The 115343-nt window shown below is 57.2% G+C and carries 108 protein-coding genes, 2 tRNA genes and 1 other RNA gene (1 of these 111 running past the window's edge); 45 read left to right on the forward strand and 66 right to left on the reverse strand.

The features are described 5' to 3' along the window. Positions 1-172 precede the first annotated feature (172 nt). The 6 genes from msrQ to ACP7B0_RS18910 form a co-directional block, all read right to left on the reverse strand. Positions 173-793: a protein-methionine-sulfoxide reductase heme-binding subunit MsrQ gene (gene msrQ, locus ACP7B0_RS18885; RefSeq protein WP_426143105.1), complete on the reverse strand. Its 621-nt coding sequence runs from the start codon at positions 791-793 to the stop codon at positions 173-175. Then, complete coding sequence (msrP, locus tag ACP7B0_RS18890) at positions 793-1806, reverse strand: protein-methionine-sulfoxide reductase catalytic subunit MsrP (protein ID WP_426143106.1); 1014 nt, start codon at positions 1804-1806, stop codon at positions 793-795. The genes msrQ and msrP overlap by 1 nt, the downstream gene beginning before the upstream one ends. Positions 1807-1868: 62 nt before the next feature. Next, the gene (pssA, locus tag ACP7B0_RS18895) at positions 1869-2726 is read right to left on the reverse strand and encodes a CDP-diacylglycerol--serine O-phosphatidyltransferase (RefSeq protein WP_426143107.1); all 858 of its coding nucleotides are present in this window, start codon (positions 2724-2726) and stop codon (positions 1869-1871) included. A gap of 188 nt (positions 2727-2914) precedes the next feature. Further along, positions 2915-3931, reverse strand: coding sequence for a ketol-acid reductoisomerase (ilvC, locus tag ACP7B0_RS18900; RefSeq protein ID WP_268799538.1), 1017 nt, complete (start codon positions 3929-3931; stop codon positions 2915-2917). A 46-nt stretch (positions 3932-3977) separates the two neighbouring features. Beyond that, a complete protein-coding gene (ilvN, locus tag ACP7B0_RS18905; RefSeq protein WP_426143109.1) occupies positions 3978-4469 on the reverse strand; it encodes an acetolactate synthase small subunit in 492 nt (163 codons plus the stop codon). Positions 4470-4471: 2 nt separating this feature from the next. Beyond that, positions 4472-6196 carry an acetolactate synthase 3 large subunit gene (locus tag ACP7B0_RS18910; protein ID WP_426143110.1) on the reverse strand — a complete coding sequence of 575 codons (1725 nt, stop codon included), beginning with the start codon at positions 6194-6196 and terminating at the stop codon, positions 4472-4474. A gap of 403 nt (positions 6197-6599) precedes the next feature. Here ACP7B0_RS18910 and ACP7B0_RS18915 point away from each other — a divergent pair, with 403 nt between their 5' ends. After that, on the forward strand, positions 6600-7028 hold the full coding sequence (locus ACP7B0_RS18915) for a DUF4124 domain-containing protein (protein ID WP_426143111.1): 429 nt from the start codon (positions 6600-6602) through the stop codon (positions 7026-7028). 13 nt (positions 7029-7041) lie between these two features. On the opposite strand, the gene ACP7B0_RS18920 is transcribed toward ACP7B0_RS18915, so the two are convergent. Genes ACP7B0_RS18920 through mrcB form a run of 3 tightly spaced genes read right to left on the reverse strand, consistent with a single transcriptional unit; the run spans position 7042 to position 10428 of the window. Continuing rightward, the gene (locus ACP7B0_RS18920) at positions 7042-7371 is read right to left on the reverse strand and encodes a YqcC family protein (protein WP_426143112.1); all 330 of its coding nucleotides are present in this window, start codon (positions 7369-7371) and stop codon (positions 7042-7044) included. Continuing rightward, a complete protein-coding gene (locus ACP7B0_RS18925) occupies positions 7371-8090 on the reverse strand; it encodes a tetratricopeptide repeat protein (RefSeq protein WP_426143114.1) in 720 nt (239 codons plus the stop codon). Before ACP7B0_RS18925 ends, ACP7B0_RS18920 begins: the two co-directional genes overlap by 1 nt. Positions 8091-8106: 16 nt before the next feature. Next, positions 8107-10428, reverse strand: coding sequence for a penicillin-binding protein 1B (mrcB, locus tag ACP7B0_RS18930; protein ID WP_426143115.1), 2322 nt, complete (start codon positions 10426-10428; stop codon positions 8107-8109). 129 nt (positions 10429-10557) lie between these two features. Between mrcB and ACP7B0_RS18935 the strand changes: the two genes are divergently transcribed. From ACP7B0_RS18935 to ACP7B0_RS18945, 3 genes are all read left to right on the forward strand, one after another. Continuing rightward, entirely contained in the window at positions 10558-12102 is a 1545-nt protein-coding gene (locus tag ACP7B0_RS18935) for an AAA family ATPase (RefSeq protein WP_426143116.1), read from the forward strand. 95 nt (positions 12103-12197) lie between these two features. Next, a complete protein-coding gene (locus ACP7B0_RS18940) occupies positions 12198-12542 on the forward strand; it encodes a pentapeptide repeat-containing protein (RefSeq protein ID WP_426143117.1) in 345 nt (114 codons plus the stop codon). Between the two features lie 192 nt (positions 12543-12734). Next, positions 12735-13007, forward strand: coding sequence for a TfoX/Sxy family protein (locus ACP7B0_RS18945; protein ID WP_426143118.1), 273 nt, complete (start codon positions 12735-12737; stop codon positions 13005-13007). Between the two features lie 193 nt (positions 13008-13200). On the opposite strand, the gene deoC is transcribed toward ACP7B0_RS18945, so the two are convergent. Together deoC and ACP7B0_RS18955 are read right to left on the reverse strand one after the other, a co-directional pair. Continuing rightward, a complete protein-coding gene (gene deoC / locus ACP7B0_RS18950; RefSeq protein WP_426143120.1) occupies positions 13201-13989 on the reverse strand; it encodes a deoxyribose-phosphate aldolase in 789 nt (262 codons plus the stop codon). Between the two features lie 137 nt (positions 13990-14126). Beyond that, a complete protein-coding gene (locus ACP7B0_RS18955) occupies positions 14127-15032 on the reverse strand; it encodes a ChaN family lipoprotein (RefSeq protein ID WP_426143303.1) in 906 nt (301 codons plus the stop codon). A 111-nt stretch (positions 15033-15143) separates the two neighbouring features. Here ACP7B0_RS18955 and ACP7B0_RS18960 point away from each other — a divergent pair, with 111 nt between their 5' ends. Beyond that, positions 15144-15473 (forward strand): Rieske (2Fe-2S) protein, encoded by a 330-nt coding sequence (locus tag ACP7B0_RS18960; protein ID WP_426143304.1) that lies wholly within the window; start codon positions 15144-15146, stop codon positions 15471-15473. On the opposite strand, the gene sfsA is transcribed toward ACP7B0_RS18960, so the two are convergent. Together sfsA and ACP7B0_RS18970 are read right to left on the reverse strand one after the other, a co-directional pair. Beyond that, positions 15434-16192, reverse strand: coding sequence for a DNA/RNA nuclease SfsA (gene sfsA, locus ACP7B0_RS18965; protein ID WP_426143121.1), 759 nt, complete (start codon positions 16190-16192; stop codon positions 15434-15436). The two genes, ACP7B0_RS18960 and sfsA, sit on opposite strands and share 40 nt — an antisense overlap. Continuing rightward, positions 16192-17364, reverse strand: a complete 1173-nt coding sequence (locus tag ACP7B0_RS18970; RefSeq protein ID WP_426143122.1) for a pyridoxal phosphate-dependent aminotransferase — start codon at positions 17362-17364, stop codon at positions 16192-16194. The genes sfsA and ACP7B0_RS18970 overlap by 1 nt, the downstream gene beginning before the upstream one ends. Positions 17365-17767: 403 nt before the next feature. On the opposite strand from ACP7B0_RS18970, the gene dksA reads away from it, so the two are divergent. The 16 genes from dksA to ACP7B0_RS19050 all read left to right on the forward strand — a co-directional run bounded on the left by dksA (position 17768) and on the right by ACP7B0_RS19050 (position 39886). Next, positions 17768-18211 carry an RNA polymerase-binding protein DksA gene (dksA, locus tag ACP7B0_RS18975; RefSeq protein ID WP_426143123.1) on the forward strand — a complete coding sequence of 148 codons (444 nt, stop codon included), beginning with the start codon at positions 17768-17770 and terminating at the stop codon, positions 18209-18211. A gap of 227 nt (positions 18212-18438) precedes the next feature. Next, complete coding sequence (gene gluQRS, locus ACP7B0_RS18980) at positions 18439-19326, forward strand: tRNA glutamyl-Q(34) synthetase GluQRS (protein WP_426143124.1); 888 nt, start codon at positions 18439-18441, stop codon at positions 19324-19326. Between the two features lie 123 nt (positions 19327-19449). Continuing rightward, a complete protein-coding gene (locus ACP7B0_RS18985) occupies positions 19450-19626 on the forward strand; it encodes a hypothetical protein (protein ID WP_004879930.1) in 177 nt (58 codons plus the stop codon). Next, positions 19610-22564, forward strand: a complete 2955-nt coding sequence (locus ACP7B0_RS18990) for a sensor histidine kinase (RefSeq protein WP_426143125.1) — start codon at positions 19610-19612, stop codon at positions 22562-22564. The genes ACP7B0_RS18985 and ACP7B0_RS18990 overlap by 17 nt, the downstream gene beginning before the upstream one ends. A gap of 22 nt (positions 22565-22586) precedes the next feature. After that, a complete protein-coding gene (locus ACP7B0_RS18995) occupies positions 22587-24017 on the forward strand; it encodes a sigma-54-dependent transcriptional regulator (RefSeq protein ID WP_426143127.1) in 1431 nt (476 codons plus the stop codon). A 712-nt stretch (positions 24018-24729) separates the two neighbouring features. Further along, positions 24730-26139 carry a polynucleotide adenylyltransferase PcnB gene (locus ACP7B0_RS19000; protein ID WP_426143128.1) on the forward strand — a complete coding sequence of 470 codons (1410 nt, stop codon included), beginning with the start codon at positions 24730-24732 and terminating at the stop codon, positions 26137-26139. 15 nt (positions 26140-26154) lie between these two features. Further along, complete coding sequence (gene folK, locus ACP7B0_RS19005; RefSeq protein ID WP_426143130.1) at positions 26155-26634, forward strand: 2-amino-4-hydroxy-6-hydroxymethyldihydropteridine diphosphokinase; 480 nt, start codon at positions 26155-26157, stop codon at positions 26632-26634. A gap of 229 nt (positions 26635-26863) precedes the next feature. Beyond that, entirely contained in the window at positions 26864-27664 is an 801-nt protein-coding gene (gene panB / locus ACP7B0_RS19010) for a 3-methyl-2-oxobutanoate hydroxymethyltransferase (RefSeq protein ID WP_426143131.1), read from the forward strand. Beyond that, on the forward strand, positions 27661-28518 hold the full coding sequence (gene panC, locus ACP7B0_RS19015; RefSeq protein ID WP_426143132.1) for a pantoate--beta-alanine ligase: 858 nt from the start codon (positions 27661-27663) through the stop codon (positions 28516-28518). Before panB ends, panC begins: the two co-directional genes overlap by 4 nt. A gap of 354 nt (positions 28519-28872) precedes the next feature. Then, the gene (gene pgi / locus ACP7B0_RS19020) at positions 28873-30537 is read left to right on the forward strand and encodes a glucose-6-phosphate isomerase (RefSeq protein WP_426143134.1); all 1665 of its coding nucleotides are present in this window, start codon (positions 28873-28875) and stop codon (positions 30535-30537) included. A 396-nt stretch (positions 30538-30933) separates the two neighbouring features. Beyond that, a complete protein-coding gene (gene acs / locus ACP7B0_RS19025) occupies positions 30934-32871 on the forward strand; it encodes an acetate--CoA ligase (RefSeq protein WP_426143135.1) in 1938 nt (645 codons plus the stop codon). Positions 32872-33001: 130 nt separating this feature from the next. After that, positions 33002-33868 (forward strand): oxygenase MpaB family protein, encoded by an 867-nt coding sequence (locus ACP7B0_RS19030; protein WP_426143136.1) that lies wholly within the window; start codon positions 33002-33004, stop codon positions 33866-33868. Positions 33869-34003: 135 nt separating this feature from the next. After that, on the forward strand, positions 34004-35182 hold the full coding sequence (locus tag ACP7B0_RS19035) for an acetyl-CoA C-acetyltransferase (RefSeq protein ID WP_426143137.1): 1179 nt from the start codon (positions 34004-34006) through the stop codon (positions 35180-35182). 303 nt (positions 35183-35485) lie between these two features. Then, the gene (locus ACP7B0_RS19040) at positions 35486-36502 is read left to right on the forward strand and encodes a class I SAM-dependent rRNA methyltransferase (RefSeq protein WP_426143139.1); all 1017 of its coding nucleotides are present in this window, start codon (positions 35486-35488) and stop codon (positions 36500-36502) included. 108 nt (positions 36503-36610) lie between these two features. Beyond that, the gene (locus ACP7B0_RS19045) at positions 36611-39568 is read left to right on the forward strand and encodes a DUF748 domain-containing protein (protein WP_426143140.1); all 2958 of its coding nucleotides are present in this window, start codon (positions 36611-36613) and stop codon (positions 39566-39568) included. 45 nt (positions 39569-39613) lie between these two features. Continuing rightward, on the forward strand, positions 39614-39886 hold the full coding sequence (locus ACP7B0_RS19050) for a DUF2845 domain-containing protein (protein ID WP_426143306.1): 273 nt from the start codon (positions 39614-39616) through the stop codon (positions 39884-39886). Between the two features lie 197 nt (positions 39887-40083). Here the strand turns inward: ACP7B0_RS19050 and ACP7B0_RS19055 are convergent, their stop codons facing one another. The 16 genes from ACP7B0_RS19055 to rlmE form a co-directional block, all read right to left on the reverse strand. Then, positions 40084-40437, reverse strand: a complete 354-nt coding sequence (locus ACP7B0_RS19055) for a BON domain-containing protein (RefSeq protein ID WP_426143142.1) — start codon at positions 40435-40437, stop codon at positions 40084-40086. A 288-nt stretch (positions 40438-40725) separates the two neighbouring features. Continuing rightward, complete coding sequence (pnp, locus tag ACP7B0_RS19060; protein ID WP_426143143.1) at positions 40726-42831, reverse strand: polyribonucleotide nucleotidyltransferase; 2106 nt, start codon at positions 42829-42831, stop codon at positions 40726-40728. 173 nt (positions 42832-43004) lie between these two features. Beyond that, positions 43005-43274 (reverse strand): 30S ribosomal protein S15, encoded by a 270-nt coding sequence (gene rpsO / locus ACP7B0_RS19065; protein WP_002555121.1) that lies wholly within the window; start codon positions 43272-43274, stop codon positions 43005-43007. Positions 43275-43425: 151 nt separating this feature from the next. Beyond that, complete coding sequence (truB, locus tag ACP7B0_RS19070) at positions 43426-44343, reverse strand: tRNA pseudouridine(55) synthase TruB (RefSeq protein ID WP_426143144.1); 918 nt, start codon at positions 44341-44343, stop codon at positions 43426-43428. Between the two features lie 3 nt (positions 44344-44346). Continuing rightward, a complete protein-coding gene (rbfA, locus tag ACP7B0_RS19075; RefSeq protein ID WP_020293200.1) occupies positions 44347-44760 on the reverse strand; it encodes a 30S ribosome-binding factor RbfA in 414 nt (137 codons plus the stop codon). A 160-nt stretch (positions 44761-44920) separates the two neighbouring features. After that, the gene (gene infB, locus ACP7B0_RS19080; RefSeq protein ID WP_426143146.1) at positions 44921-47452 is read right to left on the reverse strand and encodes a translation initiation factor IF-2; all 2532 of its coding nucleotides are present in this window, start codon (positions 47450-47452) and stop codon (positions 44921-44923) included. Between the two features lie 27 nt (positions 47453-47479). Continuing rightward, positions 47480-48961, reverse strand: coding sequence for a transcription termination factor NusA (gene nusA, locus ACP7B0_RS19085; protein WP_426143147.1), 1482 nt, complete (start codon positions 48959-48961; stop codon positions 47480-47482). 60 nt (positions 48962-49021) lie between these two features. Next, complete coding sequence (rimP, locus tag ACP7B0_RS19090) at positions 49022-49480, reverse strand: ribosome maturation factor RimP (protein WP_426143148.1); 459 nt, start codon at positions 49478-49480, stop codon at positions 49022-49024. A 130-nt stretch (positions 49481-49610) separates the two neighbouring features. Beyond that, positions 49611-49687 (reverse strand) — tRNA-Met (locus ACP7B0_RS19095). A gap of 95 nt (positions 49688-49782) precedes the next feature. Then, positions 49783-49868: transfer RNA gene (locus tag ACP7B0_RS19100), tRNA-Leu, on the reverse strand. A gap of 44 nt (positions 49869-49912) precedes the next feature. Next, positions 49913-50293 (reverse strand): preprotein translocase subunit SecG, encoded by a 381-nt coding sequence (secG, locus tag ACP7B0_RS19105; RefSeq protein ID WP_426143150.1) that lies wholly within the window; start codon positions 50291-50293, stop codon positions 49913-49915. Between the two features lie 4 nt (positions 50294-50297). Further along, on the reverse strand, positions 50298-51053 hold the full coding sequence (tpiA, locus tag ACP7B0_RS19110) for a triose-phosphate isomerase (protein WP_426143151.1): 756 nt from the start codon (positions 51051-51053) through the stop codon (positions 50298-50300). A 66-nt stretch (positions 51054-51119) separates the two neighbouring features. After that, complete coding sequence (gene glmM, locus ACP7B0_RS19115; protein ID WP_426143153.1) at positions 51120-52460, reverse strand: phosphoglucosamine mutase; 1341 nt, start codon at positions 52458-52460, stop codon at positions 51120-51122. A gap of 16 nt (positions 52461-52476) precedes the next feature. Then, positions 52477-53328, reverse strand: coding sequence for a dihydropteroate synthase (gene folP / locus ACP7B0_RS19120; RefSeq protein ID WP_426143154.1), 852 nt, complete (start codon positions 53326-53328; stop codon positions 52477-52479). An 8-nt stretch (positions 53329-53336) separates the two neighbouring features. Beyond that, positions 53337-55247: an ATP-dependent zinc metalloprotease FtsH gene (ftsH, locus tag ACP7B0_RS19125; RefSeq protein WP_426143156.1), complete on the reverse strand. Its 1911-nt coding sequence runs from the start codon at positions 55245-55247 to the stop codon at positions 53337-53339. A 192-nt stretch (positions 55248-55439) separates the two neighbouring features. Further along, the gene (gene rlmE / locus ACP7B0_RS19130) at positions 55440-56090 is read right to left on the reverse strand and encodes a 23S rRNA (uridine(2552)-2'-O)-methyltransferase RlmE (protein WP_426143158.1); all 651 of its coding nucleotides are present in this window, start codon (positions 56088-56090) and stop codon (positions 55440-55442) included. Between the two features lie 104 nt (positions 56091-56194). Between rlmE and ACP7B0_RS19135 the strand changes: the two genes are divergently transcribed. Continuing rightward, a complete protein-coding gene (locus ACP7B0_RS19135) occupies positions 56195-56503 on the forward strand; it encodes a YhbY family RNA-binding protein (protein ID WP_426143159.1) in 309 nt (102 codons plus the stop codon). A 21-nt stretch (positions 56504-56524) separates the two neighbouring features. On the opposite strand, the gene ACP7B0_RS19140 is transcribed toward ACP7B0_RS19135, so the two are convergent. From ACP7B0_RS19140 to grpE, 8 genes are all read right to left on the reverse strand, one after another. Further along, positions 56525-56917, reverse strand: a complete 393-nt coding sequence (locus ACP7B0_RS19140) for an MFS transporter (protein ID WP_426143307.1) — start codon at positions 56915-56917, stop codon at positions 56525-56527. Positions 56918-56945: 28 nt separating this feature from the next. Continuing rightward, the gene (gene greA, locus ACP7B0_RS19145; RefSeq protein WP_426143160.1) at positions 56946-57422 is read right to left on the reverse strand and encodes a transcription elongation factor GreA; all 477 of its coding nucleotides are present in this window, start codon (positions 57420-57422) and stop codon (positions 56946-56948) included. Further along, positions 57419-60640 (reverse strand): carbamoyl-phosphate synthase large subunit, encoded by a 3222-nt coding sequence (carB, locus tag ACP7B0_RS19150; RefSeq protein ID WP_426143161.1) that lies wholly within the window; start codon positions 60638-60640, stop codon positions 57419-57421. The genes greA and carB overlap by 4 nt, the downstream gene beginning before the upstream one ends. 118 nt (positions 60641-60758) lie before the next feature. Next, entirely contained in the window at positions 60759-61895 is a 1137-nt protein-coding gene (gene carA / locus ACP7B0_RS19155) for a glutamine-hydrolyzing carbamoyl-phosphate synthase small subunit (RefSeq protein WP_426143162.1), read from the reverse strand. A gap of 274 nt (positions 61896-62169) precedes the next feature. Further along, the gene (dapB, locus tag ACP7B0_RS19160) at positions 62170-62973 is read right to left on the reverse strand and encodes a 4-hydroxy-tetrahydrodipicolinate reductase (protein ID WP_426143164.1); all 804 of its coding nucleotides are present in this window, start codon (positions 62971-62973) and stop codon (positions 62170-62172) included. Positions 62974-62995: 22 nt separating this feature from the next. Then, a complete protein-coding gene (gene dnaJ, locus ACP7B0_RS19165) occupies positions 62996-64132 on the reverse strand; it encodes a molecular chaperone DnaJ (protein ID WP_426143165.1) in 1137 nt (378 codons plus the stop codon). A 324-nt stretch (positions 64133-64456) separates the two neighbouring features. Then, positions 64457-66376 (reverse strand): molecular chaperone DnaK, encoded by a 1920-nt coding sequence (dnaK, locus tag ACP7B0_RS19170; protein ID WP_426143167.1) that lies wholly within the window; start codon positions 66374-66376, stop codon positions 64457-64459. A gap of 103 nt (positions 66377-66479) precedes the next feature. Next, positions 66480-67043 carry a nucleotide exchange factor GrpE gene (gene grpE / locus ACP7B0_RS19175; protein WP_426143169.1) on the reverse strand — a complete coding sequence of 188 codons (564 nt, stop codon included), beginning with the start codon at positions 67041-67043 and terminating at the stop codon, positions 66480-66482. A gap of 273 nt (positions 67044-67316) precedes the next feature. Between grpE and recN the strand changes: the two genes are divergently transcribed. Beyond that, the gene (recN, locus tag ACP7B0_RS19180) at positions 67317-68990 is read left to right on the forward strand and encodes a DNA repair protein RecN (protein ID WP_426143170.1); all 1674 of its coding nucleotides are present in this window, start codon (positions 67317-67319) and stop codon (positions 68988-68990) included. A 165-nt stretch (positions 68991-69155) separates the two neighbouring features. On the opposite strand, the gene fur is transcribed toward recN, so the two are convergent. After that, the gene (gene fur / locus ACP7B0_RS19185; RefSeq protein ID WP_065836130.1) at positions 69156-69563 is read right to left on the reverse strand and encodes a ferric iron uptake transcriptional regulator; all 408 of its coding nucleotides are present in this window, start codon (positions 69561-69563) and stop codon (positions 69156-69158) included. 98 nt (positions 69564-69661) lie between these two features. On the opposite strand from fur, the gene ACP7B0_RS19190 reads away from it, so the two are divergent. Beyond that, entirely contained in the window at positions 69662-70183 is a 522-nt protein-coding gene (locus ACP7B0_RS19190) for an outer membrane protein assembly factor BamE (protein ID WP_426143171.1), read from the forward strand. A gap of 68 nt (positions 70184-70251) precedes the next feature. Here ACP7B0_RS19190 and ACP7B0_RS19195 read toward each other — a convergent pair whose 3' ends face one another. Genes ACP7B0_RS19195 through ACP7B0_RS19205 form a run of 3 tightly spaced genes read right to left on the reverse strand, consistent with a single transcriptional unit; the run spans position 70252 to position 72410 of the window. After that, positions 70252-70572 (reverse strand): RnfH family protein, encoded by a 321-nt coding sequence (locus ACP7B0_RS19195; RefSeq protein ID WP_426143173.1) that lies wholly within the window; start codon positions 70570-70572, stop codon positions 70252-70254. Continuing rightward, complete coding sequence (locus tag ACP7B0_RS19200) at positions 70565-70999, reverse strand: type II toxin-antitoxin system RatA family toxin (protein ID WP_426143174.1); 435 nt, start codon at positions 70997-70999, stop codon at positions 70565-70567. Before ACP7B0_RS19200 ends, ACP7B0_RS19195 begins: the two co-directional genes overlap by 8 nt. A gap of 7 nt (positions 71000-71006) precedes the next feature. Beyond that, positions 71007-72410, reverse strand: coding sequence for a sodium-dependent transporter (locus tag ACP7B0_RS19205; protein ID WP_426143176.1), 1404 nt, complete (start codon positions 72408-72410; stop codon positions 71007-71009). Positions 72411-72523: 113 nt separating this feature from the next. Between ACP7B0_RS19205 and smpB the strand changes: the two genes are divergently transcribed. After that, a complete protein-coding gene (gene smpB, locus ACP7B0_RS19210) occupies positions 72524-73006 on the forward strand; it encodes an SsrA-binding protein SmpB (RefSeq protein WP_426143178.1) in 483 nt (160 codons plus the stop codon). 134 nt (positions 73007-73140) lie between these two features. On the opposite strand, the gene ACP7B0_RS19215 is transcribed toward smpB, so the two are convergent. Continuing rightward, the gene (locus ACP7B0_RS19215) at positions 73141-73908 is read right to left on the reverse strand and encodes a GntR family transcriptional regulator (RefSeq protein ID WP_426143180.1); all 768 of its coding nucleotides are present in this window, start codon (positions 73906-73908) and stop codon (positions 73141-73143) included. Between the two features lie 401 nt (positions 73909-74309). Between ACP7B0_RS19215 and ACP7B0_RS19220 the strand changes: the two genes are divergently transcribed. The 10 genes from ACP7B0_RS19220 to ACP7B0_RS19265 all read left to right on the forward strand — a co-directional run bounded on the left by ACP7B0_RS19220 (position 74310) and on the right by ACP7B0_RS19265 (position 85140). Then, positions 74310-76007 carry a lactate permease LctP family transporter gene (locus ACP7B0_RS19220; protein ID WP_426143182.1) on the forward strand — a complete coding sequence of 566 codons (1698 nt, stop codon included), beginning with the start codon at positions 74310-74312 and terminating at the stop codon, positions 76005-76007. Between the two features lie 126 nt (positions 76008-76133). After that, positions 76134-76958 (forward strand): (Fe-S)-binding protein, encoded by an 825-nt coding sequence (locus ACP7B0_RS19225; RefSeq protein ID WP_426143183.1) that lies wholly within the window; start codon positions 76134-76136, stop codon positions 76956-76958. Beyond that, positions 76955-78412, forward strand: a complete 1458-nt coding sequence (locus ACP7B0_RS19230; RefSeq protein ID WP_426143184.1) for a LutB/LldF family L-lactate oxidation iron-sulfur protein — start codon at positions 76955-76957, stop codon at positions 78410-78412. Before ACP7B0_RS19225 ends, ACP7B0_RS19230 begins: the two co-directional genes overlap by 4 nt. Next, positions 78412-79083 carry a LutC/YkgG family protein gene (locus tag ACP7B0_RS19235; RefSeq protein ID WP_426143185.1) on the forward strand — a complete coding sequence of 224 codons (672 nt, stop codon included), beginning with the start codon at positions 78412-78414 and terminating at the stop codon, positions 79081-79083. Before ACP7B0_RS19230 ends, ACP7B0_RS19235 begins: the two co-directional genes overlap by 1 nt. Beyond that, positions 79080-81893, forward strand: a complete 2814-nt coding sequence (locus tag ACP7B0_RS19240) for an FAD-binding and (Fe-S)-binding domain-containing protein (RefSeq protein WP_426143186.1) — start codon at positions 79080-79082, stop codon at positions 81891-81893. Before ACP7B0_RS19235 ends, ACP7B0_RS19240 begins: the two co-directional genes overlap by 4 nt. Before the next feature lie 201 nt (positions 81894-82094). After that, on the forward strand, positions 82095-82379 hold the full coding sequence (locus ACP7B0_RS19245; RefSeq protein WP_426143187.1) for a hypothetical protein: 285 nt from the start codon (positions 82095-82097) through the stop codon (positions 82377-82379). A gap of 113 nt (positions 82380-82492) precedes the next feature. Next, positions 82493-82881: a transfer-messenger RNA gene (gene ssrA / locus ACP7B0_RS19250) on the forward strand. A gap of 211 nt (positions 82882-83092) precedes the next feature. Further along, entirely contained in the window at positions 83093-83911 is an 819-nt protein-coding gene (locus tag ACP7B0_RS19255) for a hypothetical protein (RefSeq protein WP_426143188.1), read from the forward strand. Then, complete coding sequence (locus ACP7B0_RS19260) at positions 83908-84567, forward strand: hypothetical protein (RefSeq protein WP_426143189.1); 660 nt, start codon at positions 83908-83910, stop codon at positions 84565-84567. Before ACP7B0_RS19255 ends, ACP7B0_RS19260 begins: the two co-directional genes overlap by 4 nt. Positions 84568-84669: 102 nt before the next feature. Beyond that, entirely contained in the window at positions 84670-85140 is a 471-nt protein-coding gene (locus ACP7B0_RS19265; protein ID WP_426143190.1) for a hypothetical protein, read from the forward strand. A gap of 164 nt (positions 85141-85304) precedes the next feature. On the opposite strand, the gene ACP7B0_RS19270 is transcribed toward ACP7B0_RS19265, so the two are convergent. The 13 genes from ACP7B0_RS19270 to ACP7B0_RS19330 form a co-directional block, all read right to left on the reverse strand. Further along, entirely contained in the window at positions 85305-86453 is a 1149-nt protein-coding gene (locus ACP7B0_RS19270; RefSeq protein WP_426143191.1) for a S49 family peptidase, read from the reverse strand. A gap of 277 nt (positions 86454-86730) precedes the next feature. Then, on the reverse strand, positions 86731-87567 hold the full coding sequence (locus ACP7B0_RS19275; protein WP_426143193.1) for a hypothetical protein: 837 nt from the start codon (positions 87565-87567) through the stop codon (positions 86731-86733). 28 nt (positions 87568-87595) lie between these two features. Continuing rightward, complete coding sequence (locus ACP7B0_RS19280) at positions 87596-87928, reverse strand: hypothetical protein (protein WP_426143194.1); 333 nt, start codon at positions 87926-87928, stop codon at positions 87596-87598. Positions 87929-88194: 266 nt separating this feature from the next. Continuing rightward, positions 88195-88941 (reverse strand): retron Ec48 family effector membrane protein, encoded by a 747-nt coding sequence (locus tag ACP7B0_RS19285; RefSeq protein WP_426143196.1) that lies wholly within the window; start codon positions 88939-88941, stop codon positions 88195-88197. Then, positions 88934-90130, reverse strand: coding sequence for a reverse transcriptase family protein (locus ACP7B0_RS19290; RefSeq protein WP_426143197.1), 1197 nt, complete (start codon positions 90128-90130; stop codon positions 88934-88936). The genes ACP7B0_RS19285 and ACP7B0_RS19290 overlap by 8 nt, the downstream gene beginning before the upstream one ends. 672 nt (positions 90131-90802) lie before the next feature. Continuing rightward, entirely contained in the window at positions 90803-91168 is a 366-nt protein-coding gene (locus tag ACP7B0_RS19295) for an antiterminator Q family protein (protein ID WP_426143198.1), read from the reverse strand. After that, the gene (locus tag ACP7B0_RS19300; RefSeq protein ID WP_426143200.1) at positions 91165-92487 is read right to left on the reverse strand and encodes a tyrosine-type recombinase/integrase; all 1323 of its coding nucleotides are present in this window, start codon (positions 92485-92487) and stop codon (positions 91165-91167) included. Before ACP7B0_RS19300 ends, ACP7B0_RS19295 begins: the two co-directional genes overlap by 4 nt. Further along, positions 92480-93853, reverse strand: coding sequence for a replicative DNA helicase (gene dnaB, locus ACP7B0_RS19305; protein WP_426143201.1), 1374 nt, complete (start codon positions 93851-93853; stop codon positions 92480-92482). Before dnaB ends, ACP7B0_RS19300 begins: the two co-directional genes overlap by 8 nt. Then, positions 93846-95162 carry a DUF1376 domain-containing protein gene (locus ACP7B0_RS19310; RefSeq protein ID WP_426143202.1) on the reverse strand — a complete coding sequence of 439 codons (1317 nt, stop codon included), beginning with the start codon at positions 95160-95162 and terminating at the stop codon, positions 93846-93848. The genes dnaB and ACP7B0_RS19310 overlap by 8 nt, the downstream gene beginning before the upstream one ends. Next, positions 95159-96004, reverse strand: coding sequence for an ORF6N domain-containing protein (locus ACP7B0_RS19315; protein ID WP_426143203.1), 846 nt, complete (start codon positions 96002-96004; stop codon positions 95159-95161). The genes ACP7B0_RS19310 and ACP7B0_RS19315 overlap by 4 nt, the downstream gene beginning before the upstream one ends. Further along, complete coding sequence (locus tag ACP7B0_RS19320; protein WP_426143204.1) at positions 96001-96726, reverse strand: hypothetical protein; 726 nt, start codon at positions 96724-96726, stop codon at positions 96001-96003. The genes ACP7B0_RS19315 and ACP7B0_RS19320 overlap by 4 nt, the downstream gene beginning before the upstream one ends. Next, complete coding sequence (locus tag ACP7B0_RS19325; protein ID WP_426143205.1) at positions 96723-97109, reverse strand: hypothetical protein; 387 nt, start codon at positions 97107-97109, stop codon at positions 96723-96725. The genes ACP7B0_RS19320 and ACP7B0_RS19325 overlap by 4 nt, the downstream gene beginning before the upstream one ends. 118 nt (positions 97110-97227) lie before the next feature. Further along, positions 97228-97575, reverse strand: coding sequence for a Cro/CI family transcriptional regulator (locus ACP7B0_RS19330; protein ID WP_426143206.1), 348 nt, complete (start codon positions 97573-97575; stop codon positions 97228-97230). A 60-nt stretch (positions 97576-97635) separates the two neighbouring features. On the opposite strand from ACP7B0_RS19330, the gene ACP7B0_RS19335 reads away from it, so the two are divergent. The 6 genes from ACP7B0_RS19335 to ACP7B0_RS19360 all read left to right on the forward strand — a co-directional run bounded on the left by ACP7B0_RS19335 (position 97636) and on the right by ACP7B0_RS19360 (position 101531). After that, positions 97636-98415 carry a LexA family transcriptional regulator gene (locus tag ACP7B0_RS19335; RefSeq protein WP_426143207.1) on the forward strand — a complete coding sequence of 260 codons (780 nt, stop codon included), beginning with the start codon at positions 97636-97638 and terminating at the stop codon, positions 98413-98415. A gap of 81 nt (positions 98416-98496) precedes the next feature. Beyond that, the gene (locus tag ACP7B0_RS19340) at positions 98497-98805 is read left to right on the forward strand and encodes a LuxR C-terminal-related transcriptional regulator (protein ID WP_426143208.1); all 309 of its coding nucleotides are present in this window, start codon (positions 98497-98499) and stop codon (positions 98803-98805) included. Between the two features lie 103 nt (positions 98806-98908). Next, positions 98909-99391, forward strand: a complete 483-nt coding sequence (locus tag ACP7B0_RS19345) for a hypothetical protein (RefSeq protein WP_426143209.1) — start codon at positions 98909-98911, stop codon at positions 99389-99391. Then, positions 99388-99549, forward strand: coding sequence for a hypothetical protein (locus tag ACP7B0_RS19350; protein WP_426143210.1), 162 nt, complete (start codon positions 99388-99390; stop codon positions 99547-99549). The genes ACP7B0_RS19345 and ACP7B0_RS19350 overlap by 4 nt, the downstream gene beginning before the upstream one ends. Beyond that, positions 99546-100136, forward strand: coding sequence for a hypothetical protein (locus tag ACP7B0_RS19355; RefSeq protein ID WP_426143211.1), 591 nt, complete (start codon positions 99546-99548; stop codon positions 100134-100136). The genes ACP7B0_RS19350 and ACP7B0_RS19355 overlap by 4 nt, the downstream gene beginning before the upstream one ends. Positions 100137-100352: 216 nt before the next feature. After that, on the forward strand, positions 100353-101531 hold the full coding sequence (locus ACP7B0_RS19360; protein ID WP_426143212.1) for an Arm DNA-binding domain-containing protein: 1179 nt from the start codon (positions 100353-100355) through the stop codon (positions 101529-101531). 25 nt (positions 101532-101556) lie between these two features. On the opposite strand, the gene ACP7B0_RS19365 is transcribed toward ACP7B0_RS19360, so the two are convergent. Together ACP7B0_RS19365 and ACP7B0_RS19370 are read right to left on the reverse strand one after the other, a co-directional pair. Then, positions 101557-101844 (reverse strand): STAS-like domain-containing protein, encoded by a 288-nt coding sequence (locus ACP7B0_RS19365; RefSeq protein ID WP_426143214.1) that lies wholly within the window; start codon positions 101842-101844, stop codon positions 101557-101559. Beyond that, entirely contained in the window at positions 101844-102827 is a 984-nt protein-coding gene (locus ACP7B0_RS19370; RefSeq protein ID WP_426143215.1) for a hypothetical protein, read from the reverse strand. The genes ACP7B0_RS19365 and ACP7B0_RS19370 overlap by 1 nt, the downstream gene beginning before the upstream one ends. 379 nt (positions 102828-103206) lie before the next feature. On the opposite strand from ACP7B0_RS19370, the gene ACP7B0_RS19375 reads away from it, so the two are divergent. Then, positions 103207-104442 carry an integrase domain-containing protein gene (locus ACP7B0_RS19375; RefSeq protein ID WP_426143216.1) on the forward strand — a complete coding sequence of 412 codons (1236 nt, stop codon included), beginning with the start codon at positions 103207-103209 and terminating at the stop codon, positions 104440-104442. A 588-nt stretch (positions 104443-105030) separates the two neighbouring features. On the opposite strand, the gene ACP7B0_RS19380 is transcribed toward ACP7B0_RS19375, so the two are convergent. The 8 genes from ACP7B0_RS19380 to ACP7B0_RS19415 form a co-directional block, all read right to left on the reverse strand. Next, positions 105031-106197 carry an HNH endonuclease family protein gene (locus ACP7B0_RS19380; protein ID WP_426143217.1) on the reverse strand — a complete coding sequence of 389 codons (1167 nt, stop codon included), beginning with the start codon at positions 106195-106197 and terminating at the stop codon, positions 105031-105033. Continuing rightward, positions 106197-107435, reverse strand: coding sequence for an adenine-specific methyltransferase EcoRI family protein (locus tag ACP7B0_RS19385; protein ID WP_426143218.1), 1239 nt, complete (start codon positions 107433-107435; stop codon positions 106197-106199). Before ACP7B0_RS19385 ends, ACP7B0_RS19380 begins: the two co-directional genes overlap by 1 nt. A gap of 226 nt (positions 107436-107661) precedes the next feature. Further along, positions 107662-108831 (reverse strand): hypothetical protein, encoded by a 1170-nt coding sequence (locus ACP7B0_RS19390; protein ID WP_426143220.1) that lies wholly within the window; start codon positions 108829-108831, stop codon positions 107662-107664. 138 nt (positions 108832-108969) lie between these two features. Then, positions 108970-109599 (reverse strand): hypothetical protein, encoded by a 630-nt coding sequence (locus ACP7B0_RS19395; protein ID WP_426143221.1) that lies wholly within the window; start codon positions 109597-109599, stop codon positions 108970-108972. 2 nt (positions 109600-109601) lie between these two features. After that, positions 109602-110177 carry a recombinase family protein gene (locus ACP7B0_RS19400; protein ID WP_426143308.1) on the reverse strand — a complete coding sequence of 192 codons (576 nt, stop codon included), beginning with the start codon at positions 110175-110177 and terminating at the stop codon, positions 109602-109604. A gap of 17 nt (positions 110178-110194) precedes the next feature. Then, the gene (locus ACP7B0_RS19405; protein WP_426143222.1) at positions 110195-110422 is read right to left on the reverse strand and encodes an AlpA family transcriptional regulator; all 228 of its coding nucleotides are present in this window, start codon (positions 110420-110422) and stop codon (positions 110195-110197) included. A 107-nt stretch (positions 110423-110529) separates the two neighbouring features. After that, positions 110530-111177, reverse strand: a complete 648-nt coding sequence (locus ACP7B0_RS19410) for a hypothetical protein (protein WP_426143223.1) — start codon at positions 111175-111177, stop codon at positions 110530-110532. 642 nt (positions 111178-111819) lie between these two features. After that, complete coding sequence (locus tag ACP7B0_RS19415) at positions 111820-112917, reverse strand: MFS transporter (protein ID WP_426143224.1); 1098 nt, start codon at positions 112915-112917, stop codon at positions 111820-111822. Between ACP7B0_RS19415 and ACP7B0_RS19420 the strand changes: the two genes are divergently transcribed. Beyond that, positions 112916-113167, forward strand: a complete 252-nt coding sequence (locus ACP7B0_RS19420) for a hypothetical protein (RefSeq protein ID WP_426143225.1) — start codon at positions 112916-112918, stop codon at positions 113165-113167. The two genes, ACP7B0_RS19415 and ACP7B0_RS19420, sit on opposite strands and share 2 nt — an antisense overlap. Before the next feature lie 76 nt (positions 113168-113243). On the opposite strand, the gene ACP7B0_RS19425 is transcribed toward ACP7B0_RS19420, so the two are convergent. After that, positions 113244-114164, reverse strand: a complete 921-nt coding sequence (locus ACP7B0_RS19425; protein ID WP_426143226.1) for a LysR substrate-binding domain-containing protein — start codon at positions 114162-114164, stop codon at positions 113244-113246. A 392-nt stretch (positions 114165-114556) separates the two neighbouring features. Here ACP7B0_RS19425 and ACP7B0_RS19430 point away from each other — a divergent pair, with 392 nt between their 5' ends. Both ACP7B0_RS19430 and ACP7B0_RS19435 read left to right on the forward strand, forming a co-directional pair. Next, positions 114557-115090 (forward strand): cyclophilin-like fold protein, encoded by a 534-nt coding sequence (locus tag ACP7B0_RS19430; protein WP_426143227.1) that lies wholly within the window; start codon positions 114557-114559, stop codon positions 115088-115090. 45 nt (positions 115091-115135) lie between these two features. After that, on the forward strand, positions 115136-115343 hold the 5' portion of the coding sequence (locus tag ACP7B0_RS19435; protein ID WP_426143228.1) for an alpha/beta hydrolase. Its footprint extends 821 nt past the window's final position; 208 of the gene's 1029 nt are visible here — the first part of the coding sequence; its start codon is at positions 115136-115138; its stop codon lies off the right edge, out of view.

Here is a 115343-nt window from a genome sequence, read left to right on the forward strand (position 1 = left end):
CGTTACAACCTGCTGTCAACTGCCTTTTTTCACCGCTTTCGATCAACCCATCGAAGCCTCTTCCTCGCCAACCAAACTGGCTAACCACTTGATTAACAAGAGGTTTTCCGTTTCGTCTGTTCCGGAAGAGGTGCGAATTATAGAGAGATTCGAGGAGGCGTCAACCGTTTATTTACGCTTTTGTTACAACAGCACTCCTTTTGGCTTTAACCCGCTGGATTCGCTTGGCGATCATAGGGATCCGCATAATAAGAAGGCCCACCCCGATCACAGCGTATATCGACCACTCTTTGAGATCTGCCCGGACGATCCAAAGCATATGCAACAGCCCTAGCCCGAGAATCACATAGATCAGTCGATGAAGCTTCTTCCACTTTGCTCCCAATCGACGCTGGCTGTAGCGATTCGAAGTGACGGCCAGTGCCAGCAAACACAGGAAAGCCAGGCTCCCCACAATAATGTAAGGCCGCTCCACCAGCTCGGTGCCCAGCTGCGCCCAGTCCAACCCCAGGATGAATACCGCATAGGCGCTCATGTGCATGAAGACGTAGGCAAAGCACCAGAGCCCTAGCTGCCTGCGAACTGAAATCCAGCCAGCCCACCCCGTCATCCGCTGCAGCGGCGTCATGGCGAGGGTTATCAACAACAGAATCAGTGTGCCCAGGCCGAGCCGATCCACCAGCACCTTTCCAGGATCAGGACCTAAAGCGAAAATCCAGGCTTGATAGAGCCAAAGCACCGGTGCAACGCACGCAGCCAAAAAGACGCCGAGCCGCCAGAACGGGTAACGCATCAGTAGTTCTTCCTCAGATCGAGACCTGTGTATAAGGAGGCGACCTCCTCCCCGTAACCGTTGAACATTTCTGTCGGACGGGTATTAGGGCTGAACAGCCCGCTTGGCAAGCGTCGTTCACGGGCTTGCGACCAACGCGGGTGATCAACCGTCGGGTTAACGTTGGCGTAGAAGCCGTACTCGTCGGACGCAATGCTCTGCCAGGTTGTTTTCGGCTGCTCACTGACCAGACTGATACGCACGATAGACTTCACACTTTTGAAGCCATACTTCCATGGCACCACCAAACGCAGCGGTGCTCCGTTCTGGTTGGGTAACTCGCGCCCATACATCCCTACCGCAAGAATGGCCAAAGGGTTCATGGCTTCATCAAGCCGCAACCCTTCGACATAGGGCCAGTCGATCAGCGCAAAACTGGAACGCTGACCCGGCATGGTTTTCGGATCCTGCAGCGTTTCGAAGCGGATGTATTTTGCCTTGGAGGTGGGCTCGACTTGCTTGAGCAGCGCCGAGATGGGAAAGCCAATCCAAGGGATGACCATCGACCATGCCTCGACACAGCGCAATCGGTAGATCCGCTCTTCCAGCTCGTAGGGCTTCATGAAGTCTTCAAGGGCATAGCGACCCGGCTTGCCGACCTCTCCGTCGATGACCACACTCCAGGGTTCGGTTTTGAGCGACCCGGCATTTTGCGCAGGATCACTTTTGCCTGTTCCGAACTCGTAGAAGTTGTTGTAGTGGGTCGCGTCCTTGAAAGGTGTGATGGCCTCATTTTTGACGTTGACCGCCTGCCATTTGGTCGAAGGCAGCTTTTCGGCAAACCACGACGGCGCGCTCCCTGGCTCAACATCCGCATAACGGGAAGGATCAGCAGCGCTGGCCCAACGCGGCATTGCGCCGACAGCCAGACCTGCCAGCGAGCTGCCCAGCAGCGTGCGACGGGAGAGATAGAGGGATTCGGGAGTGACGTCCGACTCTTTGCAGTCAGACGACGAGGGAAGCTTGATTAGCATGACAACTCCGCAGTCTATGGAACAGATGCACCAATAGACTGCGGAGTATGGGGGAAATTACATCACTCGGCCGATCGGCTACGACGCAGACGTAACAAATATTGAACCGGGCCGGAGGCTGCATAGGCGAGGAATATCAGCAGCAGAATGCGCGGCGGATCGCTGAACACGACAGCGAACACCAGCACGACCGCCAAAATCGCAACAAAGGGGACGCGGCCCTTCAGATCCAGCTCCTTGAAGCTGTTGTACTTGATGTTGCTGACCATCAGCATGCCTGCGGCCGCTACCAGCAAGGCCACCAGAAACGAAAGCTTGGACCCCTGGATTCCGTAGTCACTGAATGCCCATACCGTACCGGCAACGACGCCTGCCGCAGCCGGACTTGCAAGCCCAATGAAATAGCGCTTGTCGGCTGTGCCCACCTGCGTGTTGAAGCGCGCCAGACGCAACGCTGCGCCCGCGACATAAATGAAGGCAACCATCCAGCCCACTTTGCCCATATCGCCCAGCGCCCAACCAAAGGCGAGCAATGCAGGCGCAACGCCGAAGGCAACCATGTCGGACAAGGAATCATATTCCGCGCCGAACGCACTCTGGGTGTTGGTCATGCGTGCCACTCGACCGTCCAGCCCATCGAGAACCATGGCGACGAAAATGGCAATGGCGGCAAATGCGAAATACTTGCTCGCCCCTGCAGCATCACCCGCGCTCAAGGCACTCTGGGCGCTCATCGAACTGATGATGGAGTAGAAGCCGGCAAACAGATTTGCCGTAGTGAAAAGGTTTGGCAGCAGATAGATACCGCGATGCCGGACCTTGCGACCTTCGGCGTCATGCCCTTCTTCAATGTGTTCATCGATCGGCAGCAGGCTTTCGGCGTCAGAAGCCTTGCTTGGCTCTTCAGGACGTTCGCTCATGGACATTACCTTGCAACGGTGTGGAAAGTTTCGACAGATGTCTGCGGCGAGGGTTCGCCTGCAAACGATGCAGCTTTATACCAGAAGCGTCGAAGCCTGTTGCCGTTTCAGCGCAAAACGACAGGCCCGAAATAAAAAAACGCGGCCCAGTGGCCGCGTTCTTCTACCGCAGAACAAATCGAAAAGACTTAGTTCTTGTCTTTGTCGACGATTTTGTTCGCAGCAATCCAAGGCATCATGGAGCGCAGTTGCTCGCCGATGATTTCGATGCCGTGCGCAGCGTTGTTACGACGCTTGGCGGTCATCGAAGGATAGCCGGTGGCGCCTTCGCTGATGAACATCTTCGCGTATTCACCGTCCTGGATGCGCTTCAGAGCATTGCGCATCGCCTGACGGGATTCAGCGTTGATGACTTCAGGACCGGTCACGTATTCGCCGTATTCGGCGTTGTTGGAGATCGAATAGTTCATGTTGGCGATACCGCCTTCGTACATGAGGTCAACAATCAGCTTCAATTCGTGCAGGCATTCGAAGTACGCCATTTCCGGAGCGTAGCCAGCTTCAACCAGCGTCTCGAAGCCCGCTTTGACCAACTCAACGGTACCGCCGCACAGCACGGCTTGTTCGCCGAACAGGTCAGTTTCGGTTTCGTCTTTGAACGTGGTTTCGATGATGCCGGTACGACCGCCGCCAACGCCCGAAGCGTAAGACAGAGCAACGTTCTTGGCATTGCCCGAGGCGTCCTGGTAGATCGCGATCAGGTCAGGAATACCGCCGCCTTTTACGAACTCGGTACGCACGGTGTGACCTGGTGCCTTGGGGGCGATCATGATCACGTCCAGGTCAGCGCGAGGCACAACCTGGTTGTAGTGGATTGCGAAACCGTGGGAGAAGGCCAGTGTTGCGCCCTTTTTCAGGTTCGGCTCGACTTCGTTCTTGTACAGGGCGGACTGGAATTCGTCCGGGGTCAGGATCATGACCAGATCAGCAGCCGCTACGGCGGAAGCAACATCAGTCACTTTCAGGCCATGCGCTTCAGCCTTGGCGACAGTCGCCGAACCTTTACGCAGGCCAACAGTGACATCTACGCCGGAGTCTTTCAGGTTGCACGCCTGGGCGTGACCTTGAGAACCGTAACCGATGATGGCAACTTTTTTGCCCTGGATGATCGAAAGGTCGCAGTCTTTGTCGTAATAAACTTTCATGAAATTCCCCTGTTATCCTGGCCGTTCAGGCCATTTGCTAAATAAGTTAGATGCTCAGCACTTTGTCGCCGCGGGCAATGCCCGTAACGCCGCTGCGTACTGTTTCCAGGATGGCAGCAGTGCCAATGGCCTGAATGAAGCTGTCCAGCTTGTCGCTTGTACCGGTCAGTTGCACGGTATAGACACTGGCTGAAACGTCAACGATTTGCCCACGGAAAATATCCGTCGTGCGTTTGATCTCGGCGCGCTGTGCGCCGGTGGCCTTGATCTTGATCAGCATCAGTTCGCGCTCGATGTGGGCACTTTCCGACAGATCGACCAGCTTGACCACTTCGACCAGCTTGTTAAGGTTTTTGGTGATCTGCTCGATCACCTCATCCTGGCCGACAGTGGTCAACGTCAGGCGCGACAGCGTCGGGTCTTCGGTTGGCGCCACAGTCAGGCTTTCGATGTTGTAATTGCGTTGCGAAAAAAGGCCCACGACGCGAGACAAGGCACCGGGTTCGTTTTCCAGCAAAAGGGAAATGATGTGCCGCATGATTAAGTCCGCTCCGTCTTGCTCAGCCACATATCGCGCATGGAGCCGTCTTTGATCTGCATCGGGTAGACGTGCTCGGTGACATCAACCTGAATATCGATAAACACCAAGCGGTCCTTCATGGCGAAGGCCTCTTCCATCATCGGCTTCAAATCCTTCAGCTCGGTGATGCGCATGCCGACGTGGCCATAGGCCTCGACCAGCTTCACGAAGTCAGGCAGCGACTCCATATAAGAGTGCGAGTGACGACCGCTGTAGCTCATGTCCTGCCACTGGCGAACCATGCCGAGCACGCCGTTGTTGAGCAGAATGATCTTCACCGGCAGATCGTATTGCAGGCAGGTCGACAGTTCCTGGATGTTCATCTGGATACTGCCTTCACCCGTCACGCAGGCGACGTCTGCATCCGGAAAGCTGAGTTTGACGCCCATGGCTGCAGGGAAACCAAAACCCATGGTGCCCAGGCCGCCGGAGTTGATCCAGCGATTGGGCTTGTTGAAGCGGTAGTACTGCGCCGCAAACATCTGGTGCTGACCAACGTCGGACGTGATGTAAGCATCGCCCTTGGTGACTTCACACAGCGTTTCGATGACTTTCTGAGGCTTGATAACGGTGCCGTCGCCCGGGTTGTACGGGAACATGCCGTTATCGCCACGCCACTCTTCGATCTGCTTCCACCAACTGGCGACCAAAGCTTTATCCGGCGTCTCGCCAATATCCTTGAGGGTGGTAACCATTTCGGTCAACACGCTCTCTACCGGACCGACGATAGGTACGTCAGCCTTGATCGTCTTGGAAATCGATGCAGGGTCGATATCGATGTGGATGATCTTGGCGTTCGGGCAGAATTTCGCCGCACCATTGATCACGCGATCATCGAAACGCGCGCCCACGGCCAGGATCACGTCGGCATGGTGCATTGCCAGGTTGGCGGTGTAGCTGCCGTGCATGCCCAGCATGCCGAGGAACTGGCGATCCATGCCCGGATAAGCGCCCAGGCCCATCAAGGTATTGGTCACCGGAGCGTTCAGCGATTGCGCCAGCTCGGTCAGTTGCCCGGAGCCATTGCCCAGGATCACGCCGCCGCCGGCGTAGATGATGGGACGCTTGGCCGCAAGCAGCATTTCCACAGCCTTGCGGATCTGGCCCGAGTGACCACGAACCGCCGGGCTGTAGGAACGAAGCTTGGCTTTTTTCGGGAACACGTACTCGAATTTCTCGGCCGGGTTGGTCATATCTTTCGGGATATCGACCACCACCGGCCCTGGACGACCGGACTGCGCCAGGTAGAAAGCCTTCTTCAGGACTTCCGGGATTTCCGAGGCATGCTTGATCATGAAGCTGTGCTTAACGATCGGACGGGAAATACCGATCATGTCGGTTTCCTGAAATGCGTCGGTACCCACCAGAGTACTGGCTACCTGCCCGGAAAGAATCACCATCGGAATCGAGTCCATGTACGCCGTGGCGATACCGGTGATTGCGTTGGTGGCGCCAGGGCCGGAAGTGACCAGCACCACGCCAGCCTTGCCGGTCGCGCGAGCGTAGCCATCAGCCATGTGCGTTGCCGCTTGTTCGTGACGAACAAGGATATGACTCACGGCAGGTTCTTTGAACAGGGCATCGTAGACATGCAGGAGGGCACCACCAGGGTACCCGTAGATATGCTTAACGCCTTCGTCACGCAAAAAGCGGACGATCATTTCGCCGCCGGATAAAAGCTCCACGTTGTTCACCTCTAAAACGCCAGAATACCGCCCACAAACGAGGACGGGTCTTAATAGGTTTTACTGCCAAGCAGAGCATGAGCGACGGTGGTCGCCGACTACGTCAGCACTGACTGAGCAAGTATTGGGATGACCCCAGAGTGTTGCGGGGCTTTCCCACCCAGCGCGAGGTAACGCGTTGCGGGTGTAACAGGTCGGCGCGGGTGTGCGCCTCATGATCTACCGAGATGGTCTGCTTCTGGCAGTCCTTCCACAGCGAACTTTGGATTGTTGTGATTCGACCCTCTCAAGTCAAGCAATCCGTAAGCTTTCTTATCACTAACCGCATGAAAAACCACCAGATGGGACCGCGCAAGGGTGCTTGTGATAGCTTGCGCAGTGAACACCCTTCCAAGGAAACGGTATGCACCGCATGATTTTCCCTGTCCTGCTCGCCTTGGCAATCAGCAACACCAGCCAGGCCGCGCAGGTTTACAAATGGGTCGATGCTCAAGGCGTGACGCACTTCGACGCCCAACCTCCGGCAGGGCAAGCGGCGCAGGAAATCAATACGGCAACGCCACCCCCGGCCCCTGCTTCTGGCAGGCCAACGGATGACGTTGATGGCGAAAAGCAACAGCGAGCCATTGATACCAAGGTAAAAAAACAGGTTGCCGCAGAAGAAACCAGGCGCAAGGAAAACTGTACAACCCTGCGCACGAACCTCGCCCAGTTGAAGATCAACCCACGCGTGCGTGAAGAGGTCGAGGGCGGCGTGAGGCGCCTGTCAGAAGAGGAGCGCCAGTCACGTATCAGTGAAACGCAAAAGGCGATCGACGACTTTTGCAGCTAGAGGCGAACGCTGCCTAGGCAAACTCGGTAATCAGTCGATCAAAATGCGCCAGCAGTTGTTGCAGAAATCGGGTTTCCTGAGGGCGAGAGGCGTAGACCATTTCGGCCATGTCAAGAATCCCGGACGCATTGGGCAGCGGCAGGTTTTCCTCAAGAATGATCTTCATGCGTGGCAGGAAAATCCACTGCAACCATTGCTCGAATTCCAGGGTGTCGACACAAAACGGCTCGACACTGGACAACGCCTCATCGCTGGGAGGCTTGTCGCTCCACCACCCCAGCACCCTCAGTTCGCGCTCGATCAGCAGCAAGTGTTCCGCCACCTCAGGAAAGCGTTTGTCCATCACGCGCCCACCTTGGCTTTTTGACGCGCCAAGGCAGCACCCGCCGAGTCACCCTGTTTTTCCCGAGCCTGGGCGATGATTTCCCAGAGGCTGGCCTGCAAGCTGGGGCTGCCATTGGCATAGGTCAGGCCGCGACGGGCAAGCTGTTCCGCTTGCGCGGCATCGCCCTGGGCGAGTCGAACCTGCGCCAGGCGGTAGATCACTTGCGGCTCACGAGGCGCAACACGCTGCGCTCGCTCCAGACTCGAAGAAGCGCCATTGAGGTCGCCCCCGTTTTGCTGTTGCTGGGCTGTGGTCAGCAAAGCCAGCACTGGACCGTCCAGTTGCTCATCAGCGGAGAGACCGCCGCCTGATGAAGGAATGCCGGTGGGCGCGGAGGCTGCAGGCATGCTGTAGCTGTTGTTACTGATCGGCGCGGTATTGATTGGCGCCTGATTGACCGGCGATGTGTCAATCGGAGCACCGGTGCTAAATGGCACAGCACTGGCACCGCCGTCCGGGATGACCACAACCACACCGGAATCCTGCGGAACAGCCTGGGCCTGGGCAGGCGCTCGCGCGGCAGCCGGCCGATAGGCACCGTTGCGGGAAGCTGCAACCCGCTCACCGTTTGACACTTTCGAGCTGGCATCGACGACCGGAATCGAGCCACGCTCAACACTGGCACAACCATTGAGCAAAGCCAGAGCTGTTAAAGCTGGAATCCACCATTTGTTCACGTGTTGTCCTCTTTACTTAATTCAACCAGCCTTTGACCCAATCCATGACGGAATCGGCGGGGGCTGGCGCTGCGCCACAGGTCGGACCGGGCGCGGGTTCGCTGCCGCGAATATACGGCATCTGGACGGCGTTCGGGCAGCCTGCATCCGTACCCTGCCCTGTCCCGGCATTAACCCACGCCTGAACCACGTTATCCGGTAACGGCATGTCCAACGGCAACGGGTCGGCCTTGTGCATGAAGCTGGTCCATACCTGCAACGGCCCGGTGGCCCCGGTAAATGGCGTCTTGCCGTTATCATCACGGCCCATCCAGACGACTGCCAGCAGATCCTGGCTGAAGCCTGCAAACCAGGCGTCGCGCGAATCGTTAGTCGTACCGGACTTGCCCGCCAGGTTCAATGAACTCGGTAATACGTTATAAGCGGCCTTGCCCGTACCTTCGCGCATCACCCGCTGCATGGCGTTCTGCAGCAGATAAATGGCGCCCGGATCGAAGCGCTGCTGGATCTGGAACGGATAACGCTTGAGCGGCTCGCCCTCGGCAGTCAAAACGCTGCGAATCGAGCGCATCGGGGTGCTGAAGCCGCCATTGGCGATGGTCTGATACATCGTTGCTACCTGCATCGGGCTTAACGCGCCCGCGCCCAGCAACATGGAGGGATAGGCCGGCCAGTCAGCCTCTACGCCAAGCTTGCCCAAAGTCTTGAGGACATTCGGCACGCCTGTTTCCAGGCCGATCTTGGCGCTGGACAAGTTGTAGGAGTGCGCCAGCCCCTGATACAGGAAGATGTTGCCGTGTGCCTTGTGGTCGTAGTTCTGCGGCTTCCAGATCTGACCGTCTGCCCCCTTGACCTGGAACGGCTCGTCGGCCACCCAACTGGTCAAGGTGTACTTGCTCGGTTGCTCCAGAGCGGTCAGGTAAATGACCGGCTTGATCAATGACCCTATCTGGCGAACCGCATCGATGGCCCGGTTGAACCCGGCATAGCCGGGCTGACGACTGCCAATCAGCGCCTGGACTTCACCGGTTTCCGGATTGGTCACGACCATGGCCGCTTCCACTGCGTCAACGCCTTTGCGCCCACCCAGCTTTTTGAACGTCTCGGTCATGGCCGCTTCGGACTTCATCTGCAGGATCGGATCGAAGCTGGTGAATATGCGCAATCCTTCCTCGGTCAAGTCTTCGTCGCGATAGTCTTCGCGCAACTGCCGCTTGACCAGATCCAGGAACACCGGAAACGAACTGTCCGCCAGACTGCCGGTTTTGGTCACACCCAAAGGCATTTTCTTCGCGGCGGCAACAACGTCCGCCGTGGCAACTCCCTGCTGCTCGAGAAGATCCAGAACCAGGTTACGACGCTCAAGCGCACGCTCGGGATTACGCCGCGGGTTGTAGTAGGACGGCCCCTTGACCAGACCGACCAGCAGCGCAACCTGATGCAGCTTGAGCTCTGAAAGTGGCTGGCTGAAGAAATACTGGCTGGCGAGGCCGAAGCCATGCACGGCGCGCTGGCCGTCCTGCCCGAGGAACACCTCGTTGAGGTACGCCTCCAGAATTTCCTGCTTGCTGTAATGAATCTCCAGCAAGACCGCCATCATGGCCTCAGTCAGCTTTCGGCTGAGGGTTCGCTCACTGGTCAGGTAGAAGTTCTTGACCAATTGTTGCGTCAGCGTACTGCCCCCCTGACGCATCTGGCCAGCAGAAGCGTTGACCCAGACGGCCCGGAGAATGGACTTGGGCGAGACGCCGAAGTGGTGATAAAAATCGCGATCTTCGACGGTCACCAGGGTGTCGAGCAAATACGGCGGCGCCTGATCGAGCTTGATCAGAATCCGGTCTTCGAGGTTCTTGGGGTACAACCCACCGATCATCAGCGGTTCAAGACGGGCCACGGCAAGCTTTGCGCCATTGGCGGAGCTCAGTTCGGCAACGTAGTCACCGGAAAAGCGCACACGGACCTGCTGCGCGGGGTCCATGCCTTCATAGAATTGAAAGCCACGGGTATTGAGCTCAACCGTATTGCCATTCACTGCCGCCGCACCAGGGCCGTTCGCGACGCTTTCGCGACGGTAGCCCAGGGCATCCAGCTCAATGAGGAAATCGTCCTTGGTGAGCTTTTGCCCGACGAACAGCTCAAGTGGCCTTGCGTAGACCTTGGCCGGAATAGTCCAGCGCTTGCCGGAGAACTTTTCCTGAACGATGGCATCGAGATAGATGGCAAAGCCGGCCAGCACGACCAAACCGACAAGACTGAGCTTCAAAGCCCAGCCCATCCAGGTGCGAAGTCGGCCAGGGGCAGGTTTTTTTGGGGTACGGGGAGAGCGAGTACGAGTCATGGCGGCGGATTATACGCACTTTGCAAGGGTTCGAAAGGCGGCCGTGCCAGCGGTTTGCAGGCTAGCGTCAAGCGGCCATAATGGCTGCCTTGAGCCATTAATCCAATTATCACTTCTGAAGGATCGTCCGTGAGCCAGTCACTGATTGCAGCCCTGCAAAACCCTGCTCTTTATCCGCATCCGGTCGAAGGCTTCCAGCTTATCGAGACGCACATTTCGTGGGTGCTGCTGACGGGTCCCTTCGCCTATAAATTCAAGAAACCAGTGAATTTCGGCTTTCTGGACTTCACGACTCTGTCGGCGCGCCAACATTTCTGTAACGAAGAGTTGCGCCTGAACCAGCGCCTGACCGACGATCTGTACCTGGACGTCATACCGGTTACCGGCACGCCAGACGCGCCACAGCTGGGTGGCGAAGGCGAAGTCATCGAGTACGCGCTGAAAATGCGTCAGTTTCCGCAAAACGGCCTGTTCAGCACCTTGCAGGCCAATGGCGAGCTGACCGCTGCACACATCGACGAGATGGCCCGGCAAATCGGTAAATTTCATACCACGGCTCCCGTGGTGACGGCGGAGCACGACCTGGGTTCGCCGGACAGCGTCATGGCACCCGTGCTGCAGAACTTTGAGCAGATCCGGCCACTGATCAGCGAAAAAGCCGATCTGTTGCAACTGGGCGCCTTGCAAGAATGGGCAGAAACCAGTTTCAACCGTCTCAAACCCTTGCTGGAGCGGCGCAAGGCAGAAGGCTTCATTCGTGAATGCCATGGCGACATCCACCTGGGCAATATCACGCTGATTGACAACAAGGTTGTGATCTTCGACTGCGTGGAGTTCAACGAGCCGTTCCGCATGACCGACGTCTACGCCGACATCGGCTTTCTGGCCATGGACCTGGAAGATCGCGGCCTTAAATCCCTTTCACGTCGCCTCATCAGCCAATACCTGGAAATAACCGGCGACTATCAAGGCCTTGAGCTGCTGAATTTCTACAAAGCGTACCGCGCACTGGTGCGTGCCAAGGTTGCTCTGTTCAGCCTGCCAGCGGATGCCGATCCTGTGCAACGGGGTACCACGCTTCGCCAATACCGCAACTATGCGAATCTGGCCGAAAGCTACAGCGCGATCCCGTCTCTCTTTCTGGCCATCACCCATGGCGTGTCGGCCGTGGGCAAAAGCCACGTGGCCATGCGCCTGGTCGAGTCCCTGGGCGCCATCCGCGTGCGATCCGACATTGAGCGCAAGCGTTTATTGGCAGCCAGGGATGCGAGCGCCGGGCTTTACAGCGAAGCAGCCAGCATCGCCACTTATGAAAGCCTGCATCAGTTGGCAGGCGTCGTCCTGCGCGCCGGATTCCCCGTCATTATCGACGCGACCTACCTCAAGAGCGACCAGCGCAAAGCGGCGGCGCATGTCGCAGAAGCCACTGGCGTTCCGTTTCTGATTCTGGACTGCGAAGCCCCCCATGCTGTGATCGCGGGCTGGCTGGCTCATCGCCAGGCGGAAAATAATGATCCGTCCGACGCAACGCTGGACGTGATAGAGGCCCAACAGGCCAGTCGCGAGCCACTGAGTGCCGAAGAATTGCTGCACAGCAAGCACGTGCAGACCAATAAAAGTTCGGACCTGGACAGCCTGATCGAGAACATCCGTCAGCGCCTTCCCGGCCTCTGAAAAATGTTCGAGCCGATTGGAAAATAGCACTTCCCGGCTCGAAAATAGTGGCGATATACTGGCGCCACAATTCCAACGCAACGGAAGAGGCCCCTATGAGCCAGCCGAAGATACTTGATTCGTTTTTGTACGCACTGCTGCGCAAAGACGACATTGCCGGATTCAATCTGCAGAAACCCAAGACCGGCACTGTGGATCTGGCTGGAGGTGATTTTCGTGGCCTGGATCTGCGCAACCTGGATACCGCAGGCATCGACTTTACCGATGCCTATTTTCGCTCGGCGGACCTGCGCGGTCTTGATTTGAGCAATACGCCCATGGAGGGCGCCAGTATTGCCCATGCGCAGATATCCGGTGCATTCTTCCCTGCCGAACTGTCGGCTGACGAGATCCTGATGTCCGTCAACTTCGGTACCCGCATGCGCTATCGCACTCACTAACGAACAAGGCTCACCTGCCGGCATGTGCAACGCATGCCGGGATCTGCCGCCCTGAACCAGTTGTGCCATCTATCGCCCCGATGCTCCGTAAGTCGTCCCCCCTCCTTGTGGCCACAGGCTGCGAACTACACTAGGTGGACGTTCACCTGCGCGTCACATAGTGTCGATGCGTAGCATCGCATGGAGGCAATGATGAACGATGAACTGCAACATCTTAAAAATCTTGGCAAGACTTCATCTCAGTGGTTGCACGCGGTAGGCATTCACAGCGCTACGGATTTACGGAAAGTGGGTTCGGTCGGTGCTTTTCAGGCTGTTCGAAAACGAGGGTTCCGTGCAACTAAAGTGCTGTTATATGCCATAGAAGCAGCGCTGTTGGATATTCACTGGAATGACCTGCCGATTGATCGCAAAAATGCCTTGAATAACCAATTGAATAGCCCGGCATCTCGAGCAGAGGGTTAAGCGAGTCAGACGCCCAAAATAAACCGTTGACATGCAAATGAGAATCGCTATGATTATCACATCCGGTCGCGAGACCGGCTGATATCTGACAGACCTTGGTTCGGACTCTCAGATTATCTCCTCATCAGGCTAATCACGGTTTTTGACCCGGCTCTTTGCCGGGTCTTTTTTTGCCTGTTAAAAGACACAGTCATCAATAGCTGTTCCCATACGGCCCGGGCGCCAGCACCCCCAGGTGAATCAGCAGGTCGTCCAACAGGCTGGACGCGCCAAGGCGTACGCGATCAGCCGTGACCCAGTGAGGGCCGAAGCGCGCCTGCGCCATGCTCAGAAATACCTTGGCATCCTCGAAGGTGCGGATGCCACCGGCAAACTTGACTCCAACCTGCCCCCCCACTTCGGCAATGCTTTCCAGCATGATTCGGGCGGCCTGGGGCGTCGCGCTGACCACGGCCTTGCCCGTACTGGTCTTGATGAAATCAGCGCCGGAAAGGATTGCGCTACGGCTTGCATCCAGAATGATCTGCGGGTCACGCAGGTCGCCTGTCTCCAGCGTCACGGTCAGCCGTGTGTTCGGCCCGCTGGCTTCCCGGCAAGCGGCCACCAGGTCCATTCCGGTCTGTTGATCGCCGCACAATTGAGTCCGGAACGGATACACCACGTCAATTTCGTCCGCGCCGGCCATGACCGCGGCCCGAGTCTCAGAGGCTGCAGATTCAATGTTTGCCGAACCATAGGGAAAGTTGACCGCTGCCACCACCCGTATGTCCGGCGTGCGCAGCCGATCAAGGGTGGTACGGGCCAGCAGCACGAATCGCGGATAGACGCACACGGCGGCCACGGCCCCCAAGGGAGTCAACGCCCGCTGACACATGCCTATGATTCGTTGCTCGGTATCCTGCGCATTGAGCGCCATCAGGTCCAACAGGCCAATGGCTCGTCTTGCCAATTGCTCATCATCAGCGTGTACGTCTCTGCCCATGTCTCGCCTCGAATCCTTCAAGTTCAAGGGCAAGACAATAGATGAGCCCCCGCCTCACAAGCGGGGTGCAGGGCCTTCAAGGAGCGGGACTACGCAACAAAAGGAAATTTCCGAGTAGTAGCAAATGCGTCGGCTAATCAGGTTTCAGCCGACGGCTTGCGCATCTGGGCGCAATAATCCTGATCTGGAACAGCCGGGGTATACCAGACGTAATCCGCCCGGGCAGGGTCAACCGTCGCGCCGACTTCGGCCAGAATGAGCACCACTGGCTGTTCTTTCGCACCAAGGTCAGCCATGTGCAACGGTACGCCGACGTCCTTGCTGACATGCCAGCTTCCGGCAAACAAAAGCGCCGGAACAGGCGCCGACAGCAGACGCTCGGCCATTCTCCGGTCACGCGTTTGCTGGATGGCAACCATGGCGGGCAACCGATCCTCGGGCAGCAGGCCACAGTGGAATGCCCGAACCTGCTCAAGCAATTGTTCGCGGACCTCAGGGGCTGATGACCATTTGCCTTGTTGCACGGGGGGCTGTTTGTAGAGCGACATGACCTCTGCGCTGTCCAGATTGGCGGCAATCAGCGGGTACGGCTGGGCCAGTGCGTAGCGCACGATGGAGCCGTATAGCGTCCAGTCCCACCCCTTCTGCCACTGCAGCGCGGCAGGCAAATCCTGCGGGTAATCGCCATGGGCGATGGCGGTGCGAACCGCATCGACCGATGCCTGCTGATCCGGATTGATCATTTCCAGAAGAAGACTGCCCTGCCCGCGACGATCAGCCAGCACTTGCAAAAGCCAAAGCTCCAACGCGTGGTGATCCGGGTTGTCATGCTGCTCCCCGACCAGCACACGAGAAGCCTGGGCGAGCCGGTCAGCAAGCTGCTGTGGGGTCAGTTGCTGTCCACTTTTGGTGTCATGAATCATGCCTAAATCCAAATCCTCACGCCCAGCCGGGCTCTGCGAAAGAGGTATATTCGACAACGGAGGTGGCGCTTGGCAAGCACTCAGCAATAGCAATGCCAGCATTGAACACAGACAACGCATCATTTCTCACCCCTTCTGCGCGGTTGATGATGGCCTCAATGCCACAAGAACTGCGAAACTGAGGCCAGACAATTCGCTAAAACCGTTACGGCAAAGCTCGAGGAACCCACTCTGAAATTACTCTGCGCAAGCGACGCCATCGTGGAAGGAAAGAGCCATGGCCTGGCATTTCACGGTCTCAAACTGGTCGCAATACGTCGCGATGGACAGGTCTATGTTTACAAGAATCGCTGCCCGCATCGCGGTGTCGCACTGGAGTGGCAGGAAAACGAGTTTCTGGATGCCAGCGCCAGTTTGATCCAGTGCGCGACTCACGGCGCGCTGTTTCTCATCGAAAGCGGCGAGTGTGTGGCCGGGCCTTGCGAAGGGCAGTCGTTGACGCCGATTGCCTGTCACGAAAATCAGGACGGCATCTGGATGACGTCCAGCGAGAACGACTGAACAGGCTCAAGCGCCCACCGCAGTTGCAATGGCCGGTCGATGAAAATTTCCTCGGCCGTCAATTGCACGCCATAGGCCAGCACTTCCACGCCCGCCGCGACCGCTTCGCGCAACGCCGCCGCATACCCGGGATCAATCTCCTGCGCGGGCCTCACCGCGTCGACCCCGGTCAGGTTGACGCAATACAGCAATACAGCTCGTACCCCATCACGCGCCAGGCTCGCCAACTCGCGCAAGTGGCGAGCGCCGCGCAGGGTGACGGCGTCGGGAAAAGCAGCAACGGGAGAACCGTCGAAGCCCAGCGTCACGCTCTTGACCTCGACGAACGCCGGGCCGTCGGCAAAATCCAGACGGAAATCCACCCGGCTTTTCTCCTGGCCGTACGCTACTTCGCGCTTGAGGCTGCTGAAACCCTTGAGTTCGCTGATGACACCGGCCCGCAACGCCTCTTCTACCAAGTGATTGGCCCGCCCGGTATTGACACATGCCAGCCGCCCTTGAGGGGTTTCGCTGATTTCCCAGGTGCCCGGCAGTTTGCGTTTAGGGTCATTGGACCGACTGAACCAGACCCGGCCGCCCGGCATCATGCAGTTGAACATCGAGCCGGTGTTAGGGCAGTGAATGGTCAGCCGTTCACCGGCGGTGGTTTCGATATCGGCCAGAAAACGCTTGTAGCGCAGCAGCAGAACACCTTCTTCAAGCTCGGGAGAAAAGCGCATCAGCCTTGCCAGCTCCGTAATCCGCGAGCGATACGCTCAACGGCCTCCTGTAGACGAGGCAGGCTCTGGGTGTAAGCGAAACGCACGTGATGACCCGCCTGAAAACGGCCAAAGTCCAGCCCCGGGGTTATCGCTACGTGCTCGACTTCCAGAAAATGTCGGCAAAACGCAAAGGCATCGCCGCCGAACGCGCTGATATCGGCATAGAGGTAAAACGCGCCTTCCGGCTCCACCGCGATCTTGAACCCCAACTCACGCAGCGCGGGCAGCAGAAAGTCTCGACGGCGGCCAAACTCGGCACGACGCTGCTCGAAAATCTCCAGGGTCTGAGGCTCGAAACAGGCCAGAGCCGCGTATTGCGCCATGCTCGGCGCGCTGATGTAGAGGTTCTGTGCGAGTTTCTCCAGGTCGGCCACTGCATCAGGCGGCGCCACCAGCCAGCCCAGTCGCCAGCCGGTCATGCCGAAATATTTCGAAAAACTATTGAGGACGAATGCCTCGTCGTCGACCTCCAGCACGCTGGCCGCGTCCATGCCATAAGTCAGGCCATGGTAGATCTCGTCCACCACAAGATGACCGTTGCGTGATTTAAGCGACGCCGACAAGGCCGCCAACTCGTCGCGGTGCAGCAGCGTGCCGGTGGGATTGGCCGGCGAGGCGACCAACGCGCCGACGCTGTCCTGATTCCAGTGTCGGGCCACCAGCTCGGGCGTCAGCTGATAGCGCACATCAGGCCCCACGGGGATCAATTGCGCCGCGCCTTCTATCAGCCGTAGAAAATGCCGATTGCACGGATAACCCGGGTCCGCCAGCAACCAATGCTTGCCGGGATCGACCAGCAAGCTGCTGGCCAGCAGCAGCGCCCCGGAACCGCCTGGAGTCACCAGAATCCGGTCCGGATCAATGCTCACGCCGTAGCGTCGGGCATAAAAACCGGAGATCGCTTCGCGTAACTCCGGCAAACCACGGGCCGCGGTGTAACGGGTTTTACCCGCCGCCAGCGCGGCCTGACCGGCAGCGATAATGGGCGCTGCCGTGGTGAAATCCGGCTCGCCGATTTCCAGGTGGATGACATCACAGCCCGCCGCCTGCAGTTCATTGGCCCGCGCCAGCAACGCCATGACATGAAAAGGTTCGATAGCGCGACTGCGCGCACTGTAGGGCTGAGCCATTGGCCCTCCTTAAATAAAAAACCGAGCCTGGAAGAATGAGACCGGAAAACAGGCCGGGAGACTTGCGCGACCGATTCTACCCAACCTCATGAAGGCCGGTAATTTAAATGAAGACAGAATCGGCCCACGTCGTTGAGTTACCCGATCGAGAACAACAGACCGTTGAAAGCATCCAAACGGGTGCAAGGCTGGCCCTTAAATTCATATTCTGCGCGCTTTTCAAACCCAGGGCCTTGGCCGGGGCTATCATCAACCGTGTGGTCGCACGCCCATGCTCGACAACCGGGAGTAGCGCGCTCCGATTCGATCTGGTAAGTTCGCCCGCTTGCAGCCGCAGGGCCGGCAGGTGTCGGCAATGAAGAAATCCTGCGCAATGGATTAAAGAGTGAGAGGCGGTCCATTCATGCCCACCCAAGAAAAGCAGCAGACCAACCAGATGGCTGGTGACTTCAAACCCTACGAAGCAAGTAAGGGCGAGGAGTACATGAGCGCTGACATGCGCGCTCACTTCACCAAGATTCTCAACAGCTGGAAGTTGCAGTTGATGCAAGAGGTCGATCGGACCATGCATCACATGAAAGATGAGGCTGCCAACTTTCCCGATCCAGCGGATCGCGCCAGTCAGGAAGAAGAATTCAGCCTGGAATTGCGCGCCCGTGATCGCGAGCGCAAGTTGATCAAGAAGATCGACAAAACGCTGCAGCTGATCGAAGACGAAGAATACGGCTGGTGTGAATCGTGTGGCGTAGAGATCGGCATCCGCCGCCTCGAAGCACGTCCAACCGCCGACCTTTGCATCGACTGCAAAACGTTGGCAGAAATCAAGGAAAAGCAGGTCGGCAAGTAACACGACCCGCAACCTTGAACCAGGGGCGCTTCGGCGTCCTTTGTTGTTTCTGGATTTCAAAGACAATCCCCGATTCTGTAGGAGCGAGGCGTGCCCGCGAATCGGAATATCATGCGGCGTATTTCTCACCTGAAACGCCCCCTTCGCGGGCAAGCCTCGCCCCAACGGATCTCATTACAATCAGAGGTTAACGTGCTGTTCGACAGACGCGCGGTAATATCCCGCCCATGAAATCCCCCTCCTACATCGGGCGCTTTGCGCCAACGCCCAGTGGCTATCTTCACTTCGGCTCGCTGGTCGCAGCGCTCGCCTCTTACCTCGATGCGCGCTCGGTGGGTGGTTTATGGCTGATGCGGATGGAAGACCTCGATCCGCCAAGGGAAGTCCCTGGCGCACAAACGGCGATTCTCGACACCCTTGAGCGCTACGGCTTCGAATGGGATGGCGAGCGGGTCAACCAAAGCCAGCGCCATGACGCCTACGCACAGGTCATCAACCACTGGCTCAGCCAAGGGCTGGCCTACGCCTGCACCTGTTCGCGCAAACAACTGGAGCCGTTCGGCGGGGTTTATCCGGGCCTCTGTCGGGACGCCGGTCATGGATGGGAAAACGCCGCCATCCGCATTCGCGTGCCTCAACTGCAGTACGCGTTCGAAGACCGGGTCCAAGGCAACTTTCAGCAGCATTTGGGACGCGAGGTCGGGGATTTTGTGATTCGCCGCCGCGACGGCCTGTTTGCGTATCAGCTGGCCGTGGTCATCGACGATGCCTGGCAAGGCATCACCGACGTGGTGCGCGGTGCCGACCTGCTCGACTCCACGCCGCGCCAGTTGTACCTCCAGGAATTGCTGGGCATTGCGCCGCCCCGTTACCTGCATGTACCGCTGATTACCCAGCCGGATGGCAACAAACTGGGCAAATCCTACCGTTCACCACCACTGCCCGCAGATCAGGCCACGCCGTTGCTGTTGCGGGCCTTGCGTGCGCTGGGTCAGCCCGTTGATACGCAATTGAGGTACGGCACCCCCAAAGAGGTCCTTGAGTGGGCGATCAAACGCTGGGACGTCGCATTGATACCGCGCGCAAGCACCCTTGATGAAGCCCGCATACACTGAGCCAGAGCGGTCGATCCCCTGTTGTGCAGACGGACGGCGAAACGGCACTTGCAGGTTGCTCGCCATCCGTTACCATGCCGCTCCTCATCTGCCGCAACGCGAACGAATCGCGAAGGAGGCCAAATGTATATCTACCGATTGGTCCTGTTGCTGGTGGTAGGCATTTACCTGTTCTCTCCGGCCATCATGGATTGGTGGATCGACGCCACTGGCGCCTGGTATCGCCCGTATCTTCTGTGGCTGATCCTGATCGTGGTGACTTTTATTCTCCAGAGCCAACGAGATGCCGATGAGCTTTAGCCTGACCCAGATGATTCTGGTCAGCGCCGCCTACTTGTTAGTGCTGTTCGGCGTGGCCTGGATCAGCGAGCGCGGCGTCATTCCCCGCTGGATCATCCGCCACCCGCTGACCTACACCTTGTCGCTGGGGGTCTATGCCAGTGCGTGGGCGTTCTACGGAACGGTGGGGCTGGCCTATCAGTATGGTTATGGCTTTCTCTCCAGTTACCTCGGGGTTTCCGGTGCTTTTCTGCTGGCGCCGGTCTTGCTGTACCCGATTCTGAAAATCACCCGCACCTATCAATTGTCATCCCTGGCGGATCTGTTCGCCTTTCGCTTTCGCAGCACCTGGGCGGGGGCACTGACCACGATCTTCATGCTGATCGGCGTACTGCCACTGCTGGCGCTGCAGATCCAGGCGGTTGCCGACTCTATCGGCATCCTGACCCGCGAGCCGGTGCAGGACCGCGTGGCCCTGGCATTCTGTGCACTAATTACGCTGTTCACGATTTTCTTTGGTTCGCGCCATATCGCCACCCGGGAAAAACACGAAGGCCTGGTGTTCGCCATCGCCTTTGAATCAGTGATCAAGCTCATCGCCATCGGCGGCGTCGGCCTGTACGCGCTGTACGGTGTTTTTGACGGCCCACAGGCGCTTGAACAATGGCTGCTGCAAAACCAGAGCGCACTGGCCGCACTGCACACGCCGCTGCAGGAAGGACCGTGGCGCACGTTGCTGCTGGTGTTCTTCGCCTCGGCCATCGTGATGCCGCACATGTATCACATGACGTTTACGGAAAACCTGAGCCCGCGCTCGTTGGTCAGCGCCAGTTGGGGCCTGCCGCTGTTCCTGCTACTGATGAGCCTGGCGGTGCCGTTGATTCTGTGGGCGGGCCTGAAGCTGGGTGCCAAGACCAGCCCGGAATACTTCACCCTGGGCATCGGCATTGCAGTCAACAGCAAGGCGTTGGCCCTGCTCGCCTACATTGGCGGGTTGTCGGCCGCCAGCGGGCTGATCATTGTCTCGACCCTGGCGCTGTCGGGCATGGCCCTGAACCATCTGGTGCTGCCGCTTTATCAGCCGCCCGCCGAAGGTAATATTTACCGCTGGCTGAAGTGGACCCGTCGCGGTCTGATCGTTGCGATCATCATGGCCGGCTACGCCTTCTACTTGATGCTGGGTGCGCAGCAGGATCTGGCCAATCTGGGCATCGTCGCGTTCGTGGCTACCCTGCAATTTCTGCCGGGCGTGCTGTCGGTCTTGTATTGGCCAGCTGCAAATCGTCGAGGCTTCATCGCCGGGCTGCTGGCCGGCATCTCGGTGTGGGCCGTCAGCATGCTGTTGCCGTTGATCGGTGACTTCCAGGGCTTCTACATCCCACTGCTGAACATGATCTACGTGCTGGATGACACCAGCTGGCACATGGCGGCCATCGCCTCACTGGCGGCCAACGTGCTGCTGTTTACGCTGATTTCCCTGTTCAGCAATCCCAGCCCGGAAGAAGCCAGTGCCGCCGAAGCCTGCGCGGTGGACAACGTGCGCCGCCCCCAGCGCCGCGAACTGCACGCGGCCTCGCCTCAGGAGTTCGCCACGCAACTGGCCAAACCGCTGGGCGCCAAGGCCGCGCAGAAGGAAGTCGAACAGGCGCTGCGTGATCTCTATCTGCCCTTTGACGAGCGGCGCCCGTATGCGTTGCGCCGCCTTCGCGACCGCATTGAGGCCAATCTGTCAGGGCTGATGGGCCCCAGCGTGGCTCAGGACATGGTCGAGACATTCCTGCCCTACAAATCCGGTGGCGAAAACTACGTCACCGAAGACATCCACTTTATTGAAAGCCGTCTTGAGGATTACCACTCGCGCCTCACCGGGCTGGCTGCCGAACTCGATGCCTTGCGCCGCTACCATCGACAGACCTTGCAAGAGCTGCCCATGGGCGTGTGCTCGCTGGCCAAGGATCAAGAGATCCTGATGTGGAACAAGGCCATGGAAGAGTTGACCGGCATCGCCGCCCAGCGGGTCGTCGGTTCGCGACTGGAAACCATCGCCGAGCCCTGGCGAGAGCTGTTATCGGGGTTCATCAACCTTCCCGACGAGCACTTGCACAAACACCGCCTGGCACTCGATGGCCAGACCCGCTGGCTCAACCTGCACAAAGCGGCCATTGACGAGCCATTGGCGCCCGGTAACAGCGGGCTGGTGCTGCTGGTCGAGGATTTGACCGACACCCAGATGCTCGAAGACAAACTGGTGCACTCCGAACGTCTGGCCAGTATCGGCCGTCTGGCCGCCGGGGTCGCTCACGAGATCGGCAACCCGATCACCGGCATTGCCTGTCTGGCGCAGAATCTGCGCGAAGAGCGTGAAGACGACGGCGAACTGACCGAAATCAGCAGCCAGATCCTCGAGCAAACCAAGCGGGTGTCACGCATCGTGCAGTCGTTGATGAGCTTCGCCCATGCGGGCGGTCATCAGCACAGCGACGAAGCCGTATGCCTAGCCGAAGTGGCGCAGGATGCCATTGGTCTGCTGGCGCTGAACCGACGCAACTTCGAAGTGCATTTCTACAACCTGTGCGACCCCGAACACTGGGTCGATGGCGACCCGCAACGGCTTGCGCAGGTGCTGATCAATCTGCTCTCCAACGCCCGTGACGCCTCGCCTGCAGGCAGTGCGGTGCGGGTCAGGAGCGAAGCGTCGGAACACACAGTCGACCTGATTGTGGAAGACGAAGGCACCGGGATTCCCAAGTCAATCATGGACCGATTGTTCGAACCCTTCTTCACCACCAAAGATCCCGGTGAAGGTACCGGACTGGGCCTCGCACTGGTCTATTCCATCGTTGAAGAGCATTATGGACAAATCACCATCGACAGCCCGGCCGACCCCGAGCATCAGCGCGGTACCCGTATTCGGGTGACATTGCCGCGACATGTCGAAGCGACGTCCGCTGTGAACTGAGACCGTCGAGAGAACCGAATCAATGCCGCATATTCTGATCGTCGAAGACGAAACCATTATCCGCTCGGCCCTGCGACGCTTGCTGGAACGCAACCAGTATCAAGTCAGCGAAGCCGGTTCGGTGCAGGAAGCCCAGGAACGATTCAGCATCCCGTCGTTCGATCTGATCGTCAGCGATCTGCGTTTGCCCGGCGCCCCGGGTACCGAGCTGATCAGGCTGGGCGAAGGCAAGCCGGTGCTGATCATGACCAGCTATGCCAGCCTGCGCTCGGCGGTGGACTCCATGAAAATGGGCGCCGTCGATTACATCGCCAAGCCGTTCGACCACGACGAAATGCTCCAGGCCGTGGCGCGCATCCTGCGTGATCGCCAGACCGTGCAAAGCATGCAGGCCGAACGCAGCATGGCCAAGGCTGGCGGCGCGGACAAAAGCGCGGTCGACAACAGCAACGGCGAGATTGGCATCATTGGCGCTTGCGCCCCGATGCAGGATCTTTACAGCAAAATCCGCAAGGTCGCGCCCACCGACTCCAACGTCTTGATCCAGGGTGAATCCGGCACCGGTAAAGAACTGGTAGCCCGTGCGCTGCATAACCTGTCCCGTCGTGCCAAGGCACCGATGATTTCAGTGAACTGCGCAGCGATTCCGGAAACCCTTATCGAGTCCGAACTGTTCGGCCACGAGAAAGGCGCCTTTACCGGTGCCAGCGCCGGTCGCGCAGGTTTGGTGGAGGCGGCTGACGGCGGTACGCTGTTCCTGGATGAAATCGGCGAACTGCCTCTTGAAGCCCAGGCGCGATTGCTGCGCGTGCTCCAGGAAGGCGAAATTCGCCGGGTTGGCTCTGTCCAGTCGCAGAAAGTCGATGTGCGCCTGATCGCCGCCACTCACCGGGACCTGAAAAGCCTGGCCAAAGTCGGCCAGTTCCGTGAAGATCTTTATTACCGCCTGCACGTCATCGCGCTGAAGTTGCCCGCCTTGCGTGAACGCGGATCCGACGTCCTCGACATCGCCCGGGCCTTTCTGGCCAGACAAAGCGCCAAGGTCGGCCGCACTGACCTGAAATTTGCGCCGGACGCCGAGCAAGCGATTCGCCATTACACATGGCCGGGTAACGTGCGCGAGCTGGAAAACGCGGTGGAGCGCGCGGTCATTCTGTGCGAAAGCCCGGAAATCTCCGCCGAGCTGCTGGGCATCGACATTGAACTGAGCGAGCTGGACGATGAGGATTTCATCGGCCTGCCCGCCCAGCAGAATGCCTCCAACTCAACCAGCCACGAACCCACGGAAGACTTGTCCCTTGAGGACTACTTCCAGCATTTCGTCCTGGAGCATCAGGATCACATGACCGAAACCGAACTGGCGCGCAAATTGGGCGTCAGCCGCAAATGCCTGTGGGAACGCCGTCAGCGCCTGGGTATTCCGCGGCGCAAAGGGGTCGCCAGCGAAACCTGATACCCGGAGGGCGTGCAAGGCTCTGGCCTGCGCACAACCGCCCTCCCCCAAGGTGTTACCTCAGCAATTGCACGTAACAGAAGCCGGGTCTTACGGTAACGAATTCCCGGCTTTTTTGTGCCAGTAAAAAGCCACCCACGCGCTGAAAGCCCCGGTTTTGCTGGATTCTCGAAAGTTGGCACAGGTCCTGCTATATCACTGGTACAAGAACAATAAAAATACGCAGCAGCAACCCCATAATAAAAACAATACGAATCGACTCACGCATAATAAAAACAACACGGCGGAGGCGCAGCTAACTGATTCTTTTGGAGAGGAGTTGTATTTGGGGCTTGCCCCACGACCAGGCCGAGAACAACAAAAACTACCCTAAGGTAGCGCCTGAACTGGTTGGATCGAAGGATCATTGCAGCACAGCGACCAAAGCAATCCGTTTGCTCTTGACTCCCGATTGGGAGGGTTCACAGACGAAAGTCTCGTGAATGGGCACTCAACAAAAACAAAAAGCCCGAACAGACAATAAAAATAAAGAGCATACACCTAGGGGGAGCTTCGGCTCCCTCAGTAGTTTCTGCAACACACCGTTTTCACCCCTTCTTGTAAGCCTGTCGCGCAGCTTCCTACACCATCCCTCGACTAAATGCTAGAATCCCCGCCCATCATGCGGTCATTCTCCGTTTTTGGCCGAATATTCCTTCAAACAGTGCATCCCATGCTGAAGAAGCTGTTCCAGTCATTCCGTTCCCCACTGCGTAAACCGCAGCAACATATCCGCAGCACACCTGAAGTGCTCAACAGCAGCCAACACTCGCTGCAGCGCAGCCAGTTCAGCCGCTATGCGGTGAGCATTGTCGAGCGCCTGCAAAACGCCGGCTACCAGGCCTATCTGGTCGGTGGCTGCGTGCGGGACCTGATGCTGAATATCGAACCCAAGGATTTCGACGTCGCCACCAGCGCCACGCCGGAGCAGGTTCGCGCTGAGTTTCGCAACGCCCGAATCATCGGCCGGCGCTTCAAGCTGGTTCATATTCACTTCGGCCGCGAAATCATCGAAGTCGCCACCTTCCGTGCCAATCATCCCGTGGATGACGAGGACGAAGACAGCAACCAGTCTTCGCGCAACGAGAGTGGCCGGATCCTGCGCGACAACGTGTACGGGACCCTTGAAGAGGACGCCCAGCGTCGCGACTTCACGATCAACGCCCTGTATTACGACCCTGTTTCCGAGCGCGTGCTCGATTATGCCAACGGCGTACACGACATCCGCAATCGCTTGATCCGTCTGATCGGCGACCCGCAGCAACGCTATAAGGAAGACCCGGTTCGCATGCTGCGTGCGGTGCGCTTTGCCGCCAAGCTGGATTTCGGCATCGAAAAACACAGCGCCACGCCCATCCGGCCGCTGGCACCGATGCTGCGTGATATCCCGTCGGCGCGCCTGTTCGAGGAAGTGCTCAAGCTGTTCCTGTCCGGTTACGCCGCTTCAACGTTCGAAATGCTCGTAGACCTGGAGCTGTTCGAACCGCTGTTCCCGGCCAGCTCCAAGGCGCTGGAATACAACCCGACCTACACCCATACACTGATCAGCGAAGCCCTGACCAACACCGACCTGCGCATCAAACAGAACAAGCCGGTAACCCCTGCCTTCCTGTTTGCAGCCTTGCTCTGGCCCGCCCTGCCCGCCAAAGTGCTGCGCCTGCAGGAACGCGGCGTGCCGCCCATCCCGGCCATGAACGACGCCGCGCAAGAGCTGATCGTTGAACAGTGCCAGCGCATCGCGATTCCGAAACGTTTCACCCTGCCGATCCGCGAGATCTGGGACATGCAGGAACGTCTGCCGCGTCGCTCCGGTAAACGCGCCGACATGCTGCTGGACAACCCCCGTTTCCGCGCCGGTTACGACTTCCTTCTGCTGCGCGAAAGCGCGGGTGAAGAGACCGATGGCCTGGGTGAATGGTGGACCGAGTATCAGGAGTGCAACGACAGCGAGCGCCGCGAGATGATTCGCGACCTGAGCGGCAAGCCCGATGCGACGGGCGCCGCGCCGCGCAAACGTCGCCGCACCAGTGGCGCCAAGCGCAAACGTGCCGGCTCCGACGCATCGAATGCTTCCGGCGAATGACCCAGGGTCGCTGACATGGAACGCGTCTATATAGGCATGGGCAGCAACCTCGCTGATCCCGCCGAGCAGTTGCGCAGTGCCATCAAAGCGTTGGCCCGGTTGCCGCAAAGCCAGTGGGTTGGCGTTTCAACCTTGTACATCAGCGACTCGCTGCTGCCCGGCCAGCCACGCTTCACCAATGCCGTCGCGGCGCTGGATACGGGCCTGACGCCGCTGGCATTGCTCGACCGCCTGCAAGCCATCGAGCTTGATCAGGGCCGCGAGCGTCACGAGCGCTGGGGGCCTCGCACCCTGGACCTCGATATCCTGCTGTTCGGTGATCGTCTGATCGACGAACCGCGACTCAAAGTCCCGCACTATCACATGCAGGCCCGGGCCTTCGTGCTTTACCCGCTTGCCGAACTGGCGCCGGGCTTGCAACTGCCTGACGGACGCTCCCTGAAACAAATGCTTGCCGACTGCCCCTTCGAAGGACTCGAGCGCCTGCCCGCCTGAACCTTGCCCGGTAACAGCGGTGCGGTAACAGGTCGCCAGGGGTAACACGCGCAATTGACTTCACGCCCCCTCCTCACGAAGATAGGCGTCCCCGCCAGCCGGTTCGCTGGCCCATGGGCGCAAGCAGGACAGTTTAAACACCGCAAGACGACGGTGTACCTGCTTTTCCAGGATGAATCTCACGCGTTGCTCGCCGATGTGTTCACAGCGCCTGATCGAGGACTTTTCCATGCCAGATATCACCGTTACGTCATTGCTGGGCCTGAAACAAAAGGGTGAAAAAATCACCATGCTGACCTGCTATGACGCGACCTTTGCCCATGCGGCAAGCCAGGCCGGCGTAGAAGTGCTGTTGGTCGGCGACTCGCTGGGCATGGTCTTGCAGGGCCATGACAGCACATTGCCTGTTACCACGGCCGAGATGGCCTATCACGTGGCCTGCGTCAAACGCGGCAATCAGGGCGCGTTGATCATGGCCGACCTGCCATTCATGTCCTACGCCACCCTCGATCAAACCTTCGCCAACAGCGCAGCGCTGATGCAGGCGGGCGCCCACATGCTCAAGATCGAGGGCGCAGCCTGGCTGGCGGAGTCGATCAGACTGCTGGCTGATCGCGGCATTCCGGTGTGCGCCCACATGGGCCTGACGCCGCAATCGGTAAATGTACTGGGTGGTTACAAGGTTCAAGGCCGACTGGAAACACAGGCACGGCAAATGCGGGCCGATGCCATCACCCTCGAGCAGGCCGGTGCGGCAATGATCCTGCTGGAGTGCGTACCCAGCGAGTTGGCCGAGGAAATCAGCCATGCCGTGAAAATCCCGGTCATCGGTATTGGCGCGGGCAGCGCCACTGATGGTCAGGTGTTGGTGCTGCACGACATGTTGGGGCTGGCCATTACCGGTCGTGTGCCCAAGTTCGTAAGGAACTTCATGATCGGTCAGCCCGATATTCAATCGGCATTGCAGGCCTATGTCGCAGCCGTCAAAGACGTCAGCTTCCCGGCCATCGAACACGGATTTTCAGCATGATCACAGTAAAAACCGTGCGCGAACTACGCGCGGCAGTCTCACAGGCACGCCGTGAAGGCAAGCGCATCGGCCTGGCCCCCACCATGGGCAACCTGCACAGCGGGCATGCGGCCCTGATCACCAAAGCCGCGCAACTCACGGAGTTTGTGGTCGCCACTATCTTCGTCAACCCATTGCAGTTCGGCCCCAATGAAGACCTGGCCACTTACCCGCGCACCCTGGCCGCGGATCAGGAAAAACTGCTTCAGGCCGGTTGCCATCTGCTGTTCACGCCCAGCGTCGAAGAAATGTACCCCCACGGGATGGCCGACCAGACCATTGTCAGCGTGCCGAGTCTGTCCGAAGGCTTGTGCGGCGCCAGTCGCCCGGGGCACTTCGACGGCGTGGCGACGGTGGTCAGCAAACTGTTCAACATGGTGCAACCGGATCTGGCCGTGTTCGGGGAAAAGGATTTTCAGCAACTGGCGGTTATCCGGGCGCTGGTCCGCGACTTGAACATGCCGATCCAGATCATCGGCGAGCCCACGGTTCGGGCGCCGGATGGCCTTGCGCTGTCCTCACGCAACGGCTATCTCAGTGAAGAACAGCGCGCCGTTGCGCCAGAACTGTATCGCGTGATCTGCCAGATCGGCGATGCCATCGGCAAGGGCAAGCAGGACTTCAACACGCTGCTCGAAAGCGGCAAGCGCCAACTGGAAGCGGCGGGCATGCGTCCCGACTACCTGGAAATTCGCGAAGCCACCAGCTTGCGCCCGGCGACTGCCGAGCACAGTGACCTGGTCGTTCTGGCCGCCGTTTTCCTGGGCAAGACGCGATTGATCGATAACCTGCATTTGAACCGCGAACACACGTGAACCTGTCGGGCAGCTTGCCCGGCATGAGAAAGTCGGTGATCGAGTGATCATCTGCGCCTATGCTCAGTACTCCGAAGCCGGGATGGAGCATTGCAAACCGTGAATGCTGCACAGGCTTCGGGCAGTGAACTTAGCGACACCCGTAATGCCATACCGGTACAGGTGGCCTGAAGAACCGGCCCCCGAACGTGTTTAATGCCCGGACGATGTTGTGTGAAAAAGTACCGAGCCCAGGTAAAGCGAAGCGCAGACAAACAGGCGCACAGGGATTAGTCTCCACCGCCGTAAAACCTGTTTGGCCCCGCTCGCTTTTAAGGTCAAAAGCCAGTTCCAAGTACAAGGAAAACCGCAGCGATGGCGTACTACCGCACCCCTTCCGACGTGACCAGCCTGCCCGCCTGGCAGGCGCTCAAACAGCACCGCGAAGCCATGCAGGATTTCAGCATGCGCGATGCGTTCAATGAAGACCCGCAGCGTTTCAATGAATTCACCCTGAGCAGCTGTGGCCTGTTTCTCGATTATTCGAAAAACCTGATTACCACCGAAACCCGTGACTTACTGGTTGCCCTGGCCAATGAAGTCGGCCTTAAAGAGGCCATCAAAGCGCAGTACGACGGCGAACTGGTCAACTCATCCGAGGGCCGCCCGGCGTTGCACACCGCGCTGCGGCGTCCTGTTGGCGACAAGTTGCAGGTCAACGGCGTCAATGTGATGCCCGAAGTGCACAAGGTGCTCAATCAGATCACCGATCTGGTAGGCCGTATCCACGATGGTCTGTGGCGCGGTTACAGCGAGAAGCCCATCACTGACGTGGTGAACATCGGCATCGGCGGTTCGTTCCTCGGGCCGGAGCTGGTGTCTGAAGCGCTGTTGTCCTACGCGCAAAAAGGCGTGCGCTGTCATTACCTGGCAAACATCGACGGCAGCGAGTTCCACGAACTGACCCAGAAACTGCGCGCCGAAACGACGCTGTTCATCGTGTCGTCGAAGACTTTCAGCACCCTGGAGACCCTCAAAAACGCGACGGCCGCCCGTGCCTGGTACCTGGCGCAAGGCGGGTCCGAGGCCGAGCTGTACCGTCACTTCATCGCGGTGTCCAGCAACAACGCGGCGGCAGTGGCGTTCGGTATCCGCGAAGAGAACATCTTCCCGATGTGGGATTGGGTGGGCGGTCGCTACTCGCTGTGGTCCGCCATTGGTCTGCCCATCGCGCTGGCCATTGGCATGTCCAACTTCAAGGAGCTGCTATCCGGCGCGTATTCCATGGATCAACATTTCCAGAATGCGTCGTTCGAACAAAACATGCCGGTACTGCTGGCGTTGCTCGGTGTCTGGTACGGCAATTTCTGGGACGCGCAAAGTCACGCGATCCTGCCTTATGACCACTACCTGCGGAACATCACCAAGCACCTGCAACAGCTGGACATGGAATCCAACGGCAAGAGCGTCCGTCAGGACGGCACGCCGGTCTCCACTGAAACCGGCCCGGTCATCTGGGGTGGCGTAGGCGCCAACGGTCAGCATGCTTATCACCAGTTGCTGCACCAAGGCACCCAGATGATTCCGGCTGACTTCATCGTGCCGATTGTCAGCTTCAACCCGGTGTCCGATCACCACCAATGGCTGTACGCCAATTGCCTGTCCCAGAGCCAGGCCTTGATGAGGGGCAAGACCCGCAGCGAAGCCGAAGCCGAATTGCGCGACAAAGGCATGACCGAAGACGAAGTGCAGAAACTGGCACCGCACAAGGTCATTCCGGGCAACCGTCCGAGCAACACGCTGGTGCTCGAACGCATCAGCCCCCGTCGCCTCGGCGCACTGGTGGCGATGTACGAACACAAGGTCTTCGTGCAAAGCGTGGTCTGGGGCATCAACGCCTTCGACCAGTGGGGCGTTGAGCTGGGCAAGGAAATGGGCAAAGCCGTTTACCAGCGTCTGACCGGCGGCACTGACGAGCCCGCTGACGATGCGTCAACCCAAGGCTTGATCAATTATTTCCGCGGCCGTCACCGCGGCTGATCCTGGCCCCAGGCAATACCCGGACCCGCCGTTCTCGCAAGAGACGGCGGGTTTTTCGTTTCAGGCATTCACCGCAGCCGTGCAGCGCACGACAACCCTGTTGGCGCGAGCGGGCGGCGCTCCGACTTGCCCGCGAATCTGATTGCGGCTGACATCCTGAAAAAACGTTCGCGGGCAAGCCTCGCTCCAACGGATCATCAGGGGCCCAGGACATACCGCGCCCGCCTGCATACGCGTGTAGGAGCGAGGCTTGCCCGCGAAAGCGTCCAGTCAGACGATGGAAATTTCCGCTGATAGCCCGTTACGGGCAAGCTTCCACCGGGCGGCGGCTCCCGAAACCACACGCGAATGACGCACTACACTCCCTTGTGACCTCCACAAGAATAAGGAACCGTCATGTTCGATATCAGCACCTACCCTCACGCTGACGCGGTACGCCAGGCCGCACAGCTGAGCCCCGCCGATTATCAGCGCCTGTACCGCCAATCGGTGGAGCAACCCGACGTGTTCTGGGCCGAGCAAGCCAGGCTGCTGCTTGATTGGTCGGCGCCGTGGGATGAAGTGCAGCACTCCGATCTCAAAAGCGGCGAAGCGCGTTGGTTTTCAGGCGGCACGCTCAACGTCAGCCACAACTGCATCGACCGGCATCTCGAACAACGCAGCGAGCAGATAGCCATTATCTGGGAAGGTGACAATCCTTCCGAGTCTGCTGAAATCACTTACAAGAAGCTGCACCATAACGTCGCCCGCCTGGCCAATGTGCTGAAAAGCCGTGGCGTGAAAAAAGGGGATCGGGTCTGCATCTACATGCCGATGATCCCCGAAGCGGCTTACGCCATGCTCGCCTGCGCGCGCATTGGCGCGGTGCACTCGGTGGTGTTCGGGGGATTCTCGCCGGATGCCCTGCGTGACCGGATTCTCGACGCCGACTGCCGCACCGTAATCACCGCAGACGAAGGTGTACGCGGCGGCAAATACGTGGCGCTCAAGCAGAACGTCGACAAGGCCCTGAAAAGTTGTCCGCAGGTCGACACCGTGCTGGTGGTGCAGCGTACCGAAGGCGATGTGGACTGGGTGCAAGGTCGGGACATCTGGTATCACGAGGCGCTGCACGGCATGAGCGATGACTGCCCGCCGGAGCCGATGGACGCTGAAGATCCACTGTTCATTCTCTATACCTCGGGCAGCACCGGCAAACCCAAAGGCGTCCTGCACACCACCGGTGGCTATCTGCTGCAGGCCGCCATGACTCACAAATACGTGTTTGATTACCGCGACGGCGAAATCTTCTGGTGTACGGCGGATGTGGGCTGGGTAACCGGACACAGCTACATCGTTTATGGCCCCCTGGCTAACGGCGCGACGACCCTCATGTTTGAAGGGGTGCCCAATTACCCGGACTCGTCGCGTTTCTGGCAGGTGATCGACAAGCATCATGTGAATATTTTTTATACGGCGCCCACCGCGCTACGGGCATTGATGCGTGAAGGCCTCGCCCCCTTGCAAGGCTCATCCCGAGAAAGCCTGCGACTGCTCGGCAGTGTGGGTGAGCCGATCAACCCCGAGGCGTGGGAATGGTATTTCCATAAGGTAGGCAAGGAGCGCTGCCCCATTGTCGATACCTGGTGGCAGACCGAAACCGGCGGCATCATGCTGACCCCACTCGTCAGCGCCAGCCAGATCAAACCCGGCTGCGCGACACGGCCGATGTTCGGGGTACAACCGGTCCTGCTGGACGACCAAGGCCACGAACTGCAGGGCGCGGCCAGTGGCTTGCTGGTGATCAAGGCCAGTTGGCCAGGGCAGATTCGCAACGTTTATGGCGATAAACAGCGGATGATCGACACTTACTTCAAACCCTATCCGGGTTACTACTTCACCGGCGACGGTGCCCGCCGTGACGAGGATGGGGATTACTGGATCACCGGGCGCGTGGATGACGTGATCAATGTTTCCGGCCATCGCATCGGTACAGCCGAAGTGGAAAGCGCCCTGGCGCTGCACGACAGCATCGCCGAGGCCGCCGTGGTGGGTTATCCACACGACGTCAAAGGCATGGGCATCTACGCCTTTGTCACCCCCATCAATGGCGTGGAACCCAGCGAGGCGCTCAGCAAAGAACTGCTCGCTCACGTGAGTTCGGAAATCGGCAGCTTCGCCAAACCGGACCTGATTCAATGGGCGCCAGCACTGCCCAAAACCCGCTCGGGCAAAATCATGCGGCGCATTCTGCGCAAAATCGCCAGCAATGAACTGGAGACTCTGGGCGACACTTCCACCCTCGCCGACCCCGGCGTAGTCCAGGGGCTGATCGACAAACGCTTGAATCGTTGAACGAAGCGGGGCATGGTTCCGGCAAGCACTGAAATTGCAGAAGCTCACCGGTTGGCGACACCGCCTCGCCAACCCGTGGCTTCCTGCATCAAGGGCGCCCTTCAGTCGTCACGCTGTTTAACGAGAGCCCATGGAATTCATCCGCAGTCGTATCGAAACCCAAGTCATGAGCCTGACAGGGCTGTCCCTGGGCCAGCTGGATCTGGAAAACCCCAAGGGTGACCCCGGTTTATTCGGACCATACGCCGTTTGCTGGCAAGTGCATGGTGATTTCCCCAGCATGCTGATCGGCGGCATCAGCGCTTTGATGCTGCAGGCGCTCCATCCGCTGGCGTTGGCGGGGGTGTGGGATCACTCCAGTTTTCGTCAGGACATGCTCGGCCGATTGCGCCGCACCGGGCAGTTCATTTCCGGCACCACCTTCGGCTCGACTCAGGATGCCAATTGGCTCATTGAAAAAGTGCGCACCATTCACCTTCAGGTGGTCGGTACGGCTCCCGATGGTCGCCCCTATGCCGCCAGCGACCCGGATTTGCTGACCTGGGTACACGTTGCCGAGGTCAGTAACTTTCTTGCGGCGCATCTGCGCTATATGAATCCAGACCTCTCATTGGCCGATCAGGACCAGTACTACGACGAAACCGCCCTGATTGCCGAGCGGCTGGGGGCGCGGAACGTGCCGAGATCGTCGCAAGAAGTGGCCGATTATCTGGTAAACGTCCGACCGCAACTGGTGTGCGACGAGCGCAGCCGCGAAGTCTTGCGCCTGTTGCTGGCTGCCCCCGCACCCAGCTGGATGGCTAAGCCCATGGGTTCGTTGATGATGCAGGCGGGTATTGAACTGCTACCGGACTGGGCCAGTTCAATGCTCGACCTGCATCAGAGCCCGCTTCAGCGCAGCATGATCCGCACCGCCGTCAAGCGCAGCGCTCCAGTCTTGCGCTGGGCTGTGCGCAACGGTTCGATTCATCGCGCTCGCCGTCGCATGGCTCCATAGCCAAAACCGATACTGGTCGGTTCTCGGTTGGAAGCGCCCGCTGTTTATGTGACAACATGGACTTCTTCATCACAACGTCCCGGGACAGCTGCATTGATCCGGACGTAAAACCTAACAAAAGTGAGGACCCACACCATGCAAGACGTCGTTATCGTTGCTGCCACTCGTACCGCTGTCGGAAGTTTCCAGGGCTCTTTGGCAAATGTTTCTGCTGTTGATCTGGGCGCGGCCGTTATTCGCCAGTTACTGGCGCAGACAGGCCTGGACGGTGCGCAGGTCGACGAGGTCATCATGGGCCAGGTCCTGACCGCTGGCGCCGGGCAAAACCCCGCGCGACAGTCGGCGATCAAGGCTGGCCTGCCGTTCGCCGTGCCAGCCATGACCCTCAATAAAGTCTGCGGCTCGGGCCTCAAAGCCCTGCATCTGGCGACCCAGGCGATTCGTTGTGGCGATGCCCAGGTGATCATCGCCGGCGGTCAGGAAAACATGAGCCTGTCCAACTATGTGATGCCCGGCGCCCGCACCGGATTGCGCATGGGCCACAGTACGCTGGTGGACACCATGATCAGCGACGGTCTGTGGGATGCGTTCAACGATTACCACATGGGCATCACCGCCGAAAACCTCGCGGATAAATACGAAATCAGCCGTGAAGCTCAGGATGCTTTCGCCGCTGCCTCCCAGCAAAAAGCCGTCGCCGCCATTGAAAGCGAGCGCTTCGTGGACGAAATCACGCCGATCCTGATTCCTCAGCGCAAAGGCGACCCCGTTGCTTTCGCCGTTGACGAACAGCCGCGTGCGGGAACGACCGCCGAGTCCCTGGGCAAACTCAAGGCCGCCTTCAAGAAAGACGGCAGCGTGACGGCGGGCAACGCTTCATCGCTCAATGACGGCGCCGCCGCCGTGATCCTGATGAGCGCCGCCAAGGCCGAAGAACTGGGCCTGCCGGTACTGGCGCGGATCGCCGCTTATGCCAACGCCGGTGTAGACCCGGCCATCATGGGCATCGGCCCTGTCAGCGCCACCCGCCGTTGCCTGGACAAGGCCGGCTGGTCCATAGAACAGCTGGACTTGATCGAAGCCAACGAGGCCTTCGCGGCACAGGCCTTGTCGGTCGGCAAGGAACTGGGTTGGGACATGGCCAAGGTCAACGTCAACGGAGGCGCCATCGCGCTGGGCCACCCCATTGGCGCATCCGGCTGCCGCGTCCTGGTGACGCTGTTGCATGAAATGATCAAGCGCGACGCCCAAAAGGGCCTGGCGACCTTGTGCATCGGTGGCGGGCAAGGGGTTGCGCTGGCGTTGGCGCGGTAAGGCCACCCGCTCGCTCCAACAGAAGCTTTGATGACTTCACCTGCACATTGAAGATATCTGGTCATCGGCGACGGCGATCCGCAGTCGATGGCTGAAACACAGCTCCGTTGGAGCGTGGCTTGCCCGCGAAGAACGATGACGCGGCGTATCTGCTAAACCGCGTTGACCCATTCTCGGGCAAGTCGGTGCGCCGCCCGCTCACTCCAACAGCCCCATCCTATCGACGTAGCGCGAGGCTGCGATCTCTCCCCGCATCACTTACCTGATAAACTGCCGCGCCCATTCCAGCCCAAGGCGCTTTGCATGACCTCCTTGATTCAGGCGCTAAGCGTCGCCCTCGATAATCGCCAATCCTTGCTGCCCCAACTGCATCAACAGGGCACAGACTGTTATCGCCTGTTCCACGGCAGCCAGGAAGGCGCCAGCGGCCTGACCATAGACCGCTACGGCCCGCAACTGCTGGTGCAGAGTTTTCACCATCGCCTTGAACGCGATGCCCTGCTGGAGCTTCATGCCGCGATAAACACCCGCCTGAGCCTCGACACGCTGCTGGTGTATAACGACCGATCCCAGGGCAATTCCCGAATCGACCGGGAAGACACCGTCTATAAAGCCGACCCTGCCGCGCTGCAAGACTTGATCGGTCACGAATGGGGCCTCAATTATCGCGTTCGCGGACGTCATGCCGGTCAGGACCCGTTGCTGTTCCTCGATCTGCGCAATACCCGTGGCTGGGTCATGGAACACAGCGCGGGCAAGCGCGTCCTCAACCTTTTCGCCTATACCTGTGGTGTCGGCCTGAGCGCGGCCGCAGGTGGCGCCCGCGAGGTCTGCAACCTGGATTTTGCCGAGGGCAATCTCGCAGTCGGCCGGGAAAACGGTGTTCTTAATCCGCACTTGCCGACCATGCAGTTCATCCAGTCCGATTATTTCCCCGCCATCCGCCAAATGGCCGGGCTGCCTGTCGCACAGCGGCGCGGCCACAAGCTGCCGGACTACGTGAAACTCGATCAGCGTCAGTACGACCTGGTGCTGCTTGATCCACCGGCCTGGGCCAAGAGCGCGTTCGGCACGGTCGATCTGCTGCGCGACTACCAAAGCCTGCTCAAACCTGCGCTGCTGACCACGGCCGACGATGGCGTGCTGATCTGCTGCAACAATCTGGCGAAAGTCAGCATGGAGGACTGGCGCGAACAGGTGCTGCGTTGCGCCACCAAAGCGGGACGCCCGGTTCGGGACTGGCAAATCATGCCGCCCGCCGAGGACTTTCCGTCCATGGACAATCAACCGCCGCTCAAGACCTTGATCCTTCAGCTTTAAGCCACAAAGCGCTCAGACACTTCCTACGAGAACGAACGGCGTTACCTTCGGAACCAGATTGGCATGCCATACTCCAAGGACCTCCGATATAGAAAGACGACGCCTCACATGTCCAAAGGATTGAAACGCGCGATAGTCGCCCTGCTAGTGGTCTTCGGGCTCTATAGCGTACTGGGTTTTCTCATTCTGCCCGGCATTGCGGTGCGTATTGCCAACCAGCAACTGGCCAGCTATTCCACGGTTCCGGCGCGACTCGACCGGCTGGAGCTCAACCCCTATAGCCTGGAAGTCACTCTCTGGGGCCTGACTATCGGGGCACCGGGCAAAGAGCAGGTGGGTTTCGAAAAGCTCTATGCCAACCTTCAGCTCGACAGTCTGTGGACTCGCGCACTGCATCTGGAGGCCGTGGAGCTGGTCAAACCCAAGACCGAACTGCTGTTCGACAAGCAGGGCAAGTTGAACCTGGCCGAATTGTTCAAGCTGCCGCCCGGCGAACCGGTCAAAGACGAGCCGGCCAGCAAGCCATTCCCTCTACGCATTGACCAGATCAAGCTGGCTGACGGCTATGTCCGTTTCCAGGACCTGCGCCCCAGCGCCCCCATTGAGTTTCTGTACGACAAACTCAACTTCGAACTGAAGAACCTCAGCACCCTGCCTGAGGACAACGCCGACATGACCCTCGTTGCGGCAGGCCCGGAAGGCGGCCAGATCGACTGGGTCGGGCGGATCAGCCTGGTGCCGATCACCTCCGAGGGCACGCTTAAGATCACCGACGGGAAGATGAAAGTCTGGTGGCCCTATGTCCGGGACGCCTTGCCTCTGGCGCTACAGGACGGCCTGCTGAACTTCAGCACCGCCTACACCCTGGACCTGTCGAAGGACACCGAGCTCAAGCTGACGAATCTGGCCTTGAGCGTTGCGCCTTTCGCCATCAACGCGCCTGACGGTCGCCCCTTGGTGCGTCTGCAACGCCTGGACGTCACTGACACTTCGGTTGATCTGGCCAAACAACAGGTCAGCGTTGGCAAAATCCGCAGTCAGAAACTTGAAACCTGGGCCGCTCGCGAGGCCGATGGGCAACTGGATTGGCAAAAGCTGTTCGCCAGCCCGACGCGCAAACCTGCGCCGCAGCCTGCCCCCACGCCTGCCGTGGACGAGAAAGCCCCGGAGCCTGCGTCAGCCGATGCCCCGGCCCAAGCCAGTGCCAAAGCGGCTTCCAGGCCCTGGCAGGTTCTGCTCAAGGACGTGCAACTGCGCGACTATCAAATCCACCTCACCGACCGCGTCCCGAAAGAGCCCGTGGCCATCGATGTCGGTCCGTTGAATGTGGATGTGCAGAATTTCGATAGCCTGAACAAATCGCCCTTCAGCCTCAAGCTGGACAGCGGCATTGGCAAGCTAGGCAAGTTGACGGCTGCGGGTGATGTGAACCTGGACCCTGTCAGCGCCAGGCTGCAAGTGACCACCAAAGGCATCGACCTGCGCGTCGCCCAAGCCTACATCAGTCCGTTTATTCGCCTTGAACTGCGCAGCGGCATGCTGGACAGCGACCTGGCGGTCAACCTCAAGGGCACCGAGCCTCTGGCGTTCACGGTCACCGGTACGGCGCAGGTGGATCAACTGCATACGCTGGACACGCTTAAACAGCGGGACTTCCTCAAGTGGCAGACATTGACGCTCGAAGGCCTGAGTTATGAGCACGGCGACACTCTGAACATCGCCAAAGTGAACCTGGCAAAACCTTATGCCCGCTTCATGATCAACGACGATCGGACCACGAACATTGATGACCTGCTGATCCCGCAACCCGCGGATAAAACCCCGCCAGCGAAGACCAGCGCCAGCGCCAGCAAGGAAAAACCTCTGGGTATTCGAATTGGCGAAGTGAACATCAATGATGGCTCAGCCAACTTTGCAGACTTCAGCCTGACACCCAACTTCGCCACCGCAGTCCAGCAACTCAATGGTCGCATCGGCACGCTGGATAATCGCCAGTCCAACCCTGCGACCGTGAACATCAACGGCAAGGTGGATCGTTACGCCCCCGTTACCATCAAGGGCAGCCTTAATCCCTTTGACCCCATGGCCGCGCTGGATATCGCCACCAGCTTCAAGCGCGTGGAACTGACCACCCTGACGCCCTACTCCGGAAAATTCGCCGGATACCGCATCCGCAAGGGCCGACTCAATCTTGACCTGCACTACAAGATCACCAATGGCCAACTCAAGGCCGAGAACAAAGTGGTGGTCGAACAGTTGCAGCTGGGTGAGAAAGTCGACAGCCCCGACGCGCTGGACTTGCCGATTCGGCTGGCCATTGCGCTGCTCAAGGATACGGAAGGCAGGATCTCCATCGAACTGCCGGTTTCCGGAGACCTGAACAACCCGCAATTCAGCGTCATGCCGATTGTCTGGCAAACCCTGCGCAATCTGCTGGCACGCGCAGCCACTGCGCCGTTCAAGTTCATTGGCGGATTGGTCAGTGGAGGTGGCTCCGAGGACCTCAGCAGCGTTTCATTCGCCCCCGGTGTCAGCGAGCTGAGCGGCGAGGCACAAAAGGCACTGAACACGCTCTCAGCGGCGCTCAAGGAGCGTCCGACCCTGCGTCTCGAGATCGAAGGCACCGCCGCCGCTACCAGCGACGGTCCGTTGATTGCGCAAGCACGGCTTGAACGCGAATATCAGTACACCTACTACAAGATTCTGCAGCGGCGTGGCGATAAAGTGCCCGCCCAGGCTTCACTGCTCACCGTGCCCGAGAACGAAAAGGCGCCCATGCTCGAAGGCATCTACCGCGCTCGCCTGAAGAAACAACCGTTGGCGCAATGGAAAGACCTTGGCAAGGAAGAGCGCACCAAGGTCATGCGCGACGAGATCCTCAAGTTCTGGAGCAGCAGCGAAGTGTTGCTGCGCGAGCTGGGCCAGGAGCGGGCCAGCAGCATCAAGGATTATCTGGTGGACAAAGGCCAGTTGGCAGACGAACGCGTTTATTTCGTCGATGCCCGCTTGGGTGAAGCACAAAAAGATGGCAGTGTGGTCAGCCCTCTGCATCTGGACAGTGAGTAAAGATTGAAGACCCCCGGTAAACGACTGCTGACGGCGCTGGGCATCATGCTGCTGACCAGCGCCTCGTACGGCTCAACCCTGCGCTGCGGTAGCCAACTGATCAGCGTCGGCGATCGCGCATTCGATGTTGAACAAAAGTGCGGGATTCCCGTCAGCCAGGAGGTCATAGGGTCGAAGGAAACGTTCAACAGCACCTACCGGAAATCGGAAGAGGTGAGGATCGAGGAGTGGATCTACGGCCCTGAGAACGGCATGTATCAGTATTTACGCTTTGAAGGGGGGCGACTGGTGAGTATCGACAGCCAGCGCCGTCAGTAAACCCACTGTGGGTTCGGCGGATTCGTTTAAGCAATCGTCGCCGTCACGTTTCCATCCCCACAATAGAAAAGGCCCCGACGTAAACGCCGGGGCCTTTAATGACCACATCCTTGTGGCCTTCGCATGAACCTTCAATCAATCAGTGGCCAGACCCTAAGGTCAGCAACTGCTCTAAACGTTCAGCGGCTATTAATTGCTTACTCAGCTTTCAGGCCGGCAGCGGAGACGTCTTTAACGCCTTTGATGTTCTTGGTGATGCGCACAGCAGTGGCTTTTTGAGCTTCGGTGACTTTCACCATGGAAGACAGGGAAACCACGCCTTTGTTGGTCTCAACCTTGATATCCGAACCCGGGATGCCTTTTTCGGTCAGCAGGTCAGCTTTGACTTTGGTGGTGATCCAGGTATCAGAAGTGTCTTCTTTGACTTCTTGAGTCGTGGTGTTGGCTGCCAGAACCATCGGAGCTTGGGCCGAGGTTTGTGCGAAAGCAGCGTTAGCCATGGTCAGAGTCAGGGCAGTGGCGGTAGCAGCAGCGATAGCAAACTTCTTCATACGAGTAACTCCTGTTTTTCTCTAAATCTGCACCAGCATGTGGTGGCAGGGTTACCGTATATATCGCAATCGCTATGCCAACCCTTGCAAGCCTACAAAACTCATATAAATCAATCAGTTAACAAAAAAACGGTTTTGTAGAATCGTGCAGATTGCCCGTTCGTCACTTTGAGCGCGTGCAAGTTGCATGTTTCCGACGACCGCTCGCGTGAATCTTCTAAGTCTTTAATTGCGTTCATAAAAAAAGGGCCCCGAAGGGCCCTTTCTATCGTTCAGCTAATCTGCGGATTAGACGCCCGACGCTTTTGCTGCTGCTACGTCTTTGATCGACAGCTTGATACGGCCGCGGTTGTCCACGTCCAGTACCAGAACTTCAACTTCCTGACCTTCCTGCAACACGTCAGTCACCTTCTCTACGCGAGCGTCGCTCAGCATGGAGATGTGAACCAGACCGTCTTTGCCTGGCAGGATGTTGACGAATGCGCCGAAATCGACGATGCGCTCAACTTTGCCCACGTAGATCTTGCCGATCTCCGCTTCTGCGGTGATACCCAGAACGCGCTGACGTGCTGCCTCAGCCGCTTCCTTGGTTTCGCCGAAGATCTTGATGGAGCCGTCGTCTTCGATGTCGATCGAAGCCTTGGTCTCTTCACAGATTGCACGGATGGTCGCGCCGCCTTTACCGATAACGTCACGGATCTTGTCGGTGTCGATTTTCATCGCGATCATGGTCGGAGCATTTTCCGACAGCTCGGTACGCGATTGACCAATGATCTGGTTCATCTGGCCGAGGATATTCAGGCGCGCTTCCAGGGCTTGGCCCAGAGCGATTTCCATGATCTCTTCGGTGATGCCTTTGATCTTGATGTCCATCTGCAGCGCGGTCACACCTTTGGCGGTACCGGCTACCTTGAAGTCCATGTCGCCCAGGTGATCTTCGTCACCCAGGATGTCGGTCAGGATGGCGAATTTCTCGCCTTCTTTAACCAGACCCATGGCGATACCGGCAACCGGCGCCTTCATCGGTACACCCGCGTCCATCAGCGCCAGGGAAGCACCGCAGACCGAAGCCATGGAGCTGGAGCCGTTGGACTCGGTGATTTCCGACACAACACGGATGGTGTACGGGAACACGTCGGCAGCCGGCAGCATCGCCTGAACCGAACGACGAGCCAGACGGCCGTGACCGATTTCACGACGACCAGCACCGCCCATGCGACCACACTCGCCCACCGAGAACGGAGGGAAGTTGTAGTGCAGCATGAAGGGGTCTTTTTTCTCGCCTTCCAGGGTGTCGAGCAGTTGTGCATCACGGGCAGTACCCAGCGTTGCAACCACCAGCGCCTGGGTTTCGCCACGGGTGAACAATGCCGAACCGTGAGTCTTTGGCAGAACGCCGACTTCGATGTTCAGCGGACGTACAGTGCGGGTATCACGACCGTCGATACGCGGCTTGCCGTTGACGATGTTCTCGCGCACGGTACGGTATTCGATTTCGCCGAAAGCCGCTTTGACTTCGCTGGAAGTCGGCTGACCTTCTTCGCCGGACAGCTTGGCGACGATCTGGTCTTTGAGCTCACCCAGACGGGCATAACGCTCGTGCTTGACGGTGATGGTGTAAGCCTGGGAAATCGCTTCACCGAATTCGCTACGGATAGCGCTCAGCAGAGCAGTGGCTTCAGGCTTCGGCTGCCAGTCCCAAATCGGCTTGGCGGCTTCGGCGGCCAGTTCCTTGACGGCGTTGATCACCACCTGGAACTCGTCGTGGGCAAACAGCACAGCGCCCAGCATCTGGTCTTCGGTCAGCTCTTTGGCTTCGGATTCAACCATCAGCACGGCTTCGGAAGTACCGGCAACGACCATGTCCAGGCTCGAAGCCTTGAGTTGCTCGTAGGTCGGGTTCAGCAGGTAGCCGGTGCTTTCGTGGAAAGCAACGCGCGCAGCGCCGATAGGGCCGTCGAACGGGATACCGGAAATAGCCAGTGCCGCCGAGGTGCCGATCATGGCAGCGACGTCTGGATCAGTCTTCTTGCTGGTGGAAAGAACGGTGCAGACAACCTGCACTTCGTTCATGAAGCCTTCTGGAAACAACGGGCGGATCGGACGGTCGATCAAACGCGAAGTGAGGGTTTCCTTTTCGGAAGGACGGCCTTCACGCTTGAAGAAACCACCAGGAATCTTGCCGGCGGCGTAGGTTTTTTCCTGATAGTGCACGGAAAGGGGGAAGAAGCCTTTGCTAGCGTCAGCCTGCTTGGCACCGACCACAGTCACTAACACGCTGACGTCGTCGTCAACGGTGACCAATACTGCGCCGGAAGCTTGACGGGCAATACGGCCAGTCTCGAGGGTTACGGTCGATTGACCGAACTGAAATGTCTTGATTACCGGGTTCACGGTTTCCTACCTTCTTTGTGGCTCTTGGGGAACTGGTTTCTTGCGAATTCTTGGGCAGTGCGGGGAATCGGCCCCACGACAGTCCAGATACAACTAGAGGCTGGGAGCCTGCCCGACTCGCCGAAACAACCGGCGAGCCCACGACAGACAACCAACCTCTATCCGAGTCGTTATTAGCGACGCAGACCCAGACGACCGATCAGGGCGCTGTAACGGCTAACGTCCTTACCTTTCAGGTAATCCAGCAGCTTGCGACGCTGGTTTACCATACGGATCAGACCACGACGCGAGTGGTGGTCCTTACCGTTGGCCTTGAAGTGGCCTTGCAGTTTGTTGATGTTGGCGGTCAGCAGTGCAACTTGCACTTCTGGCGAACCCGTATCACCAACAGCTTGCTGGTAGTCGGTTACGATCTGAGCTTTTTCTTCAACGCTGAGTGCCATGTGGGCAATCCTTTTATCAGGAAACCGCTCCAGAGAAGCGATTTCAACAGGCCGAGAGCAAACTCTCGTATTAAAAAGTGAGGACTGACCATGCCTGTTAACAGCCATCCTCATACCGCTGAAACAGGAACCCCTGCCTCAACGGGTTCGGTCATTCTGACCGAATCAATCGACGTGGCGCGATCCGCCCGTCTTCACTGACTTCACCGATACCGATGAAGCGACCTTCATGATCCTGCACACGAACCATGCCAAACTGCGGCGCGTCCGGTGCTCTTACTGGCTGACCATGCAACCAGTAAAACGAACTGTGCTCCGAGAACTGCAAGAGCGGCCAGTGCTGCAGACCGCTGTCCGATGGCATCAGGAAACGATCAACCGCTTCATTTCCGCCGTCGGCGTGCACTTGCTCCAACTCTTCCAGGGTGACCGTCTGGGCCAGGCTGAAAGGTCCGGCTTGTGTACGACGCAGCTGCGCGACATAGGCACCGCATCCGAGTTTCTCACCGATATCTTCAACCAGTGTGCGGATATAGGTGCCCTTGGTGCAGTCCACCGACAAGCGAGCTGTCTCGCCTTCGCACTCAAGCAATTCCAGGCGCGCAATAGTAACAGAACGCGCCTCGCGCTCCACTACTTCACCGGCTCGTGCCAGCTTGTAAAGCGGCTGGCCATCACGCTTGAGCGCTGAGTACATCGGCGGTATCTGACTGATTTCACCACGAAAAGCGGGCAATACCGCTTCGATATCCGCACGACCAACGGTCACTGGACGCGTCTGTAAAACTTCGCCTTCGGCATCGGCCGTCGTCGTCGTCTTGCCGAGTTGCATCAGGGTTTCGTAGGACTTGTCTGAATCGAGAAGGTATTGAGAGAACTTGGTGGCCTCGCCAAAGCACAAAGGCAGAACACCCGTGGCCAACGGGTCGAGACTGCCGGTATGGCCGGCCTTTTCGGCGTTGAGCAACCAGCGCACTTTCTGCAAGGCGGCGTTGGAAGTGAAACCCAGTGGCTTGTCGAGCAGGATGATCCCACTGACGTTCCGGCGTATACGCTTGACCTGAGCCACTCGTTATTCCTCGGTGCTTTCTGGCTTCGCGTTCTGCGCCGCGCTTTCCGGATGCTGACCGTCTTCAGCCACTGCGCGCTCGATCAGTGCCGAGAGGTGCGCGCCACGCACGACGCTTTCGTCGTAGTGGAAGTGCAACTGAGGGACGCTGCGCAACTTCATTTCACGGGCCAGTTGCATGCGCAGGAAACCTGCGGCGGAATTGAGCACCTTGATGGTCTGTGCGATTTCTTCAGCACTGTCCTGGCCCATCACGGTCATGAAAATCTTCGCGTGACCGACGTCACGACTGACATCAACAGCAGTGATGGTGACCAGCCCCACGCGGGGGTCCTTGATTTCGCGACGGATCAGTTGAGCCAGCTCGCGCTGCATCTGATCGCCAATGCGTTGGGTACGGCTATATTCTTTTGCCATGTTTTGCTACCTGATACTGACCGGGGACGAAACCCTTGCGGTCTGAAAGCGGCAAACGCCCGGCCTGACAAAAGTCGGACCGGGCGTTGCGTTGAGAGCCCCTGACAGGACGCGGGGCATTTGCATGCGACGACCTGCCATGGCTCCTATAGCTCGCGACTTAGAGGCTGCGAGCCACTTGGACCTTCTCGAAGACTTCGATCTTGTCACCGACCTTGACGTCGTTGTAGCTCTTGACGCCAATACCGCATTCCATGCCGGCACGAACTTCGGCAGCGTCGTCCTTGAAGCGGCGCAGGGATTCCAGCTCGCCTTCAAAGATAACGATGTCTTCACGCAGAACACGGATTGGACGGTTACGGTGAACAACACCTTCGAGAACCATGCAACCGGCGATTGCGCCGAATTTCGGAGAACGGAACACGTCACGCACTTCGGCGATACCCAGGATATTCTCCCGGACGTCACTGCCAAGCATACCGGTGAGGGCTTTCTTGACGTCTTCGATGATGTCGTAGATGACGTTGTAGTAACGCATATCCAGACCTTCCTGCTCGACGATCTTGCGCGCACCGGCATCGGCACGCACGTTGAAGCCGAACAGAACAGCGTTGGAGGCCAGTGCCAGGTTGGCGTCGCTCTCGGTGATACCACCGACACCGCCGCCGACTACGCGCACTTGCACTTCTTCGTTACCCAGGCCGCCCAAGGCGCCCTGCAGTGCTTCCAGCGAGCCACGGACGTCGGATTTGAGGACGATGTTAAGCGTCTTCTTCTCTTCCTGACCCATGTTCTCGAAGATGTTTTCAAGCTTGCCAGCGTGAGCACGGGCCAGTTTGACTTCGCGGAACTTGCCCTGACGGAACATCGCGACTTCTCGCGCTTTCTTCTCGTCAGTCATTACGCTCATCTCGTCGCCAGCGTCCGGCGTGCCATCAAGACCCAGGATTTCGACCGGGATCGATGGACCTGCTTCCTTGATTGGCTTGCCGTTCTCGTCGAGCATCGCACGGATACGGCCGAAGTTCGAACCGACCAGAACCATGTCGCCTTGACGCAGCGTACCGTCCTGAACCAGAACAGTCGCGACAGGGCCACGACCCTTGTCCAGACGGGACTCGACCACCACACCACGGCCAGGAGCCGACGGCGTTGCCTTGAGTTCCAGAACTTCAGCCTGAAGCAGAACAGCTTCCAGCAGTTCGTCTACGCCTGTACCCACTTTCGCGGAGACCGAAACGAACGGCGTATCACCGCCCCACTCCTCGGACGTCACGCCGTGAACCGACAACTCGCTACGGATGCGATCGAGATCGGCGCCCGGCTTGTCAATCTTGTTCACTGCAACGACCAGCGGAACACCGGCGGCCTTGGCGTGCTGAACAGCTTCAATGGTCTGCGGCATTACGCCGTCGTCCGCTGCAACTACCAGGATCACGATATCCGTAGCCTTGGCACCACGAGCACGCATTGCGGTAAACGCAGCGTGACCCGGGGTGTCGAGGAAGGTCACCATGCCGCGTTCGGTTTCAACGTGGTAGGCACCGATGTGCTGGGTAATACCGCCGGCTTCGCCAGCCGCTACCTTGGCACGACGGATGTAGTCGAGCAGGGAAGTCTTGCCGTGGTCGACGTGGCCCATTACGGTCACAACCGGAGCACGGGAGAACGACTCGCCTTCGAACTTCAGGGACTCGGCCAGGGAATCTTCCAGGGCGTTGTCGCTGACCAGCGTCACTTTGTGGCCCAGTTCTTCAGCAACCAGTTGGGCAGTTTCCTGATCCAGTACCTGGTTGATGGTGGCTGGAGTACCCAGCTTGAACATGAACTTGATGATCTCGGCAGCCTTGACCGACATCTGCTGGGCAAGATCGCCAACAGTGATGGTTTCGCCGATCTTCACTTCACGCACTACAGGGCCGGTTGGGCTCTGGAAACCGTGAGCGTTGCGTTTTTTCAGCTTGGCCTTGCCGCGACCGCCGCGACGGAAGCTGTCGCTTTCTTCATCGGTAGTACGAGGCGCAACACGTGGCGCTGGCGCCTTCTCTTTAACGGAAGCGCGATGCGGGGCGTTCTTGCGATCGCCGTCGTTGCCACGAGCACTTCTGTCGTCGCTGCGCGGTTTATCCGGACGACGCTGTTCGTCACGCTTGCGCGCATCGGCAGCCGGTGCCGGAGCCGGGGCGGCGGAAACAACCGGTGCCTGTTGCGCAGGCTCGACAGCAGGTGCCGCTGGAGCTGGAGCTGCAGCAGCGCTGTTAGCCGGAGCAGCAGCTGCAGGCTGGTTACGTGCCTCTTCTTCGGCGCGGCGCTTGGCTTCTTCTTCAGCCTTTTGACGGGCAGCATTTTCTACTGCACGGCGCTCGTCCATTTCGCGTTTACGCTCGGCTTCGATCTCTTCCGGGCTGCGCTGAACGAATACTTTCTTCTTGCGAACTTCAACGCTGATGCTCTTGCTGCCAGCAACGCGAAGGGTGCTCGTGGTCTTGCGCTGCAAAGTGATCTTGCGCGGCTCTTCCACTTTAGCCTTGTGACCGCTTTTCAAATGCGTCAACAGGGCTTGCTTTTCGTTATCGGTCACAACTTGCTCGGCGGCGGTGTGTGGCAAACCTGCCTCACGCATCTGCTGTAACAGGCGCTCTACCGGTGTGTCGACCACTTTGGCCAGTTCTTTCACCGTGACTTGCGTCATGCACTTCTCTCCTCAGGCCGCGCCTACTTACTCGAACCAATGGGCTCGGGCGGCCATGATCAACTTGCCGGCACGAATATCGTCAATGCCGTCGATGTCGAGCAGATCGTCAATAGACTGCTCGGCCAGGTCTTCGCGGGTAACTACGCCGCGCACCGCCAGTTCCATCGCCAAATCCTTGTCCATACCCTCAAGAGAGAGCAGGTCCTCGGCCGGATGGGCGTCTGCCAGCTTTTCCTCAGTAGCGATGGCTTTGGTCAACAAACGATCCTTGGCCCGAGCGCGAAGCTCGTTGACGGTATCCTCGTCAAAGCCGTCGATGTTGAGCATCTCCTCCACCGGTACGTAGGCAATCTCTTCCAGACTGGTAAAGCCTTCATCAACCAGTACCTGCGCAAGGTCTTCATCGACTTCCAGCTCTTCGATAAAGTTGCGCAGAATATCGCCGGTCTCTGCCTGCTGCTTAGCCTGGATGTCCGATTCGGTCATCACGTTCAGGGTCCAGCCAGTCAATTGGCTCGCCAGACGTACGTTTTGACCGCCGCGACCAATGGCCTGCGCCAGGTTGTCCGCGCCAACGGCGATGTCCATTGCATGGGCATCTTCATCAACGATGATTGCCGCTACTTCAGCTGGAGACATTGCGTTGATGACGAACTGCGCCGGGTTATCGTCCCAAAGAACGATATCCACACGCTCACCGCCCAACTCTCCAGAAACAGCCTGAACGCGCGAACCACGCATGCCAATGCAAGCGCCTTGCGGATCGATTCGTTTGTCCTTGGAGCGAACAGCGATTTTTGCACGCGATCCCGGATCACGAGAGGCAGCCATCACCTCAATGAGACCTTCGGCAATTTCCGGTACTTCAATCCGGAACAGCTCGATCAGCATCTCTGGCGCGGTACGCGACAAGATCAACTGAGGGCCACGGTTTTCAGTGCGAATTTCTTTAAGCAACGCTCGAAGACGGACACCTACACGGAAAGTCTCCCGCGAAATGATGTCTTCACGTGCCAGCAGGGCCTCGGCATTATTGCCAAGATCCACGATGACATTGTCACGCGTCACTTTTTTAACAGTACCGGAAATGATTTCACCCAGACGCTCACGATAAGCGTCGACAACCTGGGCGCGTTCAGCCTCACGGACTTTCTGCACAATGACTTGCTTGGCAGTCTGAGCGGCGATTCGACCGAATTCGATGGAATCAATCTTCTCTTCAATCAGGTCGCCGGCAACGGCACCCGGCTTTTTGGCCTGGGCCTGGTCTACAGCCAATTCGTAGGCTGGATCGTCCAGATCTTCGTCTTCGACCACTGTCCAGCGACGGAAAGTCTCATAGTTACCGGTCTGACGATTGATTTCTACACGCAGTTCAACTTCATCTTCAAAGCGCTTCTTGGTAGCAGTGGCCAGGGCCAGCTCCAGTGCTTCAAAAATCACTCCTGCCGGAACGCCCTTTTCATTGGACACCGACTCAACAACCAGCAGTACTTCTTTGCTCATCGTACGCCTCGCCTTTCGCAAGCCATTGGATCCGCGGGATCCGCAGTATCTGGCACGTTTTTATTCAAACGTGGGAATAATGTTGGCCTTGTCGATCAGATCGATCGGCAACAGATACTCATGGTCTTCAACATGCACCACGACATCCTGCTCCTCCACCCCGCGGAGAAGGCCCTGAAAGTTGCGTCGACCATCGAAGGGTGAACGCAGCTTTATCTTCACTTGTTGTCCGGCGTGCAAAGCAAACTGTTCAAGCGTGAACAGTGGGCGATCCATGCCAGGGGAAGACACCTCAAGCGTGTATTCAGCACTGATCGGATCTTCGACATCCAGAACACCACTGAGTTGGCGGCTGACTATTGCGCAGTCATCCACCAAGACGCCGTCTTCTTTATCAATATAAATGCGCAGCAGTGAATGTCGGCCCTGGGAAACGTACTCAATTCCCCAGCATTGATAGCCAAGAGCCTCGACCACCGGGACCAACAAGGCCTGCAACTGTTCTAGCTTGCTCGACACCTGAACCCCCTCGTGCATGCTTTAAAAATAAAAAAATGGGCGAAACGCCCATCCATGAAAACGCCGTCGAAAGCGGCGTCATAAACTGTCCAGCTAACAAAAAGCCCCTAAAAAGGGGCTCCGCTAAAACTGGTTGCGGGGGCTGGATTTGAACCAACGACCTTCGGGTTATGAGCCCGACGAGCTACCAGACTGCTCCACCCCGCGACAAAGCTGGGGCGGAAGTATACGGCTGATCCCTTTCAGGGTCAATCGAACATCCACCTACAAGAAAGCCCGCTAGTGCGGGCTGTCCTGATAATTGGTACCGAGAAGGGGACTCGAACCCCTACACCCTATGGGCACAACCACCTCAAGGTTGCGTGTCTACCAATTCCACCACCTCGGCAATACAACTTTTGACAGCCTCAAACATCACTGCCCGTTGAAACCTTACTTCTGCCCTGGAGCCTGAGGTACGTCAGCAGGAACAACTGCTGGCTTTTGCCCTTCGAGCACCGGAACATCATCTGCTGCCGGCTTTTGCTGCACTTCCATTACCGCTGGATTTGGCAAACCTGCTTGAGTCAGCTGTTGAGCTTTCTCTTTAGCAAAGTAACCTAACCCCAAGCTGGTTATGAAAAAAGCTGCGGCGAGTATAGCAGTAAACTTACTAAGAAAGGTAGAGGAACCTTGGCTTCCGAATACAGTATTTGATGCACCTGCCCCGAATGACGCGCCAGCGTCCGCACCTTTACCCTGCTGCAGCAATACCAGGACAACAACGCCCAGAGCGCCCAACAGATGAAAAACGACTACGACTGTTTCCAGCATTTTTTCAGTTTCCCGCGGCGCGACAAATCGCACCGAACTCATCTGCATTCAGGGAAGCTCCACCAATGAGCCCCCCATCGATATCCGGCATGCTGAACAGTTCGACCGCATTGGCCGCCTTCACGCTGCCGCCATAAAGAAGTCGCACGCCTTGTGCGACCTCAGCATTCTCTTTCGCCAACTGCGCACGAATAGCTGCATGCACATCCTGCGCCTGTTGGGGCGAAGCAGTCAGCCCGGTGCCAATGGCCCAGACTGGCTCGTAAGCAATTACCGCATTGACCAGGGCTTCGATACCCAATGCCTGAATGACGCTACCCAGCTGCCGCCCGACAATCTCAAGCGTTTCGCCAGCTTCGCGCTCTTCGCGCGTTTCGCCGATGCACAGCACGGGCGTAAGGCCGCTTGCCTGAGCTGCAGCGAACTTGCGAATCAGGACTTCGTCGCTTTCGCCCATTATCTGGCGACGCTCCGAATGCCCCACAAGCACCAGGCTACAGCCTGCATCAATCAGCTGACTGGATGATATCTCACCCGTCAACGCACCCTGCCCTGCTTCATGAGCGCAGTTCTGTGCACCCACAGAAATCGACTTGCCATGCAAATCATCAATCACACGATTGATGTGCAGACTCGACGGAAATACCGCGACATCAACACCGCCAGGGAGTGCCTGTGCAGCAAGGCCCTCGATCAGCTCAGCGACGCTGGCGCGGGTACCGTGCATCTTCCAGTTACCAGCTACCATAGGGCGACGCATGCTGTACCTCGTCGGTCAAAGTGGGCGCAGATGTTACCCAACAGTTTCAACACTGGCAAGCCGAAATCAGGCGCAAACTTCTGCGACCAGCTTTGCGAGCTCATCGGCATAGCCGCGAACCTGAACTTCATCCTCGCCTTCGACCATCACGCGGACCAGTGGCTCGGTGCCCGATTTACGCAGAAGCACACGACCGCGCCCGGCCATTGCATCAGTAACGCGCTGACAGGCCTCCTTGACCGCCGGATGCCCTACAGGATCGACGCCACCCGCAAATCTTACATTGATCAGTATCTGCGGACACTTGCGCAATGCCTGACGAGCTTCGGCCAGACTTTGATTGCTACGGCGCAAAGCCAGAAGCACCTGTAATGCAGCGATAATTGCATCGCCTGTCGTGGTGTGCTGGAAGCAGACAATATGGCCGGAGTTCTCACCACCCACCTGCCAGTCACGCTCCTGCAGCTCCGCAATGACATACCGATCGCCGACATTGGCCCGCACGAACGGAATATTCAACTCACCCAACGCCAGCTCAAGACCCAGGTTACTCATCAGCGTGCCGACCACCCCTCCCTGGAGGCGACCGCGCTGGTGAAGGTCACGCGCGATGATGAACAGAAGATCGTCGCCATCGACGATAGCTCCGGTGTGATCCACCATCAGGACGCGGTCACCATCGCCATCGAATCCGATGCCCATATCAGCATGCTCGGCCAGAACGGCAGCCTGAAGCGCACCCATGTGCGTAGAACCACAGTCCTTGTTGATGTTAAGGCCGTCAGGCTGCGCGGAAAGCACCGTTACCTGTGCGCCCAGCTCACGAAATACGTTTGGCGCCACCTTGTAGGTCGCGCCGTGCGCGCAGTCGATGACCAGCTTGAGACCCGCGAAATCGGTGCTCGAAGGCACACTGCTTTTGCAGAACTCGATGTAGCGACCGGCAGCGTCATTGATACGGGACACCTTGCCGAGCTTTTCCGACTCCACAACCGTCATCGGCGCGTCCAGCAACTCTTCGATCATCATTTCGATCTCGTCAGGCAGCTTGGTGCCTTGCCCTGAGAAGAACTTGATGCCGTTGTCGTAATGCGGATTGTGCGAGGCGCTGATCACGATGCCAGCCTCGGCGTGAAAGGTCCGGGTCAGATAGGCGATAGCCGGAGTAGGCATCGGCCCAAGCAACATGACGTCTGCACCTGCGGCCGAAAGCCCGGCTTCCAGGGCAGACTCGAACATGTAACCGGAAATTCTCGTGTCTTTGCCCACCAGAATTCGGCATGCACCCAGGCGGCGAAACGCCATGCCTGCAGCCCAGCCAAGCTTCAGCATGAAATCGGGCGTAATCGGAAATTGCCCTACCCGACCACGAATACCGTCGGTTCCAAAATATTTCTTGGTCGTCATTGTTGCTCCACCATTTCTATTCGGCCGCTTCAACAGCGGCAATCATGCGCACGACATCGACCGTTTCAGGGACGTCGTGCACACGTAGAATTCTTGCGCCCTTGGTCATGGCCAATGCTGCCAGAGCCAGCCCACCGTAAAGACGCTCGCCCACCGGGCGATTGAGCGCTCCACCTATCATGCTTTTGCGCGAGACACCGACCAGTAGCGGGCGACCCAGCGCGTGCAATGCTTCAAGGTGCTTGAAGAGGCTCAAGTTGTGCTCAAGACTTTTCGCAAAACCAAAGCCGGGATCAAGAATGATGCGCTCACCCGGTATACCCGCGGCGGAACACTGCATCATACGCTCGCGCAAAAAAGCACAGACCTCGCCCACAAGGTTTTCATAGTGCGGATTATCCTGCATGTCGCCCGGCTCCCCACGCATGTGCATCAAACAAACGGGCAGACCGGTTGCTGCGGCGGCATCCAAGGCACCTTCACGGCGCAGTGAGCGCACATCATTGATCAGGCCAGCCCCGAGGCGGGCAGCCTCACGAATGACAGCGGGCGTGGAGGTGTCGACGGAAATGATGACATCCAGCTCACGATTCAACGCCTCGACGACCGGGGCGACCCGCTCAAGCTCTTCAAGGGGGGATACGGCACGCGCACCCGGCCTTGTAGACTCGCCTCCCACATCAATCAGCGTCGCACCAGCGGCAACCATCGCCTGCGCATGACGCAGCGCGGCGTCCAGACGATTGTAGCGGCCGCCGTCCGAGAAGGAATCCGGGGTGGCATTCAAGATGCCCATTACGTGCGTATGGGCTAAATCAAGAACCCGGTTGCCGCAGGGCAACCGGGTTGGGTACAGCGCAGAAGCCATGTCAGACCTTAGTGTTCAGCAGCCGGACCGCCAATTGGCGTCTCAGGACGTGGATCCGGAGGCGTCACTGGCGCACTCGGCGTACCCGAACCACCTTCCCAGTCGCGCGGCTCGCGCGGAGTCCGACCGGCCATGATGTCATCGATCTGCTCTGCATCGATCGTTTCGTACTTCATCAATGCATCAGCCATCGCATCAAGCTTGTCACGATTGTCCGTGAGAATCTGCTTGGCCGTGCCATAGCACTGATCAATGATGCTGCGCACTTCAGAGTCAATCAACCGGGCAGTTTCAGCCGACAAACCGCTGTTTTGACCACCACCACCGCGACCGAGGTACCCTTCGTTCTCATCTTCGCCATAGAGCAGCGGACCGAGTTTTTCCGAAAGACCCCACTTGGTCACCATGTTCCGGGCAATCTGACTGGCACGCATGATGTCGTTGGAAGCGCCCGTGGTTACACCATCAAAACCCAGCGTCATTTCCTCAGCGATACGGCCGCCGTACAACGAGCAGATCTGACTGATCAGCGCACGCTTCGAAAGGCTGTAACGATCTTCCTCGGGAAGGAACATGGTCACACCCAACGCACGACCACGCGGGATGATCGAAACCTTGTAGACCGGATCATGCTCAGGCACAACCCGACCCACAATGGCGTGGCCCGCTTCGTGATAAGCCGTGTTCTGCTTCTCTTTCTCGGACATGACCATGGATTTGCGCTCGGCGCCCATCATGATCTTGTCTTTGGCCAACTCGAATTCTTTCATTTCAACGATGCGTTTGCCTGTACGTGCCGCAAACAGCGAAGCCTCGTTGACCAGGTTGGCAAGGTCGGCACCCGAGAAACCAGGCGTGCCACGAGCGATGACACCCGGATTGACATCTTCACCCATCGGCACTTTACGCATGTGCACTTTGAGAATCTGTTCGCGACCGCGGATATCCGGCAGGCCAACGACCACCTGACGGTCGAAACGACCCGGACGCAGCAGTGCAGGGTCCAGTACATCAGGACGGTTGGTGGCCGCAATGACGATGATGCCATCGTTCATTTCGAAGCCATCCATCTCTACCAGCAACTGGTTGAGAGTCTGCTCACGCTCGTCGTGACCACCGCCCATGCCGGCACCACGATGGCGACCCACGGCATCGATTTCATCGATGAAGATGATGCAAGGGGCGTGCTTCTTGGCCTGTTCGAACATGTCACGGACCCGGCTTGCACCGACACCCACGAACATCTCGACAAAATCAGAACCGGAAATGGTGAAGAACGGCACTTTCGCTTCGCCGGCAATCGCCTTGGCAAGCAGGGTTTTACCGGTACCCGGCGGGCCGACCATCAGGACGCCACGCGGGATACGACCGCCAAGACGCTGGAACTTGCCTGGATCACGAAGGAACTCGACCAGCTCGCCCACTTCTTCCTTGGCTTCGTCGCAACCTGCGACATCAGCCAGGGTCGTCTTGACCTGATCTTCAGACAGCAGGCGCGCCTTGCTCTTGCCGAAACTCATCGGCCCGCCCTTGCCTCCCGCACCACCTTGCATCTGGCGCATGAAAAACATGAACACAGCGATGATGACGAGGATCGGGAAGCTGGCAACGAGTAGCTGAGTCCAGATGCTCTGCTGCTCAGGCTGCTTGCCTTCGATAACCACGTTATTGTCGACCAGATCACCGATCAGACCGTTGTCCTGAATGGCCGGACGAATGGTCTTGAAGGTGTCACCGTCGCTGCGCTTGCCCGTGATGACATAACCATCAACGGCAACCTTCTCAACCTTGCCATCCTTCACTTGCTGGATGAACTCGGAATAGTTGAGGGTCTGCGGCTCGTTCGGGCTGGAGAAGTTGTTCATTACCGTCACAAGGACTGCCGCAATGATCAACCACAGGATCAAATTCTTTGCCATATCGTTCAATTAGCTACCCTCTGAAGCAAGCTCCACGCAGGAGCGTGCCTCGCATGATATTCACCGGCCTAACTTACTACAGAACCTACAGATGTGGCAGGCGCCGTCTGTAACCCTTTGTGAAACTTTGACTACAGCATGTTCGTTTATGCTGCAACCGCTGGGCCATTTGAAAAAAACTATCGGGCCGCTTCAATAGCGCTCGATGCTTTCCGAGCCTTCAATCCCCCGGAAACCCCGACCCAGCAAGTACTGCTCACGGGAACGATCGCGGGATGACTCGGGCTTACGCATCTGAACCTTGTCGAACAGCTTGCGGATGTCTTTGTGATACTGATCAAAGCCTTCCCCCTGGAAAACCTTGATCAGGAAATCACCGCCAGGCCGCAAAACCCGCCCCGCCAGATCCAGAGCCAATTCGCAAAGAAACATGGCGCGCGGCATGTCGACAGCGCTCAATCCACTCATATTGGGGGCCATATCGGAAATCACAAGGTCTACTTGAGTATTACCGACAGCTTCCAGGATCTGTGCGAGGACTGCATCTTCCGTAAAGTCCCCTTGAATAAAGGTCACATCGGGGATGCTGTCCATTTCCAGGATGTCGGAAGCGATCAGGCGGCCCTGGCCACCGATCAGACGACTGGTCACCTGTGACCACCCGCCCGGCGCCGCGCCGAGGTCGATCACGGTCATGCCAGGCCGGATGATTTTATCCTTCTCCTGGATCTCCAGAAGCTTGTAGCTGGCGCGAGAGCGGTAACCGTCCTTCTGCGCCATTTTGACGTATTTATCGTCAAAGTGTTCTTTGAGCCAGTTATGGCTTGTCTTGGATCGGGCCACGGGGCACCTCAAAAATAAACGAGTCGTGATTAACTGGGCGGTCCCGGACTCGCTCGGGTAAACTGGCCGCCGCTTTTTACAAGATCAGACGCAGGGGTCAGATTATGCCGCTCACTCAGGAGCAGAAGAAACAGTACAAATCCATTGGCCACCATCTGAAACCGGTATTGATTGTGGCTGACAATGGTTTGACTGAAGGTGTGTTAGCAGAACTTGAACGCGCATTGGGCGATCACGAGCTGATTAAAATCAAGCTCAACATCCTTGAACGCGAAAGCCGTCTTCAGGCCATTGCAGAACTGTGCAAGGCCGGTAAAGCGGATCTCGTACAGGTCATCGGCAAGATGGCGCTGATTTATCGCAAGAACCCAAAGGTAAACAAGCTGTTGTCCAACGTCCATCGCGCCGTTTGATGCAACAAGGCCAGGGCCGCGCTAGCGCGGCCTGCTGCTCCTTCCGGGCAATGGCTGCAAAACCAGCAACACGCCAGACAAGCCCAGCACCAGATAGCTCCATAACTGCAGATGCAGCGCATCGGGCATCCAGTGACGCAATCCAAAATAGCTGACCGAGGCTAACAGTGCGATCAGCAACAGCTGTCCGCGCAGGTCCAGCCACATGCTCGAAATACCGTCTGCACCCACCAGAACCGCCATCTGAAGCATTGCGCATACCGCCGCAAAACCCACCAGCACAGCCCCGGAAAAATTGGCAAACTCATGAATCAGCAACGGTGCCAGGCCGGTCTGATCCAGCACCGCCAACAGCCCCAGAAGCAGCACCATCAGGCCGCCCACCCACAACGTCTGGGTGAGCTGCCAGATGATCGCGCCCATTGTTAACGGGCGCTTCAGATCAGATGTGCCTGACTTCGACAATCTCGTACTCGATGACGCCGCTTGGCGTCTTGACGGCGACTACGTCGCCCTCTTCCTTGGCGATCAATGCCCGAGCAATAGGCGAGCCTACCGAAATCTTGCCTTTCTTGATGTCTGCCTCGTCTTCACCGACGATCTGGTAGGTCACCGACTCATCCGTTTCGACGTTGGCAATTTCCACCGTCGTGCCGAAAATCACCTTGCCGGTATGCTCGATCGTCGTCACATCAATGATGACCGCATTCTGCATGCGGCCTTCGATATCCCGGATCCGCGCCTCAACCATGCCCTGCTGTTCGCGGGCGGCGTGGTACTCGGCGTTTTCCTTGAGGTCTCCCAACTCACGTGCGGTGCCGATGTCCGAGCTGAGCTTGGGACGTACCACCTTGGTGAGATGTGCGTGTTCTTCTTCCAGGGCGCGAGCGCCCTGGACGGTCATTGGATATTTGATCATGCCTTCAACCCTGCATGTAGATCCTGCAAGCGGCGCACGGTCTTTTCCGGACCGAACTTGAGCGCTTCACAGATAGCCTCGCCTGCAGCAATGGTCGTGGTGCAGTAAATCTTGTGCTGCAAGGCATTGCGGCGGATGGAGTAGGAATCAGCGATCGACTGACGCCCTTCGGTGGTGTTGATGATCAGGGTGACTTCGTCATTCTTGATCATGTCGACCACATGCGGACGGCCTTCGGTCACTTTGTTGACGCGACGGACTTTCAAGCCGGCCGCTTCGATAAGCTTGGCGGTACCGGCCGTCGCGACGACCTCGAAGCCCAGGTTGATCAGGTCGCGGGCGACACCGGCGACCAGTGGCTTGTCATCGTCACGCACGCTGATGAAGGCCGTGCCACCGGTCGGCAGGACTTCGCTGGCGCCCATCTGGGCCTTGGCAAAGGCTTCACCGAAGGTGTCGCCGACGCCCATCACTTCACCGGTGGATTTCATCTCGGGACCGAGGATCGGGTCAACGCCAGGGAACTTGGCGAACGGGAACACCGCCTCTTTCACACTGTAGAAGTTCGGGATGATTTCCTTGGTGAAGTTCAGCTCTTTCAGGGTTTTGCCAGCCATCACGCGCGCGGCGATCATTGCCAGGGAAACACCGATGCACTTGGACACGAACGGCACAGTACGGGATGCACGCGGGTTCACTTCGATGACGTAGATATCTTCGCCCTGCAACGCCAACTGCACGTTCATCAGGCCAACGACACCCAGCTCCAGAGCCATTTTCTTGACCTGCTCGCGCATTTCGTCCTGGATATGCCCAGGCAACGAGTAAGGCGGCAGCGAGCATGCCGAGTCACCGGAGTGAACACCGGCCTGTTCGATGTGCTGCATGATGGCACCGATAACCACATCAGTACCGTCGCAGACCGCATCAACGTCCATTTCTATGGCGCAATTGAGGAAGTGATCGAGCAGGACCGGGCTGTCGTTGGAGACTTTGACCGCGTCACGCAGGTAGCGCTTGAGTTCTTCTTCTTCGTAGACGATTTCCATCGCCCGACCGCCCAGCACGTAGGAAGGACGCACCACCAGCGGGTAGCCGATCTTGCCTGCCGCACGGATGGCTTCGTCTTCGCTGCGCACCGTCGCGTTTGGCGGCTGACGCAGGTTGAGGCGCTCGACCATGTGCTGGAAGCGCTCGCGATCCTCTGCACGGTCGATCGCGTCAGGGCTGGTACCGATAATCGGCACGCCCGCTTCTTCAAGGGCACGAGCCAGCTTCAACGGTGTTTGACCGCCGTACTGAACGATCACGCCTTTTGGCTTCTCGACGCGGACGATTTCCAGCACGTCTTCCAGGGTCACTGGCTCGAAGTACAGGCGATCCGAGGTGTCGTAGTCGGTGGACACGGTTTCCGGGTTGCAGTTGACCATGATGGTCTCGTACCCGTCTTCGCGCAGGGCGAGTGCCGCGTGCACACAGCAGTAGTCGAACTCGATACCCTGGCCGATACGGTTAGGACCGCCGCCGAGGATCATGATCTTGTCGCGGGTCGTCGGATTGGCTTCGCACTCTTCCTCGTAGGTCGAGTACATGTAAGCGGTGTCGGTCGAGAACTCGGCCGCGCAGGTGTCAACGCGCTTGTAGACCGGGAACACTTCCAGCTTGTGACGATGGCGACGCAGGTTCTTCTCGGTAACGCCCAGCAGCTTGGCCAGACGCGCATCGGAGAAGCCCTTGCGCTTGAGACGGTACATCATGTCGCGGTCGATAGCCGCCAGACCAAGGGTCTTGATCTTCTCTTCGTCCTTGATCAGATCTTCGATCTGCACGAGGAACCAGGGATCGATCATGTTCATGGCGAAGATTTCTTCGACGGTCATGCCGGCACGGAACGCATCGGCGACGTACCAGATGCGCTCGGCACCCGGCACGGTCAGCTCACGCTTGAGCACACCCATGCTTTCCGGGTTGGCCAGATCCAGTTTCGGGTCGAGACCGCTGACACCCACTTCAAGACCGCGCAGGGCTTTCTGCAGGGATTCCTGGAAGGTGCGGCCGATGGCCATGACTTCACCGACCGACTTCATTTGCGTGGTCAGGCGTGCATCGGCCTTGGCAAATTTTTCGAAGGCGAAGCGTGGCAGTTTGGTAACCACGTAGTCGATGGACGGCTCGAAAGACGCAGGAGTCTTGCCGCCGGTAATTTCGTTTTGCAGTTCGTCGAGGGTGTAACCGATGGCCAGCTTGGCGGCGACGCGAGCGATAGGGAAACCTGTCGCCTTCGAAGCCAGGGCCGAGGAACGCGACACACGCGGGTTCATCTCGATGACGACCATGCGGCCCGTATCCGGACAAATACCGAACTGGACGTTCGAACCACCGGTTTCCACGCCAATCTCACGCAGCACCGCCAGCGAGGCGTTGCGCATGATCTGGTATTCCTTGTCGGTCAGCGTCTGGGCTGGCGCAACCGTGATGGAGTCGCCCGTGTGGACACCCATCGGATCGAAGTTCTCGATGGAGCAGACGATGATGCAGTTGTCCTTTTTGTCGCGGACCACTTCCATCTCGTACTCTTTCCAGCCGATCAGGGATTCGTCGATCAGCAGCTCTTTGGTCGGCGACAAGTCCAGACCGCGGGTGCAGATTTCTTCGAACTCTTCACGGTTGTAGGCGATACCGCCACCCGTGCCGCCCATGGTGAACGACGGACGGATAATGCACGGGAAGCCGAGCTTTTCCAGAACCGCGTAGGACTCTTCCATGCTGTGGGCAATGCCCGAGCGCGGGCAATCCAGGCCGATGGACTTCATGGCCTTGTCGAAACGCGAGCGGTCTTCTGCCTTGTCGATGGTGTCGGCGTTCGCACCGATCATTTCGACGCCGAACTTCTCCAGAACGCCTTCACGCTCAAGATCCAGTGCGCAGTTCAGCGCAGTCTGGCCACCCATGGTTGGCAACAGCGCATCAGGACGTTCTTTTTCGATGATCTTGGCAACGGTCTGCCATTTGATCGGCTCGATGTAGGTCGCGTCCGCCATGGACGGATCGGTCATGATCGTCGCGGGGTTGGAGTTCACCAGGATGACGCGGTAACCCTCTTCGCGCAGGGCTTTGCAGGCCTGGGCGCCAGAGTAGTCGAACTCACAGGCCTGGCCGATCACGATGGGGCCGGCACCAAGAATCAGGATGCTTTTAATGTCTGTACGTTTTGGCATGGGTTGTCACTCGAATACGTAGGTCTGCTTCTCTGCGATGGCTGGGCGGCCTTTGCCGGACGACGAGTCGTTCGGGGCCTGCCCAGTCACCTGCGCGTTACATGCTCAAGGCAACCGGTCAGCGTCGCTTGGCCATCGCTTCGATGAAGCGATCAAACAACGGAGCGACGTCGGTCGGACCCGGGCTCGCCTCAGGGTGACCCTGGAAGCTGAAGGCGTCCTTGTCGGTACGCTCGATGCCTTGCAGGCTGCCGTCGAACAGCGATTTGTGAATCGCCCGCACGTTGCCCGGCAGGGTCGCTTCATCCACCGCAAAACCGTGGTTCTGGCTGGTGATCATGACAACGCCTGTGTCCAGGTCCTGAACCGGATGGTTCGCACCATGGTGACCCAGCGCCATCTTGATGGTCCTGGCGCCAGAGGCCAGCGCCAGCAATTGGTGGCCCAGGCAAATACCGAAGACCGGCACGTCCGTTTCCAGCACATCCTTGATGGCCTGGATGGCATAGTCGCAAGGCTCCGGGTCGCCGGGACCGTTGGACAGGAATACGCCGTCCGGATTCATCGCGAGCACATCGCTGGCGGGTGTCTGCGCGGGAACGACGGTTACGCGGCAGCCGCGCTCGACCAGCATGCGCAGGATGTTCAGCTTGACGCCGTAGTCGTAGGCCACGACGTGGTATTTCAAATCGCTGGCTGGAATCTCGGGGCAGCTGTCGGTTTTCAACGACCAGACGCTGGAGCGCCATTCGTAGCTTTCCTTGACGCTGACGACTTTCGCCAGGTCCATGCCCTTGAGGCCCGGGAAGCCGCGTGCTGCTGCGATAGCGGCTTCGTCCGAGATGTCGTCGCCGGCCAGGATGCAGCCGTTCTGAGCCCCTTTCTCACGCAGAATGCGGGTCAGGCGGCGCGTATCGATCCCTGCAATGGCGACAACGCCGTTGGCTTTCAGGTAATCGCCGAGGGACATTTTGTTGCGCCAGTTGCTGGCTACCAGCGGCAGATCACGAATGACCAGACCGGCTGACCAGACACGGTCCGATTCGGCGTCTTCCGGCGTGGTGCCGGTATTACCGATGTGCGGATAGGTCAGCGTGACGATTTGTTGGGCATAGGAAGGATCGGTAAGGATTTCCTGATAGCCGGTCATGGCAGTGTTAAACACTACCTCACCAACGGTTTGACCGTCGGCTCCAATGGCTTCGCCGCGAAAAATGCTGCCATCAGCAAGGGCGAGTATGGCTGGCTTAGTCAAGAAGACCTCCCGTAAGTAAAGCCTGAAAGGGCGTTCGCAGGTTGCAAAAAAGCGGAATGACGTATAGACACGTCACCCCGCTTTCTTATCGAATCATCTGCGCGCTTTTAGTGGACACACTAAAGCTGTAGCTTACAGAAAAGCCCTGTTTTGGTCTACCGGCAATGAGCCTAAAAGGCGAGGAAATGCGACAGAAGTTCCCTTGACGAGGGTGAAGCAGGGCCGAAATTCACGTCAGACGTCAATTCGACCCTCGTTTGCGTGATCAGGACGATCAACGCAGGTCCAGCACGTCCTGCATGTCATACAAGCCTGGCTCGCGCCCTTCAAGCCAGAGAGCAGCCCGAACAGCGCCTTTGGCGAAGGTCATGCGGCTGGATGCCTTGTGCGTGATTTCCACGCGCTCCCCGTCCGCAGCAAACAACACCGTGTGATCCCCAACGATATCGCCCGCACGAACAGTCGCGAAACCAATGCTTTGGCGATCACGCGCGCCGGTTTGCCCTTCTCGTCCGTAGACCGCGACTTTCTTCAGATCTCGGCCCAAGGCATCGGCAACCACTTCACCCATGCGCAGCGCAGTACCGGATGGCGCATCAACCTTGTGACGGTGGTGCGCCTCGATGATTTCGATATCGACATCATCGCCCAGCACCCGCGCGGCAGTGTCGAGCAATTTCAGGCACAGGTTCACACCCACACTGAAGTTCGCTGCGAACACAATCGGGATGTCCTTGCCCGCTTCGGCCAGACGCTGCTTTTCTTCCGCACTGAAACCCGTGGTGCCGATGATCATGGCTTTGCCGGCCTTGCGGCAGAACGCCAGATTCTTCAGCGTCACAGACGGATGCGTGAAATCGATCAGCACGTCGAATTCATCGACAACCTTGGCCAGATCACCGCACAGTGGCACGCCAATCCGACCCAGTGCAGCCAGCTCGCCGGCATCGGCGCCCACCAACGTGCTGTCAGGACGGTCGATCGCGGCGGTCAAACCCGCACCCGGCGCCAACTGGACGGCCTCGATCAGGATCTTGCCCATGCGCCCGGCGGCGCCCATTACAGCTATACGTCGCATGTTTAGCCCCCGTTAAAAACGCTTACAGATCACCGAAGAAACGCTTCACACCGTCGAACCAACCGGTGGCTTTCGGCGAATGAGAGCTGTCGCCTTCGAGCGTTGCGCGGAACTCTTCAAGCAATTCGCGCTGACGACGCCCCAGATTGACCGGAGTTTCCACCGCCACACGACACATCAGGTCGCCAGCGCCGCCGCCACGAACCGGAGCAACACCCTTGCCGCGCAAGCGGAACTGCTTGCCGGTTTGAGTACCCTCGGGAATCTTCAGCTTGACGCGACCGTCCAGCGTTGGCACTTCCAGCTCACCGCCCAGTGCGGCGTCCGTGAAGCTGATCGGCACTTCGCAATACAGATGCTTGCCGTCACGCTGGAATATCGCGTGCTCACGCACGTTGATCACGACATAAAGATCGCCGGTCGGACCACCTTGAGCACCCGCCTCGCCTTCGCCTGACAGACGAATACGGTCGCCGGTATCAACGCCTGGCGGCACTTTTACAGACAGGGTCTTGTATTCCTCGACACGGCCTTCGCCATGACAGGAATCACAGGGGTCGGAAATGATCTTGCCGTGACCATGACAGCGCGGGCAGGTCTGCTGCACAGAGAAGAAACCCTGCTGCATGCGCACCTGACCAATACCGCCGCACGTCGGGCAAGTGACCGGGGAAGAACCTTTCTTCGCACCCGAGCCATCGCACGGCTTGCAGTTGACCAGCGTTGGCACACGGATATTCACCGTGGTGCCGCGCACCGCTTCTTCGAGATTCAGTTCGAGGGTGTAACGCAGATCACTGCCGCGCTGAGCGCCGCCACGACCACCGCCACCCCCGCGCCCGCCACCGAAGAAGTCGCTGAACACATCGCCGAATATATCGGAGAAGTTTGCGCCCCCCGCACCGCCGCCGAAACCGCCGCCACCCATGCTTGGGTCTACGCCGGCATGACCGTACTGATCATAAGCTGCGCGTTTGCTGGCATCGGAAAGCACTTCGTAGGCCTCATTGGCCTCCTTGAACATATCTTCCGATGCTTTATCGTCAGGGTTGCGATCCGGGTGATGCTTCATCGCCAGACGACGATAAGCCTTCTTCAGGTCGGCCTCGCTGGAGCCTCGCTCCACCCCCAATACTTCGTAATAGTCACGCTTTGCCATAATTCTTCCGCACTCTTGAGGACGTCCGGCAAAACCCTCCTGAGCCTTGCCAAACTCGTTGAGCCCCATACAGGCCCGGACCCAACTCACGTCAATTCAACGATCCTGGTCTTCGTCAACAGCCGGTCGCCCGGCCGAGAAAGCGGCAGAACAAGCCGCATGCAGGAGCATCGCGGCCTTGCCACAGGGCTCGCGCAGTCAAGCCGCAAGCCATCAAAAATTCGTCTGTTCCAGACACGCCAACGCGGGAGCAAGCTCCCGCGCGGCGACATCCTACCAGTGACCACTTGAAAGCGGTCAACTGGCGTTCAAGTGAGCCTGCGCTTACTTGTGGTCTTTGACTTCTTCAAACTCTGCATCGACAACGTCATCGGCCGGCTTGCCGTCTTCCTTCGCAGCCTGTGCGCCAGCTTCAGGTTTTTCAGCCTGTTCGGCGTACATTTTCTGGGCAACCGGAGCCGACACCTTGGACAGCTCTTCAACCTTGGCTTCGATGACAGCCTTGTCGTCGCCTTTGATGGCGGCTTCCAGAGCAACCACAGCCGCTTCGATCGAAGTTTTCTCTTCAGCGGTCACTTTATCGCCAGCATCGCTGATCATCTTGCGAGTCGAGTGAACCAGGGCGTCGCCCTGGTTACGGGCTGCTGCCAGCTCTTCGAACTTGCGGTCTTCTTCCGCATTGACTTCAGCATCACGAACCATTTGCTGAATTTCTTCCTCGGACAAGCCGGAGTTGGCCTTGATCACGATGGACTGCTGCTTGCCGGTCGCCTTGTCTTTGGCGCCTACGTGCAGGATGCCGTTGGCATCGATGTCGAAGGTCACTTCGATCTGAGGAACGCCACGTGGTGCAGGTGGAATCTCGGCCAGGTCGAACTTGCCCAGGGACTTGTTCTGAGCGGCTTGCTTACGCTCGCCCTGCAGAACATGAATGGTCACTGCGCCCTGATTGTCGTCGGCTGTCGAGAACACCTGGGATTTCTTGGTAGGAATCGTGGTGTTCTTTTCGATCAGCGCGGTCATCACGCCACCCATGGTTTCGATACCCAGGGTCAGCGGGCTGACGTCCAGCAGCAGAACGTCCTTCACGTCACCGGCCAGAACCGCACCCTGGATAGCAGCACCCATGGCCACAGCTTCGTCCGGGTTGACGTCTTTACGCGCTTCTTTACCAAAGAACTCGGTAACCAGCTTCTGCACCAGCGGCATACGGGTCTGACCACCGACCAGAATCACGTCGTTGATCGCGCCGATGTCGATACCCGCGTCTTTCAGCGCGATGCGGCATGGCTCGATGGTGCGCTGAACCAGGTCTTCAACCAGCGATTCCAGCTTCGAACGAGAGATTTTCACGTTCAAGTGCTTAGGACCGGTGGCGTCTGCAGTGATGTACGGCAGGTTCACGTCAGTCTGCATGCTCGAAGACAGTTCGATCTTGGCTTTTTCAGCGGCTTCTTTCAGGCGCTGCATTGCCAGCGGATCACCCTTGAGGTTCATGCCGCTTTCTTTCTTGAACTCGTCGACGAGGTAGTCGATCAGGCGAATGTCAAAGTCTTCACCACCCAGGAACGTGTCACCGTTGGTTGCCAGAACTTCGAACTGGTGCTCGCCATCGACTTCAGCGATCTCGATAACCGAAACGTCGAAAGTACCGCCACCCAGGTCATAAACGATGACGGTGTGGTCGCCTTTCGCCTTGTCCATACCGTAAGCCAGAGCGGCTGCGGTAGGTTCGTTGATGATACGTTTTACGTCCAGACCCGCGATACGGCCGGCGTCCTTGGTCGCTTGACGCTGGCTGTCGTTGAAGTAGGCCGGAACAGTGATGACCGCTTCAGTCACAGGCTCGCCGAGGTAGTCTTCGGCGGTTTTTTTCATTTTCTTCAGGATTTCGGCAGAAATCTGAGGAGGTGCCATTTTCTGGCCGTTGACCTCAACCCAGGCATCGCCGTTGTCAGCCTTGACGATCTTGTAAGGGACCATCTGGATGTCTTTCTGAACAACTTCTTCTTCAAAGCGACGGCCGATCAGACGCTTAACCGCGTACAGGGTGTTGTGCGGGTTGGTGACTGCCTGACGCTTGGCCGACTGACCGACGAGGATTTCACCGTCGTTGGCGTAAGCAATGATCGAAGGCGTGGTGCGGGTGCCTTCGGCGTTTTCGATAACTTTTACGTTACCGTTTTCCAGAATGGAGACGCAGGAGTTGGTGGTCCCCAGGTCGATACCGATAATTCTGCCCATGTTTTGACTCTCCCGAAATTTGGATTTGGTTGCCACAACTGCACTTACACGTTGCGGTAGCTCTTAAACGCTTGGCCTATAAATGGGGGCCAGACAGCTGATTTCAAGCCTGCTCGTCAATTGACGGCTGAACAGGCGACGGTGCCTTGCTGACCACGACCATCGCGGGGCGCAGCAGACGACCGTTAAGCTGGTAACCCTTCTGAAACACTTTCAACACACTGTTCGGTTCGACATCCGCACTTTCCTGCATGGCCATTGCCTGATGGTGCTCGGCATTGAATGGCTGGCCGTGAGGCTCGATTGGCTCCAACTGATAACGCTTGAGGGTGTCGTGGAACATCTTCAACGTCAGCTCGATACCTTCACGCATCGGGCGAATGCTCTCGTCGTTTGCATCGGACAGCTCAAGGCCGCGCTCGAGGCTGTCGACGATCGGCAACAAATCGCCAGCGAATCGTTCGAGCGCGAATTTGTGTGCTTTTTCGACATCCTGCTCTGCACGGCGGCGGACATTCTGCAAATCCGCAGCCACTCGCAGGGACTGGTCTTGTGCCGCAGCCAATTGCTCTTCAAGCATCTGCACACGAGTTACCAATTCTTCACCTGAAGCCGCCTCGGCAGCCTGGTCCTGGGTCTGCGCATCCAGATTCTGTTCGTCAGCCATAGATTTCTCCTTTCAAAAACGTCCGCGAGCTCAACTCGCGCTTCTGCCCCTCTATATGGGAGCGGATTTTTCAGCTTCAAGGGCAAAATGCATGAGATCGAGCAATACCCCTACGAAATTTCTGACATAAGCCAAGTCCTTATGGCGCTTGAGAAAATGCCGGGATGGACTAAAAAAAATTGCACCCGGACGGAACAGGGCTGAAGACCGCCATTGTCACCGGCAAATAAAATACTGTATAAATAACCAGACAAATCGCCTGGGAGCCACTCCATGCTGGTGCACCTTTCCGTACACAACTACGCCATCGTTGAACATCTCGATCTCGAGCTGGACCGAGGCATGAGCGTAATCACCGGCGAAACCGGTGCCGGCAAATCGATCATGCTCGATGCGCTGGGCCTGACCCTCGGGGATCGCGCCGACAGCGGAGTCGTTCGTCCCGGCGCGGACAAGGCCGATATCCTGGCCACATTCGATCTGGCCGACATTCCCGAGGCCAGCGCCTGGCTTCAGGAGCGCGACCTGGACAACGACGGCCCGTGCATCCTGCGCCGGGTCATCACGGCCGAAGGGCGCTCGCGGTCTTACATCAACGGCACGCCCTGCCCGCAAGGTGACTTGAAGGCCCTCGGCGAATTGCTGATCGACATCCACAGCCAGCACGAGCATCAGTCGCTGCTCAAGGCCGATACACATCGGCGCCTGCTGGACGAGTACGCCGGCGCGACAGATCTCGCACGCCAGGTTCAGCTGGCCGCACAGCGCTGGCGGCAAACGCGACAGGAGCTTGACCGGTTATCCAATTCCGGTGACGAGCAGCGTTCACGCCACCAATTGCTGAGCTATCAGCTCGAAGAGCTTGAAAGCCTGAGCCTGGGCGAAAACGAACTGGAGCAGCTGGAGCAGGAACACAAGAACCTGACCAATGCTGAGAGCCTGCTGAGCATCTGTCGCCAGGTGGTTGAACAATGCAGCGAAAATGACTCCGGCAACGTGCTCAATGCACTGACCGCCAGTCTGCATCGCTTGAGCAGCGTCAACGATTCACCTACGGCGCTGAGCGAAGCCACGAATCTGTTGTCCAGTGCGCAGATTCAGGTCGAAGAAGCCGTCGGCGAACTGAACCGGTTCCTTGATCACTTCGATGCCGATCCCGCCCGCCTGCAGCAACTGGAAGAGCGTCTCGACGTCATTTACACCCTGGCGCGAAAACACCGTATCCAGCCCACTGAAGTGGCCACCCTTCAGCAAAAGCTGCTCGACGAAATCGAAACACTGAATGCCAACGACGAAGCCATTGAGCGCATGGAAAACGAGCTGGCCGCCTTCGCGCGACATTACAAGGAAAAGGCTCGAGAGCTAAGCGACCTGCGGCATCGCGCAGCGCCTGCGCTGGGCCATGCGGTCGAGCAGGAAATTCAGCGCCTCGGCATGCCCGGCGGGCGTTTCAACATCGAGTTGCGCGTCAATGCCGAGAAAGAACTGCTGCCCAATGGCTTGGAAACGGTGGAATTTCTGGTCAGCGCCAACCCGGGTCAACCGCTCAAGGCTCTGGCCAAGGTCGCCTCAGGCGGTGAACTTTCGCGAATCAGCCTCGCAATCCAGGTCATCACTGCACAGACATCACGCGTGCCGACCCTTGTGTTTGACGAGGTGGATGTGGGCATTGGCGGCCCGACGGCCGAGATTGTCGGCCAATTGTTACGACGCCTGGGGGATCGCGGCCAGGTGATGACCGTGACGCACCTGCCGCAAGTCGCGGCACAAGGACACCAGCACCTGTTCGTGCACAAGGTTCGGGACAGTGATGTCACGCGCACCGCCGTGTCGAAGCTCAGCAAGACCGAGCGCATTGAGGAAGTGGCAAGAATGCTGGGCGGTATCGACCTGACCAAAGAGTCCCTCGCCCACGCGAAGAAGATGGTGGTCACGGCCAAGAGCTGAGGCCATGCGGGGCCTGTTGGCGAGGCTTGCCCGCGAACCAGGCGCGTCTGCGGACCAGACCCGCCGCGCTATTGCCCTTCGCGGGCAAGCCTCGCTCCAACGAAAAAGAATAGAACGCACAAAGGCGACCCTAGGGTCGCCTTTGCTGCTGCATCAGAAAAAGATTTACACCTTTTTCTTGCGCACGTAGAGCACCAAGTTGTGATCCACCAACTCGTAACCGTGCTTCTCGACAATCGCCTTCTGAAGCTTCTCGATTTCTTCTTCGAAGAACTCGATCACCTCACCAGACTCCACATTGACCATATGGTCATGGTGGCCGCCGTCAGCCAGCTCGAATACCGCATGACCGCCGTCGAAATTGTGGCGAACCACCAATCCAGCGGCTTCGAACTGAGTCAGTACACGGTAAACCGTGGCCAGACCGACGTCCTCGCTAGCCTCCATGAGCGCCTTGTAAACATCCTCCGCGCTCATGTGACGCTGCTCGGCGGAATCGAGCATCTGTAGAATTTTGACCCGTGGCAGGGTCACCTTTAGTCCGGCCTTTCGTAGTTCGCTATTTTCAACCATGGTCAGCTTTCTCGCAGACGCTGCTTCGCAGCTTCTCTTAATGCAGGTATGATCGGGGTTTACGTTGTCCCAGCCAAGATAGTGGAAGTCGCCCACCGATGCAAAACACCAAGCTCCTGCTAACCAGTTTCACCCTTGTGGGACTGCTCGCACTCGCCGGTTGTTCATTCCCCGGGGTTTACAAAATCGACATCCAACAGGGCAATGTCGTCACGCAAGACATGATAGACCAGTTACGCCCCGGAATGACCCGACGGCAAGTACGGTTTATCATGGGCAATCCCTTGCTGACCGACACATTCCATGCGGATCGCTGGGATTACCTGTACAGCCTGCAGCCTGGAGGTGGTGAACGCCAGCAAGAGCGCGTCAGCGTAATCTTCAATGGCAATGACCAGCTCGTCAGCCTGTCCGGCGACTTCATGCCGGGCGTAAGCCGCGACGAAGCCATCCTGGGCCAAGGCAGCGACACGACGGCACCTGCCGGCAATGTCGAGCAGCCGAAAGCCGAAGAGCCTGCCAAGCCAGGTTCGTTGCTTGAGCAGATCCAGCAAGACGTGGACAAAGTCAAGACCGTGCCGGTCCCGACTCAGGAACCGCTGGAAACATCGCCGCAATAACAGTCAGCATTGCGACAGCAAAAAGCCCGGCATGCCGGGCTTTTTAGTGTCTGCAGTCTGGCGAATGTCTAGCCTTGCTCTCTTTCCTGCCGAGTTTTCGCCGCTTTGGCTGCACGCAAGCGCCGGACTTCCTTGGGGTCAGCCAGCAACGGGCGGTAAATCTCAATCCGCTCGCCCTGCTTCATAAGGCGCTGTTCAGCATCCGCCACAACTTTTCCGAAAATACCCACAGTGCATTGCGACAGATCCAGCTCAGGAAACTGCGTGCCAATGCCGGACAACAGCAATGCCTGTCGCAACGTCGTGCCCACAGGTACTTCTACGCTGAGCAATGACTGACGATCAACGGCCGCATAAACCACCTCGACCCTCATCACCCCTTCAGCCATGCAGTTCTTTCGCTCGCTGGCAAAATGCGTCAACCAGCGTGTTGGCAGCCTGGTTGAACAGCGGCCCGAGCGTGGCGCGGACAATCGGCCCTGCATAGTCGAAGGAAAGGTCCAGACTGATCTTGCAGGCTTTTTCGCCCAGCGGCTTGAATGTCCAGACCCCGTGCAACTGATTGAAGGGCCCTTCCACCAGATCCATCACAATCGACTGCCCCGGCACCAACGTATTTTGCGTTACAAAATGTTGGCTGAGACCGCCCTTGGCAATTTCCAGGCTGGCGCGCATGCGCCCCTCGCTCTCCTCCAGCACTTTCGCTGAAGAACACCACGGCAGGAACTCGGAATAGCGGGCTACATCGTTTACGAGGTCGTACAAAGCCTGAGCCGGATAAGGCAAAAGCGCGGAGCGTTGAATATGCGTAGTCATGTCAGCGTCACTTCCAAAGCTGAGCGGCAAACACAACAAGAATGCCGACCGGCGCCACATAGCGCATCAAAAAGAACGTCAAGGAGAAAAGCACCGGGCTGCGGATCGACAATTCGTCACGCACCGCCTCACGACCCATCACCCAACCTGCGAATACCACAAAACACAATCCACCCAGCGGCAGCATGATCCGCGAAGTGAAGAAATCGATGACACCGAAAAAGTCCAGACCTCCGGCTGCGCCCCACTGATAGAGATGGAACATGCCGCCATCGTTCACGAAAAATTTGGCCTGCTTCCAGATATTGAACGAAAACACCGTCCCAAGACCCACGAACCAGCAACTGAATGCGAGCCAGAATGTCACCCAGCCGCGGCGGATTTTAGTCCGCTCGACCAGATAGGCAACCATTGGCTCAAGCAGGGAGATTGCCGAACTCCAGGCGGCTACGGCCACCAGGACAAAGAACACTACGCCCATCAGTTGCCCGAACGCCACATTGCCAAAGGCAAACGGCAAGGTCACGAACATCAGGCCGGGCCCTTCGCTCGGGTTCAGGCCCGCAGCAAAGACGATGGGGAACAGCGCCAGCCCCGCCAACAGCGACACAAACGTATCCAGCAAAGCGACCCCGACAATGGTGCCGGAGATCGACGAGCTCTTGGGCATATAAGCGCCATAGATCATGATCGAGCCAACCCCGACGCTCAGGGAAAAGAACGCGTGCCCCATGGCCGGCAGCAATCCGTCGAGCAACCTGGACGGGTTGAAGTCGAACATGAAATGGACACCCTCCATGAAATGCCCCGTGGTCAGGCTGTAACCCAACAGGATGAGCATCAGGACAAACAGCAGCGGCATCATGATCCGCAGGCTGCGCTCAAGCCCGGCGACCACACCTTTGGCGATCACCACCGCAGAAAGCAGCATGAAGACCGTGTGCCACAGCGCGAGACGCCACGGATCAGCAATGACATTCCCGAAATAGCCGCCGACCTGGTCCGCCGTCACGCCCTGAAAGTCGCCGCGCCCCATGTCGATGATGTAATCGAAGGACCAGCCGCCCACCACACTATAAAAAGAGAGGATCAGCAGCGCGGTGATCATTCCGGCGAAAGCGCCCCAGGACCAGCGCGTGGAGTGTCCGGCCTCGGTCGCCAGAACCCTCAGCGCATTGGCAGGGCTCAAGCGCGAGCGTCGACCGATCAGGGTCTCGGCCAACATGACTGGAACACCAATCAAGGCGATGCAGGCGAGGAACACCAGCACGAACGCACCGCCACCGTAGACGCCGACCATATAGGGAAACTTCCAGATACTGCCCAAACCCACGGCAGAACCGGTTGCTGCAAGAATGAATACCCAGCGGCTTGCCCAGCCGCCATGGACCGAAACCTTGTCCGTCGACATTGTTGACACGCCCACACGAAAAAGAGGCGCATTGTCCGGGATTCAATCAACCTGCTCAAGCACGCAGGTTCCCCGTAGCCGATATCGAAGCGAGTCCCTATAATGCGTCGCCTATGGCTAAGCTCAAGAAAAACCCCACAGGGACCATCGCGCAAAATAAAAAGGCGCGTCACGATTACTTCATCGAACACAAGTTCGAGGCCGGTCTGGTCCTGGCTGGCTGGGAAGTAAAAAGCCTGCGTGCCAACAAGGTGCAGCTGGTTGACAGTTATGTGCTGCTCAAAGATGGCGAGGCCTGGCTGATGGGTAGCCACATCTCACCGTTGACGACCGCCAGCACTCACGTCATCGCTGACCCGACACGCACCCGTAAACTTTTGCTGAACCAGCGTGAGCTTGAAAAGCTCAACACGTCGGTGCAGCAGAAAGGCTACGCCTGCGTGGCCCTTTCCCTGTACTGGAAAGAGCACTTGATCAAGTGCGAAATTGCGCTGGGCAAGGGCAAGAAGGAATACGACAAGCGCCACACCGAACGCGAACGCGACTCCGATCGCGAACTGCAACGGGCCGTGCGCAGCAAGGGCAAGGATGATTAGGCTGCAGGCCTGATTATTCGTTGAGGCCGTGGGACCGGCTTTAGCCGGGAAGGCTGCATGCCTGACGAAGCAGATGCCTCGACGGTACGGGCTTTTTCACGGCTGAAGCCGGTCCCGCGGGTAGATTCCGTTTATCACATTCCATTACGCCGCTCGGCCCGAGCGGTGCGTTGCACTTGCTGCCGCACTTCCTCCAGGACTTCCTGCACGTACATCAGATGCCTGCTGGACACTTCACGTGCGTCCTCGCCTCGCCCCTCGATGATCGCCAGATACAGCTCGCGATGCTGACTGATCAGCATGTCCCGGGTTTCCGTGCGTTGTTTGTACATCCCGCCGATATTGATCACCACGTTGCGCTTGAGCAGATCGAACAGCCCGCGAATCGTATGCAACAACACGGCATTGTGGCTGGCTTCGGCAATGGCCAGGTGAAAGCTGGCATCGGCCGCCCCTTCCTCGGCGCGACTGACCTCGCCTTGCCTCGAATAGCAATCCTGCAATGCGTCGAACGCCAGACGCAGCCGCTCGCGATCCACATCGGTGGCGCGCATCGCAGCGTAATAGGCGCAAGAGGCTTCCAGGGTGTGGCGGAATTCCAGCAAATCCCGCTGAGCGTCCGGGCTGCTTTCCAATAAATGCAGCAAGGGATCGCTGAAGGTCGACCCCAGATTTTCCACGACGTAGTTACCGCCGCCCTGACGACTGATCAATAGCCCCTTGGCCGTCAGTTTCTGGATGGCTTCACGCAGTGACGGTCGGGAAACACCAAACTGTTCGGCAAGCGCGCGCTCGGCGGGCAGACGCCCACCGGACTTCAGCGTGCCCTCCAGAATCATTCTTTCGAGCTGCTCGACAATATCGTCAGACAAACGGCGCTGACGCACCTGATCAAAACCCATAAACCCTCGCTTTACTTCCCCGAGCACATGTCGGGCCACCTATTCTTGCTGATTAACGCTGCACGGGCACCCCTCAGATGCGGCTGAAATAACCCGGTACACACTGCTTTTCCATCCGTATCCGACGAAAATCGTAGCAAGGCAAATTGACACACTACAGCCAAGGCTTTTACCCTAGCGCTTAGACATTGTAAATTGGTATTACCAATTAGCCAATGCCAGCGTTTGGTGGCTAACCTCCTCAGCGCTGCAAGACCTTTCCTGAGAAAGGCTTGAGCTGGTGAGCTGTGCGATTCGTTCGTCAGCATCGGCAAGACGTTGGCTTCAATAACGTCGAATCGAAGCCGCGCACGTGAACACGGAACACTGGGCCTAACCAAAAACAATTAGGGGCCACCTATATGCAGACCTGGCAACAACTCTACCTACCTCTGGGCAGCCTTGGCCTTTCAGCCGCCGCTGCGCTCATCCCTATCGTGTTCTTCTTCCTGGCCCTGGCGGTTTTCCGGCTCAAGGGGCATATCGCGGGCAGCATCACATTGGCCTTGTCCGTGCTGGTGGCAATCTTTGCGTTCAAGATGCCAGCCGACATGGCCCTGGCTGCAGCCGGGTACGGGTTCGCGTATGGCTTGTGGCCCATCGCGTGGATCATCGTCGCCGCGGTTTTTCTCTACAAACTGACCGTCAAGAGCGGCCAGTTCGAGATCATCCGCAGTTCGGTCATGTCCATTACCGATGACCAGCGTCTGCAAGTGCTGCTGATTGGCTTCTGCTTCGGGGCTTTCCTGGAGGGTGCTGCCGGTTTCGGCGCTCCCGTTGCCATCACCGCGGCGCTGCTGGTTGGCCTGGGGTTGAACCCGCTTTACGCCGCAGGCCTGTGCCTGATTGCCAACACAGCACCTGTGGCATTTGGCGCGCTGGGCATTCCCATCATTGTGGCGGGCCAGGTTTCCGGGATCGACCCCTTCAAGATCGGTGCAATGGCCGGCCGTCAATTGCCGCTGCTGTCGCTGTTCGTGCCGTTCTGGCTGATGTTCATGATGGACGGCGTGCGTGGCGTCAAAGAAACCTGGCCAGCGGCATTGGTGGCAGGTTTGAGCTTTGCGATCACCCAGTACCTGACGTCCAACTACATCGGCCCGGAATTGCCGGATATCACGTCAGCACTGGTTAGCCTGGTCGCTCTGACCCTGTTCCTCAAAGTCTGGCAGCCACAGCGCGCTGCGGATTCGGAGTTTGTGGTCGCCACAGCCGGTGGCGCCGCCGTCATGGGCAGCGCGGGCGGTTTCGGTCAGCCGCGCAGTCAGGTCAAATCCCCGTACACCATGGGACAAATCCTCAAAGCCTGGTCTCCGTTTCTGATCCTGACTGTCATGGTCACCATCTGGACCTTGAAACCGTTCAAAGCCATGTTCGCAGCGGGCGGCGCCATGCAGGCATGGACACTGAACATCGCCATTCCGCACCTGGACCAACTGGTCATGAAGGGCGCGCCGATTGTCGCCAAGGCGACGGCGATGCCAGCTATCTACAAGTTCGACCTGATCGCCGCATCCGGCACAGCGATTCTGTTCTCGGCCATTCTGTCGATGATCGTGCTGAAGATCAGTGCGGGTACTGGTCTGACCACTTTCAAGGAAACGCTCAAGGAACTGCGCTGGGCCATCGTGTCCATCGGCATGGTGCTGGCTTTCGCCTTCGTCATGAACTACTCGGGCATGTCGTCCACGCTGGCACTGGTATTGGCCGGCACGGGCGCAGCCTTCCCGTTCTTCTCACCGTTCCTGGGCTGGCTGGGCGTATTCCTGACCGGTTCCGATACGTCGGCCAACGCACTGTTCGGTTCGTTGCAGGCCACCACCGCGCACCAGATCGGTGTCAGTGATGTGCTGATGGTCGCGGCCAACTCCAGCGGCGGCGTGACGGGCAAGATGATTTCGCCGCAGTCCATCGCCGTTGCCTGCGCCGCCACCGGGCTGGTGGGCAAGGAATCGGACCTGTTCCGCTTTACCCTCAAACACAGCTTGTTCTTCGCGACCATCGTGGGTTGCATCACGTATGCCCAGGCTTACTGGTTCACGGGCATGCTGGTTCACTGATCACCGAAACGCGTGTAATCCTGACGCCGCACTGACCCTGCGGCGTCAGCAATTCATAACCCGGTCGGCCTGTACGATCCCTGTGCATGCCGCACGGATAACCGGGTCCACCCGGAGTAACGCCTGATGAGCGATCTTTTCTACAACGCCTCCCCCAATGCCACCCGCGTCGCACCGCCGCGTCATGCCCCGCGCCAATACCCCACTCAGAAACCCGAAAAGGTTTACCTCTTCGGCACCTGCGTGGTTGACCTGTTCTACCCGGAAGCGGGCATGGATGCGATTTACCTGCTGGAGCGTGAGGGCATCAAGGTCGATTACCCCCAAGGCCAGAGCTGCTGCGGCCAACCGGCTTATACCTCTGGCTACACCGAGCAGGCCAAAGAGGTGGCGCGCGCTCAACTGGCGTTGTTTGCGGGCGATTATCCCGTGGTGGTGCCTTCGGGCTCCTGCGCCGGTATGTTCCGCGAACACTATCCCGACCTGTTCCACGACGAGCCACACACCCTCAAGCAGGTCCAGGCGTTGGCCGCGCGCACGTACGAGCTGACCGAGTTTTTGCTGTTCGTGTGCAAGGTTCAGCTAAGCGACCAGGGCGCGCCGATCAAAGTGGCGCTGCACACCTCGTGCTCGGCAAGACGCGAAATGAACACCCATCTGCACGCACGGGAATTGCTGTCACAGCTGGGCAATGTTGAACGTGTCGACCACGGCCATGAAAGCGAATGCTGCGGCTTTGGTGGGACATTCAGCGTACGCATGCCGGATATTTCCGGCGCCATGGTCGCTGACAAAACCCGCTCCCTGCAGGAATCCGGCGCGAACCAGATCCTCACTGCCGACTGCGGCTGCCTGATGAATATCAACGGCTCCCTGGAAAAACAACGCGCAGCGCTGCGCGGCCAGCATTTGGCGAGTTTCCTGTGGCAACGTACCGGAGGTCAGCGATGAACGCGCAAACCCGAATTCCGCTCGTACAGGTCGAAGAGGACTTCCGCGCGCGCGCTCATGAAGCCCTTGGCGATCAACAGTTGCGGGGCAATTTCCGTCGCGCCATGGACTCGCTGATGACCAAGCGCGCCGCCGCCTTCAGCGACCCCGAGGAGCGCGAAGACCTGCGCTCGCTGGGCAATGCGATTCGTGCCCGCGCCCTGTCCAAGCTGCCCGACCTGCTGGAGCAACTGGAGCGCAACCTGATCCGCAATGGCGTCAAGGTGCATTGGGCGGAAACGGTCGACGAAGCCAACCAGATCGTGCTGTCCATCGTTGAAGCCCATGAAGCCAAACAGGTGATCAAGGGCAAATCCATGGTCAGCGAAGAGATGGAGATGAACGACTTCCTCGGCGCGCGGGGCGTGGAATGCCTTGAGGCGGACATGGGCGAGTACATCGTTCAGATGGACCACGAAAAGCCGTCGCACATCATCATGCCCGCCATTCACAAGAACGCTCGCCAGGTCGGCAAGCTGTTCCATGAAAAGCTGGGCGTGGAATACACCACGGATGTCGATCAACTGATTCAGATCGGTCGCAAGGTGTTGCGCCAGAAGTTCTTCGAAGCCGACATCGGCGTCTCCGGGGTCAACTTCGCTATCGCTGAAACCGGCACGCTGCTGCTGGTGGAAAACGAAGGCAACGGGCGGATGTGCACAACGGTTCCGCCAGTGCATATCGCAGTGACCGGCATTGAAAAGGTTGTGGAAAACCTGCGCGATACCGTGCCTCTTTTATCGTTACTGACCCGTTCGGCGCTGGGCATTCCGATTACCACATACGTGAACATGATTTCCGGCCCGCGCAAGCCCGACGAACTGGACGGCCCGGATGAAGTGCATCTGGTGCTGCTGGATAACGGCCGCAGCCAGGCGTTCGCGGACAGCGAGCTGCGTCAGACTCTGAACTGCATTCGCTGCGGCGCTTGCATGAATCACTGCCCGGTCTATACCCGCGTCGGCGGCCACACCTACGGCGAGGTGTACCCCGGCCCCATCGGCAAGATCATCACACCGCACATGGTGGGCCTGGCCAAAGTGCCCGATCACCCCAGCGCTTCCTCGCTGTGCGGTGCCTGTGGCGAAGTCTGCCCGGTGAAAATCCCGATCCCGGCGCTGCTGCGTCGTCTGCGGGAAGAAAACGTCAAAGCGCCGGACACACCGCACCCCGTCATGCGCGGCCAGGGCAGCAAATATTCACGCAAGGAACGCTTCATCTGGAACGCCTGGTCACGGCTCAACAGTTCGCCCGGCTTGTACCGAGTGTTCGGCTACGTCGCCACACGGTTGCGCAACCTGGTGCCAGGCAATGTCGGCCCCTGGACGCAAAACCACAGTGCGCCTAAACCGGCCGCCCGTTCGCTGCACGAAATGGCCCGCGAACACTTGAACAAGCCGTCTGGAGACCGCTGATGAGCGCCAAGCAAAACATCCTCGCCAAACTGCGCAACAGTCTGACAGGCGCAACGCCCATCGCTGACAACTTCAATGAAGATCTGGTCACTCAGCCGTGGACCTATCCCGCACAGGAGCGCGTCGCGCAACTGCGCAAACTCATGGAAGCGGTTCACACCGAAATACACCTGTGCAGCGAACAAGACTGGCCGCAGCGCCTGGGCCAACTGGTGCAGGCGCGCGAACTGCCGAGCCTGTTGATTGCCCCCGGCACACCCCATGGCCGCCGCGTCAGCGAGCATTGGGCCATGCATCCCGAGCTGCCGCCTCTAAAGGCCTATGACCGGCCGGTGGAGGATTGGAAAACCGAGTTGTTTGATGACACCCCGGCCAGTTTGACCACCACCAATGGCGCCATCGCCGCCACCGGCAGCCTGATCATCTGGCCCACCCGGGAAGAGCCGCGCCTGATGAGTCTGGTACCACCGGTGCATTTCGCCCTGCTCAAGGCCAGCGAGATTTACGACAACCTGTATGAAGTGCAGCGCAAACAAAATTGGGCCGGCGGCATGCCGACCAACGCGCTGTTGGTTTCAGGCCCGTCCAAGACCGCCGACATCGAGCAAGTCCTGGCCTATGGCGCACACGGTCCGAAAGATCTGGTCGTGTTGATCCTGGAGGATGCATGAGTCTGCCGACTGCATTTCTGGACGAAGCACGGCGCTTGATTCCAGCCGACCGCCGCTTCGAGGATGCCCTGTCGACCCTGGCGTTCGGCACCGACGCCAGCTTCTACCGGTTGATCCCCAAGCTGGTGATTCGCGTTGAATCCGAAGATGAAGTGGTGGCCCTGCTTAAACTGGCGCAGCACGAAAAGGTTCCGGTGACCTTTCGCGCGGCGGGCACCAGCCTCTCGGGTCAGGCCATCAGCGATTCGGTATTGCTGGTACTGGGCGATAACTGGAACGGCCGCGAGCTGCGGGACAAAGGCACGCAAATCCGACTGCAACCCGGCGTTATCGGCGCACAGGCCAACGCCTGGCTCGCACCGTTCGGGCGCAAGATCGGCCCGGACCCGGCGTCGATCAACGCCTGCAAGATCGGCGGCATCGTCGCCAACAACGCCAGCGGCATGTGCTGCGGCACCGCGCAGAACACCTATCACACCTTGGCGGGCATTCGTCTGGTCCTCGCCGACGGCACACGCCTCGACACTGAAGACCCGCACAGCGTCGCGGCGTTTCGCAACAGCCATGGCGACTTGCTGCAACAGCTTGCCCGACTGGGCCGCGAAACCCGGGCCAACACCGAACTGGCTGACAAGATTCGTCATAAATATCGCCTCAAAAACACCACCGGCCTGTCCCTCAACGCCCTGGTGGATTACGACGAGCCACTGGATATCCTCAGCCACTTGCTGGTGGGCTCCGAAGGCACCCTGGGCTTTATCAGTGCCGTCACTTACGACACAGTGATCGATCACCCGAACAAAGCCTCGGCGCTGATCGTGTTCCCGGATGTGGAAACCTGCTGCAACGCCGTGACGGTGCTGAAAACCCAACCGGTTGCCGCCGTCGAATTACTGGATCGACGCAGCATGCGTTCGGTGCAGGACAAGCCGGGCATGCCCGGTTTCGTCCGCGAACTCTCGGAAAACGCCTGCGCCCTGCTCATCGAAGCCCGGGCCGCGAGTCGCGACTTGCTGCACGAACAGCTGGCGCAAATCATGGCGTCGCTGGCCTCGTTCCCGGTGGAAAAGCAGGTCGACTTCACAGAGGACCCGCTGGAAAACGCCCGCCTCTGGGCCATCCGCAAAGACACCTTCCCTGCCGTCGGCGCAGTGCGCCAGACCGGCACCACGGTCATTATTGAAGACGTTACCTTTCCGGTGGAGCAGTTGGCCATTGGCGTGCGGCGCTTGATCGCGCTGTTCGACAAGCATCACTACGATGAGGCGATCCTGTTCGGCCATGCGCTGGAAGGCAATCTGCACTTCGTCTTCACGCAGGGCTTCAACAACCCGCAAGAGGTCGCTCGCTACAAGGCGTTCATGGACGATGTGGCGCAACTGGTCGCCGTCGAGTTCGGCGGCTCGCTCAAGGCCGAGCATGGCACCGGTCGTAACATGGCGCCCTTTGTCGAACTGGAATGGGGCCATGACGCCTATCAACTGATGTGGCAGCTCAAGCGCCTGCTGGACCCCAACGGTATTCTCAACCCTGACGTGGTGCTCAGCGAAGATCCGCAGATCCACCTGAAGCACCTCAAGCCATTGCCCGCTGCTGACGAGATCGTCGACAAGTGCATTGAGTGCGGTTTCTGCGAGCCCGTTTGCCCTTCAAAAGGCCTGACCCTCAGCCCACGGCAACGCATCGTCATCTGGCGGGATATCCAGGCGAAAAAACGCGCGGGCATCGACACCACCGATCTGGAGCGCGACTACCACTACCAAGGCATCGAAACCTGCGCCGCCACCGGTCTGTGTGCACAACGCTGCCCGGTGGGCATCAACACCGGCGAGCTGGTCAAAAAACTACGCAGCCAGGAGGCCCGCCACGGCAAGGCCGCCGGGTGGCTCGCGGAGCATTTCAAAACCGCATTGCAGGGCGCGCGCTTTACCCTGCACGTGGCGAACGGTGCCCGCATGCTGCTGGGCGCGCCAAGGCTGGCGAAACTGTCCGGCACGTTGAGCAAGGCTTCCGGCGGGCGAGTCCCGCAATGGTCGCCGGCCATGCCTCAGGCCGAACATGCCATTCGCTTCACTCCGCCCGTCGAGGACCAGCGCCCACGCGTGGTTTATCTGGCGGCCTGCGTTTCTCGGGTCATGGGCCCGGCAGCCGCTGATCGCGAGCAAACATCGCTGCTCGACAAAACCCGCAGCCTGCTGGAAAAAGCCGGTTATCAAGTGGTATTCCCGGATGATCAGGAAAGCCTGTGCTGCGGGCAGCCGTTTGAATCAAAAGGTTACAAAGAACAGGCCGACAGCAAACGTCAGCAATTGCTGGCCGCACTGACCAAGGCCAGTCGCGGCGGACTCGACCCCATCTATTGCGACACCAGCCCTTGCACGCTGCGCCTGGTGCAGGACCTGAAAGAAACGCGCCTGGACCTGTACGACCCGGTGCGATTCATCCGCACGCACCTGCTGGACAAACTGACCTTCACCCCCCAGCAAGAACCCATCGCCGTCCACGTCACCTGCAGCACTCAGCACCTGGGCGAAAGCCAGGCGCTGATTGAGCTGGCGCGGCTGTGCAGCATCAACGTCGTGATCCCCGAAGGCATTCATTGCTGCGGCTTCGCCGGTGATAAAGGCTTCACGACCCCGGAGCTGAACGCCCACGCCCTACGCAGCCTCAAGGATGCCGTGCAGTACTGCAACGAGGGGATATCCACCAGCCGCACGTGTGAGATCGGCCTGTCGCAACATGGCGGGATCGACTATCACGGGTTGGTGTATCTGGTGGACCGCGTCACCCAACCGAAGACAACCCGATAGCCACACAGGGGCGGCAATCGCCCCTTTTTTGTCGGTTTATGCCCGACATGGCTTTTTCACCTGCTCGCGAAAATAAATAGAACCCCTGCGTTTCACCACAGTCAGTTTGGATAGTCCCGCAAATAAATCGGGCTGATCAAAACCTCGGACATCGGCCTCACCTAGCGGCCATACCGAGTCCACAGGCTTAAGGAGATACACATGAAGCGCACAGCACTGACTGGATTGTTCCTCACCGCCGCCCTGTTGGGTTCCCCTGTATTCGCCGCTGATGATCTGTGTGGTGCCAACATCAAAACGCTCGAAAATGCCGCAGCGTCCAGCAACACCAATTTCAGCGCCGACTCCAAAGCCGAGCTGCAGAAAACCATCGAAAAGGCCAAGGACGCTAAGCAGGCCAACAACGAAAAGGAATGCATCGCCATTACCACCAAAGAAATCACTGCCCTGAAGAGCATCGGTTCGGGCAGCCAGGGCGCCAAGTAACGCCTCTGCCACGGCCAGCCCAGCGGCTGGCCGGAGCTTGAGTTGAGTCAAAAGGTCGACGCGAGAAGCTCACTGGAGTACACTCCGCGGCCTGACTGCGAAAGCAGTCAGCTGGGGCCGTTTCGGATTCGACGCCGGTTGCGAAACTCTAGGTGCATGCCGACTTGGTAACAGAAGTCGTAAATCCACTGTTGCAACTACTTATAGTTGCCAATGACGATAACTACGGTGCTCAACTAGCTGCGTAAGCAGCCTAGCCCGCACTTCTGGTAGCTTCGGCTCCAGCAATCACTAGGGGATGTCTGTAAACCCGAAGTGATTGTCATATAGAACAGAATCGCCGTGCAGTACGTTGTGGACGAAGCGGCTAAAACTTACACAACTCGCCCAATGCACCCTGCCCGTCGGGCGGCTGAGGGTTAACTCAATAGACACGGCTAAGCATGTAGGACCGACAGCGGAGTACTGGCGGACGGGGGTTCAAATCCCCCCGGCTCCACCAAACAAGCTATACAAAACAAGCACTTAGCAGCAAGCGACAGTGCTTTTTTTGCGTCTAATGGGGCTGATTTGGCTCAGAAATGACAGCTAAATGACAGCCTCGAAAGCGAATTTTTAAGATAGGAATGCTGTGCTTCTGGCATCCCTGCTACTGTACTATTAGGCTTGCATCATCAGAGCCCAAGCGGATCTCGAACCTAAGGATATTTTCTGTGCTGACACCCATTTCTGGCGCTCACTCTATCGAGTCAATTTCGCTGATTTGTGAGTTTCGCGGGGAGATCGATGGCGCTGGCTTGGCATCGATCAAAGGTGAAGGTGCCCGCCTCAAAACGAAATTTCCGCTACGGCGTGTCATGCGCCGAGGTAGACCTGATTCGCATGAGTCCCAAGCATCCGCTGCTGATGTGGTTGGCTATGCTTTCCTTAGCAAAGCAGCTGAAAAAGAAATGACGCGATTTGAGATTTTTCAAAAGCGCGCGTCTTTCACTAGCAGGGCCTATACAAATTTCGCCAGTTTTTTTGCTGAAGCGGCATTCACTATGGGTATCGCAAATCATGCATTCGCTCAGTCCGGCCACAAGATCGACAGAATCGTCCTTACTTATAATGATGAATTCATCGCGGAAGATATCGATTGGCCGATTGAAGAAGCTTTAAACCCTAATACGGATTTCGTTGCAAAAGCGTGCCTTCAGAGGGGTGAATTCTGGCACTCCTCGATAGGTTTTTTTGACAAACGCCAGAGCGAAGACGAGCACTTGCTGCACAATGTAAAAATTAGTCACGCATTGATAATGCCAGATGACGCAACAACTGGTGATGATACAGAACTTAAGTACATATTATCTCTTGAACTTTTCCACGTGCTAAAAATAAGCGATAGCCAAACCGATGAAACATTCCTGCCGCTACTTGAAAGCTGCACGATGTTTTTGAGAACTGAACATAAGATAATATTAGCAAACTTACTTTCAGAAAAGCTTAGAAAAAGAATTGGTCTGTCAAAGGATGACGGGGAAATAAAATGAATACTATGCTTTTGAAATCTGACCCTACGGAATTCAACAGTTTTTCCGGATTCATTGCATCTCGGAGCAATGTGAACCTTCCGTCGCTTGAGAGTCCTTCCGCTACCAGCGAACTAGCAAGCAACGCATTGAATCTGTGTTTAAATATAGTTAGTAAAACAGCGGCACCGGAACCACACTTCCTTTGGAGCGACCTAGAGTCGGTCACCATATGCCCATCAGATTACCAGTTTAAACCTTGGTGGGAAGGCAGCTCCGACCTAGTCTGCATTGAGGACGAGGATATAGTCTTAAGGGCTTACTGCTCAGACGCTGAACGAGCGCTAGAGGCTTACACGTCATTATCTCAAGGATGGGATGGGGATAACGCCCCTCCGCCTAAAGCTAGTAGTCTGGATGATGCAACAGTATTTCTGAGATTGCTAAGTGCCAATGTAGAGTCTTGCCCGAATATATTGCCCGGTTTGGACCATGAGGGCATCCCCATGTATATATTCGATACAGATGATATTTACATATCGCTTTCCTTCTATGGCGATCTTAGTGCAACGTTCTTCATGAAAAATAGGGCAACTAAAGACATCGAAGCTTATGAGTTTGACATGGAAGAGCCAAGGCAACTTGCCCGCTCTCTCGAACTAATTCGCAGCTTGTGAGGTTGGTGCATGCCTCACCGAGTGTTGGGAATATTTGACGGGGCGACAGATCCGAAGGATAGGCATAGCCTGTTGGCCGCCTGTAACTTTTGCGCGGCCACCTTGAATGATGCCGAAGGCTATCCAGTCGTCTCCGGCAGCGAGAAGGTCGGGGATAGCGAGTACCTTGCAAGGGTATTAGAGGATCCTAGCCACGTTGATGGACTACTAGAGTTCACAAAAGGCGCTTTCGTTGAAGCTTCACAGCGGGGAGTATCAGTCCAGAGATACTCGATGACAACCGACGAGTCTATTCATCGGTTTGGTTTCAATAAAGTAGCTCTTCATAACGAGCGGTATCCGGAGAAAAAACGAATCTACGCTGGCTACGCTATAGCTCTATGCTCATCGTTTCGTGAAGCGGAGTACCCTGAAGGTCAGCGACTGTTCGGAGTATTCGCAACTCCAATGGAGGATGTGCCGTCACATGCAGACATTTTTGTCGTCGTTAGTCCCTCCAAGGTCCAAAAGGCTTTTATTCAGAACGTTTTTTTTGAGGCATTTTCCCAAAAAACCGCCGCACCGGAGACGTAGCTCGCTCTCTGTTTTTCCGCGGTTTCTTTTGGCGTGCTCACCCGCCGTTTGCGCGCATTCGGTGAGCGCCTCCCCAAGCAGCGCTTGTTCGACTTAAATCGCTCGGCCAGGCTGCGACACCGCAGCCCCAATACAGGAAATAACAAGCCAAAGTAAAGACGCAGTCACTTCTTGGGTCTTCTGCGCAAATACCATATCTGGTTGGTGGAAAACTGCGGCGGAGGCGCACCTGGTATGGCCAGGCGCTGAGCAACCGCGGCGAGGTGCGGTTTCGATGAAGTGGCCCGCAGGAAGAACAAAGCTGCCGCCTCGACGGAAAGATTTTGTTTTACCGCAGCAATTGCCTCATTTTCCAGCCCTAGTTCTGCCATTGCCAAAATGGTTAGAACGCGAGCGTGTTCCGGTGTCCCGCCCTCGGCTGCAAGTGCAGCTGCCGCGGCAGCGAAGCCTGGCCGAACACTCCCAAGCGGTTTGGGTTTGCCGGGCTGAATCTTGATAGCGCCGGCGGAAGGGCTCGACAGCTCCGCTATCAGGTGTTCCAGCGAGCCCAAGCGATGGGCTAGGCCCGACTTCACCGCGGCCGCCCCCACCAATAACCCACCATGCCCACCCATCGCCGGTACGCTAGCCCGCGCAACGCCGAGATTTCGCGCAACCTTGGATTCAAAGACGGACGCCATCGCGTCAACAGTTTCGCCTACTTTGGCGCGCCCCTGCTCAGTGGCCAGGTCCGGACGCTTGTTAGGAGCGTTGCGGCTGACGATCTCATAACGTTTCGGGCCTTTTGCAGCGGCAGCGTCCACGGTGACTTCAACAACCACGCCGATGCTCCCGACCACGGCGGTGTCATCCACCACTACTTCATGCGCCGCCGAGGCAATCCAGTAGGCGGCACTGGCGCCCGTGCCCCCGATATACGCCACGATACGTTTCTGGCTACGGCCCGCATAAATCATGTCCGCCAGTTCGTTGATACCGCTGGCCACGCCGCCTGGGCTGTCGATGTTAAGCACGATCGATTTCACCGCTAGGTTGTCGAGCGCCTGGCGGATATCAGTGGCCAAGATCTGCGTGCTGGTGGCGCCGCTGATCTCGGTCAGCAGGTTGGCATAACGAAAGATCGGGCCGACCACGGGAATGATCGCCACCCCATTACGCATGACGACGTTGCGGGTGTTATTCAGTTTGTGGCCCAGACGCGCCTCCAGAGCAGCCGGATCACCCAGGCGTTCCGATATGGCCAGCAGGTTGTCGAGCGCGTCAGGAAGCATCAGCCAAGGTTGCGAACTGGCCAAGTCGAATGCGGTGTTCATTGTCGGGTTCTCGCAGGATTCTGCTGCTGAAAGCGGGGACCAGGCCGGCGACAAGGCCGGTCGGTATATGGTTGGTGTTTTGAGGGGTCAGGTTGGTGTATTAAATCGACGAAAAGGCTCTAAACCGGGCATCTTAGCGAGGTGATAAAACAACAACCAACCCTCCTCAAAAAAAGTCATACATAGTTGTAAACCGGGGCTCGAATTACCCTCACCCCCAGGGGGGCTGCCAAAGGACCCACTGCACCATAATGGTGCGAGCCTGATTGGCAGACCATCAGGCCCCGATCAGATCGGCCCGGCCAACGGTGCTGGCGTAGCTGTCGATCTCTTGGCGGTTGATTGCATCGCGAGTGCCCAGGCCGAACAGTGGAATGTGCAAATCATCCAAGAGGGTCGAAGTTCCGGAGCCGTAGCGGCCGACCGCCGAGAGCTTGCCGCCCAATTCAATCAGTGCCTTTGCCGCAGCGTCCCATTCCTTAATCAACTTGAGACGAACGGCATAGAGCTGTTCTTGTTCCAAGGTTCGGAGCTGTTCGACGGCCTCGGCCATCGCGCTATCAATAGCGGTCAGCTCAGCGGTCAGCGCATTAACGATCGGCTGCTGACGCAAGGCCTTGCGCTGCGCATCATCGACGGCATCACCGGCACGCTCGAGATTGGTCTGAGCCGCTTGCTCTGCCTCGTCATCACCACTGGCCAATGCCGCGGCGTAGTCTTTCGCTGCATTCTGCTCACCTTCGACAGCCCGGGTTTGCAGTTGCGTGATCTCACCGGTGACCTTGGCCAACTTGCCGGCAACCTTTTCTCGGTTGCTATCGAGCTTGGTGATTTCCTTCTGGGCGACGATGATTTTCTTGCGCGCCGTCTTGATGGTGGCGTCCGCGTTCTCGGTGTCACGCTGGAGGTTGATCAGTTGGTCAAGCCGGTTTAGCTCACGCTGTAGGTGGCCCTGCTCGCTCATCGCATTGTCACGCGCCTCATGCAACTGGATACGCTTGAGGCCGCTGAGCGTATCTTCATGGCGGAGACCATCGCGCGCGGCGTCCAGATCTTGTTCAACCTGGCGGAGACGGCTCGCGGCTTGGGTGCGTTGAGTTTGAAAGTTCTTCATGTGGTGTTTCCTCGGGTATGTGAACGGGCTACTGAGCCCAATTGGTGTTGTGTTCCATGCCAGGCTGAGCCGGCGCGAAGTGTTCAAGGACACAAACCTGGCCTAAGCCAGGCATGAGCCCACCATTGATTGCGATGTCAGCGCCGAGCGTGCCGGCCGCGCTGTAGGCTTCAGTTCGGTCGTTCTGCCTGGCACCGATTGCAAACAGCCGAAACACTGCCGAGTCATCAGGCCGGGTGAAGCGCTTCACGCCCATGCGGTCGGTGGGCACGCTGCAGCGTTTCGATATCTGGCAGACCTCGGCGAATGTGAAGGGCTGAGGGGAATCCGCCAGCGCCTCGGCCGGGTAGTAATCGGTCATGGCTATCTCTCCTCCAGATGGCGTTAAAAGGGTGAAAACCCGGATTTCAGGCGCGCGGTATCCTCCCCTGTAATGCATACGGGAAAGGCTTACACGCAATAGTTTTAAAGGCGTCCAGCGATCGAGAAGAACATGGTGTCCCGAATATGTCTCGGTGCCAGGCTGAGCAGCTACAGGGGCAAACGTTAGACTGGTGGTTCTATCAAGGCGCGGAGCCAGAGTGTGAGATTGAGGCAGGAACAACCGACTCCAAGTCAGCGTGATTACTACAAGTATTTGCGCGCCACCAGCTCCAACTCAACTGATGAATGACAAAACGACTTGTTAATGACCACTATCAATTCGAACACCTGAGTTTCCACCTCATAGAAATCCAATCGAGGTAACGACTTCAGCTCGATACCAATTGCCAGCAAGCATTCCTTGATCCGTTCCTGGTGGTCTTTATAACGGAATCCGCCTTCCTCGCTTTTCTCAAGTAAGTCATTGGACTTTTTTATCAAACGATTCAGACCGGCAACGAACACATAATAATTATTAGTTATGCGTAGATCGCCTAGCGTCTTTGTTCCATATATGGCGTTATACCACTTCAGCGGGTCAAACGATTTTCGGTTGAGCCTGTCTCGCTTATCTATCTCGCTGTATGTATAAGTGGAAAAAATTGACATATGTGAAATATGATTATTCAATGCTGACGACCTAGCACTTGCCAAGTAGCTCAACAGCGCAATGACTATGCCTCCGGCGGTAATCATTCCACCGACAATATTCCAAGTAACCTGAAGAATCAGACCAACCGAACTAAAGCCAACCTGAAAACGGTCAATACATGCGTTTTTCAAGCACAGAGTTCGCTCGAACAGCCCGTCTTCTAACCCTGTGACTATAAACACAATTAAAGCCAGCGCTAAGCCAGTTATAGCGACGAACATCAGCGCTAAACCCAACTGAGATACAAGGCTACTACGCTTATACATAAATCGCGTTAGGTCAATTATTTTTTTATTCATAAGCAGGCCTCAGCTTTCTCAGCCGCGTACGCAAAATCGAAGTAATCCTAGGGTAACACCGAGTCAATATATTAAGGCGTTCATGCGCCATGTAAAATCTTTTCGCATACCAATAGGTGTCCCGCTTGTTAGAAACATCCCTTTCAAGTCGCATTACTATTTGCAGCGCTCTACTTATATCTCGTTTCGATGGAAGTGGGTAAACAGCCACCAGCCTTGCAACCAGTTTCGTATGCTGTATATGGCCCAAGCGAGCGAGTTTGTTTACCTTCCCCATGCATCTGTTGAAATCATGCCTATAAGCATGGGTAAGTCTATACGCGCGCTCAGCAGCGATTATCTCGATATTTTTCACTGAAGCACGAATGCGTCGTACCTCGTCCGAGGGAAGTCGCGGCTCCTTAAAACAAATCCTTAGACCATGCACCATCAGCGGTTCCGATGACGAATAGTAGGCTTTGCATTTGTTGCTATTCAGGGGTAAGTCTTTCGCTGTGAGCATCTGCTCAACTACGCTTCTGGCATACGTAAAATCAAAGTTTGAAATTTTCGTAGAGAGCGTTATATCGTCGACGAAACGGGTGTACTTAATGCCTTTACGCGACAACCTGTCGACTACATGAGCTTCAAGATCATAGAGGCAAAGACTGGCTAAATAACTTGATGTAAGAGCTCCTTGCACCAAATGAAATTCGTACGTGCAAATGTTCGTCAGGGCTGAAGATACCGGCTCTGGAAGTTTGAGTAGCTTATTGAATATATTGAATATGATACTGCTATGGATATTGTCGAAAAAGTTTTGCACGTCCAGCTTCAATAAAGATTTAGCGCCACAATGAACCGCTGCGCACGCAATGTGATCTTTACTGACTTCCTGGCCAGAGGAATTCCTGTGATTAGGGATGGAACCGTAAAGGAAGTCGGGCCAAGATATGATATTTGGATCGGAGAATATTCGGCTATTGATTCGCCGCTGAACTAACCTGATTAAATAGTCGGGATTGTATATCCTCCTAACTCCTCCATCGCTTTTTGGTATCTCTGACTTGGTATAACGCCTATCGTCAGGCAAACTCAACGCTTCGCTTAACAATGCAGGTTTGACGCTGAGAGCCACCGCCAGATTTTCAACTGTTGAAATTGACTTCAAAGTGACTTTGTAATTCGTAGACCCAGCAATCCCTGCCATGTTTCACCCAGTTACATCAGTAAGTGTAGGCGTCGCCAGCTCATACTACAGAGCATCGAGGGAACATGTTGCTTTCATTGACACAAAACACTGATAGCTACCAAATTCCCTCTGGCGAACCTACCGTTCATTCACTACACCAGGATGGGGGAGGCGGACGGTGCCCCCCCTCCGGACGAGCCTATCGGCGAACCGATAAGCGCCCCTAAAGGCATGCTCAGTGCTGTTACATGTCAACTGCAGCAAGCAAGCGATACGCTTGCGTGAAGCGACCATATCCCAAAACTTCCATGATGGCAATAAGCCTAAACGCCGTACGCAGCTGGCATCTGACGCGCCCCACGTCCAATGGAACCAGCCTTTAAGCCTCGAGAAACGGGCACATGTGCGGCATCAATAGCTGGGGCAAGACGGTAGCCCCGAACCATGAGTACTTGGACTATCTCCCTGAGGGTAGGAGCGGCTCGCATTTCGGTCGCGCTTCTGTAAGAGGTTGGCGTTGGACGAGACAGAACTCAGCACGAAGATCTGATCAGGTAAACCTCCGCACATTCATTTCAAGTGGACGGAAACAATGAACCCGGCTCTAGGGCCGGGTTCTTTTGTGGAGTAAATCGGCGGCTTACGCAGCTCTCCAACTTAATTTAAAGCTACGGTCCATCCGCGAGGATGTCAAGCCAGTAGGGTGCCCCTCTCCAAAAAACCATCCAGCCAGGCAACGCCAGCCTTTATCAACTCCCGCGCCTTGGCTTCACCCATGCCGTGCTCACGCCCTATCCACAGTGCGGGGCGTTTATCCCCGTAGTAGATCAGGATGAACTGCCCCATCTGCTTATCCCGGCAAGTCAGCCGGCTGACAGCCGCATCGATGGTCAACCCCATGTCGTCCGTGATGCAGGCGCTGGGGCGATCGCTCGGCCCTGAATGGGCACTGGCAAGCCGCGGCACGCCCATGCCCTCTTTTCTCCAACGCCCCCACTGATCGAGCAGAAATTCGGTATCGCCCAACGACTTGTTCAGATAGGTCCGGCTGCTCATTTTTTGCCCTCAGGGAGGAGCGGTGTCCTCCTGTGCAATGCATCCTCGGATTGGCTAGAAGCCACGTTTGGCAAGGGCTGCGGCGCAACCTGCAATGTCCCGTGTCCTGCATATGTCCCATTGTGAAATGCACCAAACCCACGACCATCCAGCCAGGCATGCCACTTTTCCAAAGCAGCACGCTTGAGTTGTTCGGCGGTGGTGTGGATATAGGTGGCATCGAGATCCTTCATGGCGTGATTGACCAGCAGTTCGCCCACCAGGTAATCGACGCCCAGATCCATCCACGCCGTGCGGGCTACTTTGCGCAGATCGTGGCTGCTCCATTCCCCCCCGCTGATCTGGCGAAAGATTTCACTGGCCCGGTTGGCACTCAACAGCCGGCCGGCAGGAGTCGGAAACACAAAGGTGCCGCGATAACCGGAGGCCTCCTGTCGTTCCCGGTAACGGAGCAGCATGGAGCGCGCCTGCGGTGTCAGGGGCAACGTGTGCTCATGCTTGGTTTTCGTGTCCTCAGCCGGGATAAACCACTGGCCATCGGTGAGGTTGAAATGTTTCCAGCGAGCCATGCGGGTTTCGCCCAGTCGCGTGCCGTGACACAGCATGACCAGGGCGAGCATTGCACCGGTGGCATCGCGCACGGCGAAGTCGACCAGGTGCGCCAGCAGCGCCTCTAGGTCATCCGCTCGCACTCCGGCCGGTTTGGGGCGGATACGGGTTTGCACAAAGTCACCGAATTTAAGCGTTGCCATCGGATTGCCCTCGATCAGCCCCAACCGGAATGCCTGGCGGAAACTCACCGCCAGCACGCCATAGATCGAACGCACGAATGAAAGGGAGAGGGTTTCCTGCAAGGGCCACAGCAGCAGTTGGTCCAGGTTCGAATGATTCAACTGCTTGAGCGGCAGCGTGCCGAGACGAGGCAGCAGATGACATTTCACGGCAGACCGGGCGCTGCATTTACGCTTGGCCGACAAGCCACGGTCCCGCGGCATCCGGTCCTGATACCAGGCCAGCAGATCGCCGACGGTACGCCAACCGGTGGTGGTGGACAGCGCGTCCGGATCAGCAGAGCGCCGGGTGAGGATGGCGGGCAACGTGGACTGCATCGCCTTGGCATTGATGCCGGGATAATTGCCAGCCTTGCCCCACTTCCCGCGCACCACCACATGCCAGGCGCCCTTGGCGCGGTCAGCAGTGGAGTAGCGAAACCTCAGTTCGGGAAAGCGAGGATCGCGCAGCTGCCGCACATTACCCGCGGTGTGCTTGCGGATCTCGGCATCGGTGACAATGACGTGCAGCGTTTTGGCTTCATGCATGCGTGCTGGCCCCCTTATACCGATGAGCCAGGGTCGTCCGTTGGGTAGGAAGAGGCTCTGACCACTTGGTCGCGAGATTGTCGAAGCGGTTGTACTGGCCCATAAATGCCACGCGCACGGTGCCTGTCTCGACGTCACGGCCCTTGCCGATGATGATCTCGGCTATGCCCTTGGCCTCGGTATGCTCGTTGTAAGCCTCATCGCGATAGACAAACAGGATGATGTCCGCGTCCTGTTCGATGGCGCCCGACTCGCGCAGATCGGAGGGGATGGGCCGCTTGTTCGGCCGCTCCTCACACTTGCGCGACAGCTGACTGATCAGCACCACAGGGATGCCCAGCTCGACCGCCAGCAGCTTGAAGCCGCGGCTGATGCTGCTGACGGCCTCGGTACGGTTGCCGCCCTCGCCTTCCAGCAGTTGCAGATAATCGACCATCAGCAGATCCAGGCCATAGCGCATTTTGTGGCGGCGGGCCATGGAGCGGATGCGCCCGACCGTACCGCCGGCGCGGTGAGCAAAAAACAGGTTCGCTTGGCTGACGGAATAGGACGCGACGGCGAGTTGCTCGGCATGGCTCTCACAAGCGGTGCCGTTTTTGATCGCCCCCAACGGAATGCGTCCCTCGGATGCAATCGCCCTGTCCGTCAGCGCGCCCTCCTCCATTTCCATGCTCACGACCAGGGCAGACTTGCCCGCGTGAACCGAAGCGAAGGTGGCAAAGCCCATCCCCAGTGTGGTTTTGCCCATCGCTGGGCGACCGGCGACAATGATCAATTGCCCAGGCAGCAGCCCTCCAAGCTTCTCGTCCAGCTCGGTCAGCCCAGTCGGCAGCCCCATCAGCGTTTCGCCGCGAAGGTGGCGATCAAAGCGTTCCTGCCACACATCGACTTGAGCGGCCAGAACATCGGAGACCTTCACGACGTCGTCGGTCTCACTGCCGCTGTCGATCGACATAACCGCCGCTTGAATCTCTGCGATTTTCGACTGGGTGTCCTGATTCGTCTGGGATATTTCAATCGCCCGGGCGCCGATGTCATGCAAGGCGCGGTCGATGGCTCGTTCGCGGACGATCCCAGCATACGTGCCAGCACTCGCCACGCTGGGCGTGCTGCGAACTATCTCGCTGCAGTACGCCAACGCACTGTCGCCGTTGGGTAGCGTGCTGATGTGGTCGGCCACGGTCAGGAAGTCAACGGACCTGTTGGCAGCACGGACCGCCATGATTGCCCGGAAAACCTCGGCGTTTTCGGCGAAGTAAAACGACTCGGCGGACAGGTCATCGCTCAGGGTTTCGATGAGTTCCGGACGTTGCAGCATCGCCCCCAGCAGACCGTGCTCGGCCTCAAGGCTGTACGGATCACGCATGGTTGCGGCCCTCTACGATGTCACGAAAGTTCTGACGGGATACCAGCGCTTCCAGGTATGGCTTGCGGTTCTGACCCCGGTAGAAAATCTGGCCAAGCCCTTTGGTCGCGTTGAAAAAGTCCCGCCAGAAATCGAGATTCTGTTGGATGTCGTGCTCGCGCCAACGCTCATCGAGCATCCCGCGCAGCGTGTCGTCCAGCACCGTGACGGGATCGAAGTCTGGGCAAAACTCGTGGTAGATCTCCACGATGGAGCCGGCTGGCGAAGCGGCCTCGCCGGTCGATACCTCGAGTTCATCCTCCCACCGCCTGGCGTTCAGCCAAGAGGCTGGCAATGGAACGAACTGGCCGCCGTCACGAAGCCAGGCGCCCTGCTGCACGTGTTGAGCGAGAGCGGCAAGGATCGTGGCTTGCAGCTCCGGTGACGGGCTGAGCTTGAGCCAGGCTTTCTCGGCTTCAGCCCGCTTTTGCCGCTTGGGGTACAACCCGTAAAACCGGGCAAATCCTGCCAGCACCTCGGCCTTGGCCTGACGAGTCGAGCCTGGCTGAACCATCGCCAAAGCGGGCTGAACAGGTTCTAGGGTTATCACCGAATGCGTTTCGCCCTGTTCGCTCAGCGGAGCGTCGGGGAAAATGTCCGCGTCGTTCGGCGCATCGCGCTGGAGGACATGCTCTTGATCTAAAACCTTTACCTTTACCTTTACCTCTCTCTTTATAGTCGGTGACAGGTCCGTCGCAGGTGACAGACCTGTCCGCTGGACAGGTGCGTCGCCTTCCCCATCACTGTCCGTGTGACAGGTCTGTGGCAGTTTCTGCAAAAGACCGCGCATTGCGGAGACAGTCTCGTTCCATGCAACGCCAATTCCATGCTGGGCGAGCTGGGCCCGCAGCCCCTTGGCTTCCTCCCTGTGCGCACGCTTGCGCTCTGCATCTGCGGCTTGCCGGTCTATATAGACGAGACGTTCACCCCAGGCGATCAATGCCTTCTCCGCGATCACCGCGTGATACAGGCGACCATCAGAACAAAGTGTCCAGCCGTGGAGCGCCTGCTCTTTCACTTTTGGCCACCGCGCTCCGGCGCCGGAGAGATGTGCCAGCACGCGGTCATTGTTCGGCAAGGAACCTCCGGGAACCTGTGTCCAAGACTTGCACCACAACGCAACAGCGGCTTTAAACTCCTCTCCGGTGGACAGCGCAAACAGATCGCTGTCGAGCAATCTCGAAACATCCAGGGGCATGAAAGCCATTCCAGCCAAATCGACTGCGGCTGGTACCAGCGGATCAGGAAGGGCTAATTCTGCCGCGGTCATACGGCGTCCTCGCTGACGTGCTGGGTGTAACGAAACTCGCCGTCCCAGCCGTCTTTCATCGGCAGCTCGTTGGCCACGTACATTTCCCACAAACGCTTCTCACCTTTGGGCAGGAGCACTACTTTGTAACGCACCAGGGGGGACTTACCGGGGCGGGGAATGCTCGTGGCATCCTCCGACAGCAGCTTGTCGCGCGCCTCGCTGTAAACCCGCCAAACGTGCCCCCGGCGCATGTCCTTTTCGGCGTCATAGATCCAGCGCTTGCGCGAGAGATGCCAGTTGATTTTCTGGCTGTTGACGCCGTTGAGGGTGCGCGCGAACTGAGTCGGGGTCAGACCGCCATGGAAGCTGGATTCAGATCGATCGGGCAACTGAGGCACTAGCTGATTCAACTGGCCGTTTTCCAGCATCAAGCGGGCGTTCTCTTTCACCACGGCCAGGTGCGCCTCGAGCGCTTCGACATAATTGGAGGGCAGGCCACTCGGCGTGGCCGGCGGACTGGTGCGGAAGTAGTTGTTGACCAACTGACGCTGAACCTCCCAGGCCAACGGATCAGTGAACGGTTTCACCAGCATGAGGTATCCGATTTCCGTGAAGATCAAAACCTTGCCGGGGGTGCCCCCCTGAGGGCGGGTCAGACCAAGCGTACGTATTGCGTCCGGCTGGTCCAACTCAATGAAATCCTCACCTTCCCGGAATTTGTCGCGGTGTTCATTGAACGTACGGCGTGCGGTGCCTTCAGGACGCTGGTGCACCTGATCGACCATCGCCATCGTTACAATGCGACGGGCGCCGTATTCCATGACAGGGAGCTGAGTGTTGTGAATGGTGACCAGGTTCATTGGCTAGTCCTCGACCGGGAATCACGGCGGTAAACCCTTGAGCGAGCCTGCACGCGGCCTATCAATTCACCTGACACGGCCGGACCAACGTAGGCAATCATCTGGGCTGACAACAGCATGTCTCTTGGGACATGTGTGTATTGACCCGCAGGACGGATGCGAGGGGAGCCGCGCCGGATGCGAGGCGCATGCATATTAAGTAGCGCCAAATCAGCGGCCACTTTTTCCTCCGCTGATTTTCCGTGCTCGGACAAGGGAACAGGTTCACCAGGGCGAATCTGCTCCCAGCCATAACGATCTGCTAATACTTCGTTAATCGAACGCAGGGCAGTTTGACAGCGCAGCTGAACATCGAGATCTTCAATCCGCCAGATGTTCCATATCTCAAAATTGTCCATCAGGTGCCCGAGTTCGTGCGCAACGACAAATGGGTATATTTCGTGGTCCTCAAGCTCGGCCCAGTCAATCTCTGGCCGTTGGCAGTTCCGTACATCGTTGGTCCGAATGCTGGTCGCCAGCTGAATTATTCGGCTTTCGGTGAAAGCGGAAAATGCTTCGGTCGTGTCAACGAGGACAGACTGAGCCATGGGATTGAACATCCCCCAAGCGTTGCCGAGCTCACGAAACGTCGAGAGAGAAAGGCAGCACCCGGCCTGCTTAATCTGCTCCGCGAAGACGCGGTACTGAGTGCGCGTGAGGCGAAGAGTGGTGTCGGTTTTCATGCCTGCGCCCCCCCTACGCACGGGCTTTCATCGGACAGATCAAGCCGCGCGTTGTATATAGAGATAGCGCCCAGCCGGGTCATGTAGGCCTGGCCTGGACGCTCGGCAGAGCGGCAGCTGACTACGATATCCGCGTGACGGGATGCAGTTCTTTTGACGTACTCCAACAACTCATCCGGAAGATGAGATTCATGAACGTACAGCTCGCGGTCGGGAAACTCAGGTGCGAGCTTCACCGCCAGCTCTAGCGCTAGCGCATTGCTGAACAGCGGAAGGGCCTGGAGAGTCGTCTCGGATTGTTTGAGCATCACCCAAGAAAACCCGATGGGCTCGCTATCAGAGACTTGCGCCCTTGGCGGCGCGGTGGTATTTTTTGGTTTCATCAGTCAGCCCCTAACAGATTGATTTGATCGAGGCACCCGTTAGCGCGAGTGCCAGTAAGGAAGCCCAGTTAGCGCTGGGCTTTTTTGTGCCCAAAATTCGGGCGCATGCTTGTTATGTTCAGGTCTGCTTACGCGCGGCCGAACTTAGGGAGGTGGTGGATGGATTTACAGGTACGTCGAGACCTGATGCTTCCAAGATTGCTGGATTAGTATCTTGGCATGGCTGGCTTAGGCCGCCCCTTCGCTGGCTAGGGAAGGGCTTTTCCTCAAGGGCTGTAATTCCATCCCCAGACTCAATAACAAAAATGACCCGATTTTCGCGGATGGCTTTGCTAAGTGAGCCTTGGCTCATACCGAGTTTTTCAGCGGTTAATGCGTGCCGCTTTGCCGCATATTCAGCGAGGGGGATTTTGTGCACCGGGGCGTCTCCACTTCTTCGGTTCTTTCTAAATAGTGCTGGCGGCACTTGAAATTGTCAATGCCTGCGGGATTTGAAATTAAATGCGAGCGGCCATAGGGTGCGAAAATGAAAAAGAAAGCGCTCACCCCAGAACTCCTTGCTGAATGCTCAGCACTTAAAAACCTGTTCGTCGAAAGGCAGGCGGCGCTAGGCTTGACCCAGGAAAAGGCCGCAGCGGCATTGGGAATGAACCAGGGCTCTTTCAGCCATTACCTGAACGGAAGGAATGCGCTGAATGTCGATTTCGCAGCCAAGGTTGCCAAGCTTCTCAACGTGCCTGTCCGCGCTTTCAGCCCGCGCCTGACTGAGGAAATCGTAGAGCTTGCATTCGCCCATTCCGATAACGAAATGATCATGGATGTTCGGGAGGCAGTGCTCGCGGCTAGGGGATTGAAAGATGAACTTGAACCCGACGACTCTAAGCCTTGGAGGATGTCTTACAGATATCAACTGTGTGACTGGCAAGACGAGAGAGGTGTCCCGAGCATTGCAGATAAAGCTCAAAAGGAAACTGGAACTGAGCACTCCCAAGGATTTTTCTCGACTGCCAGCTCAGGGAGCAGCGCATATTGGCTAAAGGTCCAGGGACCATCAATGTATGGTCCTGTGTGTCCGAGCTTCCCCGAAGGAATGCTCATTCTTGTCCAAGAAAATGGGTTTGAACCGGTTACCGGTAGCTTCTATCTGGCGAAGAACCAAAAGGGGGAAAAAATATTCAAACGCCTGGTGATCGAAGGAAGTAACTCCTATCTCGTGTCGATCAACCCCTCATTCCAAGCGATCGAAATGGGCGAAGATTGGCAAATTATTGGCAAAATCATTGACACAAAAATGCTGCTCTCATAGAAAATAATCCCGCAGGCATTGACATATTTAAATCCCGCTAGCACTATCGCTCTATCTTCTACGAGATCGGAGCAATTCATCATGGAATTCATCACCTGCGGTTCTCTCCAAGGCAAACTTGGCCACGGCTTGGCAACACGCGAGCTGACCTGCCTGCTCGCGGTTGCCAGCGGCAGGACAGATAAAGAAATCGCGAAGCGTGACGGCGTATCCCCTCGCTCTATAAAAGGCCGAATTGAGTCCGCAATGTACAAGCTGGGTGTGTTCAAACGTTCAGCACTAGTCGCAGAAGCCTTACGGCTCGGACTCATAGCCTTTGCCTGTAATCTGAACCCCTCCCCGCAACCGCAACGTGACCAAGATAACAACTCAGGCGTGTTGATCGCATGAGCAGCGGCGTGCCCATCCGCGCCGTTGGGTAGTCCAGTGTTCAGGTTCGATCTGACGCAATAACCATTTCACTTTTTGCGAATGCCAACAACGCGGCGGGCCTTTGTTCGCCTTGGAGAAAGTCATGATTCATCAACATTCGGATATGCAGAGCGAGAGCGCGGCCATGCACAGCGCTGATCGTTTCACCATCGTGCTCCAGGCGCGCGAAGGTGAGAGGCTCAGCGACATGGCCCCGTTTCTGCGTCTCGGCTCCACAGTAATGGTGGGTCGTGGCGGCGCCGTGGTTGCGGCCCTGAATGCCGGTGACACGATCGAACATGCCAAGCGCTTGGAAAATCAAATCGTGCTGGCTGAATCGGCTATGCGGCGCGGCACCCTGATGCACGATCAGGATCATCTGCCAGCGCTGCGCCGCGTGATCGATCATGTTCCGGAGCTTTACCTTCAGGTCGCCGACATCATCCGCCAGGAAGCGCTTGAGGATGGATCCGACCAGGACGAAGCAGATGAAATGGCCGGCAAAGCAATTCGCGCCCTGGTGCTGCTCAAGCAAAAGCTGGAAAAGATGTTGGAGCCGGTATGAAGCGGCATCGCTGCGGTGCTGCCGCCCAACGCCTGATCGATCTGTTTAACGCTCTGCAGCGCCGTGAAACCACGTTCGGGGAGATTTACGCGATGTCGGCAGAATGCGGAATTGATGGTCGCCGCGTACTGGCCGATCACTTCGGAGCACGGGCATGAAACCTAGCCACCTTACTCGCCTCTGCAGTATCGCAACAAAACCGGGGCCCAGTTCTAACGTGCGGCTGATCGTCACCAAACGCATCTGTCGGGCGTTCATTCTTCAAATCGATTCGATCCGCGCCGAACGGCGTGCGATGAACCGTGAGGCGGGCAAGCTTAAGGCGTTTCTCCCCTTCACACGCCAAGCCATCCTTGACCTGTACGAACAGGCTCGGGGACATCGTGAGGATGAACTGAGCGGCGCGCAGCGCGTCTTGGAGGGCTTTGGACAGTCGCTGATATTCGACCGCGAGGAGTTGGCCAGCGACTTAGGGTTTGGGCCGATGTGCGACATCTTGAGCGTCAACCCTGTACATCGCCAACAGGAACATACCGGCGGACTGACCAGCCTTTACGGAGTGGTTTACATCTCTCAGCTGGAAGACAGCACAACCAGGTACGGCGAAAGATGGGGAGACGGTAGCCCGCTGTACCGCGCCTGCCACGCTGCGGTAATCCAGTTCATTCAGACGTGCCCAGAAGGAGAGCTGCCGAATCTGTTCGGGCCGAAGCCGCCGCCGGACTTGAGCATTGTCCGCAAATAGGCTGACGCGTCAGTTTCGAAGATCAACTAAAGCCTGACGAGTCAGGAAGTGCGGTGAATTGATGCGTTACGTGACCATCAGGAAGTTTTCCAGCGAGTCTGGCTACACCGAAGACGCGATCCGCTCAAAGATCCGGGACGGTATCTGGCGGCTTGGAGAGATCTGGAACAGGGCGCCGGACGGCCGGACGCTTATTGACGTTGAAGGATATGAATCATGGGTAGAGGCGGGCGGGGAGTTCGGGCGGTCTCCGATACGAGTATCGAAATCACGTTCATGTATCGGGGCGTCCGGTGCCGCGAGCGCATCACGCTCAAGCCCTCCCCCACTAATCTAAAAAAGGCCGAGCAGCACAAGGCGGCGATCGAACACGCGATATCCATAGGCACGTTCGATTATGCCGTTACGTTCCCTGGCTCTGCCCGGGCAGATAAATTCGCGCCGGAGGCATCGCGGGAAACTGTGCACGGTTTCCTAACCAGGTGGCTGGCTGCCAAACGCAAGCATGTGGCCAGCAGCACGTTCGATGGCTATCGAAAGCTCGTGGAGCTGCGTCTGATCCCTGCCCTGGGCGAAACCATGGTGGTCGATCTCAAGCGAAAGGCTATCCGTGACTGGCTCGATACGCTGCTAGTGAGCAATAAAACGCTTAGCAATATTCAGAGCTGTCTTCGGTCTGCGCTAAATGACGCCGCGGAAGAAGAGCTCATCGACCTGAACCCAATGGGAGGCTGGACCTATACCCGGAAGGAAGCGCCGCCCAAGGAGGACGACGTTGACCCATTCAGCCCAGACGAACAGCAGGCAGTGCTAAGCGTCCTCACCGGTCAGGCGCGCAACATGATGCAGTTCGCCCTGTGGACTGGCTTGCGCACCAGCGAACTGGTCGCGCTAGATTGGGGTGACATCGACTGGCTGCGCGGGGAGGTGATGGTAAGCCGCGCAATGACTCAGGCTGCCAAAGGTCAGGCCGAAGCCACCAAAACGGCAGCGGGCAAGCGAAGCGTTAAACTGCTCAAGCCCGCCATGGAAGCGCTGAAGGCACAAAAACCACACACGTTTCTGGCTGATGCCGAAGTCTTCCAAAACCCTCGTACCTTAGAGCGGTGGTCCGGTGATGGTCCTATTCGAAAAACAATGTGGGTGCCGGCTATGAAAAAGGCCGGTGTTCGATATCGACGTCCTTATCAGACCCGCCACACATACGCATCAATGATGCTGTCGGCTGGCGAACATCCAATGTGGGTGGCGAAACAGATGGGCCATACGGATTGGACAATGATCGCTAGGGTTTATGGGCGCTGGATGCCAGCGGCAGACACCTCTGCTGGACACCGTGCGGAAGGTCTGTGGCGCGCTTCTGAGAATAATGCAGATGCAAAAAAAGAGGCTTAATAGCCTCTTTTTTTGTCGCCACGAATCACGCTGCGACGGCGCGTCTACGCTTCATTGCGATGGCAATAGAGCGCAGCACATCATCCGCTGCGTTAACAATTTTGACGTGCTGGATAACGAAGTCAAATCCTCGTTCGAGCACCAATACACCGAAAAGCTCATCGGCGAAGGATTCAGAGATAGATTCTACCGAAGAAAGGTCAATCACGATCTGTTCGTGATCATGCAGCTTTCGGTACAACGCGCTCCGCTCCTTCGAGGCGAGGCTTCGGGAAGCTAGGTCACTGTGCCTGAAGGCAAACGTTTCCATCATTACCCCCTCAATAATTCCATAATGTCTCGTACATCTTCAGCCTCATCAACCTTAGCGGCCATGAAGCTAGATTCTTTAATGGACAGGGAAACCGCTACTCCCCTCCAAGGCTGCGAGAGCGTTCTGAAGTGAGCGCCCCTTCGTCGCAACATCATTAAGCAGTCGCCGGAGGCGATATTCAATACCCCTTCGTACGACTTTGCCAACTCGACCAGCTTTGCTAAGCCTAGTCCTTGGTGATGGTTACCGTTACCAGAAAGGATAACGCCAACGTCTCCAAAAGGGCTTGTACCGAGGTGATCTTCTGGTACGGATTGCGCCCACTCATCTTGGAGCTTAGCAAGCTTCGACGAGTTCCCTTCCTGAACACACCATTCAACAGCATCACGATCGCACAGGATACCTTTTGCACCAGCTATCCGAGAGCGCTTCAATTCCTCCAGGAACCCCATACCACAATCTGCAAGGGAAAACTCAAGTACATGATCAGTGCCATTTCTGATTGCATGTCGCTGAGCTATGGAGAAACCGGTGTTCAGCCCATGGGACCAAACATTGTCATGCATCTCCCCGACCACATGAGTAAGCTCCTTGAAGGCCGGACTCCGACCATAGTCCACTGGACCAGATCGGGCAAACGATCGTAGACAACTGTTGATCTGCGCGGTGGCTTTGTCAACATCGTCCTGCGAAGCAAGCGGTGTCAACGGAGCGTAGTTCACTCCTGCATTCCTGCGCTCATAAAGATAATCATCTACCCCCCACACAGCTTTCGCCAGACCGACGGCAGAAAAATAGCCTTCATGGTTTGGATTATCGAAAACGACGGAAGCCTGATTGACCCGTTTATGGGTCAGATAAGCAGCAAAAGCAGCAATGAAGCCAGGCGAATAATACTTATCTGGAACCCTATGCTCTGCTGTAGCGTCCAGGTGACCATAATGCTTTGGAAGCCAGTCTAAAGCTTCAACGAGGTCAGCCACGCTCATTCCTTTGATTTCTTGTGTTGGCCGACCATTTTGCCATCACTTCACCCTTTTGTTCAAAGCAATCGGATGTTCGGCAGTGTAAGGATTCTGGTAACGGTGCAAGGATGCTGATCAATTAAATGGCAGCAATATGACAGCACCAGCGCTGTAAGCCCCGGTTTATAAGGGTAGGATGCGGGTTCAAATCCCCCCGGCTCCACCAACCTTACATCTAAAGACGTCCACGGACGTCTTTTTTTGTGCCTGAAACTCAGCAAATACAGGGAGTTAGGTTCCATAGACGTCTCAAAGCGTCCAGGAACATCTGCAGGTTCGTGTATTCCAAGCGTTCACCTGCTAAGTTTTGGAATACATAAACAGCTTGGAATACACCATGGGAGCTCAAGCGGCGCGCCTTTCGGACGTCAAAGTCAAGGCCGCCAAGCCAAAGGAGAAGGACTACATCCTCACTGATGGTGACGGCCTTCAGATGAGGGTTAGAGCTAACGGCTCGAAGCTGTGGAATTTCAATTACATCCACCCGGTGACCAAGAAACGGGTCAACATGGGCTTGGGTACTTTCCCCGAGGTAGGCCTGGCTCAAGCCCGGAGACGCACCGTTGAAGCTAGGGAGCTGGTTGCCCACGGCCTCGACCCGAAGGAGAAGCGCGACGCGGACCGGCAAACGTTAAAGGCGACGACGGAGCACACATTCAAAAACGTAGCCACCGCCTGGTTTGATCTCAAGAAAGACTCAGTGACCACCGCTTACGCTGAAGACATCTGGCGCTCTTTAACGCTGCACGTCTTTCCCGACCTGGCGCTGACGCCGATTTCAGCAATCACTGCGCCAGCGGTGATTAAATTGCTGAGACCGCTCGAGACAAAGGGCAGCCTAGAGACGGTTAAGCGGCTTAGCCAACGTCTCAACGAGATCATGACTTACGGGGTGAATGCTGGACTGATTTTTTCAAACCCGCTCAGTGGCATCCGCTCCGTCTTCAAAAAACCGAAGAAGCAAAACATGGCGGCGCTCGCGCCGGATGAGCTGAAAGAACTGATGCTCGCTGTCGCCAATGCCAGCATCAAAAGAACCACACGCTGCCTGATTGAGTGGCAGCTCCACACCATGACCCGTCCAGCGGAGGCGGCTACGGCTCGCTGGGCAGACATCGACCTCGAAAAGAAGATATGGACAATCCCTCCGGAACGGATGAAAAAGCGTCGTACGCATGTCATCCCGCTCACTCAGCAAGCTCTGGAGCTTCTGGAGGCTATCAAGCCTTTCAGTGGACACCGTGAGTATGTGTTCCCCGCAGATCGAAACCCGCGCACCCATTGCAATAGCCAGACGGCCAATATGGCGCTTAAGCGGATGGGGTTCGCGGGCCGTCTAGTCAGCCACGGTATGCGGTCAATGGCGAGCACCACACTGAACGAGCATGGCTGGGACCCGGAGCTAATCGAGGTTGCACTCGCCCATGTTGATAAGGACGAGGTCCGGAGCGCCTATAACCGGGCTGACTACATCGAGCGTAGGCGTCCAATGATGAAATGGTGGAGCGAACACATCCAGTCAGCGGCTACTGGTAGTCTTTCGATGTCAGCAATCATTGGTGTGGAGAATTGAGCACTCGCTGCTTACCGTGCCGCTAGTAATCTTGATTAGCAAGCGCGCTTACCCTGCCTTGTTTACCTGCTACGTCCAGGAGAAGCCCTGCTCCATTACTCGCGATGAAGATATTTCCGCCGGCCCTACAGATTCGACTAGTCATATACAAACCGAAGCCGGAGTTCTGCCATGCGTCATTTGGACACTTGCGTACCCCCCCGATACATCTTGCCTGAAACTCCGGGGAGAAGTGCGAGCTGCAACGCATCACGGTCGCATGTGATATTGAGGAAAGGGATATTTCTCAAACCGTATCGAACGCCGTTCCCCACATCGAGTAGTGGGCAGTCAGATTTTGGATGCCAAAAGAGATATGCGAGCTCTAAATAACTTTATTCTCAAGTAAATTGGGGAGGGGCAGCAATCCGCCAGCGGCTGCCTAGAGGGCATCAGAGTGCCCTCAAACCGCTCAATCTAAAGATTATTGTGGCCGTTTTCTGCTCGTCACGAGAGGCAGAAAACGACCCTTTGTCGACGGCTGGCAGCTTTCCAGGGCGCAGCACTAAGGTTTCTTGCTTGGCGGGTTCTAGCGAGCTTTGAGCGGCTTTATCGATTACCTTTGGCCCGATTGTGGGTAACGCAGAGCATTTGGCAGTTCTCAGCCGAGCTTCCGCCGCCTTTGCTCCATGCGTAAACATGGTCGGCATCCATTTCTTCGAGCTTATAGATTTTGCCCTTATTCGCATTAGGCCCAATAGCGCATAGCGGACAGTTGGACACGCCCTTGACCTCAGCTGCCTGCTTCTGCTTAGCGTATGTGGATCGTTTCACCGGTCCGTCAAAGACCCTGACATCTAACAACTTAGTATCTATCGATCCACCTAATAGAAACTCAAAAATACCCTTGTGGTTTTTCACGAAGTCATCGGCGGCGAGCTTTTTCACATCGCCCGACATCTTCTTGGGATCGTAAGACGTGCCGTGATGCTTTTCGTACAACCTGCCCCACTCTAACCCACACATTTCTGGGGTAACGTCGACAAATACTGTTGAAACCCAGTCGATCACAGTATTGAAGTAAGTCTTCAGCTCATCGATTTTGTTGTCGTTGCGGTGAGCGCTCATGTAGTCGCCGATGTTGCCCTTGCTCACCCAGTCCAACGCCCGCTCCAAGTAACCCTGTCGGTTCGCGCTAGCCTTGACATAGGCGCTCCACTTTTGGATGTTCGCGTTCTGGCTGTTGCTGAATTCGGACTTCGCCAAAGTCACGAATGGCCCTGAATAAATAGCATTTAAAAGCTCTTGGGTGTTCAGCGGCACACCAGCAATGTTGATCGTTTCGAACCATTGCTTGATCTCAGTCTCAGTGCCTTCGCACTCGTATATCAGCAGTCTCGATTCGAGAATCTTTGCACGTTGGTCGGCAGGGAGGCTATCAAAGTTCTTCGGATTTCCATTATCCATGATCGCGAACCTGTTCGTAACGAATCGTCCGATGCTGGTAATTCGTTGCTGGCCGTCCAGCACCTCGAATTTATCCTCTCCAATTTTATTAAAATAAATTAGGCCGAGTGGATAAGTCTTTAGGAGGGACTCTACGACGGCGGCCTCCCGCTTGCCGCTGCCATCTGCATAGAGGTAGTTGCGCTGATACTCCGGCTGAATGGTGAGCCTTCCGCCTAGCCCGAATAGCCCCTTGCCCTCCAGTTGGTTGTACACAAACCCATTGCAAATGTCGGCGACGGTGATGTCGGTTCTCAACGTGGTGATCACTATTTCGTCTCTCTTACTGGCTGGGTAGGGCAGCGGTGGCGAATCAGGATGCGCTTGAAAATGACCCGTGCCTGAGGCTCAAGCAGACCAAGCATTCGCATGCCAGGGCTGTAGTGTCCCGTCCCTCCACGGGCGCGATAAGCGTCAATGAACTCCCGACCAAGGGTACGGGCTCCAATCTTCTTCATCATCTCACCGTCGTCACTGTTTCCGACAATCTCGAACTGATCGGGGTTGTACTTGTCAAGAAAAGAGACCGGGACGCCCATGACACCATCAAAGTCGCTGGGAATCGCGTCGCTGAACGGCACTTCTATGGCATCGAAGTTATCGTATCTGTTGTAACCCTTCTTACCCTTGATCTCCTTGTGCTTGCTGAACCGCAAGTGCTCCTCCATGGTCATGCACGCCAGCCGCTGATGTCGGCGTCCATGGTCAAGGTTTGTGTACCAGCGGACGCCCTTAACGCGTATGTACTTGACGCCATTTTCGTCGACGCGCCAACCTGCTGCCTTCAGTGGGTAATGGTCTGGGACTCGAAATTCACGATCGCCGCTTCGGATTGTGGGGCCAAGCCACAACTTGTTGTCCTTGATAAGCGGGAAGATCTCTAGGTAAGTGATCGCCTGCAGGTTACCGATAATCAAGAACCTCTTCTCGTGCTCCACGAGCTGTGCGACATACTCCTTGAATAGAGAGAAGGGCGGGTTGGTGACTACAATGTCCGCCTGCTTTAGCAGCTCGACGCACTCGGCGCTGCGGAAGTCTCCACCTCCCTCGAGGGGCGTGCGGGAGTGGGGGTTCTGCGTCAAAAATAGCTTGACGTCTTCGATGCCGGTCACGCCGTCTCCACTGACATCATTCACCGCCTCAATCTCGACGGCAATTGCATTGGGCCTTTCGTGCTTGCCAATGTCTTTCTCGTACTCACCAAAAGTGAGTTGCTCGCCCGCGATGGGGGAGCCGTCGTAGCTGGTGGTGACGAGCTTTTTTAAGCCAAGCTTGTTGAAGTTGGTGACGAAGTACTTAAAGAAGTTGCTCTCGAATGGGTCGTCGCAGTTGCAGTAGACAACCTTGCCGCGAAAGGTGTCCGGGTCGAACTCGAGGTAAGCCTCAACCTCCTTCTGGATGTCGACGTACTGGGTGTAGAACTCGTCCTGTTTACCCACCTTAGCCGCGCCGAGATTTTGATTCGACGGTTTACTTTCCGTGTCAGTTAAGGAAGCTTGAGTGACCACTTTTTACCTTCGAATTGTCGATTACATTGATTTTTTAAATTTTGCCCAGTTGAGTGACTTTGCGCAATCTGTAACGCGTGTGTCATGACTGTTCTCGGTAATAATTGCTGACGTCCACTTCTGGCCGCTCTCTTCCGGTCATGTCCACGAACGTATTGGTCAAATCTAATGCGATGACTGGGTAAGTCTCCGCAACTGCCCACTCATCAATGCAGGTGGGGCGACGTCAGGCATTGAGCCAATCGCCGATTTCCTCATGAAACGCCTTCGCCTCCTGTGTGAGCTTGTGGGTGCTGTAGTCCGGGCGGGTTTTGCATCCCCGCTCAACTGAAAGTCTGATCGCGGTGCTCTCGTACTCTTTGATGCAGTAAGTCGCCCATGAGCGGGCGCTACGAGGGGCCTCGACGTGAACGGCGAGATTCTTGTACCTTTGCCTATAACCAGCAGCCAGAGCTCTCCTAAGGGCCTCTGAAACCTCCAGTGCGCGATCATCCGGAATGCATAGAGCACCGTGGATGTGAGCAGGGTGATTTTCTGTGCGGCCGGTATGATTGAATTCAAGGTTGAAGGCCAGATCAGTCTCAATGCCCAGCTTCGCCAGCGTTCGCTTGATAATCTCAGCGAGGTAGTTTGCCGGGCCACGTGGAGCAGCGAGAGCGGCCTCAGCGGTTTTGTGATCGACCCGAATGGTGAGGGTTTTTGAGTCGGGCTTCCGGCACTGATGGAAGATACGGAAAAACTGTTTGATCTGCGGGCTTACAAATTTTGCCCAGTCCGGCAGCTCACCTGTCCCTTGATATTCCCGCGTTAGCTTCTGAATGAAGGCGTCTATTGCCTCGAGTGTCTGTAGCTGATCATGATCAACGAGTGGGTCTAGTTTGCTAATAGCTACAACACGCTCCGCATGACTCAAGCTGAAACTAGCTATGAGCCCAGCCCTGCCAGGAGTAGAGAGTGAATGCCCCCGGCGATTTGAGGGACTGCTTTTTGCATTTACTCCAGCGTCGGCATGAATCGTCGGGCACGGAGTGCTCATCTGATTGGGGAAGTGGAGTGCCTTTCCAGATTCCTGGCGCGGCCTGTTGGAAGACGCACTCGCAAACAGACCCGATGCTATAACCGGATGTTCTTCAGGCTTGCCACGTACCACCATGCGGGAACTAGCTGACAGTTCCACCGGATAGTCGGCGAGCAGCTCATTCAGATCTGCTGACAACTCGTCATCGTCTAAGTCAGCGACCGCTTCGCCCTCAAGCCAGTCGTCTCCGAAAAGCGCTCTGTAGGCTTCCCTTTCCACCATGTTTTCTGCGTGGCGGGTACGAGCACTATCGAGCAGGCGATTTTGGATCTGTAAAACCTCCCCCTCCTTGAATGGGCTCTGATGCTTGATGGTCATGGCGATCTCATTGCCGGGAATAGACCCGGGGCAGATTTTCATTTTCGTGGTTCCCCGGATGTCGCCAGGGGGTTCGGCACTTGTCTATGGTTCTAAGGGTTTGACACTTTGCCCGGTCAAGCTGAGGTCAACATGCATTCATTCTTCACAGATGATGTCATTGTCTAAATGCAGGGCATGAGCTGATCTTCTCTCTGCCAACCAGTTCAGCGTCTCAACAGCATCGTCGACACCTTCGCTATCTCCGTTAATCTCGGCGTCTTCTCGACGCTGCTGTGCTCGCATCTCGGCCACATCATGATCATTCATTATGTGAATCTGGAGCACAGGGAGCTCCTCTCTTTCGAGCGACTGATCCAGCTTGTCTAGAGGCAACGCCCGGCGAGTGATGTCCTGCGTCAGCTTGAGCGTTGTCGCGCTGGCGGCGAGAGATCGGAAGACAATTGGATTACTCACATCGAGAATATCCAGAGCAGAGGCGAGCTTTGTCCGGATCTTCTCACTCAGTGCCAGATCGTCAAGAACGAGTGAGGCCGCTGTCTGCTGAACGCTCTCCAACGAGAACGCGATGTCCAGCATTTCTTCTCTGGCTCTATCTATGAGTGCCTGGGTGCTGGCGCCTGATACCGCGCCGTGTTTTTTCAACAGCCGTTGAGCGGTGCTGACGCTGATTTCCAGCTGGCCGGCAATTGAAGAAATAGTCCACCCTGCCTCTCTCAAGATCACGACCTGCGCCGCTTGATCTGGGGTTTTCTGTTTACCTGACATGATCACGCCCCCGCTTCGATATTGAAGGACTTGTTGGCGCAGGCTCGTTTGACTTCGGCGATTGAAATTCCGAACTGGTGCGCGGTCTCTTGGATGGTCGCTTTTTGAGCCTTACGCCACGCACTAACCGCGAGGTCATCAATTTTCTTCGGCGCGCCAAGCTTCTGCCCAGTAGCGCGAGCTCGGGCTATACCGGCCATCTGACGAGCTTTAATATTCGATCTCTCTAGCTCAGCAACTGCCGCCAACATGGTAAGCATCGCTTTTCCGATATCAGACGAGGGATCGAAGCCTTCCCGCATCGAGACCACTGCTACCCCTTTTTCTCTGAACGCTTGGAAAATCTCAATTAACTCCGCGGCACTTGCACCTAAACAATCAAGTGACGGAACAACCAAAATGTCGCCCTTCCTTGCAAACTGATGGAGCTCACCGAATCCGGGGCGCTCTAGCGCTCCGATCAATCCGACGGACTCCATATCTCCGAACCAATGAACAGCATGGTGCGCGAGCTCAATAGCTCCCAACTTAGGCAGGGTTTCTTGACCATCAGCGCCAATGAGGAAATAGGAGAGCATTCTCACAGACGTTCTCCTTACACATCGGAACCGCTGGAGCCGCCGTAAATACTATCCTCGATCCATTGTTCGACTGCGAGCGAGTCCCAGCCCACAGCCCTAGGTCCAAGAGGCACTGAGCGCGGGAATAGTCCTTGGCTCATCAAGCTATAGATGTGAGCCCGCTTGAATCCTATCCTTACCTGTACTTCAGGCAGTCGAAGAATCCGGCGTTGCGTTGTGGTGTGATTGAAACCAGTTTCCATTACCTTGCTCCTTGGCGCTCGGTGGCGCTGTGTGGTTGATGAGCAAGGTACAAAGCAGAGGAGTGAGGATGTTCTAATAGCAAAAGGCTTAAGTCTATTAGCCGCTATTAGGTTGATGGTGGGGCAATAGGTCTAGACCCCTTCGCCAGCTTCAAATATTTGATAATCGTGTCTTTGTTGAGGGCTTTATGACCGCTAAGCTGGGTCGCTGTTTGAATAGTAATCATGTCCGCGGCTGGGTGAACGAGATCCAGGCCAGCCATTTCCGCTAGCGTCTCGATCAGTTGATTGATGCTTTTTCGTTCACGTGGATCCAGATCGTCCGCACCATTTATTTGGTTTGCAAGGTCACGGATCTCCGACGCTTTGAAAAAAAACGGTTGATCTGGGTCAACTGAAGCATCCCAACCGATATTTTCGATCTCAGGAGACTCGACGTTTGGTTCCGTCCGAACGCTCCCGGTCAGGCGCACCAGCACAGCCTTACTTTTCCGCTGAGCTATCAAAAGCTCTGGAGTAGCAACGTGCTGATACCCCACGCCAATTACCTCATACGTCCATTCACCTACACTGTCCTGTATCGGTTCGTCGCACTTACCTGTGGAAGGGCTTATCCGAATGTAAGCTCCGCATTGTCCCTCATCGCAGAGCCTGATTAAGTCAGCCGCTGCTGTGGGAAGCTTGGTCATTTCTTGAAGGCATTCTAGGGCTTGATCAAGGTTAAGCCACTGGAGCAGAGCAAAGTCTTTTCTCACAGGTCTCTCTCCGGCGTGAGGATCAAAGGGTCAGATGTGCCACCGTATCAGAAGGGCTATTTCCGCGAAACTTGGGCAGTTAGTCAGTAGCTCTGGACGGTTGGCGGGCTGAGTCACTCGTTGACTCACAGCTCCCATCGCGTCGGAGACGGCTTACTCTTACTAATGCCGTATCACCCTTCATAAGCAGATACCCCCCTTTGAGATCATGCACACGACGCCGGTATTCCAAAAAGCATTCCAAGATTTTTATTCAATAAATAAATACTAACAAAAACAAAAACTTAAATACTTGGTTCAGATTACCCCGGCCCATACGAAACACCAGAGAGGCCCGCCCAGCGCGGGCTTCTCTGTATCTGGGGTTCCGAAAGTTGTTGAAAGTCGCTGTGGATTCATGTGAATTCATCCATGTCTCAGCGACTTTTCAGCAGCCACCCCCTCTCCGGCGTCCTGCCGACGATACGGTGCATCACCGTTAGAAACAGATGCCTTGTTTATCACTCTGCACAAGCTCGGATTTAGCCTTTAGCTAGCGCTTCGTCCCCATCACGACCTGGCAGCATGAGGTGTGCCGCAAAAAACAGTTCCTTTCTCCCCCAACACCGCTCAGCTTCACCCCGTAAAGCGCCTCAAGTGGGCCTAAGGGCGCAGCCGCGTGCCGTTGCCTACCGTCAAAGCGCCAAGCACCAGAAGTACCGCGGCTCCGATAAAAGTTGCAGCGATTGAGCCGTGGTCCAGCAGGAACCCGCCAAGAGCAGCGCCCAGCATTATTGAAAGCTGAATAGCTGCAACAAGCAGTCCGCCCCCGCTTTCTGGATCATCTCCAATGCCCTTGCTGAGCCAGGTTGACCAGGCAACGGGAATCGCAGCGTTCAATCCTCCCCAGCCGATCATCACCAGTGCGACGCCCAGCTTCATATGGCCCAGAACCAGCAAAGCGACCGTTGCCGCTGCCAGTGTCAGCGGTAGAAAGCGCAGCAGTGAGTAGAGGTGGTTATTGACCAATGCGGTGGAGGCGTATGTGCCTATAAAGCCCGCCATGCCGAGCCCCAGCAAGAAAAGGGACAGCTCGGGGGCAGTGGCGTGGGTGTACGTCTCGAGAAAGGGCCGCAAATACGTAAACGCGCAGAATGCGCCTGCAAACGTCAGCATCGCTCCCAACATCGCGTACGCGACATTGCGCCTCTTGAGCAGCGCAAATACCTGCCCCACTGACGCGTTGGCTCGCGGAGGCATGGACGGGAGACTGATCCACTGCCAGAAAATATTGAGCAGTGCCAAGGGTACAAGCCCCCAAAATACGCCGCGCCAGCCAATAGCCCCGCCAACGTAGCTGCCGATTGGCGCAGCAAACGCTGTGGCCATCGCATTACCGGTGTAAATAATGCCCAGTGCCTTCGGTACGGTATCTGAGGAGACCAACCGCATGACGGTAGCCGTCGATAGCGCCCAGAACCCTCCGATGGCGATGCCGAGCAGCGCACGCGCAATCATCAGGACCACGAAGCTCGGCGCCTCTGCAATCAGCACCAACGAGGCGAGCATCAATCCGGTCAAGCCCATCAAGACGTAACGCCGATCAAAGCGTCCAGCGATGAAAGAAATAAACAGACTCGTGACGACGGCAAACAAACCGGAAACAGAGATTGCCTGGCCTGCCATACCTGGGGTCGCCCCAAGATCGTCTGCGATAGGCGTGAGCAAACTGACCGGCATAAATTCTGATGCGATCAGCATGGCCACACACATTGTCATGGAGCCAACCGCGCTCCATACACGTCGATCCGAGGGTGACGCGATTTCAACTTCAGCGGTTTGCATCTATATCCTCTTTATTTATTCAGCTCACAGAAAAACACCGCGCAATAAACCTGCGGCACTCGGTGCTTTTGCTGCTGTGAAATTCGATCGCTTCAAACTACACGCGCAGCAAGGCATCGCCTACCGGGGTACGTTTGATGCAGTCATGAGGACGGCTCAGCAATGAAGAGAGTTACGGATACTGAGCGGGAATTCATAAGGTGTCCGCAGCGCCTGGAAGATACAGGCACGCGGATAAGGAACTACTCGGAGAAACAATCTCTCAGAGGGTCGATTTCTCGAATGAGATCAATCAAAAGGCGAAGTCCCAAAGGTTGTTGTCGGTAGCTTGAGTAATAAATATGAAATCCAGGGCTGACGCTCGCCCAGTCCATAAGCACCGGTTGCAATGTGCCTGCCTTGATAAGCGGCATAAGGACAGGCTCGGCGGCATAGATCAACCCGACCCCCTCACAGGCCAAGGCAAGAGCAATACGACTCTCATCGAGAATGACCCCGCCGAAGACTGGGACTTCCACCTTTATTCCTGCCTTTTCAAACTCCCAATCGTAGACTTTGCCGCTGCCCACCTTGAACTTCAGGCAGCGATGCTGCTTGAGATCGTTGGGGTGCCGAGGCACACCCCACTTGCTTAAGTAGCCCGCAGTACCGGCGACCAGCCAGCGAATATCCGGGGACAGGCGATGCGCAATCATGCCCTCAGGAACGGTCGCACCGTATCGCATTCCGGCATCGAAGCCGCCTTCAACGACATCGACCATGCTATTTGAAATCGAGATATCGACTTCGATATCCGGGTACCTTTGACCGAAAATCGGTAAAACAGGCGCAAGCAACAACAAGGCTGCATCGCTGAAAACGTTCAGTCTTATCTTGCCTGTAGGCTCGTCCCGGTAACGGTTAAGTACCTCCATCGCCTGGTCGATCTGATCGATAGGCTGTTTGATCAGTTCATACAACTCCTGACCGGCAGCGGTCAGCGTCACGCTACGCGTCGTACGGTTCAGGAGCCTGACGCCTAATCTGGCTTCCAGCGCTTTAATGGCGTGACTAAGGGCCGAGGCACTGATGCCGACGTCAAGCCCGGCACGACTGAAGCTCAAGTGCCTGGCGATGGCCAGGAAATACACAAAATCGGCGAGATTGGCGCGAGTGAGTTGCATCGTTTACCTATAGCGATGGCGACCTACGCATGACGGATCAGGTCTCTCCAACAGGTGCCCGAACCGTCTTGAGCGATGAGTATACCCAAGCGTGACGATAGCGTTTGATGAGGCTCGCTCATTTCTGTACTGAATAACATACAGCACCCGCAACGCCCCATTGCGACCTTACTGGCCGGCACAGTCTTATTAAAGGGTATTCATGAGTGGAACTCATATCAGCATGATTTTTGGGGTGGGTAATGTTTACACGAATAGTACAGTAGCCTGTTTCACATACTTGGCCATCAGCTTCCTCCGCACTTAACGATGCAGGGAAGTGTCCTTGATTGACGCCAGGTCAAGACAGCTATTAATCACGCGGCATAAACTTAGCGCCGACAAGGTAAATCGTGTCTAGAAAACCTGATGATAACCCGCGTATCAATGCCACATCGGTTAGCGCATGGGCTATGGCATCGTGCCTCACAGCGTCTATGGGGGGCGCCACCCATGAAGCAAACGCCGAGACGAAGATCAGTAAAGACGCGCTGGTCCAAAACCCGCAAGCAGCAGAAAAATCACCTGATCTGTACGTTGTGATGCGGGTCAATGGAGAAACATTGAGATTCAAACTGGACGATAACCCGACATCAAGAGACTTCATTACCCTCTTACCGCTCGAAGTCAGTCTTGAAGATTACGCGGCTACCGAGAAAATTGCTTATCTTCGACGCAAACTGATTACCCGGAACGCCCCTGGAGGTTTCACACCTAAAGAGGGTGACGTCACTTATTACGCTCCATGGGGGAATTTGGCGATATTCCACAAAGGATTCATTTACTCAAAAGGTCTCGTAAAGCTCGGCACCGTTGAGTCAGGCTTGGACACGTTGAGAAAGAGTGGCGGCTTGACAGTACGAATGGAACTTGGCAATGCACACTAACATCCCCACACACATGAAATTAACTACCGTATCCGAGAGCGAAGCATGAAAAAAATCATAGTGTTACTGGGCCTTCTAATGGCGTCGCTCTCGGCAATAGGAGCAGACATGTCAAACGGCGCAGATAATTTTTTCAAGAGCGACAAAGTCACCCTGCAACAGGTGACGTTTAAAAATCAGTTCAAGATGAATACCGCGGGTAATCTATTCATCCCGAAAGGCTTGAAACCTGATAGCAAAAACCCGGCAATCA

Source organism: Pseudomonas sp. DWP3-1-2 (assembly GCF_049896285.1).
Lineage (GTDB): Bacteria > Pseudomonadota > Gammaproteobacteria > Pseudomonadales > Pseudomonadaceae > Aquipseudomonas.

Excerpts from the sequence above, each read along its gene's own strand:
- ACP7B0_RS19340 (WP_426143208.1), top strand. The coding sequence starts at position 98,497 with ATGGAATTCATCACCTGCGGTTCTCTCCAAGGCAAACTTGGCCACGGC.
- ACP7B0_RS19220 (WP_426143182.1), top strand. The coding sequence starts at position 74,310 with ATGCAGACCTGGCAACAACTCTACCTACCTCTGGGCAGCCTTGGCCTT.
- panC (WP_426143132.1), top strand. The coding sequence starts at position 27,661 with ATGATCACAGTAAAAACCGTGCGCGAACTACGCGCGGCAGTCTCACAG.
- folK (WP_426143130.1), top strand. The coding sequence starts at position 26,155 with ATGGAACGCGTCTATATAGGCATGGGCAGCAACCTCGCTGATCCCGCC.
- ACP7B0_RS19310 (WP_426143202.1), bottom strand. The coding sequence starts at position 95,162 with ATGACCGCGGCAGAATTAGCCCTTCCTGATCCGCTGGTACCAGCCGCA.
- ACP7B0_RS19235 (WP_426143185.1), top strand. The coding sequence starts at position 78,412 with ATGAGCGCCAAGCAAAACATCCTCGCCAAACTGCGCAACAGTCTGACA.
- ACP7B0_RS19425 (WP_426143226.1), bottom strand. The coding sequence starts at position 114,164 with ATGCAACTCACTCGCGCCAATCTCGCCGATTTTGTGTATTTCCTGGCC.
- dnaB (WP_426143201.1), bottom strand. The coding sequence starts at position 93,853 with ATGCGTGATCCGTACAGCCTTGAGGCCGAGCACGGTCTGCTGGGGGCG.
- glmM (WP_426143153.1), bottom strand. The coding sequence starts at position 52,460 with ATGACGACCAAGAAATATTTTGGAACCGACGGTATTCGTGGTCGGGTA.
- panB (WP_426143131.1), top strand. The coding sequence starts at position 26,864 with ATGCCAGATATCACCGTTACGTCATTGCTGGGCCTGAAACAAAAGGGT.
- carB (WP_426143161.1), bottom strand. The coding sequence starts at position 60,640 with ATGCCAAAACGTACAGACATTAAAAGCATCCTGATTCTTGGTGCCGGC.
- ACP7B0_RS19275 (WP_426143193.1), bottom strand. The coding sequence starts at position 87,567 with ATGAAGAACTTTCAAACTCAACGCACCCAAGCCGCGAGCCGTCTCCGC.
- ACP7B0_RS19395 (WP_426143221.1), bottom strand. The coding sequence starts at position 109,599 with ATGTCAGGTAAACAGAAAACCCCAGATCAAGCGGCGCAGGTCGTGATC.
- infB (WP_426143146.1), bottom strand. The coding sequence starts at position 47,452 with ATGACGCAAGTCACGGTGAAAGAACTGGCCAAAGTGGTCGACACACCG.
- ACP7B0_RS18970 (WP_426143122.1), bottom strand. The coding sequence starts at position 17,364 with ATGGCTCAGCCCTACAGTGCGCGCAGTCGCGCTATCGAACCTTTTCAT.
- dnaK (WP_426143167.1), bottom strand. The coding sequence starts at position 66,376 with ATGGGCAGAATTATCGGTATCGACCTGGGGACCACCAACTCCTGCGTC.
- ACP7B0_RS19415 (WP_426143224.1), bottom strand. The coding sequence starts at position 112,917 with ATGCTGATCGCATCAGAATTTATGCCGGTCAGTTTGCTCACGCCTATC.
- rbfA (WP_020293200.1), bottom strand. The coding sequence starts at position 44,760 with ATGGCAAAAGAATATAGCCGTACCCAACGCATTGGCGATCAGATGCAG.
- ACP7B0_RS19420 (WP_426143225.1), top strand. The coding sequence starts at position 112,916 with ATGGCCACACACATTGTCATGGAGCCAACCGCGCTCCATACACGTCGA.
- ACP7B0_RS19135 (WP_426143159.1), top strand. The coding sequence starts at position 56,195 with ATGCCGCTCACTCAGGAGCAGAAGAAACAGTACAAATCCATTGGCCAC.
- mrcB (WP_426143115.1), bottom strand. The coding sequence starts at position 10,428 with ATGACTCGTACTCGCTCTCCCCGTACCCCAAAAAAACCTGCCCCTGGC.
- deoC (WP_426143120.1), bottom strand. The coding sequence starts at position 13,989 with ATGGGCAGAGACGTACACGCTGATGATGAGCAATTGGCAAGACGAGCC.
- ACP7B0_RS19040 (WP_426143139.1), top strand. The coding sequence starts at position 35,486 with ATGACCTCCTTGATTCAGGCGCTAAGCGTCGCCCTCGATAATCGCCAA.
- ACP7B0_RS19215 (WP_426143180.1), bottom strand. The coding sequence starts at position 73,908 with ATGGGTTTTGATCAGGTGCGTCAGCGCCGTTTGTCTGACGATATTGTC.
- ACP7B0_RS19295 (WP_426143198.1), bottom strand. The coding sequence starts at position 91,168 with ATGAGCAGCCGGACCTATCTGAACAAGTCGTTGGGCGATACCGAATTT.
- ACP7B0_RS18995 (WP_426143127.1), top strand. The coding sequence starts at position 22,587 with ATGCCGCATATTCTGATCGTCGAAGACGAAACCATTATCCGCTCGGCC.
- ACP7B0_RS19355 (WP_426143211.1), top strand. The coding sequence starts at position 99,546 with ATGAAACCTAGCCACCTTACTCGCCTCTGCAGTATCGCAACAAAACCG.
- ACP7B0_RS19245 (WP_426143187.1), top strand. The coding sequence starts at position 82,095 with ATGAAGCGCACAGCACTGACTGGATTGTTCCTCACCGCCGCCCTGTTG.
- ACP7B0_RS19320 (WP_426143204.1), bottom strand. The coding sequence starts at position 96,726 with ATGAAAACCGACACCACTCTTCGCCTCACGCGCACTCAGTACCGCGTC.
- ACP7B0_RS18945 (WP_426143118.1), top strand. The coding sequence starts at position 12,735 with ATGAACGATGAACTGCAACATCTTAAAAATCTTGGCAAGACTTCATCT.
- ACP7B0_RS19270 (WP_426143191.1), bottom strand. The coding sequence starts at position 86,453 with ATGAACACCGCATTCGACTTGGCCAGTTCGCAACCTTGGCTGATGCTT.
- ilvC (WP_268799538.1), bottom strand. The coding sequence starts at position 3,931 with ATGAAAGTTTATTACGACAAAGACTGCGACCTTTCGATCATCCAGGGC.
- ftsH (WP_426143156.1), bottom strand. The coding sequence starts at position 55,247 with ATGGCAAAGAATTTGATCCTGTGGTTGATCATTGCGGCAGTCCTTGTG.
- ACP7B0_RS19045 (WP_426143140.1), top strand. The coding sequence starts at position 36,611 with ATGTCCAAAGGATTGAAACGCGCGATAGTCGCCCTGCTAGTGGTCTTC.
- ACP7B0_RS19335 (WP_426143207.1), top strand. The coding sequence starts at position 97,636 with ATGAAAAAGAAAGCGCTCACCCCAGAACTCCTTGCTGAATGCTCAGCA.
- ACP7B0_RS19315 (WP_426143203.1), bottom strand. The coding sequence starts at position 96,004 with ATGAACCTGGTCACCATTCACAACACTCAGCTCCCTGTCATGGAATAC.
- msrQ (WP_426143105.1), bottom strand. The coding sequence starts at position 793 with ATGCGTTACCCGTTCTGGCGGCTCGGCGTCTTTTTGGCTGCGTGCGTT.
- dnaJ (WP_426143165.1), bottom strand. The coding sequence starts at position 64,132 with ATGGCAAAGCGTGACTATTACGAAGTATTGGGGGTGGAGCGAGGCTCC.
- acs (WP_426143135.1), top strand. The coding sequence starts at position 30,934 with ATGTTCGATATCAGCACCTACCCTCACGCTGACGCGGTACGCCAGGCC.
- ACP7B0_RS19050 (WP_426143306.1), top strand. The coding sequence starts at position 39,614 with ATGCTGCTGACCAGCGCCTCGTACGGCTCAACCCTGCGCTGCGGTAGC.
- ACP7B0_RS19205 (WP_426143176.1), bottom strand. The coding sequence starts at position 72,410 with ATGTCGACGGACAAGGTTTCGGTCCATGGCGGCTGGGCAAGCCGCTGG.
- ACP7B0_RS19365 (WP_426143214.1), bottom strand. The coding sequence starts at position 101,844 with ATGATGGAAACGTTTGCCTTCAGGCACAGTGACCTAGCTTCCCGAAGC.
- ACP7B0_RS18955 (WP_426143303.1), bottom strand. The coding sequence starts at position 15,032 with ATGCGTTGTCTGTGTTCAATGCTGGCATTGCTATTGCTGAGTGCTTGC.
- ACP7B0_RS19360 (WP_426143212.1), top strand. The coding sequence starts at position 100,353 with ATGGGTAGAGGCGGGCGGGGAGTTCGGGCGGTCTCCGATACGAGTATC.
- ACP7B0_RS19325 (WP_426143205.1), bottom strand. The coding sequence starts at position 97,109 with ATGAAACCAAAAAATACCACCGCGCCGCCAAGGGCGCAAGTCTCTGAT.
- ACP7B0_RS19390 (WP_426143220.1), bottom strand. The coding sequence starts at position 108,831 with ATGACCATCAAGCATCAGAGCCCATTCAAGGAGGGGGAGGTTTTACAG.
- ACP7B0_RS19285 (WP_426143196.1), bottom strand. The coding sequence starts at position 88,941 with ATGAATAAAAAAATAATTGACCTAACGCGATTTATGTATAAGCGTAGT.
- dksA (WP_426143123.1), top strand. The coding sequence starts at position 17,768 with ATGCCCACCCAAGAAAAGCAGCAGACCAACCAGATGGCTGGTGACTTC.
- msrP (WP_426143106.1), bottom strand. The coding sequence starts at position 1,806 with ATGCTAATCAAGCTTCCCTCGTCGTCTGACTGCAAAGAGTCGGACGTC.
- tpiA (WP_426143151.1), bottom strand. The coding sequence starts at position 51,053 with ATGCGTCGCCCTATGGTAGCTGGTAACTGGAAGATGCACGGTACCCGC.
- ACP7B0_RS18990 (WP_426143125.1), top strand. The coding sequence starts at position 19,610 with ATGCCGATGAGCTTTAGCCTGACCCAGATGATTCTGGTCAGCGCCGCC.
- ACP7B0_RS19190 (WP_426143171.1), top strand. The coding sequence starts at position 69,662 with ATGCAAAACACCAAGCTCCTGCTAACCAGTTTCACCCTTGTGGGACTG.
- rpsO (WP_002555121.1), bottom strand. The coding sequence starts at position 43,274 with ATGGCACTCAGCGTTGAAGAAAAAGCTCAGATCGTAACCGACTACCAG.
- greA (WP_426143160.1), bottom strand. The coding sequence starts at position 57,422 with ATGATCAAATATCCAATGACCGTCCAGGGCGCTCGCGCCCTGGAAGAA.
- ACP7B0_RS19055 (WP_426143142.1), bottom strand. The coding sequence starts at position 40,437 with ATGAAGAAGTTTGCTATCGCTGCTGCTACCGCCACTGCCCTGACTCTG.
- grpE (WP_426143169.1), bottom strand. The coding sequence starts at position 67,043 with ATGGCTGACGAACAGAATCTGGATGCGCAGACCCAGGACCAGGCTGCC.
- ACP7B0_RS18920 (WP_426143112.1), bottom strand. The coding sequence starts at position 7,371 with ATGGACAAACGCTTTCCTGAGGTGGCGGAACACTTGCTGCTGATCGAG.
- nusA (WP_426143147.1), bottom strand. The coding sequence starts at position 48,961 with ATGAGCAAAGAAGTACTGCTGGTTGTTGAGTCGGTGTCCAATGAAAAG.
- ACP7B0_RS19260 (WP_426143189.1), top strand. The coding sequence starts at position 83,908 with ATGAATACTATGCTTTTGAAATCTGACCCTACGGAATTCAACAGTTTT.
- folP (WP_426143154.1), bottom strand. The coding sequence starts at position 53,328 with ATGGCTTCTGCGCTGTACCCAACCCGGTTGCCCTGCGGCAACCGGGTT.
- ACP7B0_RS19405 (WP_426143222.1), bottom strand. The coding sequence starts at position 110,422 with ATGGAAACTGGTTTCAATCACACCACAACGCAACGCCGGATTCTTCGA.
- sfsA (WP_426143121.1), bottom strand. The coding sequence starts at position 16,192 with ATGCGCTTTTCTCCCGAGCTTGAAGAAGGTGTTCTGCTGCTGCGCTAC.
- ACP7B0_RS19195 (WP_426143173.1), bottom strand. The coding sequence starts at position 70,572 with ATGGCTGAAGGGGTGATGAGGGTCGAGGTGGTTTATGCGGCCGTTGAT.
- ACP7B0_RS19300 (WP_426143200.1), bottom strand. The coding sequence starts at position 92,487 with ATGCATGAAGCCAAAACGCTGCACGTCATTGTCACCGATGCCGAGATC.
- secG (WP_426143150.1), bottom strand. The coding sequence starts at position 50,293 with ATGCTGGAAACAGTCGTAGTCGTTTTTCATCTGTTGGGCGCTCTGGGC.
- recN (WP_426143170.1), top strand. The coding sequence starts at position 67,317 with ATGCTGGTGCACCTTTCCGTACACAACTACGCCATCGTTGAACATCTC.
- fur (WP_065836130.1), bottom strand. The coding sequence starts at position 69,563 with ATGGTTGAAAATAGCGAACTACGAAAGGCCGGACTAAAGGTGACCCTG.
- ACP7B0_RS18940 (WP_426143117.1), top strand. The coding sequence starts at position 12,198 with ATGAGCCAGCCGAAGATACTTGATTCGTTTTTGTACGCACTGCTGCGC.
- ACP7B0_RS18915 (WP_426143111.1), top strand. The coding sequence starts at position 6,600 with ATGCACCGCATGATTTTCCCTGTCCTGCTCGCCTTGGCAATCAGCAAC.
- dapB (WP_426143164.1), bottom strand. The coding sequence starts at position 62,973 with ATGCGACGTATAGCTGTAATGGGCGCCGCCGGGCGCATGGGCAAGATC.
- ACP7B0_RS19030 (WP_426143136.1), top strand. The coding sequence starts at position 33,002 with ATGGAATTCATCCGCAGTCGTATCGAAACCCAAGTCATGAGCCTGACA.
- ACP7B0_RS19400 (WP_426143308.1), bottom strand. The coding sequence starts at position 110,177 with ATGCTCTCCTATTTCCTCATTGGCGCTGATGGTCAAGAAACCCTGCCT.
- ACP7B0_RS19200 (WP_426143174.1), bottom strand. The coding sequence starts at position 70,999 with ATGACTACGCATATTCAACGCTCCGCGCTTTTGCCTTATCCGGCTCAG.
- ACP7B0_RS19230 (WP_426143184.1), top strand. The coding sequence starts at position 76,955 with ATGAACGCGCAAACCCGAATTCCGCTCGTACAGGTCGAAGAGGACTTC.
- gluQRS (WP_426143124.1), top strand. The coding sequence starts at position 18,439 with ATGAAATCCCCCTCCTACATCGGGCGCTTTGCGCCAACGCCCAGTGGC.
- ACP7B0_RS19375 (WP_426143216.1), top strand. The coding sequence starts at position 103,207 with ATGGGAGCTCAAGCGGCGCGCCTTTCGGACGTCAAAGTCAAGGCCGCC.
- ACP7B0_RS19350 (WP_426143210.1), top strand. The coding sequence starts at position 99,388 with ATGAAGCGGCATCGCTGCGGTGCTGCCGCCCAACGCCTGATCGATCTG.
- ACP7B0_RS19000 (WP_426143128.1), top strand. The coding sequence starts at position 24,730 with ATGCTGAAGAAGCTGTTCCAGTCATTCCGTTCCCCACTGCGTAAACCG.
- ACP7B0_RS19280 (WP_426143194.1), bottom strand. The coding sequence starts at position 87,928 with ATGACCGATTACTACCCGGCCGAGGCGCTGGCGGATTCCCCTCAGCCC.
- smpB (WP_426143178.1), top strand. The coding sequence starts at position 72,524 with ATGGCTAAGCTCAAGAAAAACCCCACAGGGACCATCGCGCAAAATAAA.
- ACP7B0_RS19225 (WP_426143183.1), top strand. The coding sequence starts at position 76,134 with ATGAGCGATCTTTTCTACAACGCCTCCCCCAATGCCACCCGCGTCGCA.
- ACP7B0_RS19240 (WP_426143186.1), top strand. The coding sequence starts at position 79,080 with ATGAGTCTGCCGACTGCATTTCTGGACGAAGCACGGCGCTTGATTCCA.
- ACP7B0_RS18985 (WP_004879930.1), top strand. The coding sequence starts at position 19,450 with ATGTATATCTACCGATTGGTCCTGTTGCTGGTGGTAGGCATTTACCTG.
- ACP7B0_RS19290 (WP_426143197.1), bottom strand. The coding sequence starts at position 90,130 with ATGGCAGGGATTGCTGGGTCTACGAATTACAAAGTCACTTTGAAGTCA.
- ilvN (WP_426143109.1), bottom strand. The coding sequence starts at position 4,469 with ATGCGGCACATCATTTCCCTTTTGCTGGAAAACGAACCCGGTGCCTTG.
- ACP7B0_RS19035 (WP_426143137.1), top strand. The coding sequence starts at position 34,004 with ATGCAAGACGTCGTTATCGTTGCTGCCACTCGTACCGCTGTCGGAAGT.
- pssA (WP_426143107.1), bottom strand. The coding sequence starts at position 2,726 with ATGAGCGAACGTCCTGAAGAGCCAAGCAAGGCTTCTGACGCCGAAAGC.
- pgi (WP_426143134.1), top strand. The coding sequence starts at position 28,873 with ATGGCGTACTACCGCACCCCTTCCGACGTGACCAGCCTGCCCGCCTGG.